This is a genomic window from Streptomyces sp. NPDC046859, from assembly GCF_040645135.1.
Classification (GTDB): domain Bacteria; phylum Actinomycetota; class Actinomycetes; order Streptomycetales; family Streptomycetaceae; genus Streptomyces.
Map to the genome: position 1 here is coordinate 175374 of NZ_JBEYXR010000007.1, position 112676 is coordinate 288049.

A 112676-nucleotide genomic window follows, 5' to 3' on the forward strand; every position below is an offset into this window, starting at 1 on the left:
CGGCGAAACGCGGGACACCCCGTGCGGGAGTCCCGTCGGGGAACATCGGCACCCCGCGCGCGGGCGTGCCGTCGGCGTAGCGGGGCACACCGCGGACCGGAGTGCCCTCCGGCAGACGCGGGACACCCCCCGCGGGAGTCCCGTCGGACAGCCTCGGAACCCCCTTCGCCGGCGTCCCGTCGGCGAAACGCGGGACACCCCGTGCGGGAGTCCCGTCGGGGAACATCGGCACCCCGCGCGCGGGCGTGCCGTCGGCGTAGCGGGGCACACCGCGGGCCGGAGTGCCCTCCGGCAGACGCGGGACGCCCCGCGCGGGAGTCCCGTCGGACAGCCTCGGAACCCCCTTCGCCGGCGTCCCGTCGGCGAAACGCGGGACACCGCGCGCGGGTGTCCCGTCGGGGAACATCGGCACCCCGCGCGCGGGCGTGCCGTCGGGCAGCCGCGGGGGGCCCTGCGGCGGCGTGGCGCCGGCCGGACGGGGGTGTCCGCCGTACGCCGGGTGTCCCCCCTGGCGGCCGGGCGGGGGCGGCGGCGTTCCCGGGGCGGGGCCGGGACCCGGTACGGAGGGCCGGGGCTGTGGCGCGCCCGGCTCGGGGGGCGCCTGTCCGTCGTCCTGTCGTGCCGTCTGTGTGGCGTCGCGCTTGGCGAGGCCGCGCCGGCTGTGGCGTCCCACCCGCGCCTCAGCTCCCCGCGTTCTCGGTCGGGGCACCCGCGTCGGTGCCGGACGTGCGCGGCCCCGCGTCGGGCTCGCGGCCCTCGGCCTGCGCGAGAAGGTCGCGGAAGCCGCGGGCGACGACCTCCGGGTACTCCATCATCGCCACGTGTCCGGCCTCCGGGAGGGTCAGCAGCCGGGAGTCGCGGAAGGCGCGGGCCGCCCTGCTGGACATGCGGTGGCCGACGAGCTGGTCCTTGCCGCCGTAGACGAGCAGGGTCGGGGCCAGCACCCGCTCGGCCTGCCGCCACAGCGCGTGCTGGCCGCCCAGGGTGTAGGCGTTGACGAGCCCGCGCGCGGACCGCGTCATCGCGTCCCAGAAGTACGGCAGCTGGAGCCGCCGCTCCATCTCCTCGACGGCATGGCGAAAGCCTTCCGGCGTCACCCGTCCCGGTTCGCCGTAGCAGAGCTGCAGCACCCCGCGGACCCGCTGCTCCGCCGTCCACCTCCTGGTGAACCGCGTGAAGAGCGCCGTCACCCCCGGCACCGCCAGCAGCCCGGTGGGCACGGCGGTGCGCTGGACGCGGAGCTCCGGTAGCGCGGGCGACACGAGGGTGAGCGTACGGACGAGGTCCGGACGGACGGCGGCGACGCGCGTGGAGACCGCGCCGCCGAGCGAGTTGCCGAAGAGGTGTACGGGGCCGCGGCCGGACGCCTCCAGATAGCCGATCACCGCGCGTGCGTGCGCGGTGATGGAGTAGTCGCCGTCGTCCGGGGGCGGCGAGTCGCCGAAGCCGGGCAGGTCGACGGCCTCGGAGTCGACGACGCTGTCGAGCTGTTCCATGAGCGCCGACCAGTTGAGCGAGGAGCCGCCGAGCCCGTGGACGTACAGCGCGGGCGGCAGCCCTTCACGCGCGGGCGGGCGCGACCGCACGGTCAGCGTGACCCCGGGCAGCCCGACCGACCGCAGCCGCTCCCCCTCCGCGACCCGGACGGTCGCCACCTGGGGGAGCACATGGGCGGCCGACACGGACGGCGGCTCGGTCGAAGACATGCGGCAATGTTACGAGACGATCACGCGGTGATTCATGCGTTCGCCATTGTGTTCGCCGTCACAAGCCGACGCGTACATGGCAGCGCGAACGGCGGGAACCGGCCACGTGGACCGGCCTGTGCGCAGGGGGCCGGAAACCGCCCGGATCGCCCGCAGATGACCCGCGGATCGCATAGCGTCCGGATCGGGTGTCTCCTAGGCTCGTACGCAGGGCACCCGGACACGGACCCCAGTCTCGCCCGGGGACACCGCACCCCCCACGGGGACGTTCTAGGAAAGGGAGCCCACCATGGCCGTCGATCCCACCGACCCCGAGACCTTCGTGCACGACGACGCCGAGGAAGCCGACGAGTTCGACGTCGAGGCGCCGCCGGCCGACGCGGCCGAGCAGAAGGCGGACGTCGCCCCGGACCCCGACGACCCGCTGCCGGAGGTGGACCCGGACTGGGTCAACGAGGCGGATCTGATCGAGCAGGCGCGCGTCGTCACCCTCGACGAGGACGACTATCGCTGACCGGGCGACCCCGGGAGCGCCGGGACCGGCGAGGGCCTGTCCGGGCGCGGGAAGAGGGCCGCTGAGCAGGAAAGAGGCGAGCCGCATGCCCATTGCGACCCGGTTTCAAACCCTCTACGCGGCTTTCGCCGCCGTCCGGTCCGTGAAATTCTGCGCTCGCACCGCGCACACCCGGGTTACCGAAAAGTACGATGGCCACGCGGCGCACACCGCATGTGGACGATCTTGGGAGGCGGCGTGACAGCCATCGAGCAGACAGAGGCGGCACGCCCGCGGGGCACGCGCCTGCCGCGCCGTGCCCGACGGAACCAGCTGCTGGGCGCCGCCCAGGAAGTCTTCGTGGCGCAGGGCTACCACGCCGCCGCCATGGACGACATCGCCGAGCGCGCCGGCGTCAGCAAGCCGGTGCTCTACCAGCACTTCCCGGGCAAGCTCGACCTCTACCTCGCGCTCCTGGACCAGCACTGCGAGTCCCTGATCCAGTCGGTGCGCAGCGCGCTCGCGTCGACCACCGACAACAAGCAGCGCGTGCGCGCCACGATGGACGCCTACTTCGCGTACGTCGAGGACGACGGCGGCGCCTTCCGGCTGGTCTTCGAGTCCGACCTGACCAACGAGCCGGCCGTGCGCGAGCGCGTCGACAAGGTCACGAACGAATGCGCCGAGGCGATCTGCGACGTCATCGCCGAGGACACCGGGCTCTCGCGCGCGGAGTCGATGCTGCTGGCCTCCGGCCTCGGCGGTCTCGCGCAGGTGGTGGCCCGCTCCTGGCTGCACAGCGACCGCAGCGTCCCGCGCGACCAGGCCGTCCAGCTGCTGACGTCGCTGGCCTGGCGCGGCATCGCCGGCTTCCCGCTGCACGGCTCCGACGCGCACTGAGCAGCAGACGTCACGCACCCCGCGCGCGTAGGGGCGCCTTCGGCCCGCACGCGCGCGTGGTGCGCGTTTGTTCCCGTCCGCTGTTCGCTCCTGGCGTGGCCCGGCGGAGCGTGGACATCCCCTCACCGGGCTAATGTGTGCTGGGTACGGCGCGCAAGGTCGCGCACTTCACTGACCGTCGGAGGGACATAGCCGTGGAGGTCAAGATCGGCGTGCAGCACGCGCCCCGCGAGATCGTTCTGGAGAGCGGTCAGAGTGCCGAGGACGTCGAGCGGGCGGTGTCCGAGGCGCTGGCCGGCAAGTCTCAGCTGCTGAGCCTCGTCGACGAGCACGGCCGCAAGGTCCTCGTCCCGGCCGACCGTCTCGCGTACGTGGAGCTCGGTGAGCCGGCTCCGCGCAAGGTGGGCTTCGGCGCACTCTGAGGCAGCCGCCGCCAAGGCGTGCGGAGAGGGGCCCGGCGACCACCGTCGCCGGGCCCCTCTCCCGTTCCTCCGCCGCCCCGCGGCGCCTCCAGGTCCTCTCCACGGACGGAGCACAGGCCGTTCACAGAGGAGGATTGTATTCCGCAGGTCAGGGGTATGACGGGGTACGACCGTTTCGAGCAGGTCGGCCATGTGGGAGGGACCCCAGCATGCTCTTGGAAGCGCTCAGCTCCGCGATCCTCGGCCTGGCCCTGGCGTGGGCCGCGTACAGCCGCCTGCCGCACCGCATGCCCGCCCGCTCGCTGGTCCTGTCGACCGGTGCCGGCGGCGCCCTCTTCGGCGCCTTCGTCACGCACACCGCGCTCGACTTCGGCAACCTCGCCGTGATCCTGGCCGGCGCCGCGATCGTCGCCACCGCCTCGCTCTCCCTGCTGGTGCGCCCCGCGGGCAGACTGCGCCGCCACTCGGCGACCGCTTAGAGCGGGAGCGATCGCCGAGCGCGTGACGCGTACGCGGGCCCTGGCTAGGCCGCGAGGCCCAGCGCGGCCATCCGCTTGGTGTGCGCCTCGGTGATCCGCGAGAACATCTTGCCGACCTCCGCGAGGTCGAACCCGTCCGCGACCCCGCCCACGAGCATCGTCGACAGCGCGTCCCGGTCGGCGACCACCCGCTGCGACTGCGACAGCGCCTCGCCCATCAGCCGCCGTGCCCAGAGCGCGAGACGGCCGCCCACGCGCGGGTCGGCGTCGATCGCCGCGCGCACCTTCTCCACCGCGAACCCGGCGTGGCCGGTGTCGTCCAGCACGGCCAGCACCAGGCCGCGCGTGTCCGAGTCGAGCCGGGCGGCGACCTCCCGGTAGAAGTCGCTGGCGATCGAGTCGCCGACGTACGCCTTGACGAGGCCCTCCAGCCAGTCCGAGGGGGCCGTCTGCCGGTGGAAGCCGTCCAGCGCGGCCACGAACGGCTCCATGGCCTCGGTGGGCTCGACGCCGATCTCGGCGAGCCGGTCCCGCAGCTTCTCGTAGTGGTGGAACTCGGCCGACGCCATCTTCGCCAGCTCCGCCTTATCCGCGAGCGTCGGCGCCAGCTTCGCGTCCTCCGCCAGCCGCTCGAACGCCGCGAGCTCGCCGTAGGCCAGCGCGCCGAGCAGGTCGACGACGGCGGCCCGGTACTGGGGATCGGCGGAGGCCTTCGCCCAGTCCTGGGCGGCGACCCCGGTGCGTGCGACGGGGGTGTTTGCGGTGTCCGCGGCGTCAGAGGTGTTGTCAGGCGTCGTCATGAAGCGCACAATAGCCCGCTTGATGCGTGACGGAAGTCCCTGGTCAATCACTGTGACGACGACTACGTGACCAATTCGGCCATCGCATGTGCGCGATTCCGGGGTATGGTGGTAATGCGCCCGCTGAGTACCTTGAGGTACGCGACGGGCCGCGTGTTATGAGGATGCCCGGTCGGTGGCCCGATCGGCTCCGACCCGACAGCCCTCCCCGGCCGTGCGGCACCATGCGTACGACGACCGGAGGGACACCCTCAGCGGTACGAGCGCTAGAGCGTCGGCAGTGGTCCCGTGCCTTACGGTCCCGCCGTACGGCAGCCGACGTCCCCGGCACGGTCCGTCAAGACCCCCCGCGCTCGCCTCGCACCGCGTACACAGAAGAGGCAGCACCCTGACTACGACTTTCCGAGAGCTCGGAATCCTTCCCGAGACCGCCGAGGCCCTTGAGGCCGTCGGCATCGTCACCCCCTTCCCCATCCAGGAGATGACCCTTCCCGTCGCCCTCACCGGCACGGACGTCATCGGCCAGGCGAAGACCGGCACCGGCAAGACGCTGGGCTTCGGCCTCCCCCTCCTGGAGCGGGTCACCGTCCCCGCCGACGTCGAGGCGGGCCGCGCCCGTCCCGACGCCCTCACCGACGCCCCGCAGGCGCTCGTCGTCGTCCCCACGCGCGAGCTGTGCACGCAGGTCACCAACGACCTGCTGACCGCCGGCAAGGTCCGCAACGTCCGCGTCCTCGCCATCTACGGCGGCCGCGCCTACGAGCCCCAGGTCGAGGCCCTGAAGAAGGGCGTCGACGTCGTCGTCGGCACCCCGGGCCGGCTCCTGGACCTCGCGGGCCAGAAGAAGCTCGACCTCAAGCACGTCAAGGCGCTCGTCCTCGACGAGGCCGACGAGATGCTGGACCTGGGCTTCCTGCCCGACGTCGAGAAGATCATCAACCTCCTTCCGGCCCGGCGCCAGACCATGCTGTTCTCGGCGACCATGCCGGGTGCGGTCATCGGGCTCGCGCGCCGCTACATGTCGCAGCCGACCCACATCCGCGCGACCGCGCCGGACGACGAGGGCAAGACGGTCGCGAACACGGCGCAGTTCATCTACCGCGCGCACAACATGGACAAGCCCGAGATGGTCGCGCGCATCCTCCAGGCCGACGGCCGGGGACTGGTCATGGTCTTCTGCCGCACCAAGCGCACCGCGGCCGATCTCGCCGACCAGCTCCAGCAGCGCGGCTTCGCGGCCGGCGCGGTCCACGGCGACCTCGGCCAGGGAGCCCGTGAGCAGGCGCTGCGCGCGTTCCGCAACGGCAAGGTGGACGTCCTCGTCTGCACCGACGTCGCCGCGCGCGGCATCGACGTCGAGGGCGTCACGCACGTCATCAACTACCAGTCCCCCGAAGAGGAGAAGACGTACCTGCACCGCATCGGCCGCACCGGCCGCGCGGGCGCCAAGGGCATCGCGATCACCCTCGTCGACTGGGACGACATCCCGCGCTGGCAGCTGATCAACAAGGCGCTGGAACTCGACTTCAACAACCCGCCGGAGACGTACTCCACCTCTCCGCACCTCTTCGAGGACCTGAACATCCCCGCCGGCACCAAGGGTGTCCTGCCCCGCTCGGAGCGCACGCGCGCCGGGCTGGCGGCGGAGGAACTGGAGGACCTCGGCGAGACCGGTGGCCGCGGTGCCCGTGGCCGTGGTGGCCGGGGCGGCCGGGACGACTCCCGTACCGCGGAGCGCGAGCGCCCGGCGCGCACGCCCCGCCGCCGTCGCCGTACGCGCGGCGGGTCCGCGCTGGACGCCCCGGAGGCGCCCGCCGCCACCGGTGCGCCGGACGAGGCGGCCTCCGCGGAGTCCGCGACCGAGCCGCGCACGCCCCGCCGCCGTCGCCGCACCCGCGGCGGAGCGCCGGCGGAAGCGTCCCTGACGGTCGTCGCCGAGTCGGCTCCGCAGGACGCGGATGCCGCCGTCGCCACGGCCGAGGGCCCGGCTCTGACGACCACCGAGGAGACCGGGGCGAAGCCGCGCCGCCGCCGCACCCGCAAGTCGGTGGAGGCGCAGACGGCGCCGGTGGCCGAGGCCGCCGAGGAGGCCGTGCAGGCGTCCGAGCCGGTCGCCGCCGCACCGGCACCGGTGGCCGAGGAGGCTCCCGCGGCCGCCCCTCGCCGCCGCACCCGGAAGACCGCCGCGACCGCCGAGGCCCCCGCCGACGCGGCCGACGCGGCCGAGACGGCCGAGGCCAAGCCGCGCCGGACCCGCAAGGCCACCGCGACCGCCGAGGCGGCCCTCGACACCGCCGAGGCCACCGAGGCCAAGCCCAAGGCACGCCGCACCCGCAAGACCGCGGCGGCCGCCGAGGCCGCCGAGGCCGCCGAGATCCCGGCGCAGACGGCCCAGGAGCCCGAGGCCGCCGAGGAGGCCAAGCCGCGCCGGACCCGCAAGGCCGCCGCGACCGCCGAGGCGGCCGTCGACACGGCCGAGGGGGCGGAGGCCAAGCCCAAGGCACGCCGCACCCGCAAGACCGCCGAGACGGCGGAGACGGCCGAGGCCAAGCCGCGCCGGACGCGGAAGACCGCCGCGACCACCGAGGCAGCCGTCGACACGGCCGAGGGGACGGAGGCCAAGCCCAAGGCACGCCGCACCCGCAAGACCGCGGCGACCGCCGAGGCCGCCGAGATCCCGGCGCAGGCCACGCAGGAGCCGGCGGCGCCCCGCCGTCGTACGCGCAAGGCCGCGGCAGCCGAGGAGACCGTGGAGACGGCCGCCGAGGCGAAGCCGAAGGTGCGCCGCGCCCGCAAGGCCGCGGCAGCCGCCGAGGAGTCCGCGGAGAGCTGACCCGCATCACGCCGACGGCCCGGCCCCACCGAAAGGGGGGCCGGGCCGTCGGCGTTCCCGGGCGCCCGTGCGGCGGACGCCCGGAGGCGCACCGGCTACCCTCCCCCTCGTGAGCACCGAACCCGTCTACACCCCGCCTCCAGGCTCCCGCGCCTACCCGCTGCGCACCGGCCGCGGTGCCTTCGCCGTCGTCGACTGCCCCGTCGCGCCCGGGGTGCGGCCCCGCGGGGTCGCGCTGCTGCTGCCCGGCTTCACCGGCAGCAAGGAGGACTTCACCCTCATGCAGGGGCCGCTCGCGGAGCGCGGCTATCGCACGGTGGCCGTCGACGGGCGGGGCCAGCACGAGTCGGACGGGCCCGAGCACGACGAATCCGCCTACGAGCGGGGTGAGTTGGCGCGTGACGTGCTCGCCCAAGCGGCGGCCCTCGGCCCCCTGGACACCCCGCTGCACCTGTTCGGCCACTCGCTGGGCGGCCAGATCGCCCGCGCGGCCGTCCTCCTCGACCACACGCCCTTCCGGTCGCTGACCCTGATGGCCTCGGGGCCCGCCCAGATCTCGGACTCCCAGCAGCAGCGTGTGAAGCTGCTGCGGGACGCGCTCGGGGTGATGACCATGGCCGAGACCTGGGAGGCGATCCTCGCCATGGGACCGCCCGAGGAGGTCGGCGGTCCGGCCCGCGGCATCGGCGGCCCGGATCTGCTGCGCCGCCGCTGGCTGGGCACCAAGCCCGCGCAGCTCCTGGCGACGGGACGTCAGTTGTGCGCGGAGCCGGACCGCGTGGACGAACTCGCCGCGCTGCCGCTGCCGTTCCACGTCCTGTCGGGGGCCAGCGACGACACCTGGCCGGTCTCCGTCCTGGACGACATGGCCGCCCGGCTGCACGCGCACCGGACGGTGATCCCGGGCGCCGAGCACTCCCCCAACGCGGACCGGCCCCTGCCGACCGCCGAGGCCGCGGCCGACTTCTGGGACCGCGTCACCGGAGGCTAGTACTGCGTCTGGAGGTGCTCCCAGAAGCCGTCGCGCAGCGCGCGGCGCAGGTCGGCCTGGCCGCGCAGGGAGTACTGGAGCAGCCCCTCCGCCTCGACGAGCAGGTCCTGGTCGACGGAGCCCGGGAGGTACGGGTGGCCGGGCAGCAGCTCGACCAGTGACGCGCGTCCACGTGCCGCGAGCCACTTGGCCGCGATCTGGGCGCCGACGAACCGCACGTCCTCCCGGGTGGGCCGGGCGGCCGCGGCCTCGTGGGCGGCGGCGGTGCGCCGGGAGACGTACGGCTTGAAGAAGTCGAGGTCGAGGGTGCGCTGGCTGTCGACCTCCCAGAGCAGCGGCTCGGCCTGGTTGCGGCCCTCCGGCGCCTCGATGCCCCACAGGTGGACGCGCGCCCCGTACCCCTGGGCCGCCTCGACCGCCGACACGAGGTCCTCGTCGCCGCCGAGGAGGGCCGCGTCGCTGATGGCGCGGTGCCGGGCCAGGGACTCCAGGTCGCTCCTGATCAGGGAATCGACGCCCTTCTGCTGGTTGTTGGCGTTGAGGTTGCCCAGGCGCACCTTGACGTCGGGGAGTTCGGCGATCGACTGCTGTTCCGCGGTGTGGATGCGGCGCCGGGCGCCGTCGTACCAGTACACGCGCAGCAGCCTGCTGTCGGCGAAGATCGTGCGGGCGCGGTCGATGAGCGCCTCGATCAGGCCCTCGGCGTCCAGGTCGAAGGCCCTGCGGTCCTCCGTGCCGGCGACCAGGCGGCCGGCGGCGGCGTAGAGGTAGCCCGCGTCGACGAAGATCGCATGAGTGGAGGGCGTCTTCGCCACCTCGGCGAGCATGCGCAGCAGCAGCTCGTTCGTGTGGTCGATGCGGGCGGCCAGCGCCGCCAGGTCGTCGTTCATCGACTCCATTGTCCCGGCGGTCACGCTGCGAACACAACCGATACCGGTCGGTCTCTGCTTGATCGTTCTTCGATCCCTTACCGGTCAGTAGTTAGCTGTTCGAAAAATTTCTTTAGCGTAGGGAATGTTTGTAACACGCGGCCTGTTGCATACCTATGGAACCGGGAGCGCCATGGCTCGCGGGGCCCTCCACCAGATGTTCTCCTCAGGAGGATGACCAGACGAAGGGAGAAGCCATGCGCTTCGAGATCATGCGACTCGACGAGTTCGACGGCACGCCCGTGGACAGCACTGTCGTAGACGCCGCCTCCGTCAACCGGATCGTTCAGCAAGCTGCCGCCATAGGGCAGCGACTCTGGATCCGCCCGGCCGAGACCTCGGCCTCGTAACGCGGATCGTCGACGAAGCTTCTGGGCCCCGTACGGCACGACGCCGTACGGGGCCCTTTGGTCTGCCCAGGGGGCTCAGCTCCCCCGGATCACCTGCGTGACGCCGTTGATGATCTGCTGGACGGCGATCGCGGACAGCATCATGCCCGCGAGCCGCGTCACCAGGACCACTCCCCCGTCCTTGATGACCCGGATGATCAGCAGCGAGTACCGCATCACGAGCCACAGCACCACGTGGATGACGAGGATCGCCGTCCACACCGACACCTGGGTGCCGACGGTGTCGGCCTTCTGCACGGCGAGGATCACGGAGACGATCGCGCCCGGCCCGGCCAGCAGCGGCATGCCGAGCGGGACGAGGGCGACGTTCACGTCCTTCGTCTGCTGCGGCTCGTCCGTCTTGCCGGTGAGCAGGTCGAGCGCGATGAGCAGGAGCAGCAGGCCGCCCGCGATCATCAGCGCCGGCACGGAGACGTGCAGGTAGTCGAGGATCTGGTGACCTAGGAGCCCGAAGACCGCGATCACACCGCCCGCCACGCAGACGGCCTGGAAGGCCATCCGCCGTTGCACCTTGGCGGGCCGGCCGGCGGTGAGGGCGAGAAAGATCGGGGTGATCCCGGGGGGATCCATGATCACGAAGAGGGTGAGGAAGAGCGAGCCGAAGACGGCGACGTCGAACATGGGATGAGCTGTGCCTTGCGCAGGGGCGTGCCGCCGTGACCGGTCGCCCGCGGGGCGGACGGGTGGGCACGGCGGACGGCGCCGGGTGGATCGGACGGACGGGTGAGGGTTCTCAGACTCCGCCGGTACCGGGGACGGGGAACGCGCCGGTCGCCCGCCGCGTGATCTCGCCGTACACCTCGGGGTCGGTGGTGAACTCGCCGAGGACGCAGGTCTTGCGGCTGCCGTGGTAGTCGCTCGAACCGGTCGTCAGCAGGCCGAGCTCCTGGGCGAGCCCGCGCAGCCGCACGCGGGTGCCGGGGTCGTGGTCCATGTGGTCGACCTCGATCCCGTCGAGGCCGGCCGCGGCCAGCTCGGCGATCGTGGACTCCGGGACCGTACGGCCGCGCTTGCTCGCGGCGGGGTGGGCGAAGACGGTGACGCCCCCGGCGGCCTTGACCAGCCGGACGGCCTCGAAGGGGTCCGTCTCGTGCTTCTGCACATGGGCCCGGCCGCCGTCGGCCAGCCAGTCCTGGGTGAAGGCGTCGTCCACGCTCGCCACGACGCCGAGCTCGACGAGCGCGGAGGCGACGTGCGGGCGGCCGACCGAGCCGCCGCCGGCGATCCGGCTCACCTGCTCCCAGGTGACGGGGACGCCCAGCGCGTTCAGCTTGGCGACCATGCTCTTGGCGCGGGGCACCCGGTCGTCGCGCACCAGCTCGCGCTCGGCGAGCAGGGCGGGCTCCTCGGGGTCGAAGAGGTAGGCCAGCAGATGCATGCTGATGCCGTCGACACGGCAGGACAGCTCGGCGCCGGTGACGAGCGTGAGCCCCTCCGGCAGCGCGGTGATCGCCTCGGCGTACCCACGGGTCGTGTCGTGGTCGGTGAGCGCCACGACGTCCAGCCCGGCCTCGGCGGCGTGACGCACCAGCTCGGCGGGCGTGTCCGTGCCGTCGGACGCGGTGGAGTGGGTGTGCAGGTCGATACGCACGACGCGGACTCCAGTCAGGACGGCACGGAAGGGACCGCACAAGGATAGCCGTATTTCCTGACCCGCCTGTCACACCCGTACAGCCCCGGCGCCCCCTACACGGGGCACGGCCGCTACGGCTCGAGCAGGCGCGGGGACAGCGCCCCGCAGGGCACCAGTTCCACCTCGGCCCCGGCGTCCCGCAGATCGGTCAGCACCAGTTCGTCGTACATCAGCAGCCCGGACTGCTCGGGCCACATGATCGCCCACAGCCACACCCCGAGGGCCTCGCCGGCGAAGACGGCACGGTCGTCGGGGGTGCCGGAGACATGCCACAGCGGGGTCGGGCGGCCGGTGGCGAGGACCTTGGCCTGCGGCGGCTTCTCGACGTCGATGTACGGCCCAGGGTCGGGTCCGTCGATCCCGGCGTAACGGGCGCCGAGTCCGACGCCGAGCTCCTCGGCGACCAGGATCAGCTCGCCGGGGCCGCCGAGCGGTCCGGGTCCGGAACAGGCCACGGCGCTCGCGCGTCCGCCGCTGCGGTCGTCGCCCGCGCCGGCGACGCCGGTGAACAGCCACCCGATCGGCAGCGGCCACGGCATCCACACGGGCACCCGCGTGCGGTGCACGACCACGCCGAGCGCCTCGACGCTGGGCGGGATCACGGGCTGCACCGGATACACGGTGCCGTGCACGTCGCACTGCCAGGTGTCGGCGAAGAGTCCGGGAGCCCTGACCCGGCCACCACACTTCGGGCAACTGGGTTCGCCCCTCATAGGGCCCCACGGTCCTACCCCTTCCGCGTCACGTCAAGGACGATCACCCGTCCGGACGGGACGCGTGGACCAGGAGATATAGATGTAGCTTGCATTAATTAGACTAGCTAATCTAATCTATTCAGGCACCAACCACCTTCGACGACTGTCTCGGTCGTCCCGGTCCTGATGGGAGAACGGCATGGACCCCCTCGATGCGGGATCCGGCGGCATCCTCCGCCAGCCCAAGGCCGTCTGGGCGACCACCGGCGCGTCCGTCGTCGCCTTCATGGGCATCGGGCTCGTCGACCCGATCCTGCCGTCCATCGCGAGCGGCCTGGACGCCACGGCCGGCCAAATCTCCCTCCTCTTCACCTCGTACTTCCTGATCACCGCCGTGGCGATGCTGCTCACCGGCTTCGTCTCCAGCCGCATCGGCGGCCGCAAGACGCTGCTGCTCGGCCTCGCGCTGGTCGTCGTCTTCGCCGCACTCGCCGGCACGTCCGGCTCGGTCGGCGAACTGGTCGGGTTCCGCGCGGGCTGGGGCCTGGGCAACGCCCTCTTCGTCTCCACCGCCCTCGCGGTGATCGTCGGAGCGGCCGCCGGCGGCAGCGCCGCGGCGATCCTGCTGTACGAGTCCGCCCTCGGGCTCGGCATGGCGTGCGGACCGCTGCTGGGGGCGCTGCTCGGCGACGCCAGCTGGCGCTACCCGTTCTTCGGCACCGCGTTCCTCATGGCCGTCGGCTTCCTGTGCATCTGGGCGTTCCTCAAGGAGCAGCCCAAGCCGGCCCGCAAGACCTCGGTGCTCGACCCGATCCGCGCGCTCGGCCACGGCGGCCTGGCGTCGGCGGCGGCCTCGGCGTTCTTCTACAACTACACGTTCTTCACCGTGCTGGCCTTCACCCCGTTCGTGCTGGACATGAGCCCGTACCGGTCGGGCGCGGTGTTCTTCGCGTGGGGTGTGCTGCTCGCCGCGTTCTCGGTGATCGTGGCCCCGCGCCTGCAGGAGCGGTTCGCCTCGCTGCGGGTGCTCGGCGGCTCGCTCGTCCTGCTCGCGGTGGACGTGCTCGTCCTCGGGTACGGCGACCACACGACCGCCGTGGTCTGCACGATCCTTTCGGGTGCGTTCATCGGGGTGAACAACACCGTCTACACCGAACTGGCGCTCGGCGTGTCGGACGCGCCGCGCCCCGTGGCCAGCGCCGGCTACAACTTCGTCCGCTGGTTCGCGGCGGCCGCGGCGCCGTTCTTCGCCCCCCGGATCGAGGAGTGGACCGGTAGTCTCCGGGTGCCGTTCGTGGTGGCGGCCGTCACCGCCGTGCTGGGCGCGCTCGTCGTCCTCGTCCGCCGCGGGGCGCTCACGCTGGAGGCCGAGGAGCACGCCACCCGGCACGCGACCCAGGACAGCGTCACCGTGTTCGCCAACTGACGCTTTTCCACTGGCCGGTTGGTGAGATCGCTCACGTATGCGCTCACGTCAGCGGGACGGACGTGCGGGTGGGATCCCGCAGGTCCGTCCCGTGCGTCAGCCAGCGCTCCTGGAGGGCCTGGGCGCCGTGCACGCGCTTCCAGGCGGCCTCGTTCGGCGTCATCGGCAGCAGCGGCAGGAAGCTCACCGGGTCGAGGGGGGCGTCGAGGTCCAGGTCCTCGACCAGGCCGCCCGGCTCGGCGACCAGGACCGAGGTGAACGGGGCGCCGGGCCACAGCGGTTCGCCGACGTCGAGGGAGGCGCCGGGCGCCACGACGACGCCCTCCACCTGCGGGGACGCGGCGAGCACAGCGAGCGGGCGGAGCACCTTGTCGGTGTCGGCGAGACCGGCGCGGACGGACAGGACCAGCTCGGCCCGCGGGCCCTTGACGGGGTCGGCGACCACGGCCGTCGGGTCCGACATGGGGTGCGCGGACATGCCGAGGGTGGCGTAGCGGACGACGTCGCCCTCCTGGAAGCGCAGCACCTCGACGCGGTCGGTGCCGAGGAAGGTGACCGCGGCGCGTGCGCCCGGTTCGCCGAGGGCGGTGCGCAGCCGGGCCTCGACCAGGGGAAGAACATCAGCCATGTCGCGAGCATAGAACTCGTCAGGACGCGGCAAAGCAGCGCCTTGACACTTCAGTCGGCTGATACTCTTGCCCGGTGTTCGGGCAGCGTGCCATGGCATCGCGAACGAGTCCCGACGCCTGAATACTCCCGTACGGGGAACCCCTTAGGGGTATGGAACGTCCCTCACGAGGGACCGGCCGGAGGAGGTGGGGCTGTCATGGATCGAAGTCGACCGTGCAGTACCACTCGCTCTTCCCGCCGTTGATGTAGCTGGTTCGGCTGTTCCGGCTCCGGCTGACCGCCGCCTTTCACGCTGGTGATCCTGACGCGGAAGAGCACTTCGTTTCGCTTTGCCTGATCGGTCTGATCTGTTTCAGCAACGAAGCCCATCACCGCAACGGTGCGGTGCTCCCCGCTTTGTGGACGTACCAAACATCCTGAGGTCAGGACGTCCTCATTCCGGGCAGTTCCACCCGTGTGGCGGTACGCACGCGCTTCGTTGCCCGTCGCGAAGGAGCCTGCTCATGTCGATGATCCGCGACCTGCGTGCCGTGGTCCGTCCGTCCCGCATCTCGCTGCGCAAGGACGGCGGCCCCTACGAGACCACCCGTGATCCCGCGACGCCCTCCGCCGTCGTCGACTGCGCCGTCTACCGCGACGGCACCCGCCTGGCGACCGCGACGCCGCTGACGCCGCACGAGGCGATGCGCCAGGTGCGCCGCGACGGAGGCTTCGTCTGGATCGGGCTGCACGAGCCCACCGAGGCCGAATTCGCCGGTATCGCCAGCGAGTTCGGGCTGCACCCGCTGGCCGTCGAGGACGCCGTGCAGGCGCATCAGCGGCCCAAGCTGGAGCGCTACGACGACACCCTGTTCACCGTCTTCAAGACGGTCCACTACGTCGAGCACGACCGCCTCACCGCCAACAGCGAGGTCGTCGAGACAGGTGAGGTGATGTGCTTCACCGGCCGGGACTTCTTCATCACCGTCCGGCACGGCGGCCAGGGCTCGCTGCGGGCGCTGCGGCACCGCCTCCAGGACGACCCCGAGCTGCTCGCGAAGGGCCCGTCCGCGGTGCTGCACGCCATCGCCGACCACGTGGTGGACGGCTACATCGCCGTCGCCGACGCCGTGCAGGACGACATCGACGAGGTGGAGACCGAGGTCTTCTCGCCGGGCCGCAAGGGTGCGCCGCGCGGTACGGACGCCGGCCGGATCTACCAACTCAAGCGCGAGGTGCTGGAGTTCAAGCGGGCGGTGTCGCCGCTGCTGCGCCCGATGCAGCTGCTGAGCGAGCGGCCGATGCGGCTGATCGACCCCGACATCCAGAAATACTTCCGGGACGTCGCCGACCACGTCGCGCGCGTGCACGAGCAGGTCATCGGCTTCGACGAGCTGCTGAACTCGATCCTCCAGGCCAACCTCGCGCAGGCGTCCGTCGCGCAGAACGAGGACATGCGCAAGATCACCTCCTGGGCGGCGATCATCGCCGTCCCGACGATGGTCTGCGGGGTGTACGGCATGAACTTCGACTACATGCCGGAGACCCACTGGAAGTACGGCTACCCGGTGATCATGAGCGTGACGGTGGCCATCTGTCTGGGCATCCACCGCACGCTCAAGCGCAACGGCTGGCTCTGATCCGGCCGGGCCCCGCTGGATAGGCTTGGGCCATGACAAGCGAGCTGCTCGACCAGGCCCTCGTCGAGGAGGCCACGAAGAAGTCCGGCCTCGTCTGGGTCGCGGCGCCGGGTGTCCCGGCCCGCGCGCTGTGGCACGTGTGGCACGAGGGTGCCGCGTGTGTCGTGGGCGACGGCCCGGGTGAGCAGCCGCTGCCCGGCCTGGCCGACGGGGCGGTCGTCGAGGTCACCGTGCGCAGCAAGGACAAGGGCGGCCGGCTGGTGTCCTGGCCGGCGCGGGTCGTCGAGCTGGCGGCGCGGACCGAGGCGTGGGAGGCCGCGGTCGCCGACCTCAAGGGCAAGCGCCTGAACGCCCCGGACGGCGAGGCGATGCCCGAGCGCTGGGCGCGCGAGTGCCGGGTGCTGCGCCTGGAGCCGGCGGGAGCGGTGGCCCCGCTGCCCGACGGCTCCCTCGCCGAGGTCCCCGTGCCGACACCGGCGACGACCCGCCGCCCGATCCCCGCGGGACTGCCGCGGCTGCTCGCGAAGCGCCGCAAGCGCGGGTAGGCGCCGGGTCAGGACGACGGCAGCTGCTTGCCGTAGTCCACCGTGTCGTCCTTGTTCGGCTTCTCCAGCGGGAAGTCCTTGCCCCACGCCGAGAAGGTGAGGGTGCCGGCGCCGCCCGCACGGGTCAGGAGCAGCGGGTAGGGCTTGCCCTCCAGGGAGACGTCGAGGGTGCCGCCGTCGCCGCCGCCACCGGAGAGCCGGATGGTGCGCAGGCCCGCCTGCTCGTGGTGCCCGTCCGTCGTCACCTCGCCGTGCAGCACCAGCAGCCCGTCGAGCAGCACGTCCTTCTCGGTGAACCCGCTGAACTTCTTGTACGAGGGGTCGCCCTGCGGCACCTTCACGTACTTGCCGTCCAGCTTGTCGACTGCCGCCGCGTCCGCCTTGCCGTCGGTGCCCGCGTCGCTCCAGAAGCCGGCGTCGGCCTTCAGGAAGAGCTGCTCGCCGATGCGCAGCAGATGGAACGTGGACCCGCGCGCGGTGACCGATCCGGTCGCGCCGTCGGCGTTCAGCCGCATGTCGAGTCGGTAGGTGCGTCCGCTGGTGACCACGTTCCCCGAGAGGTGCACCGCCTGGGCGGAGTCGGCGGCGGCCCGGGTCTTGCGCTGGATCTCGGCCGGGGACAGTTTGCCGACCCCGTTGGTCCCCGCGTCGGGGTCCTCGCTGCTGCATCCCGTCAGCCCCGTCGCCGACACGACCAGGGCGCACACGGCGGACACCAGCGCGGCCTTGCGGGGGCGGCCGTGCGGAATCGCAGTCACAGGTGGGGCTGCCTTTCTGTCGTGGTACCCGAGCGGCGTACGGCAGCGTACCGGGGCGTCGGGCCCTGGGCGGAGCCAGTCCGTCCGGACCGCTCACCAGGGCGGACCGGATGCGGACGGGCTAGCCTGAAGCCCACCCGAGCGGGCAATTCGGAAAGGGCGCCCCCGGCGCGGCACCCCGCCCCAGCAGCACCAGGATTTCGGTCGACCCCGCACTCAGAGGAGCCTCAGCCATGGCAGCCGGCGCGCCCCGGATCTTCGTCTCGCACCTCGCCGGTGTCGCCGCGTTCGACCCGAACGGCGACCAGGTGGGCCGGGTGCGGGACCTGGTCGTCATGCTGCGCGTCGGCCGGCGCCCGCCGCGGCTGCTCGGCCTGGTGGTGGAACTGTCCACCCGGCGCCTCATCTTCCTGCCGATGACGCGGGTGACCAGCATCGAGTCCGGCCAGGTCATCACCACCGGGGTGCTGAACGTCCGCCGGTTCGAGCAGCGGCCCACCGAGCGGCTGGTCTTCGGCGAGTTGCTCGACCGGCGCGTCACCCTCGTCGAGACCGGCGAGGAGGTCACCGTGCTGGACCTGTCGGTGCGGCAGCTGCCCGCCCGCCGTGACTGGGAGATCGACAAGGTGTTCGTCCGCAAGGGCGGCCGGGGCGGCGCCTTCCGGCGGGCCAAGGGCGAGTCGCTGACGGTCGAGTGGTCCGCCGTCACCGGGTTCTCGCTGGAGGAGCAGGGGCAGGGCGCGGAGAGCCTGCTGGCCACGTTCGAACAGCTGCGTCCCGCCGACCTCGCCAACGTGCTGCACCACCTCTCCCCCAAGCGCCGTGCCGAGGTCGCCGCGGCCCTGGACGACGACCGCCTCGCCGACGTGCTGGAGGAGCTGCCGGAGGACGACCAGATCGAGATCCTCGGCAAGCTGAAGCAGGAGCGCGCCGCCGACGTCCTGGAGGCCATGGACCCCGACGACGCGGCCGACCTGCTCGGGGAGCTGCCCACGGACGAGCAGGAGCGGCTGCTGAACCTGATGCAGCCCTCGGACGCGGCCGACATGCGCCGTCTGATGTCGTACGAGGAGCACACGGCGGGCGGTCTGATGACGACCGAGCCGATCATCCTGCGGCCCGACGCCACCGTCGCCGACGCCCTGGCCCGCATCCGGCACCCCGACCTGTCCCCGGCCCTGGCCGCCCAGGTCTACGTCTGCCGGCCGCCCGACGAGACCCCCACCGGCAAGTACCTCGGCACGGTCCACTTCCAGCGCCTGCTGCGCGACCCGCCGTACACCCTGGTCAGCTCCATGGTGGACGAGGCGCTGGAGGCCCTGTCGCCGGACGCGGCGCTGCCGGTCGTCGCCGGGTTCTTCGCGACGTACGACATGGTCGCGGCGCCCGTCGTCGACGACTCGGGGTCGCTGCTGGGTGCGGTCACCGTGGACGACGTCCTGGACCACATGCTGCCCGACGACTGGCGGGAGACCGAGTTCCACCTGGACGAGGACCCCGGCGAGGGGGTGGGCGCGGATGGCTCCTGACCGCGAGGGCGGCGGACGCGACCGCGCCACGGCGGGCGCGACCGCCGCCGGACGGGGACCGCGGGCCCGGCTGGACCAGCCGCGCCCACCGCGCCGCCGCATCCTGCCCGAGTGGGACCCGGACGCCTTCGGACGGCTGTCGGAGCGGATCGCCCGGTTCATCGGCACCGGACGGTTCCTGGTCTGGATGACGATCGTGATCATCCTGTGGGTGCTGTGGAACATCGCGGCGCCCAGCGAACTGCGCTTCGACGAGTACCCGTTCATCTTCTTGACCCTGGCGCTGTCCCTGCAGGCGTCGTACGCCGCCCCGCTGATCCTGCTCGCGCAGAACCGGCAGGACGACCGGGACCGGGTCAACCTCGAACAGGACCGCAAGCAGAACGAGCGGTCGATCGCCGACACCGAGTACCTGACCCGCGAGATCGCGGCGCTGCGGGTCGGCCTGGGTGAGGTCGCCACCCGCGACTGGATGCGCTCGGAGCTGCAGGACCTGATGAAGGAACTGGAGGAGCGGCAGAACGGGCATCGCGACGGCGGGGTATTCCCGGCGGGACGGTCACCGGGACGTGACGTAGACGACCGCTGACGGCCTTACCGGGGCATGGCTACCGGGCCGTACCATCGTCCTTATGGCTACGGAAGACGCGGTGCGCGAGGCACTGGCGACGGTGAACGACCCCGAGATCAACCGCCCCATCACCGAGCTGGGGATGGTCAAGTCGGTGGAGATCGGTGCGGACGGTGCGGTCGCGGTCGCCGTGTACCTGACGGTCTCCGGCTGCCCGATGCGCGACACCATCACGCAGCGCGTGACGGACGCGGTCTCCCGCGTCGACGGCGTGACCCGGGTCGACGTCACGCTCGACGTGATGAGCGACGAGCAGCGCAAGGAGCTGGCGAACGCCCTGCGCGGCGGTCAGGCCGAGCGTGAGGTCCCCTTCGCCAAGCCGGGCAGCCTGACCCGTGTGTACGCGGTCGCCTCCGGCAAGGGCGGCGTCGGCAAGTCCTCGGTCACGGTGAACCTGGCGGCGGCCATGGCGGCCGACGGTCTGAAGGTGGGCGTCGTCGACGCCGACATCTACGGGCACAGCGTGCCGCGCATGCTGGGCGCCGACGGACGCCCGACCCAGGTCGAGAACATGATCATGCCGCCGTCGGCGAACGGCGTGAAGGTCATCTCCATCGGCATGTTCACCCCGGGCAACGCGCCCGTGGTGTGGCGCGGCCCGATGCTGCACCGCGCGCTCCAGCAGTTCCTCGCGGACGTCTACTGGGGCGACCTCGACGTCCTGCTCCTGGACCTGCCGCCCGGCACCGGCGACATCGCGATCTCGGTCGCCCAGCTCGTCCCGAACGCCGAGATCCTGGTCGTGACGACCCCGCAGCAGGCCGCGGCCGAGGTGGCCGAGCGGGCCGGCTCCATCGCCGTCCAGACGCACCAGAAGATCGTCGGGGTGGTCGAGAACATGTCGGGCCTGCCCTGCCCGCACTGCGGCGAGATGGTCGACGTGTTCGGCACCGGCGGCGGCCAGACGGTTGCCGACGGGCTGACCCGCACCACCGGCACCAGCGTCCCGGTCCTCGGCAGCATCCCGATCGACGTCCGCCTCCGCGAGGGCGGCGACGAGGGCAAGCCGGTCGTGCTGACCGACCCGGACTCCCCTGCGGGCGCCGCCCTGCGCTCGATCGCGGGCAAGCTGGGCGGCCGCCAGCGCGGCCTGTCGGGCCTGTCGCTGGGGATCACCCCGAAGAACAAGTTCTGACCCGCCCTCAGGGGCGTACGTACGCCGAAGGGGCGCCGCGGGGTTCGCGGCGCCCCTTCGGCGTGCGGGGAACGTGGTGTCACGCGTAGGACGCGATGTCCTTGATCATGGCGAAGGCCAGGCCGTACGCGCTCATGCCGCGGCCGTACGCGCCCACGTGGACGCCCTCCTGGGTGGAGCCCGCGAGGACCCAGCCGAACTCGGACTCCCGGTAGTGGAACGGGGTGGGCACCCCGTCCACCGGCAGGGACAGCGTCGACCAGTCCGGTCCGTCGAGGTCGTCGGCCAGGGCCCACGCCGTCTCGGTCTGCTGGTCGAGCCAGTCGTCGCGCAGCGAGTAGTCCATCTGGGCCGGCCAGGTGAAGGACAGCAGTCCCACGCCGGCCAGCCAGGCCGCCGAGGACACCGTGGTGGCCTCCAGCAGCCCCGTGCCGTCGGCGCTGCGGCGGGACGGGTTGGCGGCGACGGTCACCACCACCGCGAACTTCTCGCGGCCCTCCGCCGCCTCGTTGAGCACGGACGGCTCGTCACCGTGCCCGATCGAACCGTGTTCCACGGCCCCGTCGGCCGCAGTGCCGACCTGCATCAGCCAGCGCGGCCCGGTGAACGCCTCGTCGAGGCCGTACCAGGGGAAGGGCGCCAGCAGATAGCCGTCGACCGTACGCCGGGCGGGGGCGACCTGCCGGCCGCTCTCCTCGGTCGATGCCTGCGCGACCGCCCGACTCGTCGTCTGACTCGTCGTCTCCATGTGCCCGGACGCCTCCTCGATCTCGCCGGACCAGCCCGGCCCGCCCCCCTTCGGGCGTACTCGTCCGGTCCGCACAACAACTCGGCAGCATAGCCACACCGCTGCTGACAGCCGGGAAGCCGCCCGGCGCGCGGGGCGCGTGGGCGGCGCGTTCAGGCCGTGCGGGGGCCCTGCCGGAGTATGAGAAGCGTCACGTCCGGACGGGGTACCGGGCTGCTCAGGTGGCGTCGGCGTCGTACGGCGGGTGCTCGACGCGCGGGGTCTCCGGCTTCTTCGTCATGTCGACACGGCCACCGGCCGACCCGGCGGACGGCATGGCCGGCGGCTCGGTCTCCCGGCTGTGGACGGCGTCGGTGACCTCGGCCATCTCCTTCTTCAGGTCGAAGCCGTTGCGGATCTCCTTCAGCCCCAGGTCCTCGTTGTCCAGCTGCTTGCGGATGAAGGTCTTGGGGTTGAGGTCCTCGAACTCGAAGTCCTTGAACTCCGGGCCGAGTTCCTTGCGGATGTCCTGCTTGGCGCTCTCCGAGAACTCGCGGATCTTTCGGATCGTCCGCGTGACGTCCTGGATGACCTTGGGGAGCTTGTCCGGACCGAAGACGAGCACGGCGAGGACGATCAGCGTCGCCAGCTCGAGCGGTCCTATGTCATTGAACACCTGAAGCTCCTTGCGATGTCCTCGGTCCTCGGCCCTCGGTGGTCGCTTGCGGGTCTTTCCGTGGTCCGGGCCGCCCCCACGTTACCCGGCCATCCACCACGACCGGTACTGTGCCGGGCGGTGTGAGACCGGTGTGAGTGTCACCGCCCGCTCGACGAGCCCAGCGTCAACCTCAGCATGATCTCCCTGCCGTCCCGCTTCAGGGTCAGTTCCAGGCGGTCGCCCGGGCGATGGGCGCGGGTCTTGATGATCAGTTCCTCGCCGGAGTGCACGCGTGCCCCGTCGATCTCGGTGATGACGTCGCCTGGTTCGATGCCGGCCTTGGCGCCTGGTCCGCCCCTGGTGACGGCGGGACCCCCGTCGCTGTCCTTCGTGCCGACCCGGGCGCCGTCGCCGGAGTACTCCATGTCCAGGGTGACGCCGATCACCGGGTGGGTGGCCCTGCCGGTGTTGATCAGTTCCTCGGCGACGCGCGTGGCCTGGTTGACCGGGATGGCGAAGCCGAGGCCGATGGAGCCGGCCTGGCCGCCGTCGGGCTCGGCGCCGCTGCCCGCGGAACGGATGGCGGAGTTGATGCCGACGACCCGTCCGGCGCCGTCGAGCAGCGGGCCGCCGGAGTTGCCGGGGTTGATGGGCGCGTCGGTCTGCAGGGCGTCGACGTACGACACGTCGCTGCCGTCCCCGCTCTCGCCGCCGGCGGTGATGGGGCGCTGCTTGGCGCTGATGATGCCGGAGGTGACGGTGCCTTCGAGGTCGAAGGGGGCGCCGATGGCGACGACGGGGTCGCCGACCTGGACGTTCTCGGAGTTGCCGAGCGGCAGGGGCCGCAGTCCGCTGACGCCGGTGACCTTCACGACCGCGAGGTCGTAGCCGCTGTCCCGGCCGACCACGGTGGCCTTGGCGGTGTCGCCGCTGTGGAAGGTCACCGATATCTCGCCGTCGTCCCCGGCGGGTTCGACGACGTGGTTGTTGGTGAGGATGTGACCGCGGTCGTCGAGCACGAACCCGGTGCCGGTCCCCTGCTCCGAACGGCCGCTCACATGCAGGGTCACGACGCTGGGCAGGGCCCGGGCGGCGATCCCGGCGACACTGTCCGCGGCCCGGCCGGGCGCCTCGACGCCGGCCTGCGGCAGCTTCACTGTGTCCAGGCCGCCGTTGCGTTCGAGATAGGTCCCGAGGGCGCCGCCGACACCGCCGGAGACGAGGGCGATCACCAGGGCGCCGACGAGGAGCGCCCCCTTCGCGCGCCCGCGCCGCCGCACCCCGGCGCCCGCACCGCTCTCCTGCAGGGGCGCGGCCGCCCGTTCCGCCGCGCGCGCCCAGGGGTCGTAGTTCCGCCAGGGGTCGACGGGGGCGCCGGCGGCCGTGGGCACGGCGGGCGGCGGCGCGTCCGCGAAGGCGGGGTCGGGCACGGCGTGGGCGGGGGTGCCGGGGGTCGCCGGGTGGTGGGGTGCGGGCGGGCCGGGCACGGCGGCTGCCACCGGGGTGCCGTGGGCAGGGGTGGCCGCCGGGTGCTGGACCGGCGGGGCGGGAGCCCAGGGGCCGGGCTCACCGTAGGGCGGCGTGCTGTAGGGGTCGGGGTCGTGCAGGGGCCGCGGGCTCGTGTCCTGGGGCGGGGCGGGGGTGACGGGAGCCTCGGTCGCGGTGGCGGGAGCCGGCGCGGCTTCCGTGCCCGTCCCGGCCGTTTCCGCCGGGGTGCCGGGGTCCGAGGCGGGAGCGGCCGGTGTCTCTGCCGCCGTGCCCGTTCCGGCGTTTCCCTGACCGCCGCGCGGCTGGGGTACCGACGGCCGTCGCGGGCCGGCGAGTTCGAAGTCGCCGGCCGCGGTGGCCCGGGCCTCGGAGGCGGGCGGAAGGGTGTAGTCGCCGTCCGTGCCCGGTGTCTCCTCGGGCCTCGCGGGGCGGGCCAGTTCGAAGTCGCCGTCGGCGGAACCGCCGGAAGGGGCCGGGACGGTGTCCTCCGCCGCCGGGGAACCCTCGTGCGGCCGGGGGCGGTTCCACCACTTCGCCCGCGTGGGCTTCCCCTCGTCCATGCTCTGCTTCCTACTCACATCGGCCACCCGTCCGGCGGGCACGCGGACGCGCGGCCCACCCCGGATTCAACCAGGTTCGTGGGCCGCCGCGCAGAGGGCCGGGTCAGGGTCCGGTGGCCGGGGAGACGGAGGGTGAGGAGGTCGCGCCGGGGACGGGTGCGGCGAGCAGGCCCGGGGTGGCGGTGGTCCCGGAGTCCTTGGACCAGGAGGTGAGGCTGAGCGGCGGGGTGGCGCTCAGCGGACGTATCAGCGGGGACATGGCGGCGGCGCCGGCCACCACGGGGGCCGTCAGGGACCGCATGTCCTGGGCCACCGACGAGGCCGGCGTCCCAGGCAGCAGGGGAGCGGGCGTCCTGGTCGGGGCGACCGGGGTCCGCGCCGCTCCCGACGCCTGCCCCTGCACGAGCAGCGGGCCGGCGCCCCTGCGGCGCTGGGTGTCCGGGACCGTGCCGGCGCCGGTGCCGGTGCCCTGGGAGCGGGCCGGGGTCACATTGCTGCCGCCGGAGCCGCCGCGCGCCTCCGTGTCGGTGGGCACGCTGCCGGTGACCCCGCCGAGCGCGAGGGCGGCCAGCGACACGGCCCCGGCCGCGACGAAGGCGAACCGCATCCGGGAGGACGCGGAGCGGTCGGTGTCCTGACGTCCGTTCACCGGGTGGGTGCGGAAGCCCCGGTCGGCTGCGGTGAACGCGACGTGCCCGCCCGAGGGGACGTACCCGAACTCGAACGCGTCGTCCCGGCTCACTCCGAAGACGCCCGCGGTGCCCGGCCGTCCGGCCGGCCCGAACCCGCCCCCGCCGAGCGGCGAGCCGCCGCCGTCCAGGTCACCTCCCCCGGGGAGGCCCTGAAGGCGGGCCAGGAAGCTCTCGGAGGGCGGCGGGGGTGCCGCCTCCGCGAAGACGTTCTTCAGCCGGCGCTGTGCGTCGACCTCGGCCTTGCACCGGGCGCAGGTCGCCAGGTGGGCCAGGACGCGCTCACGCGTCTCATGACCGAGCTCTCCGTCCACGAGGGCGGAGAGTCGGTCGCCAAGGTGCTGCTCGGCGAGGAGCCGTTCGGTGGGGTCGGGTCGAAGGCCGCTCACGCGCTCGTGCCCCCTCCCCCCAGAGCGGCCACGCGCGGCACGAAGGAGCGGCGCTCGGCGCGCGCCTCCGGCGAGCGGTGGGCGAGGGCCTTGCGCAGCTGCGAGCGGCCGCGGTGGATCCGCGAGCGGACGGTGCCGAGCTTGACGCCGAGGGTCGCGGCGATCTCCTCGTACGACAGGCCCTCGATGTCGCACAGGACGACCGCGGCACGGAACTCCGGCGCCAGGGTGTCGAGGGCCTGCTGGACGTCCGCGTCGAAGTGGGCGTCGTTGAAGACCTGTTGGGGCGTGGGCTCCTTGCTGGGGAGCCGCTCGGCGGCGTCCTCGCCCAGCGCGTCGAAGCGGATGCGCTGCTTGCGGCGCACCATGTCCAGGAACAGGTTGGTGGTGATGCGGTGCAGCCAGCCCTCGAAGGTGCCCGGCGTGTAGGTCGACAGGGAGCGGAAGACACGGACGAAGACCTCCTGGGTGAGGTCCTCGGCATCGTGCTGATTGCCCGTGAGCCGGTAGGCGAGCCGGTAGACGCGGCCGCTGTGCGTGCTGACGATCTCCTCCCAGGTGGGCGGAGTCCACGCCTGCCCGTCCGCGTCGGTGGAGAAGGTCGCGGTCTGGGCGAAGTCGCCGGCGTGGCTGTGGTCAGCGGTGTCGTTCACGGATTTCGGCCTGCCCGCCGATCCGAGGAAGCGCCGCAGCACCCCTCCCCGATCCCCAGGCGCGGCCGCACCTCCCCTATCGGCTCTGGTGGTGTCCAGTGGAGCCCCTACCATAGCCACCTCGCCCGTTAGCTCCGGATAAGCGGTTTTACGAGTGTTTGAACTGGGCTGACACGGCTGGTGCGCCTGCGTCAGCACTTGCTCGCGACCCTGCTCGCCATCGTGATCCAACCGTGTCCCCCCGCTCGTCCTCACACCCTTCCAAACGCGCGGTCCCATCTGCGGGTTCCCGGGCGCAACGGATACAGTCACGCCGAGGCAACCACGGGGACAGGAGAGGGTCATTACCGGCAACCGGCAGACGAGCTGGGCGTTCGCCGACGCCTACGTCGCCGAGGACGACGTCCTGCGCTGGGCCCGCGACCGGGCCCGGGAGGCGGGGCTGCGCTCGGTGTCGCCCGGCACGGGCGCCGCGCTGGGGTTGCTCGCCGCGACCGTGGACGCCAAGGCGGTCGCGGAGATCGGCACCGGCACCGGCGTGTCCGGCATCCACCTGCTGCACGGGATGCGCCCGGACGGGGTCCTGACCACCGTGGACTCGGAGCCCGAGCACCAGCAGTTCGCCCGCCAGGCCTTCCGCGCCGCGGGGTTCGCCAGCAACCGCGCCCGTTTCATCCCGGGCCGCGCCCTGGACGTCCTGCCCCGCCTCGCGGACGCCGGTTACGACCTCGTCTTCTGCGACGGCGACCGGCTGGAGTTCCTCGACTATCTCGCCGAATCGTTGCGTCTGCTGCGCCCCGGGGGTCTGGTGGCCTTCGAGGGCGTCTTCGCCAACGGCCGTACCGTCGACTCCGGACCGCAGCCCACCGAGGTGATACGCGTCCGGGAGCTGCTGCGGGCGGTGCGGGAGAGCCAGGAGCTGGTCCCGTCGCTGCTTCCGGTGGGCGACGGGCTGCTGTGCGCGGTCAGGCGCTGAGGGGCGTCGCGGGGGCCGTGGGCCCGGAAACCAGCGGCCCCGGCATCCGTGGAATGCCGGGGCCACCGAAAGGGTAGGGTCGCTTCCGCGTCAGCCGACGACCTTCTTGAGGGCGTCGCCGAGCGCGTCGGCCTCGTCAGGGGTCAGCTCGACGACGAGCCGACCGCCGCCTTCGAGCGGAACGCGCATGACGATGCCCCGCCCCTCCTTGGTCACCTCGAGCGGGCCATCGCCCGTCCGCGGCTTCATGGCCGCCATGCTCGTTCCCCTTCCTGAAACCAGCTCATCGTCAAAGCCGACGGCCCCATGGAGGGCACGTGTCTCGCGAGTGAGACACGCGACACCGGCATCGAACACATTGCTTCCCAGCCATTATCCCGCATCTCAGGACCCGATGACCAACATCGGTCGGCATCGCTTGAGCAACGCGCGCGAGCAAAACCACTCAATTCGGCGATGTGGCTGCGATACTGCGCCACCGCGCACACTTCGGCCGTACACGCCCGGGCGTGCATTCTTTGACGCAGGTCACACGTCCCGTGCCCGTGGCGGCCCGTGATCTCCGCCATGCTGTCCCCAGACATGGGCGTACCGACGAGTACGAGTACGCCCGGAGCCGCCGCACCGGAGGGGATACGCCATGGCCGACACCGTGCTCTACGAGGTGAGCGACGGGCTGGCGACGATCACGCTGAACCGCCCAGACGCGATGAACGCGCTGAACATCGCCGCGAAGGTCGCCCTGCGGGACGCGGTCGAGGCCGCCGCGGGCGACGACGCCGTCCGGGCCGTGCTGCTCACGGCGGCCGGGGAGCGGGCGTTCTGCGTGGGTCAGGACCTGAAGGAGCACATCGGGCTGCTGGCGTCCGACCGGGAGACCGGGACGAAGCTGACCATGACCACGGTCAAGGAGCACTACAACCCGATCACCCTGGCACTGGCCGGGATGCGGAAGCCGGTCGTGGCCGGGGTGAACGGCGTCGCCGCCGGGGCGGGCCTCGGCTTCGCGCTGGCCGCGGACTACCGGGTGGTGGCGGAGACGGCCGCCTTCAACACGTCGTTCGCCGGCGTCGCGCTGACCGCGGACTCCGGGATCTCCTGGACGCTGCCGCGGGTCGTGGGCCCGAGCCGCGCCACCGACCTGCTGCTCTTCCCGCGCAACATCGGCGCGCAGGAGGCGTACGACCTCGGGATCGCGAACCGGCTCGTGCCGGCGGCGGAGCTGCGCGCCGAGGCCGAGCGGGTGGCCCGGGGACTCGCCGCGGGCCCGACGGTGGCGTACGCGGCGATCAAGGAGGCGGTGGCGTTCGGGTTGTCGCACTCCCTGGAGGAGACCCTCGAGAAGGAGGACGAGCTGCAGACGCGCGCGGGCACCTCCGAGGACCACGCGATCGCGGTGCAGGCGTTCGTCAAGAAGGAGAAGCCGACGTACCTGGGCCGCTGAGCGGAGGGCGCCGCCCGCGTCAGGCGGCGCCCCGCGCCACGCATCCCGCCAGATGGTCGTCGACCAGGCCGCACGCCTGCATCAGGGCGTACGCCGTCGTCGGGCCGACGAACCTGAGGCCGCGCTTCTTCAGCGCCTTCGACAGGGCCGTCGACTCGGGGGTGATCGCGGGGACGTCCGCCAGGCTCTTCGGGACCGGGCGGGCGGCCGGGTCCGGGGCGTGGGACCAGATCAGGGCGTCGAGCTCGCCCGGGGCCCAGTCGGCCAGCACCTTCGCGTTGGCCACGGTCGCCTCGATCTTCAGCCGGTTACGGATGATCCCGGCGTCGGCGAGGAGGCGTTCCTTGTCGGCTTCCGTGAAGGTGGCGACCCGGGCGATCTCGAACCCGGCGAAGGCCGCCCGGAAGCCCTCGCGGCGGCGCAGGATCGTGATCCAGGACAGGCCCGACTGGAAGGCCTCCAGGCTGAGCCGTTCGTACAGGGCGTCGTCGCCGTGGACGGGGCGGCCCCACTCCTCGTCGTGGTAGGCCACGTAGTCCGGGGTGGACAGGGCCCAGGGGCAGCGCAGGGTGCCGTCCGGGCCCGCGAGGGCCGTGCCGTCGCTCACCGCTGGTCCTCCTGGTCGGGCTTCTCCATGGAGAGCCGGCCCCGCGGCGCCCGCGCGCCGGCGAGCGCGGACTCCAGGTCGGCGATGCGGGCGTCGCGCTCGGCGAGCTCGGCGCCGAGGCGGCTGAGGGCGTCGTCGACGTCGGCCATGCGGTAGCCGCGGGCGGCGAGCGGGAAGCGCAGGCCCTCGACGTCGGCGCGGCCGACCGGGCGGTCCGGCGGCAGCGGGGCGTCCAGCCGCTCGGGCGCGGCCTCCGGGAGCGGTCCGTCGCCTTCGCCGCCGCCCACCACGGCGAGCGTCACCGCGCCGACCACGACGGCCAGCGCGACGACCAGGAACAAGAACATGAGCATCGCTGTGGCCCCCACGGTCCGTGATGCGAGCGGTCGGGTGTGTCAGGGTCCGATCGTGCCATGCGACGCTGACGGTTAGGGTCGCAGGCGGCCACAAGGCCGTACGCAGCGGGAACGTCGAGGGAAGGTCACAGGGGATGCTCAGGCTGGGCGGTCGTGAGTTCGGCGCGCACGAACCGGTGGTCATGGCGATCGTGAACCGGACCCCGGACTCCTTCTACGACCAGGGGGCGACGTTCCACGACGAGCCGGCTCTCGCGCGCGTGGAGCAGGCCGTGGCCGAGGGCGCGGCCATCATCGACATCGGCGGGGTCAAGGCGGGGCCCGGCGAGGAGGTGACCGCGCGGGAGGAGGCGAGGCGGACGGTCGGGTTCGTGGCGGAGGTGCGCCGGCGCTTCCCGGACGTCGTGATCAGCGTGGACACCTGGCGCGCCGAGGTCGGTGCCGCGGTGTGCGAGGCGGGTGCCGATCTGCTGAACGACGCCTGGGGCGGTGTGGACCCCGCTCTGGCGGAGGTCGCGGCCCGCTACGGGGTGGGCCTGGTCTGCACGCACGCCGGGGGTGCCCGGCCCCGCACCCGGCCGCACCGGGTGACGTACGACGATGTCGTGGCGGACATCCTGCGGGTGACCGTGGGCCTGGCGGAGCGGGCGCTCGCGCTGGGCGTGCCCCGCGAGTCGATCCTGATCGACCCGGGTCACGACTTCGGGAAGAACACCCGGCACAGCCTGGAGGCGACCCGGCGGCTCGGGGAGATGGTGGAGACGGGCTGGCCGGTGCTGGTCTCCCTCTCCAACAAGGACTTCGTCGGGGAGACCCTGGACCGGCCGGTCAAGGAGCGGGTGGTCGGGACGCTCGCGACCACCGCGGTGTCCGCCTGGCTGGGCGCCCAGGTGTACCGGGTGCACGAGGTGGCGGAGACCCGGCAGGTGCTGGACATGGTGGCGTCGATCGCCGGGCACCGGCCGCCGGCCGTGGCGCGGCGGGGGCTGGCCTGAGCCCCCGGCCACGCCCGTCACCCGCCCGGGGTCAGCGGCCCGCCTCCTTGGAGACCAGGGTCACCGCCTCGTCCACGTCGTCGGTGACGTGGAACAGCAGCAGGTCCTTCTCGGACGCCTTGCCCTGGGCCACCAGGGTGTCGGTCAGCCAGTCCACCAGGCCGCCCCAGTACTCGGTGCCGAACAGCACGATCGGGAAGCGGGTGACCTTCTGGGTCTGGACGAGGGTGAGGGCCTCGAAGAGTTCGTCGAGGGTGCCGAGGCCGCCCGGGAGCACCACGAACCCCTGGGCGTACTTGACGAACATCATCTTGCGGACGAAGAAGTACCGGAAGTTCAGGCCGATGTCGACGTAGGGGTTGAGGCCCTGTTCGAAGGGCAGCTCGATGCCCAGGCCGACGGAGGTCCCGTTCGCTTCGAGGGCGCCCTTGTTGGCCGCCTCCATGGCGCCGGGGCCGCCCCCGGTGATCACGGCGAAGCCGGCCTCTACCAGGCCCCGGCCCAGCCGCACCCCGGCCTCGTACTCCGGGGAGTCCACCGGGGTGCGCGCGGAGCCGAAGACGCTGATCGCGGGCGGCAGTTCCGCGAGCGTGCCGAAGCCCTCGATGAACTCGGACTGGATGCGCAGGACCCGCCAGGGGTCGGTGTGGACCCAGTCCGTGGGGGCGCGCTCGTCCAGCAGGCGCTGGTCCGTGGTGCCGGCCTGCACCTGGTGGCGCCGGCGCAGCACCGGCCCCAGCCGCTGCTCGTCGGGTGGCTGCTTCTTCCCCTCGGGGTTACCGGTAGCCATGTGCGCTCCCTCCGTGTGGCAGGACGTTCCACCTCAGCGTAGATCTACGCGGGTTACCTGCGGGGGACGTCAGCATGTCCGCGCCGCGACGTCCCAAACCCCCGGCGCGCCGATCGGCTCACGCCGTGAGCCACGCCCGCAGCCGCTCCTCCCCCGCGAGGATCTTCGCGGTCTCGACGCGTTCGTCCCGCTTGTGCGCCAGGTGCGGGTTGCCGGGGCCGTAGTTGACGGCGGGGACGCCGAGGGAGGAGAAACGGGAGACGTCCGTCCAGCCGTACTTGGGCCGCGGGGTGCCTCCGACGGCCTCCATGAAGGCCGCGGCGGCCGGGTGGGACAGTCCGGGCAGGGCGCCGCCGCTGTGGTCGTCCACGACGAACTCCTCGACGCCGCAGTCGGCGAACACCTCGCGGACGTGCGCGACGGCCTCCTCCTCGGTGCGGTCCGGGGCGTAGCGGAAGTTCACGGTGACGACGCACTCGTCGGGGATGACGTTGCCCGCGACGCCGCCGGAGATGCCGACCGCGTTGAGGCCCTCCCGGTACTCCAGGCCGTCGATCACCGGGTACCGCGGCTCGTACGAGGCGAGGCGGGCCAGGATCGGGGAGGCCGCGTGGATGGCGTTCGAGCCCATCCAGGAGCGGGCGGAGTGGGACCGCTCCCCCGTGGTCCTCAGCAGCACGCGCAGGGTGCCCTGGCAGCCGCCCTCGACCTCGCCGTCCGAGGGCTCCAGGAGCACCGCGAAGTCGCCCTCGAGCCACTGCGGGCGGTTCTCCGCGATGTGCTTGAGGCCGTTGAGGTCGGCGGTGACCTCCTCGTTGTCGTAGAAGACGAAGGTGAGGTCGCGGTTGGGGGCCGGGACGGTGGCCGCGATGCGGAGCTGGACGGCGACGCCGGACTTCATGTCGCAGGTGCCGCAGCCCCACAGGACGCCGTCGTCGTCCAGCCGCGAGGGCACGTTGTCCGCGATCGGCACGGTGTCGATGTGCCCGGCGAGGATGACCCGCTCCGGCCGGCCGAGGTCGGTGCGCGCCAGGACGTTGTTGCCGTACCGCTCGACCGTCAGGTGCGGCAGGGCGCGCAGGGCGCCCTCGATGGCGTCCGCGAGGGGCTTCTCCGAGCCGCTGACGGAGGGGAAGTCGACCAGCCGGGCGGTGAGCCGGGCGGCGTCGAGGCTGAGGTCAAGGGAGGTGTCGGCCATGGGGCCGACCCTAACCCCCGGTCCTGGCCTGCGGCCCGGTCCCTCTTTTCCCACCGTCCGCCTACCACTCAGTAGCCTCGGCTACCTTGTAGGCGTGCCGAAGACGTCGCCTTCCTCACGCCGTGGCCGCATCCTCCGCCGGGGGGCGGCCCTGCTGGTCCTGCTCGCCGTCGCCGGGTATCTCGCCGTGCAGTACGTCACCGGCGGCGCGCACGCGCCGGGCTGCGCGGTCGTCTCCGCCACGGGGGACGGCGCACGGTACGAGTTCACGCCGGAGCAGGCGGTGAACGCGGCGACGATCGCCGCGGTCGGCACCGGGCGGGGGCTGCCGGAGCGGGCGGTGACGATCGCGCTCGCGACCGCGCTGCAGGAGTCGGCGCTGCGCAACATCGAGCACGGCGACCGTGACTCGCTGGGCCTGTTCCAGCAGCGGCCGTCGCAGGGCTGGGGCACCCAGAAGCAGATCATGGACCCGACCTACGCGGCCGGCGCCTTCTACGAGCACCTGGCCAAGGTCCCGGACTACACCCGGCTGCCGCTGACGGAGGCAGCGCAGCGCGTGCAGCGCAGCGGCTTCCCGGAGGCGTACGCCAAGCACGAGCCGGACGCGAGGCTGCTGGCCGCCGCCCTCACCGGCCGCGCGGCCGCCACCCTGACCTGCGACGGCCGTCCGGACGCCACGCCCACCGCGGGGACGGACCGGGTGCGGGCGGCGCTGGTGCGGGACTTCGGGCACGACGCGCTGCAGGCGGCCGCCGCCGAGGTGGGTGCCGGCACGGCGTCGCCCACGCCGTCCGGCGCGCGGGGCGCGAGCGGGGACGGGCGGACCGTGGTGCTGCCCGTGACCGCGGACGGGAGGGCCGGAGAGAAGCGCGCGGCCGGTGAGCGCGGCTGGCAGCTGGCGCACTGGGCCGTGGCCAACGCGTCCCGGCTGGACATCGAGCGGGTGGCCTACGCGGGGCGGGAGTGGACCGCCGGGCACACCGACAGCCGGTGGCGGACGAGCGGGGCGCGGGGCGCCACGGAGAGCGGGAGCGCCGCGGACGCGGTCCGGATCACGACGACCCGGTAGTACGCGCACGCGTTCAGGGACTCACTCGTCGGGGTCACCGCGGGTGTCGCCGGGCGCCGGGGCGGGCAGGCTTCCCGCCGCTCGGCCGCACGCGGCCAAACCCCTTGTGAGCAAAGGGATGTAAGGGTTCCGCATACTTTTCGACGCTGTGCGCTATGCCCCTGTTTGTCCGCAGGCGATTATGCGACGCATTGCCAACTCTTTACATTGACGCGCCGCAACCTTCCCGGCCTTCGAGCGGTAGTCACTGCGCCGAGCCCGGAGATCAACAGCCTGTCGGTCAACTGCCGGGCCTGGTCGGACACTTCATCGTTCTCACCCGACTTACCCGTCGAAGGAGCATCATGACCCTCCCCCTGACCCGCCGGATCGCCCGTGCCGCGCTGATCGTCGCTGCGGGAGCGGCTGCCGGGGTCGGTGCGGCCGGCTCCGCCAGCGCGGCCCCCGAACTGCCCGACGCGTCCAAGCTCGGCGGGCTCTCCACCCTGGACGGCGCGAGCGTCGTCGACGGCGCCGCCCAGAACGCCGCCGGGATCGCGAGCGGTGCCGTCGACAGCGCGGTCGACCAGGCGCTGCCGACGGCCACGAAGACCGGCCACAAGGTCACCAAGAAGGGCACGAAGGCCGCCAAGAAGGCCGGCGGCAAGGTGACGAAGACCGGCGGCAAGGTCGCGAAGAAGGCCGCCCCGGCCACCCAGCGGACCGCGGGCGGCGTGGCCGGCTCCGTCGGCACCGTCCTCGGCGACACCGCGGGGGCCGCCACCCAGGGCGGGCTGCCCACCACCGGCTCGCTGCCGGTGCAGGGCCTTCCGATCGGCTGACGCAGCCGGCGGCGGACGACAGCGGCGGGGTCCGGGACGCTTCCCGGACCCCGCCGCTCCGCGTGTCTCAGGCCAGCCGCTCGACCGCGGCCCGCACCCGCTCGTCGGTGGCCGTGAACGCCACCCTCACATGCCGGGCGCCGGCCTCGCCGTAGAAGTCGCCGGGCGCCACCAGGACGCCGCGCTCGGCGAGGTGCGCCACCGTCGACCAGCAGGACTCGTCCCGCGTGGCCCACAGGTACAGGCTCGCCTCGCTGTGCTCGATCCGGAAGCCGTGGCCCTCCAGGGCCGTGCGCAGGGCGGCGCGGCGGGCCGCGTAGCGCTCGCGCTGGACGCGGACGTGCTCGTCGTCGCCCAGGGCCGCCACCACGGCCGCCTGGGTCGGCGCGGACGTCATCATGCCGCCGTGCTTGCGGATCTCCAGCAGCGGGGCCAGCACGCCCGGGTCGCCCGCCAGGAAGGCGGCGCGGTATCCGGCGAGGTTCGAGCGCTTGGACAGCGAGTGCACGGCGACCAGGCCGTCGTACGAACCGCCGTTGACGTCCGGGTGCAGGACGGAGACCGGCTCGGCCTCCCAGCCCAGCTCCAGGTAGCACTCGTCGGAGAACACCAGGACGCCGTGCTCCCGGGCCCAGGCGACGATCCGGGTCAGCTCCTGCTTCGAGAGGACCTCGCCGGTGGGGTTGGACGGCGAGTTCAGCCAGAGCAGCTTCAGCCCGCGCGGGTCCAGCTCGGTCGGGTCGTCGTACACCTCGTACCCGGCGCGTGCCAGCCGCGCGCCCACCTCGTACGTCGGGTAGGCCAGCCGGGGGTAGGCCACCCGGTCGCCGGGGCCGAGGCCCAGCTGCGTGGGGAGCCAGGCGACCAGTTCCTTCGAGCCGACGACCGGCAGGACGTGCCGGCGGGTGACCTCGCGGGCGCCGAGCCGGCGCTCCACCCAGCCGGTGATCGCGTCCCGCAGCGCCGGGGTGCCCCACACGGTGGGATAGCCCGGGGAGTCCGCCGCGTCGACCAGCGCCTTCTGGATCAGCTCGGGGACCGGGTCGACCGGTGTGCCGACCGAGAGGTCGACGATGCCGTCCGGGTGCGCTGCGGCCGTCTTCTTGTACGGCTCCAGCTTGTCCCAGGGGAAGGCCGGGAGGCGGTCGGAGACTGCGGACACGGGATGTCGCTCACTTTCTGGTACGGCCGGACACGGCAACGCCCCGGTCCCGTACGGCGGTCGAGGCCGTACGGGACCGAGGCGGCACGCTGTGCGGGTCGCCGATGGGGATTACCCGTTCTGCGGCGGCAGCGCGGCGATGAAGGGGTGGTCCCGCTCGATCAGACCGAGCTTGCTGGCGCCGCCGGGGGAGCCGAGCTCGTCGAAGAACTCGACGTTCGCCTTGTAGTAGTCCTTCCACTCCTCCGGAGTGTCGTCCTCGTAGAAGATCGCCTCGACCGGGCAGACCGGCTCACAGGCACCGCAGTCGACGCATTCGTCCGGGTGGATGTACAAGGACCGCTGGCCCTCGTAGATGCAGTCGACCGGGCACTCCTCGATGCACGCCTTGTCCTTGACGTCGACACAAGGCTGCGCGATGACGTAGGTCACGCTGTCGTTCCTCCTCGATTGGGCGCTGGCGGGCCTCCTCAGGCTCCGCCGCCTGGCGCGCGGGAGCGCGGCGTCGTCGATGCCCGCCCCTAGTATCTCCGTTCTTGGGCATGATCCGAACAGGAGGGGTGAACAGACCTGTGGAAATCTCTGCGACGGGGCGCCTTGAGGTCCGTATCACCGCTGCTGACGTGGGCAAACGGGTCTCCGTACGCTGCCTGGCCGATGCCGCTGGTTCGGGTGAGAAGTTCACCGACACGGTGGGCGTGCTCGCATCGTGGGACGACGGTGTGCTGCTGATCACACGGAAGAGTGGTGAAACCGTCCACATCCCGGAAGCCTCGCTGGTCGCCGGGAAGGTGGTGCCGGCCGCTCCGGCCCGCCGCCGCGGTCCCGCCGCGACCTACGAGGAGCTCGCGCGTGTCGCCGCGCGCGCGTGGCGGCCCGTGGAGAGCGATCGGCTCGGCGCCTGGGAGCTGCGCGCCGCCGCCGGTTTCACCCGCCGCGCCAACTCCGTGCTGCCGCTGGGCGACCCCGGGCTGCCGCTGGACGCCGCGCTCGACGCCGTGCGCCACTGGTACGCCGCCCGGGGCCTGCCCGCGTACGTGCAGACCGCGACGGGCGCCGAGGGCACCCAGGAGCGGCTGTGCGCGGAGCTGGAGCGGCGCGGCTGGGAGCGCGAGGTGACCGCCGAGCTGTGGGTCGGGGCGCTGGCGCCGGTCGCCGACCGGCACGAGGGCTCCGGAGTGGTGCTGGGCCGGGAAGCGGACGAGGCTTGGCTTGCGCGGTATCAGCGCAAGGGAGTGAGCGACGTGGCCCTGAAGGTGCTGGGCAGCGGTCCCTCGGTGTGGTTCGCGTCCGTCCCCGCCGGGGACGGCGAGGCGCCCGCCGCGATCGGGCGCTGCGTGGTGGACGGCCGGTGGGCCGGGTTCTCCGCGGTCGAGGTCGATCCGGCGCTGCGGCGGCGGGGGCTGGCCCGCCGGGTGATGGCCGCGCTGTCGGCGCGGGCCCTGGACGAGGGGGCGTCGGCGGCCTGGCTCCAGGTCGAGACGGACAACGCGGGCGCGCGCGGGCTGTACGCCGGGATGGGCTTCGCCGCGCACCACGCGTACCACCACTACCGATCCGCCTGAGCGGCGGTAGCGATCACCGTGGAAGGGCACGAGCCGGCTATGCGTCCCTTGTATCCCCCGTCCCCCGAGCGCTCCGCCGAGCTGCGGCGGCGGTTCGCCGAGGAGGCGCGGTCCGAGCGGCCCGACCTGTCCGCGCTCTGCCTGCTCATCGGGGCCGAGGCGGACGGGGAGCTGGACGAGCCGGGCATGGACGCCGCGCAGATGGAGCTGGACGACCTGGCGGGCCGGCTGCCGTACCGGCCGGGCGGGCCGCGCGCGTGGGCGGTGGCGCTGCGGGAGCTGCTCGGCGAGCGGTACGGGTTCCGCGGCTGCGCGGCGGACTACGAGCGGCTGGAGTCGTCGCTGCTGCACCAGGTGCTGCTGCGACGCAGGGGGCTGCCGATCCTGCTGTCGGTCGTGTGGATGGAGGTGGCCCGGCGGGCCGGGGCCCCGGTGTACGGGGTCGCGCTGCCCGGGCACTTCGTGGTGGGGTTCGGCCCCGCCGAGGAGCAGGTGCTCGCCGACCCGTTCGACGGAGGGCGGGTGCTGACCGGATCCGACGCGGAGTTGCTGGTGGCCGGGGCCACGGGGGCGCCGCTGGAGCCGTCGATGCTGACGCCGGCCGATCCGCTGGAGGTGGTGATGCGGATCCTCAACAACGTGCGGGCGTGGGCCGCGGCCCGGCCCGAGCGGACGGACGTGGCGCTGTGGGCGGTGGAGCTGTCGCTGCTGCTTCCGGCGCACCCGGCCCGGCTGCGGTTCGAGCGGGGCACGCTGCTGGTCCGGCGCGGTGACTTCGTGCGGGGGGCCGCGGAGCTGGAGGAGTACGCGGAGCTGATCGACGTGGTGGACGAGGGCGCCGCGGAGCGGGTGCGCGCGGAGGCCCGCGCCGCCCGGGCCCTGCTGAACTGACCTACAGCCAGCCCTTCTCCCTCGCTGTGCGCACCGCCTCCGCGCGGTTGCGGGCCGCCAGTTTCTGGATCGCCGTCGACAGGTAGTTGCGGACCGTGCCCTGGGACAGGTGCAGGGCCGCCGCGAGTTCGGCGTTGGTGGACCCGTCCTCCGCCGCGCGCAGCACCTCCCGCTCGCGGTCGGTGAGCGGGTTGGCGCCCTCGGCGAGGGCCGCCGCGGCGAGGGTCGGGTCGATGACCCGCTCCCCCGCCAGCACCTTCCTGATCGCCTCGGCCAGTTGGGCCGCCGGGGCGTCCTTGACGAGGAACGCGTCGGCGCCGGACTCCATCGCGCTGCGGAGGTAGCCGGGGCGGCCGAACGTGGTGAGGACGACCAGCTTCACGGCGGGCAGCTCGGCGTGCAGGAGGGCGGCCGCCTCGATGCCGGTCGCGCCCGGCATCTCGATGTCGAGCAGGGCCACGTCCACGTCGTGCGCGCGGGCCGCCGCCAGCACCTCGTCGCCGCGGGCCGCCTGGGCGACCACCTCGATGTCGTCCTCCAGGCCGAGCAGGGCGGCCAGGGCCTCGCGCACCATGGACTGGTCCTCGGCGAGGAGGACCTTGATCGTCGGGCTCATGCGCCGGATCCTACGTCCGCCGGGACACCCGTGGCCGGGGCGCGGGCGATCAGGCGGAAACCGTGCCGGGTCCCGCCCGCCTCCAGGGTGCCGCCGGCCTGGGTCAGGCGTTCCGTCAGGCCGGTCAGGCCGTTCCCCGGGCCGCCGCCGGCGCCGCCGGGGCCGTCGTCCTCCACGGCGAGTTCCACGAGCGGGCCGTCCAGCGTCCGGCGGCGCAGGAGCTCCACCGTGCAGCGCCGGGCGCCGCTGTGGCGCACGACGTTGGTGACGGCCTCGCGCAGCGCCCAGGCCAGGGCCGTCTCGCTGTCCTCCGGGACACCCGTGAGGTCCGGTTCGGCGGGGAGCTCGGCGGTGATGCCGGCCGCCGTCAACGCGACCTGGGCGCCCGCCAGTTCCTCCAGGAGCCGGGGTCTGCGGTAGCCCGCGACGGCGGCCCGGACGTCGACGAGCGCCTGCCGGCTGACCTGTTCGATGTCGGCGACCTGCTGGGCCGCCTTGTCCGGGTGGCCCGGGAGCATCCGGCCCGCCAGCTCGCTCTTCAGCGTGATCAGGGACAGCGAGTGACCGAGCAGGTCGTGCAGGTCGCGGGCGAGCCGCAGCCGTTCCTCGTTGGCGGCGAGCCGGGCGACCGTGGCGCGGGCCTCCCGCAGCTCCGTCGTCGTGCGGATGAGCTCCCGCACGCCGGTCATGGAGAAGCCGCCGAGCAGGGCCGGGAAGAGCAGTCCGGTCAGGAAGGACGTACCGCCCGGCACCACCAGGGCGGCGCCGGTGAGCAGGGCGGACACGGCCGGGATCGTCCAGCGGGCCAGGCGGAACGGCAGCGCGGCACCCGACGCGATGGCCACGTACACGTACAGCACGAGCCATTGCCGGCCCAGGGTCAGGCTGAGCACGGTCGACTGGGCGGCCAGCACCGCCAAGGAGCCGAGGACGACGGCGTTGTGCTCGCCGCGTCCGGCGCGGGAGACCAGGGCGAAGTACCAGGCGACGAAGGCGGCCAGGCCGATCCAGCCGAGGACCACGACGCCGTCGCCGTGGCCTCCGTGCAGCAGGTCGTCGACCGGCGCGCCCAGGTAGGCCAGCCAGATGCCGATCCAGAGGAACTTCACGACGCGCTGTCTGCGGTTCCGCGGGCGCTGCCCCATGCCGACGCTGCTCACGCCTTCAGCGTGTCCTTTCGGTACGGCCCGGCCGCGCCGCCGCCGGCCGGCACGAAGAGCACGGCGAGGAGGGCGACGTCCCCGGCGTCCGGGGCCTGACTCTGTTCGATGGCCTGACCCGGTGCAGCGTACGCGCGGGTGGCCGGCACGGCTGTCGTCGTCATGGGTCCAGCCTCGCCGCCGGGCGGGGGCCCCGGCAGTGCCGCCCGTCCTGTGTGCCGGATGACGGATGTCATACGACGGCAGGGGGCACCCGGCGTGTGCCGTGTGCCCCCTGGCCTGCCGAACCGTCGCTAGCTGGGGTTGGTGTCGATGGTGACCGTGCGCTCCGCCGGGGTCTTGCCGCGCAGTGCCTTGCGCAGGGCGGACGCGACGTCCTCCGGGAGGACGTCCCGCTTGCCGCTGGCGCCGTTGATCTGCACCCCCGCGAAGGTGGTGCCGTAGGCCGTCTTGAGGGCCGTCAGGTCGTAGGTGTCGACGAGCTTGCCGTCGACGGCCTTCGCTCCGAGGATCTTCGGCAGGGACAGCGAGCCGAACTGGATGCTGTGGGCGGCGTCCGTCTGGATGGTGACCTTCTGGGCCATCGCCGGTTCGGCGAACTCCTTCATGAACCGGTCGACCTCCGCCTTGGCGACGGTCGGCTGCCGGGTGGTCGTCGCCACCTGGACCGCCGGGGACCGGCCCGTCTCCACCTGGGTGCGGTACGCCGCCTCGACGGCGGACGTCGAGCGGGCGACGTCGATGCCGGCGCCGGGCTTGCCGTACACGGCGACCGCCTTGCCGGTCTTGAACGAGACCGTGCCCTCGGTCACCGACCCGCTGCCGCCGGAGGCGGCCTGGAGGGCGGCGTGCAGCTTCTCCTCGTCGGTGGGCATGACCGGCTCGACGACCCGCTGGTTGCCGAACAGGGAGCCGATGACGGAGACCGGGTTGTAGTCGCTGCTGGCGGCGTCGCTCACCGTCTGCTGCATGTCGAACTGGAGCCCGGCCTTGTCCGGGTCCAGCGGGACGGTGCGCCCGCCCACCGACAGCTTCAGCGGCTTGCCGACCCGGTCCTCGAAGGCGTCGTCGAGTTTCTTCACGGCGTCGTCGCGGGTGCCGCCGCCGATGTCGACGCCGAGCACGGTGGTGCCCTTGGGCACGTCGGTGTGGTTCATCAGCAGACCGGCGCCGTACAGGCCGCCCGCGAGGACGACCAGGCCGCCGCCGAGCAGCGCCAGCTTGCTGCGGCCCTTCTTCTTGGGCGCGCGGGCCGCCGGGGTGCTCGGCGCGGCCGGTTCGGGCGCGGCGGCGCCCGGCCCCCGGGAACCGCCCTGCGGGCCACCGGACACGACCGGGATGCCGCTGGTGACGGTGTGCCCGGAGACGTTGTCAGCGACGCCGTGGTGCGGGTGACCGGGCCCGGGAGCGTGCTTCTGCGGGGTGAGGATCGCGGTGTCGTCGCTCAGGCCGCCGCCGGGGACGTGGCCCGGGGCGTGCGGGGCGGCGCCGGGACGGCCCGGGCCCGCGTGGACGCCGGGCGCGCCCGGACCGGCCGGGCCGGGGCGCATGGGCCCGCGGGGCCTGCCGGAGCCGCCGCCCGCGAGGGGCGGGCCGTCGCCGGTGACGGGGCCGGTCGTCGGGCCGGCGGGACCCTGCGGACCGCCGCCGGGGCCGCCGCGGCCGAAGTCGTTCGGGCCGTTGAAGTCGTCGATGCCGCCGGGGTCGCCGGGGCCGTCCGGGGCGTTGAAGTCGGCGGCCGGGTCGATGTTGCCGGGACCGCTGTAGCCGCCCTGGGGGGCGTGGCCGTTCGGGCCGCCGGAGCCGTTCCCGGAGAAGTACGGCAGGTCGTCGCGGCGCGCGTCACCGGCGGGCGGACGCGCGCCGGTGCCGCCGGACGCGCCGGTGCCGCCGCGCGGTCCGGCCGCGAGCGCCTCGGTGACGTCGAAGGAGCCGGTGCCGCCGCCGTGTCCGGGGGCCACCGGGCCGCCGGTCGCGCCGGGCAGCCCCGTGCCGGTGCCGCCGGACGTGCGGGCGCCGGGCACGCTCACCGAGCCGACGACGCCGCCGGGCCGTCCGGAACCGGCGCCGGGGCCCTTGGGGCCGGTGGCGGCCGGTCCCGAACCAGCGGGCGCACCTGATCCGTTGCCCGAGGGGCCGCTCTGAGGTCCCTTGGCGGAAGGGGACTTGCGCGGCGCGAACCACTCGCTGGCCCTCTCCTCCGCCGGTGCCCCGGGTTCGGCCGCCGGTCCGGCGGGGGCCGGGCCCGCGGAGGGGACGGCGGGCGCCTGGGTCTCCTGGGTGTCCGCGGCGGCGCCGGGCTTCCCGCTGTCGGAGACGGGCTTGCGCACGACGACCGGCGGGATCGGCCGTGATCCGGGGATGTTGATCCGGATGCGGGTCGTCAGCGTGGTCTCGGTCTTGCGTTCCTCCGGCGCGCCCGAACGGGCCGCGTCCGCACCGCTCTCGGAAGCCACGGGGGTCCCGTACGGCGGCGTCCCCGAAGGGTATGCGGCTCCGCCGCGCCCGTCGGGCCCGGAGGACGGAGTGTCAGTTTCACGACTCAAGGCAGGTTCTCCCGGTTGGCTCCGCCGCCCGTACCTCACTGCGTCGGGCGGCTCGGCGGCGCGCACCACCATACTGGCCACTTCTGACGCGTATCCCATGACCGCCTGGGAAACCCACACGGGACTCGCACGTGCACGGTATGAAGAAGTGGTACGTCACTTGCGAAGTCGGACCCCGTCACCACCCGGTTGCCGTAGCGGGGCAAGGGTGGCGCAGATCACAGCCACAGCCATGCCGCCGAGCAGGAAGAGGTAGGCGGAGGCTCCTGTGCCGAAGACGAAGTCGCCCTCGGGGCGGCTGGCGGTGAGCAGGATGACGGTGACCGCCCAGCCCGCGGCGGCGGCGACGGCTCCGCCCCGGCTGCCCGTGGCGCGGGCGGCACCGAGCATCAGCCCGGCCTCCCCCACGAGCGCGAGCAGCAGGCCGCCCGGGAACCAGGCGGGCTGCACCAGCGCCCCGGCGATCCCGACCAGGGCGCCGAGCACGAGGAGCCCCAGGTAGGCGAGGGCCCGGGGGACGGAGGGCCCCTTCAGCGGCCGGACGAGCATCGAACTCATGACGTCTCCTCGATCCCCGCGAACAGGTCGGTCTCGGGGGCGCCGGCGGGCTCCCCCTGCACCAGCTCGTAGTACTCGGTGGTCAGCAGGGGCTGGGCGAGCTCGTTGGACAGCGCGAAGTACCGGCCGGACACCTCGATCTGCGTGGCGTGCGCCCGCATCGCGGCGGCCTTGGCGCCGGCGTGCGCGGTGCCGTCGACGACGGTGGTGATCCGCTCGTCCTCGACGACGCCGGGGACGTCGGCCGCCGTGGCGGACTTGGTGAACGGCAGGCCGGGCAGATCCGCCTGGAGCCGGACGAACGCCTCGTCCACGGCGGTGCGCGGGACGCGGTTCCAGTAGATCTTGGGGATGCGCCAGCCGGCCTCGGCGGCCAGCTCGGCGCCGCGCATGGCGACGCGGTGGGCCTGGATGTGGTCGGGGTGCCCGTACCCGCCGTTCGGGTCATAGGTGACGAGGACCTGGGGGCGCACCTCGAGGATGACGTCCACGAGCGCGCGGGCCGCCTCGTCGAGGTCCGCCTGCCACAGGCACGCGGCGTCGTCGTTGTCGGCGGTGCCCATCATCCCGGAGTCCTCGTAGCGGCCCGGGCCGCCGAGCTGACGGAAGTCCTCGACGCCCAGCTCGCGCATGGCGGCGGTGAGCTCGCCGAGGCGGTACTCGCCCAGCGCGGCACCGGTCAGATGGCGCAGCCCGGCGGGGATGACCTCGCCGTGCTCACCGAGGGTGCAGGTGACCAGCGTGACCCGCGCCCCCTCGGCCGCGTACTTGGCCATGGTGACGCCGTTGTTGATCGACTCGTCGTCCGGGTGCGCGTGCACCAGGAGGAGACGCCGGGCAGGCAGTTCCGTCATGGGGCCACCCTACGAGGCGCCTGCTGCCCCCACCCGGCGGCCTGGCACCGTGCGGCGCCGCCGTCCCCGCGGCCGGACCGGGCCGCGAACGGCGGCGGGGCATGTCCACGGCGGGCACCTGTCGTTCTCCGTGAGGAGGTCGTCGCGCTCGGTGACTTGTCCGGCGCTTGTCCGGTGGTGTCCGGGCTTGTCGGTACCGGTCGGGCGGGTACGGAGCGGGTCGGTACGGCCGTACGACGGAGGGGCGCGACATGTCTGTGGACGGGGAGATCCGGCGGCTCAAGAGCGAGGCCGACGAACCGGGTTGGGAGGTGGACCCGGACGACGACTGGGGTGTCGCGGTCGTCGCGACCGTGGGGCGGCAGCTGAAGCTCCGCCGGGAGGCGGTGGGGATGCGCGCCGCCGCGTTCGGGGAGGCCGTGGGGTACGGCGAGGACATGGTCTACAAGATCGAGGCGGGCAAGCGGATCCCCCGGCCCGAGTACCTGGACCTGGCGGACGAGGTACTGGGCGCCGGCGGGCTGCTCTCCGCGATGAAGGAGGACGTGAAGAAGGTCCGGTATCCCAAGAAGGTGCGGGATCTGGCGCAGTTGGAGGCGCGGGCCGTGGAGATCGGGGTGTACGAGTGCAGCAATATCGCCGGGCTGCTGCAGACCGCCGGACACACGCGGGCCCTGCTGGAATCGTGGCAGCCCGCCTACTCGCCCGAGGACCTGGAGCGGCGCGTCGCCGCGCGTATCGCCAGGCGCTCCGTCTTCGACCGCTCGCCGGCCCCTTCTCTCAGCTTCGTCCTGGAAGAGTCGACGCTCCGCCGCAGGGTCGGAGGCACAATGGTGCGGCGACAGCAGTTCGAACGCCTGCTGGAAGTCGGGCGGTTCAGCAACGTCGCCCTCCAGGTGATGCCGATGGACAGCGCGGCCCATCCCGGCATGAGCGGGAGGATCGAAGTGCTGAAGTTCGAGGACGGAACAGCCGTGGGACGTTCGGACGGTGCGTTCAACGGCCGGCCGACGTCCGATCCGAGGCAGCTCCGCGTTCTCGACCTGCGCTATGGCACCATCCGGGCGCTGGCGCTCCCGCCGCGGGAGTCACTGGCACTCATCGAGCGACTGCTGGGAGAGACATGATCCGCGAGACCGCCGGGGACGCCTACGAGTTGGCCTGGCGCAAGAGCAGTTACAGCAGCGGCCCCGACGGCGACTCCTGTGTAGAGGTCGCCCGTACCCCGCGTGCCGTCCACGTCCGCGACTCCAAGGACGCCGCCGGGCCGCGGCTGGCGGTCACGCCCGCGGTCTGGGCCGGGTTCGTGGCGTACGCCGCCGGGCGGTGAGTGGGGCGGGCTCCGGACCGTGGGGTGCGGAGCCCGAGGGTGGCGCGCGGCTCAGAACTTGATGCTGCCGATCATGCCCGCGATGTTCGTCGTCAGCTCACTGATCGTGGGCGCGACGGTCGAGGACGCCAGGTAGAAGCCGAGCAGCATGCAGACGATCGCATGGCCCGCCTTCAGCCCTGACTTCTTGATCAACAGGAAGACGATGATCGCCAGCAGCACCACCGCCGAAATCGAGAGTGCCACGGCGGCTCACCTCCAAGAATCCCAAGCGGGGGTCGGTCTATGGGGGCAGATAAATCCATGCAGCAAGCCAGCAGGTTCATACCCACTATGCGACAGTGATCATAACTATCCGTACGTGCGCACTGGTCGGCGCACAGCCGCACAAGGGGGCGCACTGGCCAATATGGTCGGGGCATGACGACCGAGCCAGTCTCCTTCCCCCGGCGGCACGCCCGCACCCAGAGGTTCACCTTGGGAGCGCCCCGCGCGTTCACGGTGGCGCCGGACGGTTCCCGTGCCGTGTTCCTGCGCTCCTCCTCCGGTACCGACCCGGCGAACTCGCTGTGGGTGCTCGACACGGCGGACGGCCAGGAGCGCGTGACGGCGGACCCGCGCGCCCTGCTGGGCGGGGCGTCGGAGGACCTCCCGCCCGAGGAGCGCGCGCGACGCGAACGCAGCCGCGAGGGGGGCGCCGGCATCGTCTCCTACGGCACCGACGCGACCGTCGAGCTGGCCTCGTTCGCCCTGTCGGGGCGGCTGTTCACGGCGGAGCTGCGGGCCGGCACGGCCCGTGAACTGCCCGTGCGCGGACCGGTGATCGACCCGCGCCCCTCCCCCGACGGACGGCACGTCGCGTACGTGGCACGGGGCGCCCTGCGGGTGGTCGGCGCGGAGGGCGAGGACGACCGGGCGCTCGCCGAGCCGGAGTCCGACGGGGTCACGTACGGGCTGGCCGAGTTCATCGCGGCCGAGGAGATGGGCCGTCACCGGGGGTACTGGTGGAGCCCCGAGTCGGACCGGCTGCTGGTGGCTCGGGCGGACGACACGCCGGTGCAGCGGTGGTGGATCTCCGACCCGGCCCATCCCGACCGGGCGCCGCGGCAGGTGCCGTACCCGGCGGCGGGGACGCCCAACGCGGAGGTCCGGCTCTTCGTGGTCGGCCTGGACGGGGCCCGCACCGAGGTCTCCTGGGACCGGGCGCGCTATCCGTATCTGGCGCGAGTGCACTGGTCAGCGGCGGGTGCGCCACTGCTGCTCGTACAGGCGCGCGACCAGCGCAGCCAGCTTTTCCTGGCCGTGGACCCGGCTACGGGGAGGACCCGGATGGTGCACGCCGACGAAGATCCACAATGGCTGGAACTTTTCCCTGGTGTGCCGTGCTGGAGCCCCTCCGGGCACCTGGTGCGCATCGCCGACGAGGGCGGCGCGCGGGTGCTGGCGGTGGGTGAGCGCCCGCTGACGGGGCCGCAGTTGCATGTGCGCGCGGTGCTCGACGTGTCCGCCGACGACGTGCTGGTCTCGGCGTCGGCCGGGGCCTCGGCGACCGATCCCGAGATCGGCGAGGTCCATGTGTACCGGGTGAACGAGCTCGGCGTGGAACGCGTCTCGCAGGAGCCCGGCGTGCACTCGGCGGTGCGCGCGGGAGGCGTCACGGTGCTCGTCTCCCACACGCCGGATCGGCCCGGGGCCCGGGTCCAGGTGCTGCGCGACGGCAAGCGGATTGGCTTGGTCCGGTCGCATGCCGAAGATCCTGGGGTGCCCCTTCGGCTCACTCTCACCGAGGGGGGCGCACGGCGCATCCCGTGCGCCGTGCTTATGCCTCGGGACTACGCCGGTGACACCCCCCTCCCGGTCCTGCTCGACCCCTATGGAGGGCCGCACGGCCAGCGGGTGGTGGCCGCCCACAACGCGCATCTGACCTCCCAGTGGTTCGCCGACCAGGGCTTCGCCGTGATCGTCGCCGACGGCCGGGGCACCCCGGGCCGCTCACCTGCCTGGGAGAAGGCCGTCAAGGACGACATCGCGGCGGTCGTGGTCGAGGACCAGGTCGACGCCCTGCACGACCTCGCCGGCCGCTTCCCGCTCGACCTCGGCCGGGTGGCCATCCGCGGCTGGTCCTTCGGCGGCTATCTCGCGGGCCTCGCGGCGCTGCGCCGCCCCGACGTCGTCCACGCGGCCGTCGTCGGCGCCCCCGTCACCGACCTGCGCCTGTACGACACCCACTACCAGGAGCGCTACCTCGGGCACCCCGACGAACAGCCGGAGGTCTACCGGCGCAACTCCCTGATCGACGACGCCGGTCTGGTGGACGCGGCCGAGCCGCACCGCCCGATGATGATCGTGCACGGCCTGGTGGACGACAACGTGGTCGTCGCCCACTCGCTGCGGCTGTCCTCGGCCCTGCTCGCCGCCGGCCGGCCGCACGAGGTGCTGCCGCTGTCCGGGGTGACGCACATGACCCCGCAGGAGGAGGTCGCCGAGAACCTGCTGCTGCTCCAGCTCGACTTCCTGAGGCGATCGCTCGGGCTCATGTAGACGGCGACGGACCGGGGCGCCCGTGGGCTCCCCGGTCCGTCTACGGCACCCGCACGGCCGTACGCTGTTCAGCGTGACGCGTCCGTATATCGGAACCGGGTCGGTCAAGTTGCCCGCGTGTTAACGCGGTTCGTGGGTCTTTGCGGCGTTACGGGCGGGCCTCCGCGGCCACCACCTGCTTCTCCTCCGCGAAGTGGCACGCCGACGGGTGGGCCGCCGGGCCCCCCGCCGCGCGCAGCGGCTCCGGCACCGCGAGCACCGGCGCCTCCTCGGCACAGCGCTCGCGCGCCTTGAAGCAGCGGGTGCGGAAACGGCAGCCGGACGGCACCTGGGTCGGGGACGGGACGTCGCCGGTGAGGATGATCCGCTCACGGCGGGTGCGGGCCCGCGGGTCGGGGACCGGGACGGCGGAGAGCAGCGCCTGGGTGTAGGGGTGCGTCGGATGGTCGTAGATCTCGGCGTCCCCGCCGGTCTCCACGATCCGCCCGAGGTACATCACGCCGACCCGGTCCGAGATGTGCCGGACGATCGACAGGTCGTGGGCGATGAAGACGTACGAGAGGCCGAACTCCCGCTGCAGGCGCGCCATCAGGTTGATCACCTGGGCCTGCACGGAGACGTCGAGCGCGGAGACCGGCTCGTCGGCGACGATGATCTCCGGGCGCAGCGCCAGGCCGCGCGCGATGCCGATGCGCTGGCGCTGCCCGCCGGAGAACTGGTGCGGGTAGCGGTTGATGTGCTCGGGGTTGAGCCCGACCACGTCGAGCAGTTCGCGCACCCGGCGGCGCCGGTCGCCCTTCGGGGCCACCTCGGGATGGATGTCGTACGGCTCCCCGACGATGTCGCCCACCGTCATCCGGGGGTTGAGCGAGGTGTACGGGTCCTGGAAGACCATCTGGATGTTGCGGCGCACGGCCTTCAGGGCCCGGCCCGACAGCCTCGTGATGTCCTCGCCCTTGTACCGGATGGTCCCGGCCGTCGGGCGTTCCAGGTTGACCAGCATCCGCGCGACCGTCGACTTGCCGCAGCCGGACTCCCCCACGACGCCGAGGGTCTCGCCGCGGTGGAGGGTGAGGTCGACGCCGTCGACCGCCCGCACGGAGCCGATCTGCTTGCGCAGCAGGACGCCCCGGGTGAGCGGGTAGTGCTTCACCAGTCCCTCGACCTCGAGGATCGCCTCAGGCATGCAGGCACTCCGTCCGGAAGTGGCAGGCGCTGCCGCGCACCTCGGAGACCGCGTACAGCGGGGGCTCGTCGGAGCGGCAGACGTCCCGGGCCATCGGGCAGCGGGGGTGGAAGGCGCACCCGGGCGGGATGCGCGTGAGGTTGGGAGGCAGCCCCCTGATCGCGGTCAGCTCCCGGCCCTTGAGGTCGAGCCGGGGGACGGACTCGAGCAGACCCCGGGTGTACGGGTGGGCGGGCGCCTTGTAGAGGTCGTGGACCGGCGCCGACTCCACGAGCCGGCCCGCGTACATCACGGCGATCCGATCGGCGACGTCGGCGACCACCCCGAGGTCGTGGGTGATCAGGACGAGCCCCATCCGGTACTCGCGCCGCAGCTCGGCGAGCAGGTCCATCACCTGTGCCTGCACGGTGACGTCGAGAGCGGTGGTCGGCTCGTCGGCGATGACGAGCGCCGGTTCGAGCGCGATCGCCATGGCGATCATGATGCGCTGGCGCATCCCGCCGGAGAACTGGTGCGGGTACTGCTTCACGCGCTCGCGGGCGCCCGGGATACGCACCCGGTCCATCAGCTCGACGGCCTTGGCGCGGGCGTCCTTGCGGGACATGCCCCGGTGCACGACGAACATCTCGCCGAGCTGGTCGCCGACGGTCAGCACCGGGTTCAGGGACGACAGGGCGTCCTGGAAGATCATCGCCATCTCGGCGCCACGGACCCGCCGCCGCTCCTCCTCGCCGAGCTTCAGCAGGTCGCGGCCCCGGAACAGCACCTCGCCGCCGGTGATCCGCCCCGGCGGCGAGTCCAGGATGCCCATGACCGCCTGCGCGGTCACCGACTTGCCGGAGCCGGACTCGCCGAGCACCGCGAGCGTCTCCCCCGCGTCCACGCCGAAGCTGACGCCGTTGACGGCACGGGCGATCCCGTCCCGGGTGCGGAACTCCACCTTCAGGTCGCGTACGTCGAGCAGCATCGCGTCCCTCACCTCAGCTTCGGGTCGAGGGCGTCGCGCACCGCGTCGCCCAGCATGATGAAGGCCAGGACGGTGACCGCCAGCGCCCCCGAGGGCCACAGCAGCGCGTGCGGGGCGGTGCGGATGTACGGGGAGGCGGCCGAGATGTCGATGCCCCAGGACACGCTCGGCGGCTTCAGGCCCACACCGAGGTAGGACAGGGTGGCCTCCAGGGCGATGTACGTCCCGAGCGCGATCGTGGCCACCACGATCACCGGGGCGACCGCGTTGGGCGCGATGTGCCGCAGCAGCAGACGGGCCGGGGAGGCGCCGAGGGCACGGGCGGCCTGCACGTAGTCGTTCTGCTGGACGGTGATGACCGCGCCCCGGGCGATCCGGGAGATCTGCGGCCAGCCGAGCAGCACGATGAACCCGACCACCGGCCAGACCGAGTCGGCGGTCACCACCGACAGCAGGACAAGGCCGCCGAGGACGACCGGGATGGCGAAGAAGACGTCGGTGATCCGCGACAGCACGGCGTCCCACCAGCCGCCGAAGAACCCGGCGAGCGCGCCCAGCACCGAGCCGAGGACGGCCACCCCGAGCGTGGCGCAGACGCCGACGACGACGGACGTACGGGCGCCGTACACGGTGCGGGTGAAGACGTCGCAGCCCTGGCCGTCGAAGCCGAAGGGGTGGCCGGGCGCGGAGCCCTGCTGGGCCCGGGCGAGGTCGCACTTCAGGGGGCTGCCGGAGGTGATCAGGGAGGGCCACACGGAGATGACGGCCAGGAAGAGGATGACCAGGGCCGAGACCAGGAAGACGGGGTTGCGGCGCAGGTCGCGCCAGGCGTCGGACCACAGGCTGCGGGGCCGGTCGGCGGCCTGGGCCGGGTCGGCCGCGGGCGGGACGGGCTCGCCCGCTCCGCCGGGGGCGGCCGGCGGGCGCCGTACCGCCCCCGCCTCGGTCGCGCTCAGGTCCATCGCGCCGCCCCCGGCCATCACCCCCTTGGGTGGGAACGGCTGTTCAGGCATAGCGGATCCTCGGGTCGAGTACGGCGTACAGCAGGTCGACGACCAGGTTGCAGAGCAGGAAGACGAGGACGAGGACCGTCACGAAGCCGACGACCGTCTGGGTGTTCTGGCGCAGGATGCCCTGGTAGAGCTGGTAGCCGACGCCGTGGATGTTGAAGATCCGCTCGGTGACGATGGCGCCGCCCATCAGGAAGCCGATGTCGGCGCCGACGAACGTGACGACGGGGATGAGGGAGTTGCGCAGCAGGTGCCGGGTGACGACCCGGCGCCGGGGCAGGCCCTTGGCGACGGCCGTGCGGACGTAGTCGGAGCGCAGGTTCTCCGCGATGGACGTGCGGGTCAGCCGGGTGACGTAGGCCAGGGACACCGACGCGAGGACGAGGCCGGGCAGGAGCAGTTCCCCGAAGGGGGCCGCCGGGGACACCGACGGCCTGATCCAGCCCCACTCGACGCCGAGCAGCAGCTGGAGCAGCAGGCCGGTGACGAACGTGGGGACGGAGATGACCACGAGGGTGAGCAGCAGCACCCCGGTGTCGACGGGACGCCCGCGGCGCAGACCGGTGAGGACGCCGAGGGTGACCCCGATGAGGATCTCGAAGCAGATCGCCACGATCGTCAGCCGCAGGGTGACCGGGAAGGCCGTGGACATCAGCTCGGTGACCTCCTGGCCGTTGAACGCGGTCCCGAAGTCCCCGGTGAACACGTTCCCCAGGTAGGTCAGGTACTGCCGCCACACGGGCTGGTCGAGGCCGAACTCCTGCCGGAGCCGCGCGGCCGTCGCCGGGTCGCACTGGCGGTCGCCGCACAGGCCCGCGACGGGGTCGCCCATCACGTTCACCATGAGGAAGATCAGCAGGGTGGAGCCGATGAACACCGGGATCATCTGCACCAGGCGCCGGACGACGTACCGTCCCATGGCGGGCTCAGCCGACCTTGATCTGTTCGTAGACGGGGACGCTGAACGGGTTGAGCGTCACGTCCGACAGGCGCGCGGACCAGCCGGCGCTGCCGTTCTGGTACCAGAGCGGGATGGCCGCCATCTCGTCGCGGACGACCTCCTCTGCCTGCTGGAACAGCTTCACGGCCTTCGTGGGGTCCGTCTCGGCGTTCGCCCGGTCGACGAGCCGGTCGAACTCGGGGCTGGACCACTTGCCGTCGTTGGAGGAGGCGTTGGTGTAGTAGAGCGGCTGGAGGAAGTTCTGGGTGAGCGGGTAGTCCATCTGCCAGCCCGCCCGGAACGGCCCGGCCAGCTTCTGGGTGGTGGACTTGCTGCGGAAGTCGGCGAAGGTGCCCATCGGGTTGCCGACGCAGGCCCGGTCCTTGCCCAGCGCGTTGTTGATGGAGTTGCAGACGGCGTCCACCCACAGCTTGTGGGAACCGGTGTCCGCGTTGTACGTGATCTTGACCTGGCCGCCGGGCAGCCCGCCGCCCTCCTCGATCAGCTTCCGGGCCGCGGCGGCGTCGTACGTGCACCACTGCCCGCACAGCCCCGCCTTGTAGCCGCCCTCGGGGCCGAGCACGGGTGACGTCCAGTCGGTGGCCGGGGTCCGGGTGCCGTGGAAGATGGTCCGGGTGATCTGCTCGCGGTCGATGGCCCGGGACAGGCCCTTGCGGACCTTGTCCGCGCCCGAACCGGTCCAGCGCTTGTCGTAGTGCGGGAAGGACAGGGTCTGGATGATGCCGGCCGGGGTGTTGAGGTAGCGGCCGTCGAGGTCGGCGCGGACGTTCTTCAGCTGCTGGGCGGGGACGTCGTCGACGAGGTCGAGGTTGCCGGCCATCAGGTCGGTGTAGGCGGTGTTGTTGTCGGTGTAGACCTTCAGGGTGACGCCGTCGTTGCGGGCCGCGTCGGGCCCGGTGTAGGCGTCCCACCGCACCAGCCGCATCTCGGAGCCCCTGGTGTACGACTGCACGGTGTACGGCCCGTTGCCGACGGGCTTGGCGAGCCAGCCGGCGTGGTCCTCGTAGAACGCGCGCGGCAGCGGGACGAACGCGTTGTAGCCGAGGGTGTCCGGGAAGCCGGAGAACTTCTGGCTGAGCGTGACGGTGAAGGTCCGCTCGTCGACGACCTTCAGGCCGGACATGGTCCGCGCGCGCTGCTCGCCCTGCTCGGGGTGGACCTGGTCGTAGCCCTGGATGTAGCTGAAGAAGTAGGCGTTCTTCTGGTTGTTCTCCAGGCTCGCCCCGTAGTTCCAGGCGTCCACGAACGACTTCGCGGTGACCTTCTCGCCGTCGCTGAACGTCCAGCCGTCCTTCAGGGTGACGGTGAAGCGCTGTGAGTCGGACGTCGCGATGCGCTTGGCGACCATGTTCTTCGCCTCGCCGGTCTTCGGGTCGTACTGCTTCAGACCCCGGAAGATCATGGACAGCACCTTGCCGCCCTGCACCTCGTTGGTGTTGGCCGGCTCCAGCGGGTTCTGCGGGTCCGTCCAGGACGAGCTGAGCACCGCGCCGCCCTCCCCGGCGCCGGCGCCGCCCCCGCAGGCGGTCGTCGCGAGCGCAACGGCCATCGCGCCCGCGGCCCATCTGGCGTAGCTGGCTGCGCGCATCGGATGCCTCCTCGTGACCGCGGCGCCCGGGTCGACGCCATGCCCTGGCAGCCACTATCGGCAGCCGCGCGGGGGGCGCGCATGCGCACGGAGGCCATCCGGGGGCGGGGATGGCCCGTTCGGCCGCACGGTCCCCGCCCGGGCGTCAGGCCGCCACCAGGGACTCTTCAGCGGTATGGACCACTGGCTGTCTCAATCTCATCACTTCGTTGTTTCCGCAGGCCACATGGGGTTTCATGCGCCGTTGACGTGCGCATGAACGCGCTGACAGTCCAACAGGCCGTCCCTCTGCAAGCGATGACGCGAGGTCACCACATGAGTAGTTCCGAGCAGCACGGCAGAGCACGGCGGCGCCTGGCCGCCGCCACCGGAGCCGCCGCCCTGACCCTGGCGGCCGGGCTGGTACCGCAGCAGGCGGCCGCCGCGGACGGCGACAAGGTCCTCACCGTCGCAGTCGCACAGAGCGTCGACTCACTGAGCCCGTTCCTCGCCCAGCGGCTCCTGAGCACCAGCATCCACCGGCTGACGTACGAGTACCTCACCAACTACGACCCCGAGGACGCACGGGCCGTCCCCGCTCTGGCCACCAAGTGGACGTCGTCGCCCGACAAGCTGACCTGGACCTACACGATCCGCTCCGACTCCAAATGGTCGGACGGGAAGCGGACCACGGCCGAGGACGCGGCGTGGACGTTCAACACGATGATGACCGACCCGGACGCGGCGACCGCCAACGGCAGTTTCGTCGCCAACTTCCGCGAGGTGACCGCCCCCAGCCCCACCAAGCTCGTCATCGAGCTGAAGAAACCGCAGGCCACGATGACGGCGCTGGACGTGCCGATCGTGCCGAAGCACGTCTGGGAGAAGGTCGACGACTACTCCGAGTTCAACAACGACAAGAACTTCCCCATCGTCGGAAACGGGCCATTCATCCTCACCGACTACAAGCCCGACAGCTATGTGCGGCTGAAGGCCAACAAGGACTTCTGGCGCGGGGCGCCCAAGTTCGACGAGCTGGTCTTCCGCTACTACAAGGACCAGGACGCGGCGGTCGCCGCCCTGCGCAAGGGCGAGGTCTCCTTCGTCTCCGGGTCGCCGTCCCTGACGCCCGCCCAGGCGTCCTCGCTCAAGGGCGAGAAGAACATCAAGGTGAACGACGCCCCCGGACGGCGCTTCTACGCGCTGGCCGTCAACCCCGGCGCCCGGGCGAAGAACGGCGAGACGTTCGGCGACGGCGACCCGTCCCTGAAGGACGACCGGGTGCGGCACGCCCTGTTCACGGCCGTCGACCGCGAGACCGTCATCGACAAGGTCTTCCAGGGCTACGCCGTGCACGGCGAGGGATACATACCGCCGCGCTTCGGCTCCTACTTCTGGAAGCCGTCGGACGGCCAGGAACTCGCCTACGACCCCGCGAAGGCGGCCCGGCTCCTCGACGAGGCCGGGTACAGGAAGAACGGCGACGGCAAGCGCGTCGGCAAGGACGGCAAGCCGCTCGACTACCGGGTGCTGTGCCACGCCACCGACCCCAACGACAAGGCGATCGGCCAGTACCTCAAGGAGTGGTGGGGCGAGCTCGGCATCGGCGTCACCCTGAACTGCGTGGACAACGTCACCGACCCCTGGCTGGCGGGCACCTACGACCTCGCCTTCGACGGCTGGTCCGTCAACCCCGACCCCGACTTCGTGCTGTCGATCCACACCTGCGGGGCGCTGCCGGCCACCCCGAAGGACACGGGCGCCACCGACAACTTCATCTGCGACAAGCGGTACGACGAGCTGTACGCCAAGCAGCTCGCCGAGTACGACCCGGCCAAGCGGGCCGACCTGGTCAAGCAGATGCAGTCCCGGCTGTACGACCTCGGCTACATGAACGTCATGGCCTACCCGAACGCCGTCGAGGCCTACCGCACCGACCAGATCGCCTCGATCACCACGATGCCGAAGAAGGCGGGCAACATCTACGGGCAGGACGGCTACTGGAGCTGGTGGTCGGCCACCCCGGCTGACCCGGGCGACTCCGGCGGCTCGGGCTCGACGGGTGTCGTCGTCGGCATCGTCGCCGGTGTCGTCGTCCTCGTCGGCCTCGGCGCCTTCCTCGCGCTGCGCCGCCGGTCCACCGCAGAGGACCGCGAGTAGCCCATGACCGCCGAAGCACCCCTCACCGCGGCCGTCGAGGCCGCCGCGCCCGCGGTCCCCGGACCGCGGGCGCGCAGCACCACGCGCTATCTGCGCTATGGCGCGGGCAAGGTGGCCGGCGCCGCCGTCTCCCTGTTCGCGGTACTCGTCACCGGGTTCTTCCTGTTCCGGCTGATCCCCGGCGACCCGGTCAAGACCATGACCGGCGGGCGGCCGGTGTCGGCCGAGCAACTGCAGGCCTACCGACGTGAGTTCGGGCTCGACCTGCCGCTGTGGCAGCAGTTCACCGAGTACTGCGGCAAGGCGCTCACCGGAGACCTCGGGACGTCGTACCAGTTCCACACGCCCGTCGTCGACAAGATCGCCGAGGCGCTGCCCAACACGCTGATCCTCACCGGCACCGCGTTCGTCCTCTACACCCTGCTCGGCATCGTGCTGGGCACCCGCTCGGCCTGGCGGCACGGCGGGCTCGGCGACCGGCTGAACACCGGGCTGGCGCTGACCCTGTACTCCGTGCCGTCGTTCTGGCTGGGCCTGCTGCTGATCATCGTGTTCTCCGTCGGGATCGGCCCGATCCCCGGCCTGTTCCCGACCGGCGGCATGGAGTCCGGCGGCGAGGAGGGCTTCGCCCACGTCCTCGACGTCGCCCACCACCTGGTCCTGCCCGTGGTCACGCTCGTCGCGGTGGAGTACGGCCAGACCCTGCTGGTGGCGCGTTCCGCGCTGCTGGACGAGATGGGCGGCGACTATCTGACGACGGCCCGCGCCAAGGGGCTCCGGGACGACCAGGTGCGCCGCCGGCACGCCGTGCCCAACGCGCTGCTGCCGACCGTGACCCTCGTCTTCGTCAACCTGGGCCGGACGGTCGCCGGCGTCATCCTGGTCGAGACGGTGTTCTCCTGGCCGGGGCTCGGCGGGCTGTTCTACCAGGGGCTGAGCGTCCCCGACCTGCCGCTGGTGCAGGGCCTGTTCCTCTTCTTCGCCGGGACGGTGATCGTCATGAACACCCTGGCCGACCTCGTGTACCCGCTGCTCGACCCCCGGGTGGGCCGATGACGGCCGGGACCGGGGAGCCCGTGCGGGAGGGCGGCGGCCTCCAGGCGCCCGGTCCCCGGACGCTCGCCCGCCGCCGGCGCCGCGCGTCCGCCGCACGCTTCTGGCGGGAGTACCGCACCCACCGGGCCGGAGTGGTGGGGCTGGCCGCGCTCGCCCTGTTCGCGCTGGTCGCCCTGACCGCCCCGCTCACCGTCGGCTCCGACGTGTCCAGCGTGACCGGGGCGCCCGGACAGCCGCTGGAGACCCCCAGCGGGGAGTTCTGGCTGGGCACCGACCGGTTCGGGCGGGACCTGCTCGGCCTGGTGGTGTGGGGGTCACGGGTGTCGCTGCTGGTGGGGCTGCTGGCGGCCACGCTGTCGGTGGCGATCGGCACCCTGGCCGGGATCACCGCGGGCCACTTCAAGGGGGCCTACGCCACCGTGGTCATGCGGATCACCGACTGGTTCCTGGTGATGCCGACGCTGGTCCTCGCCATCGCGCTGGCCACCGTGATGTCCCGTTCGCTGGGCACGGTCGTGCTGGCGATCGGCGTGACCTCCTGGCCGACCACGGCCCGGCTGGTGCGGGCGCAGACGCTCGCCGTGGAGGCCCGGCCGTACATCGAGCGGGCCCGGGCGCTGGGCGGCGGGCACCGGCACATCATGGTGCGGCACGTCCTGCCCAACGTGATGCCGCTGGTGCTCGCCCAGACGACCCTGATGATCTCCTCCTCCATCCTCGCCGAGGCGACGCTCGCCTTCCTCGGGCTGGGCGACCCGACCGTCGTGTCCTGGGGCGGGCTGCTCCAGGACGCCCGGGAGGCGGGCTCGGTCAGCTCCGGGAACTGGTCGTACCTGGTGCCGCCCGGCCTCGCCATCGCGGGAGTCGCGCTGGCGTTCACGCTGTGCGGACGCGCCGTGGAGTCCGTCCTCAACCCCAGGCTGGGGGTGGCCCGTTGACGCTCCTCGAGGTCCGGAACCTGGAGGTGACCTACCCGGGCGGCGCGGCCGCCGTACGGGGGGTCGACCTGAGTCTGGAGGCCGGGCAGAAGCTCGGCATCGCCGGGGAGTCGGGGTGCGGCAAGTCCACGCTCGCGCTGGCCCTGCTGCGGCTGCTGCCCGCCGGCACCCGGGTCGGCGGCGAGGTCCTGCTGGACGGGGAGGACGTCCTCACCATGCGGTGGGGCCGGGTGCGGGCGGTGCGCTGGGCCGGGGCGTCGATCGTCTTCCAGGGCGCCATGCACTCGCTGAACGCCGTGCACCGGGTCGGCGACCAGATCGCCGAGCCGATCCTGCTGCACCGCAGGGCGACCCCGGCCGCCGCCCGGCGGCGCACCGGAGAGCTGCTGGAGCAGGTCGGGCTCCCCGCGGCGCGGGCCTCGGCGTACCCGCACGAACTGTCCGGCGGGCAGCGCCAGCGCGTCATGATCGCCATGGCGCTGGCCTGCGACCCCCGCCTGGTCGTCGCCGACGAACCGACGACCGCGCTGGACGTGATGATCCAGGCGCAGATCCTGCGGCTCATCGAACGGCTCGTCGCCGAGCAGGAGCTCGGGCTCGTCGCGATCAGCCACGACCTGGCCGTCCTCGCCGAGACCTGCGACCGGATGGCGGTGATGTACGCGGGCCGGGTGGTCGAGGAGGGACCGGCGCGCGCGGTGTACGAGGACGCCGGGCACCCCTACGCCCGGGCGCTGTCGGAGGCGTTCCCGAGGATCGGCGACCCCTCCTCCCGGTTCGCCCCGCGCGGCCTGCCGGGCGACCCGCCGGACCCGTCGGCGCTGCCCGCCGGGTGCGCCTTCCACCCCCGGTGCCCGGTCGCGCTGGACTCCTGCGCGGTGGACGACCCGGCGCTGCGCGCGTCGGGCGCGGGGCGGCGGGCGGCGTGTGTGCACGTGGGCGCGGCCCAGGACGCGAGGAGCGGATCATGACCCTGCTGAGCGCGCGGGACCTGCACGTCACCTTCCCCGGCCGGCACGGCGGCCCGCCCGCCCGCGCGGTGGACGGCGTCGAACTGGACATCGGGGCCGGGGAGATCGTCGCCCTGGTCGGCGAGTCCGGCTGCGGCAAGACGACGTTGGCCCGCGCCCTGCTCGGGCTCGTCCGCCCGACGCGGGGGCGGGTCGTCTTCGACGGGAAGGAGGTACGGCCCGACGCGCGCGCCCTGAAGGCCTACCGGCGCCGTGTCCAGCTGGTCCTCCAGGACCCGACGGGCTCCCTGAACCCCCGGCACACCGTGTACGAGGCGGTGGCGGAAGGCCTGCGCATCCACAAGCACACCGGCGACGAGCGCACGGCGGTGGCCGAGGCGCTGTCCCGGGCCGGGCTGCGGCCGCCCGAGCGGTTCTTCCTGCGCTACCCGCACGAGCTGTCCGGCGGGCAGCGCCAGCGCGTGGTCATCGCCGGCGCCCTGGTCCTCGCCCCCGAACTCCTCGTCGCCGACGAGCCGGTGGCCTCCCTGGACGCCTCCGTGCGGGGCGAGATCCTGGCGCTGCTGCTGCGGCTGCGCACCGACCTCGGGCTGTCCGCGCTGGTCGTGACGCACGACCTGGGGCTGGCGTGGAACATCGCGGACCGGGTCGCGGTGATGTACCTGGGCCGGATCGTGGAGACCGGGGACGTCGAGCAGGTCCTGACAGCACCACGGCACCCGTACACGCGGGCGCTGCTGTCGGTCCTGCCGGAGGCGCCGGGCACACCGGTCGTCCTCGGCGGTGAACCGCCGGACCCCTCACGGGTGCCGGCCGGCTGCCGCTTCCACGCGCGCTGCCCGGTGCTGGCGAGCGGGGAGGCCGACCGGGCCGGGGTGGCCGACGCCTGCCGCACCGAGGACCCGGAGATCCTCGACGGCGGCGCGCACGCCCAGGTGGCCTGCCACTGGGCACGGGCGGCCACGAGGGCCTGACACGCACGAGGACCGGGGTGCGAGCGCCTGCTGCGGCTCTCGCACCCCGGTCCTCGTGCGGACGACGTGGGGCGGTGTCAGCTCTTGGAGACCGGCCCGTCCGTGTCGGAGACGCCCTCCAGGGCCTGCAGGCCGGCGTCCAGGACGACATCCTCGCCCCGGTCCGCGATGGTGGGCTCCTCCGGGTAGTGGCACGCGGTCAGGTGACCGGCCTTGCTGCCCTCGATGCGCAGCAGCGGCGGCTCCTCCGTGGCGCACTTCTCCGTCGCCTTCCAGCACCGGGTGCGGAACCGGCAGCCGGACGGCGGCATGATCGGCGAGGGCACGTCGCCGGCGAGGCGGATGCGCTCCCGCTTCGCCGCGTCGATGTCCGCGTCCGGGACCGCCGACAGCAGCGCGTGCGTGTACGGGTGCCGCGGGCCGTTGTAGATCGAGTCACGGTCGGCGATCTCGACGATCTTGCCGAGGTACATGACCGCGACGCGCTCCGAGAAGTGCCGGACGATCGCCAGGTCGTGGGCGATGAAGACGAACGCGATGCCCATCTCCCGCTGCACTTCCTGCAGCAGGTTCACCACCTGGGCCTGGATCGACACGTCGAGGGCCGAGACCGGCTCGTCGGCGACGATCAGCTTCGGCTCCAGGGCGATGGCGCGCGCGACGCCGATGCGCTGGCGCTGACCGCCGGAGAACTCGTGCGGGAAGCGGTTGTAGTGCTCCGGGTTGAGACCGACGATCTCCAGGAGCTCACGGACGCGCTTCTCACGGCCGCCGGGAGGGTTGATCCCGTTGATCTCCATCGGGCCGGAGATGATCGTGCCCACCGTCTGCCGCGGGTTCAGCGACGCGTACGGGTCCTGGAAGATCATCTGGATCTCGGACCGGACCGGCGCCAGCTTGCGGCGGTCGGCCCGGCTGATGTCCTGGCCCTTGTACTCGATGGTGCCCGCGGTCGGCTCGTAGAGCCGGGTCAGCAGCCGGCCGGTGGTCGACTTGCCGCAGCCGGACTCGCCGACGAGGCCGAGGCTCTCGCCCGGGTAGACCTCGAAGTCCACGCCGTCGACGGCCTTGACGTGGCCGACGGTGCGCCGGATCGGGAAGCCGCCCTTGATCGGGAAGTGCTTGGTCAGTCCGCTGACCTTCATCAGCGGCGCCTCGTCGCTGCCCCGCTGCTGCGGGACGGCGTCGACGACCGCCGTGTTCGTGTTTTCGTTGTCGCTCATGGTGATGCCCCAGTCGCCGGTTTCAGCTCAGCCCAGCCGGGGCTGAATCATGTCGATGAAGACCTGCTGCCGCTGCTCCCCCGTCAGGTGGCAGGCGGCGGCACGCCCCGGGGCGAGCGTCGGACGCTCCCCCGAGCACAGCCCGCCCTGCACCTTGTCGGTGTGCGCGCACCGCGGGTGGAACGGGCAGCCCGACGGCGGGTTCAGCAGGGACGGCGGCGAGCCGGGGATCGGCATCAGCGGCTCGTCGACGCTGGAGGACAGCCGCGGCATCGAGCCGAGCAGGCCCCAGGTGTACGGGTGCTGAGGCGTCTTCAGCACCTCGCGCACCGTGCCCCGCTCCACGGCCCGGCCGGCGTACATCACGAGGATGTCGTCCGCCATGTTGGCGACCACGCCGAGGTCGTGGGTGATCATGATGATCGCGGAGCCGAACTCCTGCTGCAGGTCCTTGAGCAGGTCGAGGATCTGCGCCTGCACGGTCACGTCGAGCGCGGTGGTCGGCTCGTCGGCGATCAGCAGGTCCGGGTCGCAGGCCAGCGCCATGGCGATCATGGCGCGCTGCCGCATACCGCCGGAGAACTGGTGCGGGTAGTCGTCCACGCGCTGCTGCGGGTGCGGGATGCCGACCTTCTCGAGCAGGTCGATGGCGCGCACCCGGGCGTCCCGCTTGGAGGCGCCGGTGTGCTTCATGAACGGCTCACCGATCTGCCGGCCCACCGTGTAGTAGGGCGACAGGGCGGTCAGCGCGTCCTGGAAGATCATCGCCATCTTCTTGCCGCGCAGCGACTCCAGCTTCTTCTCGCTGGCGTCGGTCAGCTCCTGGCCGTCCAGCGTGATGGAGCCGTCGATGGTCGTCGTCTTGCGGTTGTGCAGGCCGAGGACGGCCAGGTTGGTCACGGACTTGCCGGAACCGGACTCGCCCACGATCCCGAGGGTCTTGCCGCGCTCCAGGTCGAAGGAGAGCCCGTCCACCGCCTTGACGATGCCGTCCTCGGTGGAGAAGTGGACCTTGAGGTCGCGCACCGAGAGGAAGGCGTCCCCCGAGGCGGGAGCAGCGGCCTCTTCGGGCTTGGTCTGAGTGGTCACGGTGGTTCTCCTAGGACAGGCGCACGCGCGGGTCGATGACGGCGTACAGGGCGTCCACGATCAGGTTGAAGACGATGATGAGCGCGGCGCTGACCAGCATGACGCCCATCAGCATGGGCAGGTCCTTGTTGGTCACGGACTCGAGCGCGAGCCGGCCGAGTCCCGCGAGGCCGAAGGTCAGCTCGGTCACCATGCCGCCCGAGAGCAGCGAGGACAGGTCGATGCCGAGGATGGTGACGATCGGGATGAGGGAGCCGCGCCAGGCGTACCGGAAGAACGTGTAGTTGCCCGACATGCCCTTGGCACGCGCGGCTCTCACATGTTCTTCCTGGAGCTGCTCGATCATCGAGGAGCGGCTCATACGCGTGTAGTTGGCGGTGAAGATGGTCGCCATGACCACCCAGGGGATCAGCAGACCCATGAACCATCCGCCGAGATCCTCGGAGAAGGGCACGTACTTCGGCTTCTCGAGCCAGCCGGTGGTGTAGACGAGCGCGAGCAGGACCAGCGGGCCGAGGAAGTAGATCTGCAGCGAGCTGACCACCAGCGAGCCGGAGCTGAACAGCTTGTCGATCCAGGTGCCGCGGTTCTTCGCGGCCAGCAGACCGGCGCCGAGGCCGAGGACCAGGAAGACCAGGAGGCTTCCGACGGTCAGCGAGAGCGTCAGCGGGAAGCGGTCGACGATCGTGTCCCAGACGTTCTGGTTGTTGGCGAAGGAGACGCCGAAGCAGGGGGCGGCACAGTGGCCGACGGCGAAGTCACGGCCGGCGAAGATGCCGACGAGGAACGTCCAGTACTGGACGGTGACCGGCTTGTCGAGGCCGAGGTTCTTGTGAATGATCGCCAGCGCGTCCGGAGTGCAGTTCTTTCCACAGGCCAGAGTGGCCGGGTCCTGCGGGATCGCGAAGAACATGAAGAACGTGAACGCACTGATCAACAGCAGAATCAGCGCCGCGCCGAATGTCCGGCGGATGAGGAATTGAAGCATGGCAGGCAGCTGCTCTCAGGACGGCGGCAATCGGAGGGGGGTCTGGCAGGGGGGTGGGGGACGGGTGGTGGGCGCTCCGCCGCGCGCCCACCACCGTCGTCCCGACCTAGCGGGTTACTTCTTCAGGAAGACGCGGGTGACGTCCACGTAGCTCGAGTCCGAGCTGTAGCGGATGCCGCCGATGTTCGAACCGAAGATCTGGAAGACCTTGGTGTAGTAGATCGGCGCGGCCGGGTTGACTTCCTTGGAGATGTACTCGTTCAGCTCGGCCCACGCCTTGGTGGCCTCGGCCGTGTCGGTGATCTTCGCGATGCGCTTGATCTCCGAGTTGACCTTCGGGTCGTTGATGTGCGAGTAGTTCGACGCACCGTCCTGGATCTGGGTGCCGTCGTACAGCGGCGGGAAGACCGTGGACGCGGACGGCCAGTCCTGGCCCCAACCGGTCATGTAGAGGTCGTAGCCGTTCTTGACCTTGCCGACCTGCTCGTACCAGGTGGCGGAGTCGATCTCCTTCTTCTGGATGTCGAGACCGATCTTCTCCAGGGCGGTGGCGATCAGCACGGCCTGCTGCTGGCGGACCGGGGTGTTGCCGTAGGCGTAGACGAGCTTCTTGCCCTCGAAGCCGCCCTCCTTGATGAGCTTCTTCGCGGCCTCGATGTCACCGTTCGGCTTGCCCTTGCGGTTGAACGGGTCGAACGCCTCGTCGTAGCCCGGGGTGGTGGGCGACATCAGCGAGTTGGCGACCTCACCGCCGTAGGCGCCACCGTCGGCCTTGAAGACCGAGGCGGAGGGCAGCGCGAGGGTGATGGCGTCGCGCAGCTTCTTGTCCTTGACGCGGTCAAGGTTGAAGTTGAGCTGCCACACGTACGGCGCGTAGCCCTGGATGGTGCGCTTCATCGCGGCCTTGTTGCCCACGACCTGCTGCAGCTGCGTGGTGGCGACCTGGCCGGTGAACATCATGGCGTTCTTGGCCGAGCCCTGGTCGGCGAGGAGCGTCTTGGTCTGGTCCTCGTCATCGTGGTTCATCTCGATGTCGAAGCCGTCGACGTACTGGTGACGAACCGAGTCGGACTTGGGGTCCCACTTGTCGTTCTTGACCAGCTTCATGGACTTGCCGGGCTTGAAGTCGGCGATCTTGTACGGACCCAGGGCGACCGGGTCGTTGTCGTACTTCTCCTTGGTGTCCGTCTCCTCGGGCACGACGCTGTAACCGGGCATGGTCAGCATCTGCGGGAGGTCGACCTGAGCGTCCTTGAAGTGGAAGACGATCGTCTTGTCGTCCGGGGTGTCCAGGACGGCCTTGGGCAGGTGCTTGCCCTTGTCCGGACCCGCGTACGCCTTGCGGTAGGTGGTGCCGGCACCCGAGAGCGCCTGCTGCAGGTAGGTCGGACCGTCCGTGATGTAGGACGCGTACAGGCGCTCGACCGTGTGGCGGATGTCCGCCGAGTTGATCGGGTTGCCGTTCTCGTCCTTCAGGTTGTCCTTGAGGGTGTAGGTCCAGGTCTTGCCGCCGTCCGAGACCTTGCCCGCGTCGGTGGCGAGGTCGCCCACGACGGTCAGGTTGCCCTGGTCGTCCTCGTCGTACTGGGTCAGGCCGCGGAAGATCAGGCGGCTGAGCAGCTTGCCGTCGGAGACGTAGATCTGGCCCGGGTCCAGGTGGGAGAAGTCGGCCTCCTGGTACACGGTCGCGACGCCGCCGGGCTTGGCACCGGGGACCGCGGGAGCCGGACCGGTCGACGCCTTCGCGTCACCGATCTGCACCGGCTTGGACTGCGCCTTGGCATCGTCCTTGGTCTTGCTGTTGTCCTTGCTGGAGCTACCGCTGCCCCCGCCGCAGGCGGTGAGGGTCAGGGCGCCCGCGGCGACCGCGACTATGGCGGCCGAAGCGGCGCGGTTACGGAAGATGCTCATGGAGACGATCCACCTGCCTGTGAGTAGTGTGCACTGCTGGTACTGGGCCGGACGGTGCCGTGCGGCACCAGGGCCGGCCGAGCGGGAGTGTGGGGGGAGGGTGGGAGATGGCCCGGGGAGGGTCAGCGTCCCGTCTTGGGGTCGAAGGCGTCCCGTACCGAGTCGCCCAGGAGGTTGAACGCCACGACGAAGATCACCATGGCGAAGCCGGGGAAGAGCATGTAGTACGGGTCCTGCTCGACGATGTTGGCGCCGATGGCGAACATCCGGCCCCAGTCCGGGGTGGGTTCGACGTATCCGACGCCCACGAAGGACAGGAACGCGATGCTGAGGATGGTGCTGGGCAGTGTCAGGGTCGCCTGCACCAGTGTGGGGGTGACGATGTTGGGCAGTAGCTCCTTGCGGATGATCCGCCAGGGCGAGGCACCGGAGATCCGGGCCGCCTCGATGAACTCCCGGTCGCGCAGCGACAGCGTGGCACCGCGGACGATACGCGCCATGCTCATCCAGCCCAGGAAGGACAGGACGATGATGATCGCGCAGGTCCGCACGTAGGTGGGCGTCTCCTCGTCGGGGGCGACGAACACCGTGGTGATGACCGGCATCGCCGCGACGAAGAACAGCTGGCTGGGCAGCGCCATGAAGAAGTCGGTCATCCGGCCGAGCCAGTAGTCGATACGGCCGCCGAAGTAGCCGCCGGCGAGTCCGATCAGCACACCCAGGACCGTCATGATGAGCGTCGCGGCGAGGGCGGTGGCCAGCGAGGTCCGGATGCCGTAGAGCAGCTGCGTGAAGACGTCACGGCCGAGGCCCGGCTCGACGCCGAACCAGAACTCGCCGTCGATGCCGCCGACGGGCTTCGCGGGCATGGTGAACATGTCCAGAAGCTCGGGCCTGTCCTGGCCGTACAGCGTGTACGGGTCCTTGCCGTAGACCTTCGCGATCAGCGGCGCGGCGGCGGCGATCAAGAAGAAGAACAGGACGACGAAAGCGGACACCACGCCGGTCCGGTCGCGCTTGAACCGCGCCCACATCAACTGGCTGGGGCTGCGCCCCGCGAGCTTCTTCGGCTCCTCGGCCTTGCCCGGTGACGCGCTCTCTTTGTCCAAGGCGGAGGAGGTGTCAACACCCTCAAGCTCGATTGGACTCGTCATGATTCGTCCATTTCACAGGTTGGAGGTCACCGGGGAGGAACACTGACCCGGCGGCCTTCGCACGGCGTACGTATCCGCAGCGCGCGAGGGGGAACAACGACGGAGGGGCGTCGGCCGCCCCTGGGGGAACCCTGGCTCGCGACCGGCTGGAGGCCGGCCAACGGAACGAGTCGTCAAGGAAGCTCGCGACGCCGCGTCGCGAACGCAACCACCGTGACGGCACTGAGCGCACCCGCGGGGCCTACACCTGCCATCGGGGACGACGCGACCCATATGGCGCTTGTGGCACCTCGCATGGGTTCCTCCTCATGAATCCGCTGGTTCACCGCAAAGAGAGGCACATGACACCTTCCGGTCCCATTCCGGCGCCGAAAGTCGTCAGGTGCCCCCCGCGCTCGCGAGTCGGCGCAGTCAGCGCGTGACCCGTTCAGACGAGCTCTACGCGCCTAACTATCTGCCATCGGCCACGCGACGAACCACAGTCTCGAGGTCTCGGTTCGATCACAGATAGGGGCCAGGCCTTCCAAAATCCGGACAAAGGGTTTGGCGAGAGATCACTACGAAACGGACTTGTTACACATCTATCGGGGTCAGCCGTCCGTATAGCGGACGGCCGTCTCGAAAATGGGTTGCCGCTCACCCGCCGAAAAGGGAGGGTGTCCGCGGGGCGCTGTGTCACCCGCCACACGCCGGCCGGGACGGCCCGCACCGCGTGTCACCGGACCCGCGGTTACCGGCAGTCGCACCGCCTCTGCTTGCGGGGAGGATAGTGCGACCTGTCCCGTTCTCCGACTTCTCACCACGGATTCAAGGGTTTTCCCTATGCCGTTCTCGTAGACCCCTCACCGGCCCCGGACGCACGACGGCACCGGACACCCCCGGGCGGGGGCTGTCCGGTGCCGTCAGCGCGTTGGTCAGCCGTGCTTGGCGCGGCTCGCGGCGCGGGCGCGCTCGCGGGCGTCCAGGTTCACCTTGCGGATGCGGACGGCCTCAGGGGTCACCTCGACGCACTCGTCGTCGCGGCAGAACTCCAGGGACTGCTCCAGCGACAGCTTGCGCGGCGGGACGATCGACTCGGCCACGTCGGCCGTGGACGACCGCATGTTGGTGAGCTTCTTCTCCTTGGTGATGTTGACGTCCATGTCGTCGGCGCGGGAGTTCTCGCCGACGATCATGCCCTCGTACACCTCGGTGCCGGGCTCGACGAACAGCACGCCGCGCTCCTGGAGGTTCGTCATCGCGAACGCGGTGACGGCACCGGAGCGGTCGGCGACCAGGGAGCCGTTGTTGCGGGTGGTCAGCGTCCCGAACCAGGGCTCGTGGCCCTCGTGGATCGAGTGCGCGATGCCGGTGCCGCGGGTCTGGGTCAGGAACTCGGTGCGGAAGCCGATCAGACCGCGGGAGGGCACGACGAACTCCAGGCGCACCCAGCCGGAGCCGTGGTTGGACATGTTGTCCATACGGCCCTTGCGGACGCCCATGAGCTGGGTGACGGCGCCCATGTGCTCCTCGGGCACGTCGATGGTCATGCGCTCGACCGGCTCGTAGGTCTTGCCCTCGACCTCCTTGGTGACCACCTGCGGCTTGCCGATGGTCAGCTCGAAGCCCTCACGGCGCATCTGCTCGACCAGGATGGCCAGCGCCAGCTCGCCGCGGCCCTGCACCTCCCAGGCGTCGGGGCGCTCGGTGTCCAGGACGCGGAGGCTGACGTTGCCGATCAGCTCGCGGTCGAGGCGGTCCTTGACCTGGCGGGCGGTGACCTTGCGGTCCTTGACCGCCGCCTTCGCGTCGGCGCCCTTGCCGGTGCCGCCGCGGCCGACCAGCGGCGAGGTGTTGGTGCCGATGACCATGGAGATCGCGGGCTCGTCGACCGTGATGAGCGGCAGCGGCACCGGGTTCTCCGGGTCGGCCAGCGTCTCGCCGATCATGATCTCCGGGATGCCGGCGACCGCACAGATGTCACCCGGGCCCGCCTTCTCGGCCGGCTTGCGGGTCAGCGCCTCGGTCATCATCAGCTCGGAGATGCGCACGTTGGTGACGGAGCCGTCGCGCTTCATCCACGCGACGGTCTGCCCCTTCTTCAGCTCGCCCTGGTGGACGCGCAGCAGCGCGATACGGCCGAGGAAGTTGTCGGCGTCCAGGTTGGTGACGTGCGCCTGGAGCGTGGCGTCCTCGTCGTAGGTCGGCGCCGGGATGTGCTCGAGGATCGTCGAGAAGAACGGCTCCAGGCTGGTGGAGTCCTCCGGGACGGTGCCGTCGGCCGGCTTGGTCAGCGAGGCGATGCCGTCGCGGCCGCAGGCGTAGACGATCGGGAACTCGATCTGCTCCTCGTCCGCGTCCAGGTCGAGGAAGAGGTCGTAGGTCTCGTTGACGACCTCGTCGATCCGGGCGTCCGGACGGTCCGTCTTGTTGATGCAGAGGATGATCGGCAGGCGGGCCTGGAGGGCCTTGCGCAGCACGAAGCGGGTCTGCGGGAGCGGGCCCTCGGAGGCGTCGACGAGCAGCACCACGCCGTCGACCATCGACAGACCGCGCTCGACCTCGCCACCGAAGTCGGCGTGGCCGGGGGTGTCGATGATGTTGATCGTGATCGGGTCCCCGCCGTCCTTGGGGTGGTACTTCACCGCCGTGTTCTTGGCGAGGATCGTGATGCCCTTCTCACGCTCCAGGTCGTTCGAGTCCATCATGCGGTCGTCGACCGAGTCGAGCTGGTGGGCGGCGAAGGCACCGGCCTGCTTCAGCATGCCGTCGACGATGGTGGTCTTACCGTGGTCGACGTGGGCGACGATGGCGACGTTGCGGATGTCGTGGCGCGTGGCCATATTGCGGCGTACTCCCGGAGTGTGAGGACGGCCCTGCTGCGTACGTCTGTGTTACGCGGGCCCTGCCGGGCGGAACATGCCACGGCCTCACCCCATGGTACGGGGCTTGCGGGGCGGGGGCTTGGCGGGATGTGACGCCGCAGGTCAGCCCCCTTTTCGAGCACGCGGCGGGCGCCGCAGGGGCCGATCGGCCTCCGCGGCGCCCGTGAGCGGCCTCCGGCTACGACGCCGAGGGGGCCGGCTGGCCCTTCGCGCCCTTCTCCAGGAAGCCCATGTCCTCGAAGACCGGGGCGCCGAACCCGAAGGCGCCCGCGTTGGCGAGGTCCGTGCGCGCGGCCGTCAGCTGGGGACGCTGGTAGAGGGGGATCGAGCCGGCCGCGGCCCAGATGCGGGAGTCGGCCTTGCGGATCAGGGACCGTGACTCGGACTCGTCGAGCGTGCTGACGGCCTGCTCGAAGAGCTGGTCGACCTGGTCGGTGCCGACCCGCGTGTAGTTCTGCTCGACGTTCAGCGAGCCGTCGGCGGCCGGGACCGGCTTGGCGTAGATCGGCCGGGCGTCGGTCGCGGGGAAGGCGGAGCCGGGCCAGGAGTAGAGGGCGAGGTCGTACTGGCCGGACGCGATGTGGTCCTTGAAGTAGCTCTCGTCCGAGACCTTGGTCACCTCGGTGCGGATGCCGACCCGCTTCAGCATGAGGCCGATCCGGTCCGCCACGGTGCGCAGGGTCTGCGACCCCTCGCCGTCCGGCACGACGAAGCGCAGCGTCAGCGCCTTGCCGTCCTTGGCGAGCTGGCGGCTCGCGGCGCCCGCGGGAGCGGCCGTGCCCTGCGGGGCGTACGCCCCGGGCGGGCCGCCGGACAGCTGCCTGCCGCCGTACTGCTTGCCGTCCCGGGCGAGGTGGCGGGCGTCCTGGCCGTCAGCGCCCTTGTCGTCCTCGCCGACGATGTAGGTGCCGTCGTCATCGGCGTCGGACTTCTTGCCCGCCTCGGACTCGCCGTCCTTCTTCTCCCCCGAGTCCTTCTCCTTCCTGTCCCCCGGGTCCTTCGCCTTCCCGCCGGTCTTGTCGGCCTCGCCGCCGGCGGCCTTCTCGCCCTTCTTCTTCTCCTTCACGGGTCCGCCCGGCACCCAGCCGGCGTCCGTGAGGAGCGCCTGCGCCTCCGCGGTGTCCTGACCGCCGATCGCCCCGCTGTTGTCGGCGTAGGCGGCCTGCCCGGCCAGCGCCAGGTGGCTGCCGACCGGCTCGGCGGGCAGTCCGAGCGGCCGCAGGACCGTCTCGGCCAGCTTCTCCCGGTCCAGGGCGCGGGCCACGGCCCGACGCACCCGCTCGTCGGCGAGCGGGCCGTCACCGCCGCCGTTGAGGGCGAGCTGGGTGTAGGAGGGCTCGAACGACTTGCGGACCTCGAAGCCGTGGAACCGCTCCTTGTCCTTGCGCTGCCCGGGGGTCAGCTTCTTCAGGTCCGGGCCCATCAGCGGGGTGCGGGAGGCGCTGGCCGACGGGCCCTGCGGGCGGGGCGCGGCGATCGCGATGCGGCGTGCGGCGGAGGGGTCGACGTCGGCCAGGTCGAGGCGTCCGGCGGCGAGTTCGGCGGCCCGCTCGTCGCGGGGGACGGCGCGCAGCACGATCTCGGAGAGCTTGGCCGGCTTCCCCCACCAGCGGGGGTTGCGGGTGAGGCGGATCTCGTCGCCCTTGCGGTCGATCTTCCGCACGGTGAACGGGCCGGCGCTGACCTTGAGCTTGCGCCGCGCCCCGTCGTTGAAGGAGTCCGGCGTGCCCATGACCTCCTTCGGGTACAGCGGCGAGAACAGCGACCGCCAGTCGCCGTAGGGGCGGGCGAAGGTGACCCGCACCTCCAGGTCGTTGTCGCCGCGCTCGATCTTCTGGATGCGGTCGTAGCCGGCGTTGCGGGCGGTCCAGTAGGCGCTGTCCTTGCCGGACAGGGCCCGCCACTGGGCGGCGAAGTCGGCGGCGCCGATCTCCCGGCCGTCGCTCCAGACGGCCTGCTGGTTCAGCTTGTACAGCACGACCTGCTTGGGCTCGGTCTCCACGACCTCGGCGGACTCCAGGTACGCCTCGTTGCGCTCGGGGCGGCCGCTCTCGTCGAGCCGGTACATCGAGGGCAGCGTGGCCTGGGCGATCCGGGAGGTGGTGGCGTCGGCGTCCGACTGGAAGGTGTTCAGCGTCTCCGGCACGGTGTCGACGGCCCAGCGCAGGGTGCCGCCGTCGGCGATCCGGGCGCGGGCGGCCGGGGCGATGTCCTGGCCGGCCAGCGGCTTGCCGGCCGGGTCCGGGTCGCTGCAGCCGGCGAGCACCGGGATCGCCAGCACCCCCGCGGTGAGGAAGGCGGCCGCGCGCATGGTCGAGCCGCGGCCGGGCCTGGTTCCGACGCCGTCGTGGGACATCTGCTACCTCCGGGGAGCGGCTCCCGCCGGTGACAATTAGTGCGTTCTGATCACGTTTGGCGGTATTTTGGTGCTGATCAGATCTACGGCACCCCACTGAAGAGGAAAGGGTTCGCCAGGCGCAGACGACACGACGCCGGGGGCGCACAAGGCCACCCGTGCGGAGCACAGCGCCCCGCACACTCCTTCGCTCCCCCGGCGCGCACAGAGCGCGTGCGAGCGCGCGCCCATGGCGCGCTATCCGCCAATCGCTGCACATGCCTTCACAGGGGCAGGTGTGACGCGCAACACTCGCAGGCGCATGAACGTTGCCACCCAGGGCCGCAGGGCCTACGGAAGTGAGGTCACGTCATGTCCGTGCACGACGACTTGATCGCCGTCCAGCGCTGCCTGGACGACCTGGCGCGGTCCGTGGGCCGCCTGGAGAAGCAGCTCGGCACGGCCGGGCTGGAGGTGCGCCGCGTGCGCACCGACGCCAACCATCTGCGCGAGAGCGTCGCGCTGCTGCGGGAGGCCGCGGCGAGCCCGGCGGCCCCGCGCAAGCCGGAGCTCGTCACCATCCCCGACACGCCGTACGACGACTCGCTGTGGATCGACACGGACGACGAGGGTCTCGGCGCCCGGGACCGCCGCGCCCCCTGATCCGCCCCGGGACCGCCGCGCCCCCCGATCCGCCCCCTGACCCGACCGGAGTCAAGCATTGGCCACTGGTACGGAACCCCATCCGAACAGCGGCGGCGTACGCACCGGTACCCGCGCCGCGATCGACGCCCCGCACCTGCGGACCGACCGCTGGTGGCTGGCCCCCGCCGTCACCGCGGCCGGTCTGCTGGCGTTCATCGTGTACTCGACCTGGCGGGCCTTCGCGAACGCGGACTACTACGCGGCGCCGTACGTGTCCCCCTTCTACTCCCCCTGCCTCGCGGAGAACTGCGCGCCCATGCGCGGCGGGCCCAACTGGGACCTCTTCGGGAGCTGGTGGGGGATCTCGCCGGCGATCATCATCCTGATCTTCCCGCTCGGCTTCCGCCTGACCTGCTACTACTACCGCAAGGCGTACTACCGCGGCTTCTGGATGTCGCCCCCCGCCTGCGCGGTCGCGGAGCCGCACCGGAAGTACTCCGGTGAGACCCGCTTCCCGCTGATCCTGCAGAACGTCCACCGGTACTTCTTCTACGCGGCGCTGCTGGTCGCCGGCATCCTGACGTACGACACGGTGCTCGCCTTCCGCGACGAGACGTACGCCTGGGGCCACATGGGCCTCGGCACCCTCGTCTTCCTCGCCAACATCGTGCTGATCTGGGCGTACACCCTCTCCTGCCACTCCTGCCGGCACATCGTCGGCGGCAAGCTCAAGCACTTCTCCAAGCACCCCGTGCGCTATCGCATGTGGCAGTGGATCGGGAAGCTCAACGCCCGCCACATGCAGCTCGCCTGGGCGTCGCTGGTGAGCGTCGCGCTCGCCGACTTCTACGTCTACCTCCTCGCGTCCGGGGTCTTCGACGATCCGCGCTTCTTCTAGATTTGGTGGGGACTGAACACATGTCCGTGGTCGACCGGCAGGAGTGGGACGTCGTCGTGGTCGGTGCCGGGGGCGCCGGCCTCCGCGCGGCGATCGAGGCGCGGGAGCGGGGCGCCCGCACGGCCGTGATCTGCAAGTCGCTGTTCGGCAAGGCGCACACCGTGATGGCCGAGGGCGGTATCGCGGCGGCCATGGCCAACGCCAACGAGCACGACAACTGGCAGGTGCACTTCCGCGACACCATGCGCGGCGGCAAGTTCCTCAACCAGTGGCGGATGGCCGAGTTGCACGCCCAGGAGGCCCCGCAGCGGGTGTGGGAGCTGGAGACCTGGGGCGCGCTCTTCGACCGTACGAAGGACGGCCGGATCTCGCAGCGCAACTTCGGCGGGCACGAGTACCCGCGCCTGGCGCACGTCGGCGACCGCACCGGCCTGGAGCTGATCCGCACCCTCCAGCAGAAGATCGTCTCGCTCCAGCAGGAGGACGAGAAGGAGACCGGGGACTACGAGTCCCGGCTGAAGGTCTACCAGGAGTGCACGGTCACCCGGATCCTGAAAGACGGCAGCCGGGTCTCCGGGGTCTTCGCCTACGAGCGGGAGACCGGACGCTTCTTCGTCCTCGAGGCGCCCTCCGTGGTCATCGCGACCGGCGGCATCGGCAAGTCCTTCAAGGTGACGTCGAACTCGTGGGAGTACACGGGCGACGGGCACGCGCTCGCGCTGCTCGCCGGGGCCCCGCTGCTGAACATGGAGTTCGTGCAGTTCCACCCGACCGGCATGGTCTGGCCGCCGTCGGTGAAGGGCATCCTGGTCACCGAGTCGGTGCGCGGCGACGGCGGGGTGCTGCGCAACTCCGAGGGCAAGCGGTTCATGTTCGACTACATCCCCGACGTCTTCAAGGACAAGTACGCCGAGTCGGAGGAGGAGGCGGACCGCTGGTACGAGGACCCGGAGAACAACCGGCGGCCTCCCGAACTGCTCCCCCGCGACGAGGTCGCCCGCGCGATCAACGCCGAGGTGAAGGCGGGCCGGGGCTCCCCGCACGGCGGGGTCTTCCTGGACGTGTCCACCCGGATGCCGGCCGAGGTGATCCGGCGCCGGCTGCCGTCCATGTACCACCAGTTCAAGGAGCTGGCGGACGTCGACATCACCGCCGAGCCGATGGAGGTGGGCCCGACCTGCCACTACGTCATGGGCGGCATCGCGGTCGACTCGGACACGGCGGCGGCCCGCGGGGTGCCGGGGCTGTTCGCGGCCGGTGAGGTGGCCGGCGGGATGCACGGCTCCAACCGGCTCGGCGGCAACTCGCTGTCCGACCTGCTGGTCTTCGGGCGCCGGGCGGGCTGGCACGCCGCCGAGCACGCGGCCGCCCACGCGTTCGAGCGCCCCGAGGTCAGCGACCTCCAGATCGACAGCGCGGCGGCGGAGGCGCTGCGGCCCTTCTCGGCGGAGGGTCCGGCCGGGTCCGCGGACGCCGGGCGGCCCCCGGAGAACCCGTACACCCTGCACCAGGAGCTCCAGCAGGCCATGAACGACCTGGTCGGCATCATCCGCCGCGAGGCCGAGATGGAGCAGGCTCTGGAGAAACTGGCCGAGCTGCGGGTGCGGGCGCGGCGGGCCGGGGTCGAGGGGCACCGGCAGTTCAACCCGGGCTGGCACCTCGCGCTGGACCTGCGGAACATGCTGCTGGTCAGCGAATGCGTGGCACGGGCGGCGCTGGAGCGTACCGAGTCGCGCGGCGGCCACACCCGTGAGGACCACCCGGAGATGGACCGCCGGTGGCGCAACATCAACCTGCTGTGCCGGCCGGCCGACCCGACGGGCGGCCTCGCGGCCACCGACCCCGAGCGCGGCCAGATCGACCTCGTGAGGGAGACCACCGAACCCGTCCGCCAGGACCTGCTCGCCCTCTTCGAGAAGGAGGAGCTGGTCAAGTACCTCGCCGAAGAGGAGCTCTACCAGTGAGCAGCTACGAGGCCCGCTTCAAGGTGTGGCGGGGGGACGTGCGGGGCGGCGGCCTGGAGGACTTCGCGGTCGAGGTGAACGACGGCGAGGTCGTCCTCGACATCATCCACCGCCTCCAGGCCACCCAGGCGCCCGACCTGGCCGTCCGCTGGAACTGCAAGGCGGGCAAGTGCGGTTCGTGCTCGGCCGAGATCAACGGGCGGCCGCGGCTGATGTGCATGACGCGGATGTCGGTGTTCACCCGCGAGGAGACGATCACCGTCACCCCGCTGCGGGCCTTCCCCGTCGTACGGGACCTGGTGACGGACGTCGGCTTCAACTACGACAAGGCCCGGCAGGTGCCCTCGTTCGTGCCGCCGGAGGGCCTGGGGCCGGGCGAGTACCGGATGATGCAGGAGGACGTGGACCGCTCGCAGGAGTTCCGCAAGTGCATCGAGTGCTTCCTGTGCCAGGACACCTGCCACGTGGTGCGCGACCACGAGGAGAACAAGACGGCCTTCGCCGGGCCCCGCTTCCTGATGCGCATCGCCGAGCTGGACATGCACCCGCTGGACGCCGCCGCCGAGCGCGGGCTCGACCGCAAGAAGTCCGCGCAGGAGGAGCACGGCCTCGGCTACTGCAACATCACCAAATGCTGCACCGAGGTGTGCCCCGAGGGCATCAAGATCACGGACAACGCGCTCATCCCGCTGAAGGAACGGGCCGTGGACCGCAAGTACGACCCGCTGGTGTGGCTGGGGTCGAAGATCAGGAGACGGTCCTCGTAGCGGGGGCGCGCTCGCACCTCCCCTGACGCGCCCCGGTCGCGCGGGCGCATACCTGCTCATACGCTCCGGAATGTGACGTCATCCTTGATCCGGGGCCGGCCGCGGCGCGCCCGCGCGCACATATCCGTGCTCGTGGTGCACACCCTGCTCGGCGCGCTGGTCGGGGTGACGTGGCTGGTGCTGCCCGGCACAGCGGTGGACAGCGGGCCGCAGCGGCCCGTGTCGGGCGCGCTCGGACAGCGGGACGACCGGGGGACGCACACCGCCGACCTCGTGCTCCCCGTGATCGCCGTGGTCGCGGCGGGGGCGCTGGCGAGCTTCGGGTTCTGGCGGCGCAGACGGCGGACCACCAGGCGTACGGCACCCGGCGATGCGCCGGTTCCCGCTGGGGAGCCGCTCGACGAGGAGCTGGACGAGCGGGCCCGGGACGCGCTGGTCCGCGCGGACGGGTGGGTGCGGGTCAGCCGTGAGGAACTGGGGTTCGCCGAGGCCCGGTTCGACGACGGGGCGCCGCAGGAGATCGAGGACGTCCGGCGGGCGCTGCGGGAGGCCGAGACCGAGCTGGCGGCGGCCTTCCGCATCCGCTGGCGGTACGAGCACGGGGAGCCCGGGGAGGGTGCGGCCCGCCGGCACGCGCTGGCGGGCGTCGTCGGGCGCTGCGAGGAGGCGGGGCGGCTGCTGGACGTGCGGGCCGCCGCCTTCGACACGCTGCGGGGGCTGGAGGAGGGGCCGGGCGGTGGGCTGGGGGCCGCGCTGGCCGTCGCGGAGGGCCGGTTCCGGGGCCTGACCGCACGGACCGGGGAGGCCGAGGCGATCCTCCGCGACCTCGGCGAGCGCTACGCCGCCCCGGCGTCCGCGGCGGTGGCGGGGAACGTCGAACAGGCCAAGGACCGCCTGGTGTTCGCGACCACCCGGCTGAACCTGGCCCGGCAGGCTGCCGACGTCGGGGACGCCGGGCGGGCGGCGAGCCGGCTGCGGGCCGCCGAGGGCGCCATCGCCCAGGCCGGGGCGCTCATCGACGGCGTCGAACGGCTCCGCAGGGAGCTGGCGACGGCCGCGGGACTGGTACCGGCCGCGCTGACCGGCGCGGAGACGGAGATCGCCGGCGCCCGCCGGGCCCTCGCCGGAGAGAGTGCCGCCCACCCGGACGTCACGCCGGGCGAACTGCGCGCCCGCACGGGCCACGCCGACGTCGTCCTGGCCGGCGTACGGCAGGAGCTGGCCTCGGGGCGGCCGTACGACCCGCTCGGCCTGCTGCGGCGGATCGTACGGGCCGTGGCACCCCTGGCCGCCGGGCACGCCGGGGTGCTCCCGGCCGCCGCCGCGGTCTGCGCGCGGGCCGCCGTCGCCGGAGCGGACGACGTCGTCACGACGCACGGGGCGGTGGTGGGATGCGCGGCCCGCACCCGCCTGGCGGAGGCGTTTCGCCGCGAGCGCGCGGAGAACCTGGCCGACCTGGTGACGGCCGACACGCTGGCCGAAGAGGCCCGCGCCCTGGCCGACCAGGACATCCGCCTCCACGGCCACCCACCCGAGCCCACCTCCGACCTGACCGCCGCGGCCACCGGCGCCCTCCACCCCGCACCGGGAAGCTACGGCGGCCCACGCACCGGCGCCCGGCGTGGCAAGGCGAACGAGCCACGGTGACCTCGGCCGGAGTGCCCCGGGCAGCCCCGCCTCCGCCGTGCGACCGACCGACCGGCCCGATTGACGTGAACACACGGCCGACCGGGAGGACCCCACCGCGTGACCACCCGGACACCGGCGAGAGGGGTGGGCCCAGGTGACCGCGGCCGGGATCAGAAGAGGCTCAGGAGGGCCTCCGCCGGGTCCGTCAGGGTGGTTTCGCCGTCGGGGAGCGGGAGTTCGAACCAGACCGTCTTGCCGCGGGGGGTGCGGCGGGAGCCCCAGGCCGCGCTGAGCAGGCCGACCAGCTGGAGGCCGCGGCCGCCCTCGTCCGTGTCGCGGGCGCGGCGGCGGCGTGGCTGGACGAGTCCGGCGTCCCAGACCTCGCACACCAGCGTGCGGTCCAGCAGCAGGCGGAGCCGGATCTCGCCCTCGCCGTAGCGCAGGGCGTTGGTGACCAGTTCGCTGACGAGGAGTTCGGTGGTGTCGACCAGCGCCTCCAGGTCCCAGGACAGCAACCGGGCGCGGGCGTACTCACGGGCGCGGCCCACGCTGCGCGGCTCGCGCGGCAGCGTCCAGTCGCCGACCGAGTCGGCGGGCAGGCCCTGCACGCGGGCCATCAGCAGCGCGATGTCGTCCTCGCCGTGGTGGGTGTCGAGGGTGTTGAGGACGTGGTCGCACACGTCCTCCAGCGGCCTCGACGGGTCGGTGAGCGCGCCGACGAACGCCTGGAGCCCCTCGTCCAGGGGATGGTCGCGCGATTCGACCAGTCCATCCGTGTAGAGCGCCAGCAGGGCGCCCTCGGGGAGTTCGACCTCCACCTCCTCGAACGGCTCGCCGCCCACGCCGAGCGGCATCCCCGGCGGCACGTCCAGCATCAGCGCGTCCTCGCCGGGCTCGACGAGGACCGGCGGGAGATGCCCGGCGTTCGCGAAGGTGCAGCGCCGGGTCACGGAGTCGTACACGGCGTACACGCAGGTGGCGAGGTACACCTCGGACAGGTCCGCCTCCCGTGGCCGGCGGGCCGCGCGGGTGGCCTGCTGGACGCCGCCGGGGGCACCGAGCCCGCGCGCGATCTCGTCCAGCGCGGACAGCACCTCGGCCGGTTCGAGGTCCAGCAGGGCCAGCGTCCGTACGGCGGACCGCAGTTCGCCCATCGCGACTGCGGCGCGCAGCCCGCGTCCCATCACGTCGCCGACGACCAACGCGGTGCGGTGGCCGGGCAGTTCGATGACGTCGAACCAGTCACCGCCCACCTCGCTGTGCCGGTCCGCGGAGGCGTTGCCGGGCAGATAGCGGCAGGCGATGTCGAGGCCGGCGGCGACCGGGTCCCCCGGGGGCAGCAGCGACCGCTGGAGTATCAGGGCGCGTTCGTGCTCGCGCCGGTAGAGGCGGGCGTTGTCGATGCACACCGCCGCGCGGGCCGCGAGTTCCACGGCGAGTTCGCGGTCGCGGTCCCCGAACGGCTCACTGCCCTTCGTCCGGGCGAACTGCGCCAGCCCGACGACGGTGTCGTGGGCGACCATCGGCACGGCGAGCGTGGACTGCACGAGGCCGCCCTCCTCGCCGGGCACGTGCTGCACCCGGGCGGTGCGCAGGGCGTCCGCGCAGGGCGAGTTGAACGGGTAGTGGTGCACGCCGCCGACGGCGACCTCGGCGCCGCCGCCGACGAAGGGCGCGTCGGAGACGGCGCTGGAGAAGGCGACCCGGCGCAGCTCCGCGCTGCCGTCGGCGAGGCCGGGCGGCGTCTCGTCACCGGCCAGCAGCCCCTGGTACAGGTCGACGGTGGCGAGGTCGCAGAAGCCGGGCACCACCACGTCGAGGAGTTCGCGGGCCGTGGTCTCCAGGTCGAGGGAGTTGCCGATGCGGGCGCCGGCGTCGTTCAGCAGGGCGAGGTTGCGCCGGGCGGCGGCCGCCTCGCGGGCGGCGGCGCGCCGGGCGGTGATGTCGATGCCCAGCCAGGCGACGCCGATGGGACGGCCGCTGCCGCTGTGCACCCGGTACAGGTTGACGGACCAGTGGCGGCGCTCGTCGGAGCCCGGCAGGAAGCCGGTGACGTGCATGTCGGTGATGGAGTCGCCGCTCTCCAGGACGCGGCGCAGGGTGGCCGCGACCCGCTCGGCCTCGGGCCGGGCGAGGTAGTCGTGGACGCCCTGGCCGCGATGGTCGTCCGGGGTTCCGCCGAACAGGGAGGCGAACCGCTCATTGGCGCGGCGCACCCGAAGATCGGTGTCGATCAGCAGGAACCCGAAGGGAGATTGACCGAAAATGGCCTGCGAGGCGGCGAGGTCGGTCTCCATCCGGCGCAGGGTCCGGACGTCGACGACGATACAGACGGCGGCCTTCTCCCCCTCCTCGGTCCGCGTCGGCATGACGTACACCTCGGCGAGGCCGTCCTTGCCCCGGCCGCCGTCGGCGCCGTCCGGCACCCGGAAGGGGACCACGCCGGTCCACTCCCGCCCGTCCAGGATCTCGGTCATCTTCCGCTGGCCCTGCGCGCGCAGGTCGGGGTCGATGAACGCCTCGATGGGGTCCATGCCGACCGCGCGCTCGGCGGGGATGCCGAAGACCTGCTCGGCGCGCAGGCTCCACTGGTCGACCAGGCCGTCGGGGCCGATCGAGAAGGACGCGACCTTGATGTAGTCGTAGATCGAACCCGGCGGCTTGCTCTGCCACAGCGGCTCGCCCGGACGCGGCTCCTCGGAGCCGAAGCCGGTCGTGTCCGGGTCCTGGGGGCCGTGGGGTGCGCGGGCGTCGGGTGCGCCGGCCGAGGCTGAGACGGATGTGCCGTGGGAGGCGGGTGTGCCGTGGGAGGCGCGAGCGTCGGGGAGATCTCCCGCGGCCCTCGTCCCACCACTCTTCGACGGGTCCTCGGACTCCGTCGCCTTCGCTGGTATCTCGCTCACGCGAACCGTCCCCTCCAGCTCACCGCGTCCGGCACCGGTCACCGGCGGCGGCTGCCCGCAGTATCCAGCACTACGGCCCCGCACAACACGGTGTTCACGATCACAGCACGGTCCCGATGCTTTTCGGTCCCCGCCGCGGAAACACTTCCAGTCTTCTAACCAGCGGACACGCCGTCGAATCACGACCTGCGTCACCCATCACCGGCCGGAACCAGCCGCAGGCGTTCCGGGGGCGGACGGAGGGCGTCCGGTACGCCGCTGACGGACCGTGGGACGAGGGCGTCAGCGGGGGACCGCGAGTTCGAACCAGACCGTCTTGCCGCTGCCTCGACCCGGCCGGGTCCCCCAACGACGGGAGGTGCGCGCCACGAGCTGGAGTCCCCGGCCGCCCTCGTCCTCGGCGTCGGAGGTGCGGGCGCGCGGCGGATCGGGCAGCGGGTCGGAGACCTCGACGAGCAGAACCCCGCCGTCCCCGGAAGGACGCACCACGCGCACCCCGATGGGACCGGTGGCGTGCCGCAGGGAGTTGGTCACCAGTTCGCTGACCAGCAGGGCCGCGACATCGGCGAGACCGCCCAGCCCCCAGGCGAGCAGCCGGCCGCGCACGGCGGCGCGGGCCGCCCGGACGGCGTCGGCCTCCGCGGGGAAGGTCCATTCGGCGCAGTCGCCGTCGGTGTCGAGCACGCCGATCACTTCCCAGCCAGCGGGGCCACTCCATGTCCGGTTTCATGGTGTTAATGGGCACATACCCGATATTCGGGTGACAGTACCGCGGCGGGCTGGGCAAGGGCGGGGGTTCGTCAGGACGTCAGCCGCCGGGCCACCTCCCGGACGGCGGGCACGTCCTGCTCCAGCCAGTCGACGTCCCACAGCTCGCCGGCGTCGAGCCAGCGCAGCGCGTCGTGGTCCTCCAGGGGGCGCGGCGCCGGGCTGCCGGGCCGCAGGCGGGCCGTCCACACATGGAGGACGAAGGGCGCCCGCAGGGGCCAGGCGCCCGGGACGCGCTCCATCACCTCGGCGTCCACGCCGAGTTCCTCGCGCAGTTCGCGGGCGAGCGCCGCGTCGGGCTTCTCCCCCGGTTCGACCTTGCCGCCGGGCAGCTCCCAGCGCCCGGCCAGGTCCGCCGGCGCGCTCCGGCGTGCGGCGAGCAGGCGGCCCGCGTCCAGCAGCGCGGCGCCGACCACGATCCGTTCCGTCATGCGCCGGAGCCTACGGGAGCGTGCACGGTCAGCGGTCGGCGCCGCCGCCGTTCTGCGTGATGCGCTCGACCCAGTAGAGCTGCTTGTGTCCACGGCCGTCGAGGCTGTCCGCGATCTTCTGGGCCTCGGCCCGTGTCGCGTACCGGCCGACGCGATAGCGATTGCCGTTGTCGTCCTGCCGGACGACGAGCCAGGGAAGAGTGATCGTGCTGTCGGTCATCGCGCCCCACTGCTCCTTCCCGCCCACGGCCGCCCGCGTAACGCTCGCGGCCTGTGCCGTGCCCCACCCGCCGAGGAAACCGCAATCCGCATATGCCCGAGCCTACGCCTAACCTTCACGGAGCGAATACGGCTTTTCACAAAGAGGTACGCAACCAGCCAAGCCGGAGGGGGCGCACGACGTGGAACGCGCCGTGCGCCCAAGGCCGTGCGTCCGTTCGCGGGCATACCGGAGACACCCGGCGCGACCTGCGGAAAGGATGCGAAGGCAACCGGGCGCTCCGGGGCGGGCGTTGTCAGCCCGCAGAGCGCAACAGACGCGGGATGTGCGCTACTTCACTCGCGCCTGGGCGCTACTTGACCGGCAGGTGGTACGCGACGCGGTAGCGGTCGGCCGGGATCACCACGTCCGCCGTCTCCACCGGGCGGCCCGAGGCGTAGTACGTGCGCTGGAGGACGAGGACCACATGCCCGGGGACGCCGCCCAGCGCGTGCAGTTCCTCCGCGAGGCCGGGGCGGGCCCCGACCTCCTCGGTGACGTTGTCCACGACGACGTCGATGGCCGCCATCCGCTCGACGACGCCCATGCCGCCGAGGGGACCCTCCTCGGGGAGCATGACGGGCGTCCGGCCGGTGACGGCGAGGGGCTCCCAGGAGGTGGACAGCATCATGGGCTCGCCCGCCTCCCGGAACAGGTACCGCGTGCACATCACGCGCTCGCCCGGCCGGATCGCCAGCCGCTCGGCGACGGCACGGCCGGCCGCCGCCTGCTCGCTGCTGGACTCCCAGGTGCCGCGCACATCGCCGTCGGCCTGCTCCTGCCGGAACGGGGTGGCACCGCTCGGCGGGCGGAAGCCGGAGCGGGCGATCCGGCGGGGCACGGGCCGCTCGCGCACATAGGTCCCGGAGCCGGAGCGGCCCTCGACCAGCCCCTCGGCCATCAGGACCTTGCGCGCCTCCAGGGCGACGGTGTCCGAGACGCCGTACTCCTCGCGGATTCTGGCCTGTGACGGGAGGCGGGTGTGCGGAGGGAGTGAACCGTCGACGATCTTCTTACGGAGATCACCCGCGACACGCAGATACGCCGGCTGCTCACCGAAAGTCACTGGCCGCTCCCATCAGGTTGTACAGACAGCAACAGCCTGGCAACCAAGCGTTGTGCTGTGCAAGCAAAGGCCAGAGAATCACTCGATGTGATGACTTGTGGCGCAGGAGGGCTTTACGCAGGCAGTTTCTCCCCGTTATGGCCGCGCTCACACCTGAAGATCGCCCGCGTCCTCGCTCCCGCCCCCGCTGCCGGAGTCGTCCTCGTAGAACGGCACGGTGGTGTCCAGACCCAGAGCTTCGCGCGCGGTGACCGTCGTGGGGCCGTCCACGTACGCGTAGCCCTTCTCGTAGTGCGTGAAGTACGCGTCCGAGTCCTTCGCCGCGGCGGCCCGCGCCCACTCCTTGCGGGCGTCCGCCATCTCCTCGACCAGGTCGGCGACCGGCTTCCCCGCCCCGTCCGGCCAGCGGTGGCCGCGCAGCGCCGTGATCTGCTCGCCGAGCACCCGCTGCACGTCGCCGGCCCAGGCCCGGCTCGCGGCCAGGTCGTCGTCGGGGTGGTCCTCCGGCTCCTCGTAGAGCACCGCGTCGACGGCGTTGACCGCCTTCAGGAAGGCGACCTGGTCGGCGTCGAGCGTCGTGGCGTCGCCGCGCAGCGAGCCGGTCAGGCGGCCGTCCTTCTCGGTGCTGCCGAACAGGCAGGTCAGCTCGCGGTCGCCGAACCGCCAGCTCTGCGGGGTGGGGATGAAGTAGAAGACGTCCACGTCCTCCGGCACGCCCCAGGTGTCCATGGCGTAACCGTCGCTCAGCGCATAGCACTTGTCGTCGGCCGTGCGGGACAGCTCGTCCTCGCCGGGGTAACCGCCGCCCGGCAGCGTCACCACCGCGAAGACCTCGCCGTCGTGCCCACCGGAGCAGGGCACCTTCTCCGCCTCGAAGGTCTCCCCCTCCAGGGTGCCCGACGGGGTGTCGAAGCAGTCGCCCTTGTCGAGCGCGAAGGCGCTGCCCTCCCCGCTCGCGGCGCTCTTGAAGCCGTCCCAGAAGTCCGCGGCGGCACCGGTGGACAGCGTCAGCGCCCACAGCGCGAGGCCCACCGTGGACAGCACCGAACCGGCGATCGCCATGCCCTTGCCGCGCTCGCCCTTCCGCCGGATCTGCGCGAGCGCGACGAGCCCGAGCACCAGGCCGACGGCCGGCACGAAGCACAGGATGCCGAGCACCAGGGAGCCGATCGCGAGACCGTTGACCGGCGCCTGCCCGCCGTAGGGGCCGTACGGGCCGTAGGCGCCCCCGTACGACGCCCCGTAGGGGGAGCCGGGGCCGGCGGCGTACGGCCCGTGGGGCGGTGCCGGTGGCCCGTACGGCTGCTGGGGTCCGGACGGCGGGGGTATCGACACGGCTACCGTGCTCCTGGTTCGGGGGGTGGGGAGGGGCGTACGACTGCGCGCATCGTAAGCGCGCCGCGAACCAGGGCCGCATGGGGGGCGGCCGGGTTCACCAGTCGTCGCCGATGTCGAAGTTGGCGGCGATCGGCATGCCGTCATACGCGAACACCGCCACGAGGTAGTCGTCCGACGCGGTCAGCCCGTCGTACATCCGCTCCGCCAGCTCCGAGCTCGCCACCTCGTCGGACCGTGAGATCACGGTGAGCATGGCGGGCACCTGGCCCAGCACCCCGGAGTCCGGCTCCGGGGGGCCCGAGTAGAGGTGAGCACTCAGGTCGTCGTCGCCGAACCAGTATCTGTGTCCGTCGGGGGCGTCCGGTCCGATCGTCGCGCCCTCGAAGGGTTTTTCCAGGATGCGCGAGAGGTCCGCCCACAGGCGGTCGCCGAACGCCTTGCTGTGGAAGTCCTCCGGCCGGGCGGGCCCGATCTGGAAGTCGAAGTCACGCTTGTAGCCGCCGTACTGTGCGAAATCCGTCATCGCTGTCTCTATAGCGCCTCGTCCCCGCGGGGAGCCGGGTCACGGGACCGGACTCCGCCGCGAGGACGAGGACGTGGATGGCTGGTGGTGACTGACGGGCCTGGGCTAGAACTGCAGCGCCCAGGAGTCGATCCGCCCGGTGTCCTGGCGGGCGTTGTCGCTGACCCTCAGTTTCCACGTGCCGTTGGCCGCTTCGGAAGAGGCGTCCACGGTGTACGTGGTGTCGATGTTGTCGGCGCTGCCGCCGGTGCCGTACGACTTCAGGGTGTAGGCGGTGCCGTCGGGGGCGACCAGCTGGACCTGGAGGTCACCGATGTAGGTGTGGACGATGTGCACCTCGACGGCGAGGGCCGAGGGCGCGTTGCCGGAGACACCGGAGACCGTCACCGGGGACTCCACGGTGGAGTTGTCGGCGATGGTGTGGTCGGCGGTGTTCTCGAAGCGCGGCCCGGGCGGGGTGGTCGTGCCGCCGCCGACGTACAGCAGACGGTTGGGCGAGCCGGTTCCGGGGCTGGTGACGACTCCGGTCGTGGCGGCCGCCGTGAGCGCCGAGGCGACCTGCGCCGGGGTGGCCGCGGGGTTGTCGGCGAGGTGGAGGGCGGCGGCGCCCGCGACGTGCGGGGTGGCCATCGACGTACCGGAGATGGTGTTGGTCGCCGAGTCGCCGCTGTTCCAGGACGAGGTGATGGAGGAGCCGGGCGCGAACAGGTCGAGTGCCGAACCGTAGTTGGAGTAGCTCGCCTTGGCGTCGGTGGAGGTCGTCGCGCCGACCGTGATCGCCTCGGCGACGCGGGCGGGCGAGCGGGTGGAGGCGTTGGTCGACTCGTTGCCGGCGGCCACGGCGAAGGTGACGCCGGAGGCGATGGCGTTGCGTACGGCCGTGTCGAGGGCGGTGTCGGCGCCGCCGCCGAGGGACATGTTGGCGACGGCCGGCTTGACCGCGTTCCGGGCGACCCAGTCGATGCCGGCGACGACCTGGGCGGTCGTGCCCGAGCCGGAGTTGTTCAGCACGCGGACGCCGACGATCTTCGCCTTCTTGGCGACGCCGTACGAGGACCCGGCGACCGTGCCCGCGACGTGCGTGCCGTGGCCGTTGCCGTCCTGGGCGGTGTTGTCGTTGTCGATGGCGTCGTAGCCGTAGGAGGCGCGGCCGCCGAAGTCCTGGTGGGTGATGCGGACGCCGGTGTCGATGATGTACGCCGTCACGCCCTGCCCGGCCGAGTCCGGGTAGGTGTAGGAACTGTTGAGCGGCAGGTTCTTCTGGTCGATGCGGTCCAGGCCCCAGGAGGGCGGGCTGGGCTGGGTCCCCTCGACGTGGAACGTGCGGTTCTGGACGACGGAGGCGACGGCCGGGTCGGCGGCGAGCCGCTCGGCCTCGGTCTCGGACGCCTCGATCTCGTAGCCGTTGAGAGCCGTGCGGTAGGTGCGCTCGATGCCGGCGCCGTAGCGCTCGACGAGGGCGCGGGCCGTCTTCGAGCCCGAACGGGCCTGGTCGGCCTTGAGGGTGACGATGTAGCTGTCGGCCACGGCGTTCGCCGCGCCCGCGTACTGGACGCGGCCCTCGGGGGCGGCCGCGGCGGGGAGCGCGGTGACGAGGCCCGCGGCGAGGACCGCGGTGGCCGCCGTGCTGAGCAGGGCCAGTCTTCGGCGGGTCGTGCGCTGGGGGGTACGCATCACTGCCATCTGAGGGTTCCTCCTCAATCGGTGGTGCGCGGGCGTGGGGTGGCACGGGAACGGCGAAGACAGGCATGATCATGTCAAGTTCGACGACGTCCGTGCGCCAGCCGAAAGATTGAGGCCTCCACAGGAATTGCACAAGGGCCCCTGCGTGAGCGAGTCGTCGGGCGACCCGCTCACGCAAGGCGGAGGGGCCGGCTGTCGCAGGGCTCGGTCAGGCGTCGAACGCCGTCGCCCGCGCGCTCTTCTCCCAGGGCGCGATGTCCTCGCGGACCTGGTCGAGGTGGTTGAGGACGGCGCTCACACCGTCGTCTCCGAGCGGCAGCCGCAGCGGGGTGCGCTCCGCCTCCAGGGCGGCCACGATGAGGGCCGCCGCCTTCGCCGGGTCACCGGGCTGCGAGCCGTCACCGCCCTCGACGAAGGCGCGCGTCCCGCTCACCTTCGGATACAGCCCGCTGTCCGCGCTGGCCCCGGCCCGGCCCGTCTCGAACAGCGAGGTGCGGAAGGCGCCCGGCTCGACGATCAGCACCCGGATGCCGAAGTCCGCGACCTCGTCCGCCAGTGCCTCGGACATGCCCTCCAGGGCGAACTTCGTTCCGCTGTACGCGGAGAAGCCCGCGAACGACATCTGCCCGCCCATGCTGGACAGCTGCACGATCGCCCCGGAGCGCCGCCCGCGCATGTGCGGCAGCACCGCCCGGACGAGGGCGGCGGGGCCGAAGACGTGCAGGTCGAACAACGCGCGCAGCTCCTGCTCCGTGGTCTCCTCGAAGGCGCCCACATGGGTGCGTCCCGCGCTGTTGACCAGGACGTCGATCCGACCGTGCCGCGCGACGACGTCCGCCACGGCCGCCTCGGCGGCGCCCGTCTCCGCGACGTCCAGGCGCAGCGCCTCCATCTGGTCGGGGTGCGCGGCCACCAGGTCGTCCAGGGCCTCGGGGCGCCGTACCGCGCCGACCACCACGTCGCCGTCGGCCAGCGCCAGCTCCGCGAGCGCCCGCCCGAAACCGCTGCTCGCCCCGGTGATCAGCCAGACCTTGTTCATGACTACTCCTCGTACGTTCCGCGACGGGTTTCGACGGGGTCCGTCGGCCTACGCGGTTCAGCCTCCTGCGGAACGGCCTTGCCCGTCCAAGACCCACGCTGATAACCGATGGTCATGACGTCGGACGTTCATGTACGCGACCTGCGCTACTTCGTGACGGTCGCCGAGGAGCTGCACTTCACCCACGCGGCCGCCCGGCTGTACGTCTCCCAGCCCGCCCTCAGCAAGCAGGTGCGGGCACTGGAGCGGCAGTTGGGCGCCGAGCTGCTGCACCGCGGGCCGCGCGGTGTGACCCTCACCGAGGCGGGTGCGGTCCTGCTGCCGCACGCGCGGCGGGTGCTGGCCGCCTGGGCGGAGGGGGCGGCGGCTCTGGAGGCGTGCCGGGCCGCGGCGCGCGGCACGCTGGTCGTGGGCATGAGCACCAGCCCCGGCCGCGGCGGGCTGCTGCCCGCGATCCGCTCGCGGTTCACGGCCGCGCACCCCGAGGTGGCGGTCCGGCTGCGGCAGGTGAGCTGGGAGGACCCCACGGCCGGCCTGGCGGACGGCGAGGCCGACGTCGCCTTCGTCTGGCTGCCGCTGCCCGACGCCGGCCGCTACGGCTGGACGGTGGTCGCCGAGGAGCCCCGGCTGGTCGCCCTGCCCGAGACGCACCCGCTGGCCGCCCGGCCGGAGGTGGACTTCGCCGACCTCGCCGACGAGCCGTTCCTCGCCCTGCCGAAGAGCGCAGGGCCGCTGCGCGACCACTGGCTGGCGCTGGACGAGCGCGGTGGACGGCCGCCGCGCATCGGGGCCGAGATCGCGAGCACCGAGGAGACCTACGAGGCGCTGGTCGCCGGCCTCGGCGTCTGCCTCCTGGCCTCGGGCAACGCCCCCCTGATCACCCTCGGCGGCGTGGTGACCCGCCCGGTACGGGGCCTGTCCCCGGCCCGCTACGCACTGGCCTGGCGCCGCACGGACGAGGCCCGCCCACTGGTACGGGCGTACGCGCGGGCCTGCGGGGAGGCGACGGGGCGGGGGTGAGCGCGGGACGGGGAGGGAGGCAGCGACGCGCGCTCGTCGTCGGCGCGGGCCGACGCGGCGGACCCGACCGGGGGGCGCCCCGCTCAGCCGTCACGCGTCCTCGGTGGCCGGCTCCCGGGTCGTCGTGCCCAGGCGGGCCTGTTCCTCCTCGACGATGCGGCGGGCCAGGCCGAGGTCGGAGACGTCCACCGCGTCCGGGGTCGACTCGGCGACCGCGCTGCGGCGGGCGTAGGCGTCGAAGAGGCGGGACTTGTTCTCCAGGAGCCGGACCAGGCGCTCGTCCACACCCCGCGTGCACAGCAGGCGGTGCACCGTGACCGAGCGGACCTGGCCCATGCGGTGGGCGCGGGCGACCGCCTGGTGCTCGACGGTCGGCTTGAGCTGCGGCTCGCAGAGGATCACCACGGACGCGGCCTGCATGTTCAGACCCACTCCCCCGGCCTCGATCTGCGCGAGCAGCACCGCGTGACCGGGCGCGGCGGCGAAGTCGTCCACGAGCCGCTGCCGGCGGGCGGGCGGCACACTGCCGGTGAGGGGGCCGAAGACGTGAGCCTCGCCGCTCTCGCCGAGTGCCTCGTGGACCGTGCCCAGGACGTCGCGGAACGCCGAGAACACCAGGGCCTTGTGCCCGTTCTCGGCGGCCTCCCCGACGATCTCCCGCAACCGCCCCAGCTTCGCCGACCCCTCGGGCCGCGCGTACGCCGCCCTGCGCATGGCCATGAAGTTGCCCGCCCGCACGGCCTCCCGGTACGCCTCCTCGTCCTGCGCGCTGGGCTCCTCCCACTCGTCGGTGTGCTGGAGCGCGGGGAGTTCGGTGAGCACGTCCTGCTGGTTGCGGCGCAGATAGACGGGCGCGACCGCCTTGCGGAATGCCTTCGAGCCCGCGACGCCGTCGTGCTCGTCGACGCGCTCGGCGAGGTCCGGCTGCAGGATGCGCACCAGGCTGCGGAACTCCTCGACCCGGTTCTCCATGGGCGTGCCGGTCAGGAACAGCACGCGGTCACAGGTGCCCGCCCAGGTGGAGACGGCGCCGGCGCGGCGCGTGCCCGGGTTCTTGACGTAGTGCGCCTCGTCGACGACGAGCATGCCGAGCTCCCCGGTGCCGGGCGCGGGGAAGCCGCGCAGGGCGTCGAAGGTGGTGACGGCGACGCCGCCCCGCTCCCTCCAGTCGGCGAACGCGTCCTGCCGGTCCGGGCCGTGCACCGGAGTCACCCGCAGCGTGCTGCGCTTCTCGATCTCCCGGGTCCAGTTGATGAGCACACTGGCCGGGCAGACCACCAGGAAGTGGGTCTCGCCGCTCGCCGCCAGGTGTGCCAGTGCCGCGATGGCCTGGATCGTCTTGCCGAGCCCCATCTCGTCACCGAGGATCACCCGGCGCTGCGCGAGCGCGAACCGTGTGCCGAACGCCTGGTAGCCGCGCAGGGACACCCGGCGGTGGGTGTCGTCCAGCGACTGCGCCCGCACCCGGTCGGCCACCTCGTCCGGCAGGAAGCCCTCGGCGGCGGCCGGGTCGGGGGCGCGGCCCGAGGCCTCGGCGAGCAGGCTGTAGTACTCGGCGGAGCGCAGCTCGAAGTCGACCAGGGCGGCCACGTCGGACTCCGGGCCGCGCAGCAGATCCACCGACGCCTGGGCCAACAGCCCGGGCACGCCGTCCTCGCGCGCCCGCTCCGTCGCCGCGCGGATCTCCGCCACGGCCGCGACCGCCCGCTCGCGGCCGGCCCGCCTGGCGAGCAGCATGCGCAACCGCCCGGCCGCGGGGGCCGCCTCGGTCAGCAGCGGGCCGAGCCGCTTCACCAGCCCGGCCGCCGTCTCCACGGCCCGTCGCGCCTCGGGACCCGCCTCCACCAGCACGTTCAGGGCCGCGACCAGGGCGGTGGTCCGCGGCTCCGGCCGGTCCACGTCGATGTGCACGGCGACGGTGTCCCGTACGGCGTCGGCGATCCGGCGTGCGGCGGCCACCGTCTGGTCGGCGGTCTGCCGGCCGACGCCGGGCAACTGCTGCAGCCGGTAGGAGCCCGCGTCGAGGACCTGCCCGACCGAACGGAAGCCGCCCTTCTCCACCTCGCCCAGCCGCAGCCGGCCCTCGGTGAGGTCCTTCAGCCGGGCGACCGGGATGCCGTCCAGCTCACGTCGTACGAGGTCGTCGTGGATCGGCTTCAGCGCCGCGTGCACCGCGGCCACGGCCCGCGCGTGGTCGTCGGCCACCGCCCGCGCGGCCTCGTACAGCCGTCTGCCCCCGGCGACCGCGTCCCGCTCACTGCGCCCCATCCCGCCCCGCCCTCCTGGCCCCTCCCGACGCGTCCTCGCATCCTGCCACTGGGAGCGGAGCGCCTTCCCACCCGGTGCGCCACCGCGCGATCTCGTGGTCCGGCCCCGCCGCGTCGCGGCTTGTCCTCTCGATGTCGCCGCGGAGGTACGCGTCCGGCCCGGTGACCCCGCGTACCTCGTGCCGTCACCTGTACCGCGAAGCTCAGCCGGGACGGAGAAGGGGCCAGGCGCGAACGCCTGGCCCCGGAGCCCGGGGGCACCCGCTACACGTTGAAGCGGAACTCCACCACGTCCCCGTCCTGCATGACGTAGTCCTTGCCCTCCATGCGCGCCTTGCCCTTCGCGCGGGCCTCCGCGACCGAGCCGGTCTCCACCAGGTCCTCGAAGGAGATGACCTCCGCCTTGATGAAGCCCTTCTGGAAGTCGGTGTGGATGACGCCGGCGGCCTCGGGGGCGGTGGCGCCCTTCTTGATCGTCCAGGCGCGGGACTCCTTGGGGCCGGCCGTCAGGTAGGTCTGCAGGCCGAGGGTGTTGAAGCCCACACGGGCCAGGGTGGCGAGGCCGGGCTCCTCGGCGCCGACCGACTCCAGGAGCTCCATGGCGTCCTCCTCGTCGAGCTCGGCCAGATCGGCCTCCAGCTTGGCGTTGAGGAAGATCGCCTCGGCGGGGGCGACCAGGGCGCGCTGCTCGGCCTTGAAGTCGTCGTCGACCAGTTCGTCCTCGTCGACGTTGAAGACGTAGAGGAAGGGCTTGGTGGTCAGCAGGTGCAGGTCGTGCAGGAGCTCCTCGTTGCCGGAGCCCTGGACGATGCCCGCGGAGAACAGGGTGTCGCCCTTCTCCAGGATCTCCTTGGCCTCCTCGACGGCCTTCACCTTGGGCGCGACGTCCTTCTTGATCCGCGACTCCTTCTGGAGGCGCGGCAGGACCTTCTCGATCGTCTGGAGGTCGGCGAGGATCAGCTCCGTGTTGATCGTCTCGATGTCGTCCTTGGGCGAGACCTTGCCGTCGACATGGACGACGTTCTCGTCCTTGAAGGCCCGGATGACCTGGCAGATCGCGTCGGACTCACGGATGTTCGCCAGGAACTTGTTGCCCAGGCCCTCGCCCTCGGAGGCGCCGCGCACGATGCCGGCGATGTCGACGAAGTCGACGGTCGCCGGGAGGACGCGCTGGGAGGCGAAGATCTCGGCCAACTTCGTCAGGCGCGCGTCCGGGACGCCCACGACGCCGACGTTGGGCTCGATGGTGGCGAACGGGTAGTTGGCCGCCAGCACGTCGTTCTTGGTCAGGGCGTTGAACAGGGTCGACTTGCCGACATTCGGCAGACCGACGATTCCGATCGTGAGCGACACGTTGCGACTTCCCGTACGTGAGAGGAGAGGACTGGGGGGTTGTGGCCGATCCACCAGTCTACGGCGTGCCGGGCCCGCCCCGGGCGTGCCGTCGAACACCTGGCCAAGGTGCGCCCCCGGGCGTGTCCGTCGCCCGCCGCACCCCGTGTCGCGGCCTAGGTTGGTGCGGTGGAGCGGCACAGCGCGCGACCCGCCGGGCACGGACCGCCACGAAGTACGCGGTTCCACGTGGGGTGAGGGCGGGTAGGCGCCACGCGAGCGGATGCGGATGTCGAGGTGGACGGGGACACGGTGGAGCGGGGCGAGGGCCGGACGAGGCGCGGCGAGGGCGGGATCGTGCCCGGTGTGGGCGAGCGTGACGCGGGGGATGGCGGCGGCGGGGCCGGACGGCGGTCCGCCTGGCCCGCGCGGTCCCGTTCGGCAGGGGCCGGAAGCGCGGTCTCCCGGTCCGCCCGGTCGCCACAGGGCCTGCCCCGGTCGGCGCAGGCGGCCTCGGCGGCCCGGGATCCGCGGCCGCCGCGGCGGGGCGCCCCCCGGCCGGCCCCGGCCACCCGGCCTGTCGCCCAGCGCCGGCCCGTCCCCTCACATCCCGCCGGGGCGGTACGGCGGCCGGGGCCTGCCCCGGTGCCGTCGTCCGCCGGGCGGCTGGCCGGTCCGCGGCTGACCGGGCTGGGCAGCGGGCTGTTCTGCGGAGCGGCGATGCTGCTGCTCGGTTTCCTCGACTCCGCGCTGTCCGGCTCGCTGGGCCTGTACAGCGTGCTGTTCCTGCCGGTGTGCGTGCTGACGGCGCTGTGGGTGCGCGAGGGCGACCTGCTGACCGCCCCCGTGGTCGTGCCGAACGCGTTCGCCCTGGGGCTGCTGCCGGCGGCCGACCACGGCGACGGCTTCGGCGGTCATCTGATGGGCCTGGTGACCGCCCTCGCGACCCAGGCCGGGTGGCTGTACGGCGGGACGCTGCTCGCCGGAGCGGTCGTCCTGGTGCGCCGGGTCCGCCTGGTGGCGCGGCGCGCCGCGGCCCGGGGCCCGGCGGACTGACGGCCGCTACCCGGCGACCGCCGTCTCCGCCGCGTGCATCGCCGCCCCCACGATCCCCGCGTTGTTCTGCAGCTGCGCCGGGACGATCTCCGCGCGGATGCCCTCGATGTGGGGCAGGAACTTGTGCGCCTTGCGGCTCACGCCGCCGCCGATGATGAACAGCTCGGGCGAGAAGAGCATCTCCACGTGCGCGAGGTACTTCTGCACGCGGTGGGCCCAGTGCTCCCAGGTCAGGTCCTCGTCCTCCTTGGCCTTGCTGGAGGCGCGCTTCTCCGCGTCGTGGCCGTGCAGTTCGAGGTGCCCGAGTTCGGTGTTGGGGACCAGGCGGCCGTCGCGGAACAGGGCGCTGCCGATGCCCGTGCCGAAGGTGAGCAGCAACACCGTGCCCTTGCGGCCGCGGCCCGCGCCGAAGTGCATCTCGGCGACTCCGGCGGCGTCCGCGTCGTTGACCACCGTCACCGGCAGGCCGCCGAGGCGCTCGCCGAACAACGCGCGCGCGTCGGTGTCGATCCAGCTCTTGTCGACGTTCGCCGCGGTGCGGATCGTGGACCCGTCGGTCACCACACCGGGGAAGGTGAGCCCGACCGGGCCGGTCCAGCCGAAGTGCTCGACGACCTGGCGCACACCGTCGGCGACCCCGTCGGGGGTCGCGGGGTGCGGGGTGAGCACCTTGTGGCGCTCCTGGGCCAGGTCGCCCTTGTCGAGGTCCACCGGGGCGCCCTTGATCCCGGATCCGCCGATGTCCAAACCGAAGATCTGCATGGCTCTACGTTACGACGGACGTCTGACGGTCACTCACCGGTCGTGGAACCGGTGCGCTCGGCGATGAGCGCGGCCGCCTCCTCGCGCAGGTCGCGGCGCAGCTCCTTCGGCAGGGAGAACGTGATGGACTCCTCGGCCGCCTTGACGATCTCGACGTCCTCGAAGCCGCGCTGCGACAGCCACTCCAGGACCTGCTCGACCAGCACCTCCGGCACCGAGGCGCCCGAGGTGACACCGACCGTGCCGACGCCCTCCAGCCAGGCCTCGTCGATCTCGTCGGCGAAGTCCACCAGGTACGCCGCGCGGGCGCCCGCCAGCTTGGCGACCTCCACCAGCCGCTTGGAGTTGGACGAGTTGCGGGAGCCGACGACGATGACGAGGTCGGCCTCGGCGCCCATCTGCTTCACGGCGAGCTGACGGTTCTGCGTGGCGTAGCAGATGTCGTCGCTGGGCGGCGAGATCAGCTGCGGGAACCTCTCCTTGAGGGCGTCGACGGTCTCCATGGTCTCGTCGACGGAGAGCGTGGTCTGGGAGAGCCAGACGACCTTGGACTCGTCGCGGACCTCGACCTTGGCGACGTCGCCGGGGCCGTCCACGAGCTGGATGTGCTCGGGGGCCTCGCCGGAGGTGCCGATGACCTCCTCGTGGCCCTCGTGACCGATGAGGAGGATGTCGTAGTCCTCGTCGGCGAACCGGACCGCTTCCTTGTGGACCTTGGTGACCAGCGGGCAGGTCGCGTCGATGGTGGCGAGCCTGCCGCGGGCGGCCTCCTCGTGGACCACGGGGGCGACGCCGTGGGCGGAGAACATCACGATGTTGCCCGGCGGCACCTCCTCCGTGCGCTCGACGAAGATCGCGCCCTTCTTCTCCAGGGTCTGCACGACGTACTTGTTGTGGACGATCTCGTGCCGGACGTAGACCGGAGCGCCGTACTGCTCCAGGGCTTTCTCGACGGCGATCACGGCGCGGTCCACACCCGCGCAGTAGCCACGGGGGGCGGCGAGCAGGACACGGCGGCCAGGCGAAGCAGTCATGCGTCCCATCGTAAGGGTGCGTGCGCCGCCCCGAAGATCGCCCGCCTCGTGGTGGGGTGTGCGGGGCGGGAGGTGGCGCGCGGGGGCCGGTGTCCGCGCCGTTCACCGGGACGGGGGGTGTTGTCGGTGGCGGCCGTTACGCTCGCCGCATGGCTGTGAACACGTCGCCCGAGTCCCCGCTGCCCGTCGGTGAGGTGTCACGGCTCATCGGGGGGTGGATCGACCGGCTCGGCGCGGTGTGGGTGGAGGGGCAGATCACCCAGCTGTCGCGGCGGCCCGGCGCGGGGGTGGTGTTCCTGACGCTGCGCGACCCCTCGTACGACATCTCGGTGAGCGTGACCTGCTACCGGCAGGTGTTCGACGCGGTGGCCGACGTGGTGAGCGAGGGCGCGCGGGTCGTGGTGCTCGCCAAGCCCGAGTGGTACGCGCCGCGCGGGCAGTTGTCCCTGCGGGCCGCCGAGATCAAGCCGGTCGGCGTCGGGGAGCTGCTGGCCCGGCTGGAGATGCTGAAGAAGTCCCTGGCCGCGGAGGGGCTGTTCGCGCCGGAGCGCAAGCGGCCGCTGCCGTTCCTGCCGCAGCTCGTCGGCCTGGTGTGCGGGCGGGCGTCCGCCGCCGAGCGGGACGTCCTGGAGAACGCGCGGCACCGCTGGCCCGCCGTCCGCTTCGAGGTGCGCAATGTCGCGGTGCAGGGCGTGCACGCGGTGCCGCAGGTCGTGCAGGCGGTCAAGGAGCTCGACGCGCTCGACGACGTGGACGTGATCATCGTCGCCCGCGGCGGCGGCAGCGTGGAGGACCTGCTGCCGTTCTCCGACGAGCAGCTGGTGCGGGCCGTGGCGGCCTGCCGGACGCCCGTCGTGTCCGCGATCGGGCACGAGCCGGACAACCCGCTGCTGGACCTGGTCGCCGATCTGCGCGCCTCCACGCCGACCGACGCCGCCAAGAAGGTCGTCCCGGACGTCGGCGAGGAGTACGAGCGGGTGCGGATGCTGCGCGACCGGGCGCGACGGTGCGTGGAGGCGTACGTCGAGCGGGAGGAGCGGGGGCTCGCGCACGCCCTCGCGCGTCCGTCGATAGAGGATCCGCACCGGATGATCGACGAGCGGGCCGACCAGGTGGCCTCGCTCCTGGACCGCGGCCGGCGGTGTCTGGGCCATCTGCTGGACCGGGCGTCGTCCGAGCTGACGCACACGCACGCGCGCGTGGTGGCCCTGTCCCCGGCGGCGACCCTGAAGCGCGGGTACGCCGTGCTGCAGCGGGACGACGGGCATGTGGTGCGCGATCCCGGCGAGGTGGCGGCGGACGAGGTGCTGCGGGCCCGGGTCGCCGAGGGCGAGTTCTCCGTACGAGTCGACGCAGGAAGCGATGCATAGGGTGGGCGCATGACCGGCAAGGTGGAAGAGGCCCTCGGGTACGAGCAGGCCCGGGACGAGCTGATCGAGGTCGTACGGCGGCTGGAGGCGGGCGGCACGACGCTGGAGGAGTCGCTCGCGCTCTGGGAGCGGGGCGAGGAGCTGGCGAAGGTGTGCCGGCGCTGGCTGGACGGGGCGCGGGCGCGCCTGGACGCGGCGCTCGCCGAGGAGGAGGCCGAGGACGGGCAGGAGGAGGGCGCCGACGACTGACGCCCCCTGACGTCCGTACGGAGGGGCGGGCCCTGTGAAGCGGATCACCGGGACCCGACCTTTTGTTGAACATTGAACTTTTCTCGCGTACTGTCGCCGGCGTAAACGGTCCACGGTCCGCTTACGCGTGCCGCGCGGCCCCCGTGCGGTAGCTCCACGACGCACCACCGAGAAGGTTCCGCATGTCTCTCGTCCTCGACCCCACCGCTCAGGACCTGCTGTTCCGCGAGGCCCGCACCGCCAACGCCTTCACCGACGAGCCGGTGACCGACGAACAGGTCCAGGCGATCTACGACCTGGTCAAGTACGGCCCGACCTCCATGAACCAGTCCCCGCTGCGCGTCACGCTGGTCCGCTCCGCCGAGGCCCGCGAGCGCCTGGTCGCGCACATGGCCGAGGGCAACCGGCAGAAGACCGCCACCGCCCCGCTGGTCGCGATCCTCTCCGCCGACAACGAGTTCCACGAGGAGCTGCCGGCCCTCTTCCCGCACTTCCCGCAGGCCAAGGACGCCGTCTTCGGCGACCGCGTGGTCCGCGAGAACAGCGCCGCGCTGAACGCCGCCCTCCAGGCCGCCTACTTCATCGTCGGCGTCCGCGCCGCCGGTCTGGCCGCCGGCCCGATGACCGGCTTCGACTTCGAGGGCGTCCGCAAGGAGTTCCTGGACGACGACCACACCCCGCTGATGATCGTCAACATCGGCCGTCCCGGCCCGGACGCCTGGCACCCGCGCTCCCCGCGCCTGGCGTACGACGAGGTCGTCACCACGATCTGACCCCGCGCGCGGCCACCGCGGGCCGCCCGCCCATGACGAAGGCCCCCGGCATCACCTCGCCGGGGGCCTTCGGCGCGCTCAGGGGGTCACTCGGCGCGCAGGGCCTTCGCCATCTGCGTCAGCTCGCCGAACGAGCCGGTCCCCGCCACCACGGTCGTCGCGCCGCCCTCCCGGGACACCAGGGCGTCGTAGCGGCCGCCGGTGTAGCGGGTCCAGGTGCGGTCGCCGATCCGCTCGGTGACATCCGTCCTGCGGGCGCCCTGACTGGCCTGCTCGATGAAGTCGGCCGGCTTGTCCGTCGACTGCTGGAGCTGCACATAGCCGCCGTTCGGGGTGTGATAGCCGAGGTGCCAGGCGTCGAACTCGTCGGCCTGGAACCGCACGGAGGTCGGCTTCCAGCTGTCGGGCAGCCCCTGCGGCGCCGCCACCGGGTAGGACGCGGCCCGGCGGGCCGTGAGCAGCTCGACGCGGTAGTCGACCCGCGGGAGGTCGGGCGTGCCGTCGTCGTGCGGCACGAAGAGATAGACGACTCCCGCCGCGAGCACAGTCACCGCGAGGGAGAGGACCATGTTGCGGACCGACTTCTGCTTAACGTTCGAACCAGCCACGCCCCTATCGTCGCAGGTGCCCGCTCTGCTCATCCGTGGGGCCCCCTGCTCATTCTGTCCGCCCGGGGATAGAGTCAGGTCCGTCACCCTCATCCGGCCGTCGTCGTATCAGAAAGGTGCGCTCCGATGACCGAGAATCATCATCATCTGCCGTCCGAACTCGAAGTACCGAGCGAGGCCCCCGACCGCAACCTGGCCCTGGAACTGGTCCGTGTGACCGAGGCGGCCGCGATGGCGGCGGGTCGCTGGGTCGGCCGCGGCGAGAAGAACGGCGCCGACGGCGCCGCGGTGCGCGCCATGCGCACCCTCGTCCACACCGTCTCGATGAACGGCGTCGTCGTCATCGGTGAGGGCGAGAAGGACGAGGCGCCCATGCTCTTCAACGGGGAGCGGGTCGGCGACGGGACCGGGCCGGAGTGCGACATCGCCGTCGACCCGATCGACGGCACCACGCTCACCGCCAAGGGCATGCCCAACGCGATCTCGGTGCTGGCCGCGGCCGACCGGGGCTCGATGTTCGACCCGTCGGCCGTCTTCTACATGGACAAGCTCGTCACCGGCCCCGAGGCCGCCGACTTCGTCGACATCGACGCGCCCGTCGAGGTCAACATCCGCCGGGTCGCCAAGGCCAAGCGGTCCACCCCGGAGGACGTCACCGTCGTCATCCTCGACCGGCCCCGCCACGAAGGGATCATCAAGGAGATCCGGGACGCCGGCGCGCGCATCAAGCTGATCTCCGACGGCGACGTCGCGGGCTCCATCTACGCGCTGCGCGAGGGCACCGGCGTCGACATGCTGCTCGGCATCGGCGGCACCCCCGAGGGCATCATCTCGGCCTGTGCCGTGAAGTGCCTCGGCGGCACCATCCAGGGCAAGCTGTGGCCCAAGGACGACGAGGAGCGGCAGCGGGCCATCGACGCCGGGCACGACCTGGACCGCGTCCTGATGACGGACGACCTGGTCGCCGGGGACAACGTCTTCTTCGTCGCGACCGGCATCACCGACGGAGAGCTCCTGCGAGGGGTGCGCTACCGGTCGGAGACGGCGACGACCGACTCGATCGTGATGCGGTCGAAGTCGGGGACGGTGCGGCGGATCGAGTCCGAGCACCGGCTGAGCAAGCTGCGGGCCTACAGCGCCATCGACTTCGACAGGGCGAAGTGACGGCACAGCGGTCCCGCTGAGCGGCGAGGGCGCCCCCGGTGCGGAGGGGGCGCCCTTTCGCGTCGTGTCTCAGCCGGCCTGGGCTATGCGGTTCGCGGCGCCCACCGTCTTCTTCAGCTCCATCTCGCGGCGGCGGCGCCGGGCGAGGACCACACGGCGCTCGGCCGCGGTGAGTCCGCCCCACACGCCGTACGGCTCGGGCTGGAGCAGTGCGTGCTCGCGGCACTCGACCATGACCGGACAGCGGGCGCAGACGCGCTTGGCCGCCTCCTCGCGGGACAGGCGGGCCGCGGTGGGCTCCTTGGAGGGGGCGAAGAACAGGCCCGCCTCGTCGCGCCGGCACACCGCTTCGGTGTGCCACGGGGCGTCCTGATCCCTGTCGCGCGCTGGTACCCGCTGGGCCGGAACGGCAGCTACCTGCAGGGACGAATGCGGCGGTTGCAGCACGGTCTACTCCTGACGACGGCTTCGCGAGCGAGCGACGATGCGACAAGGTCTACCCGCTGTGCGCGCGCCTATGCGGGGAGTTCCGAACCGCTGGTTCCCGGGCCGCCCCGGACGTCCCGGCGCGCCCGCGGCCGCGGGAACCGGCCCGTCCGCTTCACGGCCGTCAATGCTCCAGGTGCCGGCGCAGACTCCGGTCGACCTTGCGGTGCACCCGGTCCAGGATGTCCGCGACCAGCCTTCCGCGCCGCGGCCGGCCCTCGATGCTGCCGAGCACGGCCCAGCCGTCGACGTGGACGACCGGCGCGTCCGGGTCCTCCGCGTCGAGGTGGTCCACCTCGAAGGAGCCGAGGACCCCGCCGCCGGTGCCGCGCAGCGACACGTTCTCCGGGACGCGCACCTCGACGCTGCCGAAGACCGAGAACGCCCGGATCACGACGTGCTGGTACGGGAAGAGGGCCTCGCTGAGGTCGATCTCCACGCTGCCGAACACGGCGTACGCGTGGATGCGGCGGCCGGCGCGCCAGCGCCCCTTGCGCACGGCGCTGCTGAACACGGCGACCACGTGGTCGTCGGCCTCGGCCGGGACCGGGGCCGGCACCGGGCGCGCGGCGGCCGGTTCGGCGCGGCGCGGCTGCCCGGCCGGAAGGTCCCGGACGAACACCTCGAGCGCGCCGACGGTCCTGGCCGCGAGGACGCCCTCGACCCGCTCGGCGTGCTCGTCGGCGGTCAGGCGCCCCTCGGCCAGGGCGTCGCGCAGGATGTCGGCGATGCGGTCACGGTCGGCGTCGGAGGCGCGGAGCTCGGCGGCGGGAGCGGGCGCGGTGCGCTTCTGAAGGTCCACGGCAGCAGCGTACCGAAACACGATAGATCGCGATACCCCTCGGTCGGTTCGTCCGGTGGTCACCGAACTGAGCCTTACCTCACAGGCTCGCCGTCGGAGGCAGGTTCTAGGCTGGTGGACGCTGCCAACGGAGGCCAGCCGCCGTCTGTCGAGTGAGGAATGGGCGAGATGCCGAGTAGTACCCCCCCACCCAGCCCCGGGTTCGCGTACACCGATCTGCTCCCCACGGGAGAGGACACCACCCCGTACCGGCTGGTGACCTCCGAAGGTGTCTCCACCTTCGAGGCCGACGGGCGGACCTTCCTCAAGGTGGAGCCCGAGGCGCTGCGCAAGCTCGCCGAGGAGGCCATCCACGACATCCAGCACTACCTGCGCCCCGCCCACCTCGCCCAGCTCCGCCGCATCATCGACGACCCCGAGGCGTCGGGCAACGACAAGTTCGTCGCCCTGGACCTGCTGAAGAACGCGAACATCGCGGCCGCGGGCGTGCTCCCGATGTGCCAGGACACCGGCACCGCGATCGTCATGGGCAAGCGCGGCCAGAACGTGCTGACCGAGGGCGGCGACGAGGCGGCCCTCTCGCGCGGCATCTACGACGCGTACCAGAACCTCAACCTGCGCTACTCGCAGATGGCTCCGCTCACCATGTGGGAGGAGAAGAACACCGGCTCCAACCTCCCGGCGCAGATCGAGCTGTACGCGACCGACGGCGGCGCCTACAAGTTCCTCTTCATGGCCAAGGGCGGCGGCTCGGCCAACAAGTCGTTCCTCTACCAGGAGACCAAGGCCGTCCTGAACGAGGCCTCCATGATGAAGTTCCTGGAGGAGAAGATCCGCTCCCTCGGTACGGCCGCCTGCCCGCCGTACCACCTGGCCATCGTCGTCGGCGGCACTTCCGCCGAGTACGCGCTGAAGACCGCCAAGTACGCCTCCGCGCACTACCTGGACGAGATCCCCGCCGAGGGCTCCGAGCTGGGCCACGGCTTCCGCGACAAGGAGCTGGAGGAGAAGGTCTTCGAGCTGACGCAGAAGATCGGCATCGGCGCGCAGTTCGGCGGCAAGTACTTCTGCCACGACGTGCGCGTGGTGCGCCTCCCCCGGCACGGCGCCTCCTGCCCGGTCGCCATCGCCGTGTCCTGCTCCGCCGACCGCCAGGCCGTCGCGAAGATCACCGCCGAGGGCGTCTTCCTCGAGCAGCTGGAGACCGACCCGGCGCGCTTCCTGCCGGACACCACCGACGAGCACCTGGACGAGTCCGGGGACGTCGTCAGGATCGACCTGAACCAGCCGATGGACACCATCCTGGCCGAGCTGACGAAGTACCCGGTCAAGACCCGCCTGTCCCTCTCCGGCCCGCTGGTCGTGGCCCGCGACATCGCGCACGCCAAGATCAAGGAGCGGCTGGACGCGGGCGAGGAGATGCCGCAGTACCTCAAGGACCACCCGGTGTACTACGCCGGTCCCGCGAAGACCCCCGAGGGCTACGCGTCCGGCTCCTTCGGCCCGACGACGGCCGGCCGCATGGACTCCTACGTCGAGCAGTTCCAGGCCGCGGGCGGCTCCAAGGTGATGCTCGCCAAGGGCAACCGCAGCAAGCAGGTCACCGACGCGTGCGCCTCCCACGGCGGCTTCTACCTCGGCTCCATCGGCGGCCCCGCCGCCCGTCTCGCCCAGGACTGCATCAAGAAGGTCGAGGTCGTCGAGTACGAGGAGCTCGGCATGGAGGCGGTCTGGAAGATCGAGGTCGAGGACTTCCCGGCGTTCGTCGTCGTCGACGACAAGGGCAACGACTTCTTCCAGGACCCCGCGCCCGCGCCCACCTTCACCTCCATTCCGGTACGCGGCCCCGGACTCGCCTGAGCCGTCCGTGACGAATCGCCTCCACGGGGAACAGTGGTCGGGGTGCCGGCGCTGTGACACGTGGAGGTGATCGTCGATGACCGACGAGCAGGACAGGACCGAGTACCGCACCGAGCACGACTCGATGGGCGAGGTGCGGGTGCCCGCGCACGCCAAGTGGCGGGCCCAGACCCAGCGGGCCGTGGAGAACTTCCCCGTCTCCGGGCAGCGCATCGAGCGCGCCCACATCGAGGCGCTCGCCCGGATCAAGGGCGCCGCCGCGAAGGTGAACGCCCGGCTCGGGGTGCTCGACAAGGACGTCGCCGAGGCGATCCAGGAGGCGGCCGCGGAGGTCGCCGAGGGCCGTTGGGACGAGCACTTCCCCGTCGACGTGTTCCAGACCGGGTCCGGCACCTCGTCCAACATGAACACCAACGAGGTCATCGCCACCCTGGCGACCGAGCGGCTCGGCCGGGACGTGCACCCGAACGACCACGTCAACGCCTCCCAGTCGTCCAACGACGTCTTCCCCTCCTCCATCCACATCGCGGCCACCGCCGCCGTCACGCGGGACCTGATCCCGGCGCTGGAGCACCTCGCGGCGGCCCTGGAGCGCAAGGCCGGGGAGTTCGGCGACGTCGTGAAGTCGGGGCGGACCCATCTGATGGACGCCACGCCGGTGACGCTCGGTCAGGAGTTCGGCGGGTACGCGGCCCAGGTGCGGTACGGCGTCGAGCGGCTGCGGGCCTCGCTGCCCCGGCTCGCCGAGCTGCCGCTGGGCGGCACGGCCGTCGGTACCGGCATCAACACCCCGCCCGGTTTCTCCGCCGCCGTCATCGAGGAGGTGGCCCGGGCGACCTCGCTCCCGCTGACCGAGGCGCGCGACCACTTCGAGGCGCAGGGCGCCCGGGACGGCGTCGTGGAGACCAGCGGGCAGCTGCGGACCATCGCGGTCGGGCTGACGAAGATCGCCAACGATCTGCGCTGGATGGCGTCCGGGCCGCGCACCGGGCTCGCCGAGATCTCCCTGCCCGATCTGCAGCCGGGGTCGTCGATCATGCCGGGCAAGGTGAACCCGGTCATCCCGGAGGCCGTGCTCATGGTCGCCGCGCAGGTCGTCGGCAACGACGCGACGGTGGCGACGGCGGGCGCGGCCGGCAACTTCGAGCTCAACGTGATGCTGCCGGTCATCGCGAAGAACGTCCTGGAGTCGGTGCGGCTCCTCGCGAACGTCTCCCGGCTGCTGGCCGACCGCACGGTCGACGGGATCGTCGCGCACCGCGAGCGGGCCCGGGAGTACGCGGAGTCGTCGCCGTCGGTCGTCACGCCGCTCAACAAGTACATCGGGTACGAGGAGGCCGCCAAGGTGGCCAAGAAGGCCCTCGCCACGCGCCGCACCATCCGCCAGGTCGTCCTGGACGGCGGCTACGTGGAGCGCGGCGACCTGACCCTGGAGCAGCTGGACGAGGCCCTGGACGTGCTGCGGATGACACGGCCGTAACGCCGATCACGAAGGCGTGAACGGTGACCCGTCTCGCAGCGTCGTATGCCTGGGGCACCTAATATCTCTGCATGGCAGACGGCGGGTCGGTGACGACGGAAGTGCAAGCGGGCGGGTCGACGGGCTCCTGGGCCCCCGGGGCGCACATCCTGTGGCGGTACCGGGAGAACGCGGGCCGGCGCTTCCACATCGCGCGTCCCGTCACCGTCGTACGCGACGACGAGCGGTTGCTGGCGGTGTGGCTCGCGCCGGGCACGGAGTGCGTCAAGCCGGTGCTGGCCGACGGGACGGCCGTGCACCAGGAGCCGCTGCGGACCCGGTACACCAAGCCGCGCGCCGTCCAGCACGGCCGCTGGTTCGGGACCGGGGTGCTGAAGCTGGCCCGGCCCGGTGAGCCGTGGTCGGTGTGGCTGTTCTGGGAGCCGGGCTGGCGGTTCAAGAACTGGTACGTGAACCTGGAGGAGCCGCTGACCCGTTGGGCCGGCGGGGTGGACTCCGAGGACCATTTCCTCGACATCTCGGTGCACCCGGACCGCAGTTGGCACTGGCGGGACGAGGACGAGTTCGCGCAGGCCCGGCGGGACGGACTGGTGGGCGAGCGGCTGGCCGAGCGGGTGCGCCGGGCCGGGGAGGCGGCGGTGGAGGTGATCCGCGCGTGGGGGCCGCCGTTCTGCGACGGCTGGCAGAACTGGCGCCCCGATCCGTCCTGGGCTGTACCTTCTTTGCCTGAGGACTGGGACCGTACGCCCGCGCGGCTGTCGACATGAGACTCTTGATGCGCCCCCCTGCAAGAAACGTAGGATCGTCCTCCGCACGGGCGCGTGGAGACAACTGACGGACGAAGCGCCGGGCTTGACCGATCGTCACCGAGGGGCGGCAGGATGTGAGCGAGCGTTACCAGGGCGACGCCGGCACGGACCGGCGCCGGCACCGCACCGGTGGCACAGGAACTGCCTGTCGTCACCCGGGATTTCCGTTCCTGGGGCATGTATTCCGGGTATCGGAGTCTCGGCGGGACGAACTGCATGCGTGGCGCGCAGCCCCGGACGGATGGATTCGAAAGGCGTGACGGAGCAGCCGACCTCCTTCGAGCGCCCCGAGGCGGGCGTCGACCCCGCGGAGCCCCGCGGGGCGCTCGCGCGTGCCTCGGCGCCCCGCGCCGCATCGGCGCGCCCCTCCGGTGGCGGTGCCGCGTTACCCGCGCAGGCGCGCACCGGAGAGACCCCTTCCACGCCGGGCACCACCGCACCGTCCGGCCCGAGCAAGGAGCCCCCAGTCATCGTCGGCAACGGTCCCGAGCACGCGCAGCCCTCCGTCGCCGAGCCCGACGCGCACCGGCCACGGCCCGCACCGGAGGCCATTCCTCCGCAGCCGGGCGCCGAGCAGCCCTCGGCGTCCGCCGAGCGACGCACGGGCCAGCCGGTGCAGCCGGGCCGCCCCACGCCGATGCGGCGGGACGGGGACCGGCTGCGTTTCGTGGGAGCCGCCACGCGGCGGATCGCCCGTGGTCTGGACCTGGACGAGATCGTGATGGGGCTGTGCCGGGCGACCGTGCCGACGTTCTCCGACGCGATCCTCGTGTATCTGCGGGACCCGCTGCCGGTGGGTGACGAGCGGCCGACGGGGCCGGTGGTGCTGCGGCTGCGCCGCACGGACCGCATCCCGGAGGAGCGGGACACCGAGGGCTTCCTGCCGCCGGCGCCGCCCGTGGAGCCGGCCGAGCTGGCCGGGCTGTCGTCGGTGACGGCGGAGCTGTGCGAGGTGCGTCCGGGGGGCGCGCTCGCCGAGGTGCTGCGCGGGGTGCGCCCGGTGTTCGCGGACGCGCCCGCCGCGCGGGCCGCGCTGCCGGAACTCCTCGGCGAGGAGAGCGAGTCGATCATCCCGGACGGGCAGCGCGCGATCCTGGCCCCGCTGCGGGGCCGGCGCCGGGTGATCGGCGCGGCGGTGTTCCTGCGCCGGCCGGAGCGGCTCGCGTTCGAACCGGACGATCTGCTGGTCGCGGCCCAGCTGGCCACGCACAGCGCGCTGGGCATCGACAAGGCGGTGCTGTACGGCCGTGAGGCGTACATCGCGGACGAGCTGCAGCGCACGATGCTGCCGGAGACGCTGCCGCGGCCGACGGGGGTGCGGCTCGCCTCGCGCTATCTCCCGGCCGCGGAGACCGCGCGGGTGGGCGGTGACTGGTACGACGCCATCCCGCTGCCGGGCAGCCGGGTGGCGCTGGTGGTGGGCGACGTCATGGGGCACTCCATGACCTCGGCCGCGATCATGGGCCAGCTGCGGACGACGGCGCAGACCCTCGCGGGTCTCGATCTGCCGCCGCAGGAGGTGCTGCACCATCTGGACGAGCAGGCGCAGCGGCTGGGCACCGACCGTATGGCGACCTGCCTGTACGCGGTGTACGACCCGGTGTCGCACCGCATCACGATCGCCAACGCGGGCCATCCGCCGCCGGTCCTGCTGCATCTCGGCGGACACGCGGAGGTGCTGCGCGTGCCGGCGGGCGCGCCGATCGGCGTCGGCGGTGTCGACTTCGAGGCGGTGGAGCTGGACGCGCCGGCCGGGGCGACGCTGCTGCTGTACACCGACGGTCTGGTGGAGTCGCGGCTGCGCGACGTGTGGACCGGGATAGAGCAGCTGCGGGAGAAGCTCGCCGCGACGGCGCAGCTCACCGGCGCGGACCATCCGCCGCCGCTGGAGGCGCTGTGCGACGACGTGCTGGACATGCTCGGTCCCGGTGACCGTGACGACGACATCGCGCTGCTCGCCGCCCGGTTCGACGGGATCGCGCCGAGCGATGTGGCGTACTGGCATCTGGACCCGCAGGACGCGGCGCCGGGGCAGGCCCGCCGGCTGGTCCGGGGGGCGCTGTCGGGCTGGGGGCTGGAGGAGCTGACCGACTCCGTCGAGCTGCTGGTCAGCGAGATCGTGACCAACGCGGTCCGTTACGCCTCCCGTCCGGTGACGCTGCGGCTGCTGCGCACGGATGTGCTGCGCTGCGAGGTCGGCGACGACGTGCCGCAGCTGCCGAGGCTGCGGCAGGCGCGGGCCACGGACGAGGACGGGCGCGGGCTGTACCTGGTGAACCGGCTGGCGCGACGCTGGGGTGCGACCCGGCTGAGCACCGGCAAGGTGGTCTGGTTCGAGCTGAACCGCGGCTGAGCGCCGCGTCCCCGGGAGGACGCGGCGCCGCCGGGGTCTACTCCGCCGCGTCGTCGGGCTTGACGGGGTCCAGGGTGATGCCGCCCGTGGGCCGGCCCGTGGGGTCGGTCGTGGGCTTCTGGGTGGTCGGCTCGTCCGTCGGCTCCTGGGTGGTGGGCTCGTCGGTCGGCTCCTGGGTGGTCGGCTCGTCCGACGGTTCCTCGGTGGTGGGCTCGTCGGAGGGTTCCTCGGTGGTCGGCGTCTGCGACGGGGTCGGCGTCCAGGTCGGCCGGACACCGGCGCCCTGGTCGGTCTCGAGGCTGAAGCGGGCGCCGGGCCGCGTCACGCCGAACATGTACGAGGCCCAGATCCGCGCGGGGAAGCCGCCGCCGTTGACCCGCGGGAGGCCGCCGGCGCCGTACATCTTGGTCTGGCTGTGGGTCTTGGCGTCCTCGCCGAACAGGCCGACCGAGGTGACCAGGTCGGGCGTGTAGCCGGTGAACCAGGCGGACTTGTTGTCGTCGGAGGTGCCGGTCTTGCCGGCGACCCTCTGCCCGCTGCGCTTGGGGTTGTTCGCCACGGCGTCGCGGGCCGTGCCGTCGTCGACCACTCCGGTCAGGACGGAGGTGACGGTGTCCGCGGCGCGGCGGGACAGGACGCGTTCGCCGATGGGGTCGGCGATGTCGACCTGGCGGGTGTTGTGCTCGGCCTTCTTGAGGATGCCGGGGGTGACCTTCACACCGTGGTGGTCGAGGGTGGCGTACACGCCAGCCATCTGGAGCGGGCTGGCGCCCATGGTGCCCAGGGTCTGGGCGGGGACGGCCTGGGCGTCGGCGGTGTCCATGCCGAGCGCGCCGGCCACCTCCATGACGTCCTTCATGCCGACGTCGACACCCAGCTGCGCGAAGACGGAGTTGACCGACTTGTTCATCGCCGTCTGCACGGTGATGTCGCCGTAGTCCTGGTCGTCCTCGTTCTCCGGGGCGAACCCGACCTTGGTCCCGCCGTCCACGACGGGGCGCTTGCTGGTGCCGTCGTAGACGGTGTCGGCGGTGATGGGATCGCCGTCCTGGGTCTGGGCCGCCTTCTCCAGGGCGGCCGCCAGGATCACCGGCTTGAACGTGGAGGCGGGCTGGTAGTCGGCGCGGGTGGCGTTGCTCGTGTAGTGCTTGAAGTAGTCCACGCCGCCGTAGAGGGCGACGATCTTCCCCGTCTTCGGGTCGACGGAGACGGCGCCGGCCTGGACGTCGGCGTCGACCTTGCGCTTCTTCGGGTCGAGCTTGCGGGTGAGTTCGGCCTTGACGGCCCTCTCCAGGGCGGCCTGCCGCTTCTTGTCGACGTTGAGGGTGATGGTCCAGCCCTGGTCGACGACGGCCGCCTCGGCCTGGGAGCGGGTGAGGCCCTGCTGCCGCATCAGCTGGTCCTCCAGCTGACGGTTGGCGAGTTCGATCAGGTAGCCCTTCTGGCCCTCGCGTCCGGCGGCGGGCTTGGGCTCCCTGGGCTCAGGCAGCCTGGTCATCCCCTGGCGCTCGGCGCGGTCGAGCCAGCCTTCCTCGACCATGTTGTCCAGGACGTAGTTCCAGCGGTCGGTGACGAGTTTCTTGCCGGTCTCGGACGCGGTCGCCCAGTCGTACTGGCTCGGCGCCTGGAGCAGGGCGGCGAGATAGGCGCCCTGCTGGACGGTCAGCTTGTCGGCGTCGACGCGGTAGTACGCCTGGGCGGCGGCCTGGATGCCGTAGGCGCCGCGGCCGTAGTAGCTGGTGTTGATGTACCCGGCGAGGATGTCGTCCTTGGTCATCTGGCGGTCGACCTTCAGGGAGATGACCATCTCCCTGAGCTTGCGGCTGACCGTCTGCTCCTGGCTGAGGTAGTAGTTCTTGACGTACTGCTGGGTGATGGTCGAGCCGCCCTGCGCCCCCTTGCCCATCACGGTGTTGAGCAGACCGCGGGCGGTGCCCTTCAGGTCGATGCCGTGGTCGCTGTAGAAGCTCTTGTTCTCGGCGGCGACAAAGGTGTACTGGACCTTCTTCGGGACCTTGGACAGGTCCACGATCTCGCGGTTGACGTCGCCGGCGCGGGCGAGGACGCTGCCGTCGCTGTACTTGTAGACGTTGCTCTGGCGCTGCGCGGCCTGGGCGGCGGCGTTGTCGCCGGGGACGTCGACGTACAGGTAGAGGGCGAAGAAGGCGCCGATGACCAGCAGGCAGGTCCCCAGGAAGGTGCCGAGGATCTTCTTCCAGGTGAACAGCCGGCGTATGCGGCCCTTGCCGCCCGTGTTCCTGCCGCCCGCGCCCTTGGCGGCGCGGCGGGCGGCGGCGCGGCCCCCGCCGGCGTCGGACGGGGTGCCGACGACGGTCACCGACGGGTCGTCCCCGGCGTGCGGGGGCGTTCCGGGGGAGCGCCGGGGCGCCGCGCGGCGGCCACCACGCTGCCGCGCTCGTCTCTCTTCCGCTCGTCCCATGGCTCCGTTCCGCTCCGCTTCGCTTGGGTGTGCGCTCCTGACACACGGGTTCGCCGCTTCCGGTCAGCTCCGAAAGCTAACACCGGAAGTTGTGACAAAGGGCGGCCGATCCGGGCTTTTGCGGACGTGACAATCAGCACCCACCCCAACGGAACCGACGACTCAGGGGGCTTCAGGGTTGCTCGCGCGGGATAATCTGATATCACTTAGCTAAGTGGATGAGAGCATTTACATGAACGGGGGCACCACCATGCCGCACGACAGGAACGACACGGCGACGGCCGCCACGGCCGACGTGCCGGAGATGCCCGCGCCGCGCGTGCGCGAGGTCGCCGCCCACAGCATCGGCGGCGGGCTCGCCCTGCTGCTGGGCCTGGCCGGGCTGCTGGTCGGCGCGGGGCTGATCGCCGGTGCCACGGCGGTCACCGGGAACGGGGGCAGGGCGGCCCTGATCGTCGCCGGCGTCCTGGTCGCGGTCGCCGCACTGCTCGCGATGTCCGGGCTGAACATGGTCGCGCCGGGCGAGGCCCGGGTGGTCCAGCTCTTCGGCCGCTACCGGGGGACGATCCGGCAGGACGGCCTGCGCTGGGTGAACCCGTTCACCTCGCGCACGAAGATCTCGACGCGGGTGCGCAACCACGAGACGGCCGTCCTGAAGGTCAACGACGCCTACGGCAACCCGATCGAGCTGGCCGCGGTCGTGGTGTGGCGGGTCGAGGACACCGCGCAGGCCACGTTCGAGGTGGACGACTTCCTGGAGTTCGTCTCGACGCAGACCGAGGCGGCCGTGCGGCACATCGCCATCGAGTACCCGTACGACGCCCACGACGAGACCGGCCTCTCGCTGCGCGGCAACGCCGAGGAGATCACCGAGAAGCTGGCCGTGGAGCTGCACGCGCGCGTGGAGGCCGCCGGTGTGCAGATCATCGAGTCGCGCTTCACGCATCTCGCGTACGCTCCCGAGATCGCCTCCGCGATGCTGCAGCGCCAGCAGGCCGGCGCGGTCGTCGCGGCCCGCCGGCAGATCGTCGACGGCGCGGTGGGCATGGTCGAGGCGGCACTCGCGCGGATCTCCGAGCGGGACATCGTGGAGCTGGACGAGGAGCGCAAGGCGGCGATGGTGTCGAACCTGATGGTGGTGCTGTGCGGCGACCGGGCTCCGCAGCCGGTCCTCAACACCGGGACGCTCTACCAGTGACGGCTTCCGCCGGGGGCTCCGCCCCGCAGGGTCGGCCGCAGCGCAAGCAGGTGCTGCTGCGGCTCGACCCGGCCGTGTACGAGGCGCTCGCCCGCTGGGCGGGCGACGAACTGCGTTCCGCCAACGCGCAGATCGAGTTCCTGCTGCGGCGCGCGCTGGCCGAGGCGGGCCGGCTGCCCGGTGAGACCCGGCCGATCCCGCGCCGGGGCCGGCCCCCCGCCCGGCCGCCCGAGGCGCCGTAGCAGAACCGTGACAATGGGTCCCCACCTGGGCGTTCACACCCCCCGCCGACAACTGCACACCGTGCGTATACATGCCGGGTATACACCCCGTGTAGTGTCCTCGGCATGTCCATCGGTCACACCCTCCTAGGGCTCCTGGAGTCGGGCCCCCGTCACGGCTACGACCTGAAGCGTGCCTTCGACGAGAAGTTCGGTCACGACCGGCCGCTGCACTACGGCCAGGTCTATTCGACGATGTCCCGTCTGCTGAAGAACGGCCTCGTCGAGGTCGACGGCATCGAGCCCGGAGGCGGGCCCGAGCGCAAGCGGTACGCGATCACCGACGCCGGGGTCACCGACGTCCAGCGGTGGCTCGCGACCCCGGAGAAGCCGGAGCCGTACCTCCAGTCGACCCTCTACACCAAGATCGTCCTCGCCCTGCTGACCCGGCGCGACCCGGCCGACATCCTCGACACCCAGCGCGCCGAGCACCTGCGGATGATGCGTATCCTCACCGACCGCAAGCGCAAGGGCGACCTGGCCGACCAGCTGATCTGCGACCACGCGCTCTTCCACCTGGAGGCCGACCTGCGCTGGCTGGAGCTGACCGCCGCCCGTCTCGACAAGCTGGCGGAGGTGGTGGTCAAGTGACTCCGCCCCCCGGCTCTCTGCTCGCGGCCTCCGAGCTGCGCAAGGCCTACGGCCCGACCGTCGCCCTCGACGGCGCGGACTTCTCCATCCACCCGGGCGAGGTCGTCGCCGTCATGGGCCCCTCCGGCTCCGGAAAGTCCACGCTGCTGCACTGCCTGGCCGGCATCGTCCCGCCCGACTCGGGGTCCATCGTCTACAACGGGCGCGAGCTGGCCACCATGAACGACGCCCAGCGCAGCGCCCTGCGGCGCTCGGAGTTCGGGTTCGTCTTCCAGTTCGGCCAGCTCGTCCCCGAGCTGACCTGCGTCGAGAACGTCGCCCTGCCGCTGCGGCTCAACGGCACCTCCCGGAAGGAGGCCGAGCGGACCGCGCTCACCTGGATGGAGCGCCTGGAGGTCGACGACCTGCGCAAGAAGCGGCCCGGCGAGGTCTCCGGCGGTCAGGGGCAGCGCGTCGCCGTCGCCCGCGCGCTGGTCACCAGCCCGCGGGTGCTCTTCGCCGACGAGCCCACCGGGGCGCTCGACTCCCTCAACGGCGAGCGTGTGATGGAGCTGCTGACGGACGCCGCGCGGTACAGCAACGCCGCCGTCGTGCTGGTCACGCACGAGGCGCGGGTCGCCGCCTACTCCGACCGCGAGATCGTCGTACGCGACGGCAAGTCCCGGGACATGGAGCGCGTCGTATGAACGTGCGTCAGTGGGCCAGGGACCTCGGCATGGGGGTCCGGTTCGCCTTCGTCGGCGGCCGCGAGGGCTGGGTCCGTGCCCTGCTGACGGCCGTCGGCGTCGGCCTCGGTGTGGCGCTGCTGCTGCTCACCACCGCCGTCCCCAGCATGCAGTCGGTCCGGCACGAGCGGGAGAGCGCCCGCGCCGACGTCGACTACAGCCGGCTGGACACGAAGGCGAACGACCACAGTCTGCTGATCGCGGACGTGGACACGGACTGGCGGGACAAGGACATCCGCGGCCGCGCCCTGGAGCGCGAGGGCGCCAAGGCCCCGCTGCCGCCGGGCGTGGACAGCTTCCCCGCGGTGGGTGAGATGGTGGTCTCCCCCGCCCTCGAACGGCTCCTGAAGTCGGACGACGCCGCGCAGCTGCGCGAGCGGCTGCCCGAGAAGATCGTCGGCACCATCGGGGAGAGCGGGCTGATCGGCTCACAGGAACTCGCCTTCTTCCGCGGCGCCGACGGTCTCGTGAAGGCGATCGACGGTGCCCGGGTCGCCCGGATCGACCGGTTCGGGGACACCAGCCCCGCCGAGGTGGAGACCGACCCCGTCCTGGTGCTGCTGGTCATCGTCGTCTTCGTGGTGCTGCTGATGCCCGTGGCCGTGTTCATCGCCGCGGCCGTCCGCTTCGGCGGCGAGCGGCGCGACCGGCGGCTGGCCGCGCTGCGGCTGGTCGGCTCCGACGGGCGCATGGTCCGCCGGGTCGCGGCCGGCGAGGCACTCGCGGGCGCCGTGCTGGGCCTGGTCCTCGGCACCGTGTTCTTCCTCGTCGGCCGCCAGGTCGCGGGCTCCGTCGAGGTGTTCGGCATCAGCGTCTTCCCGAGCTATCTGGACCCCTCCCCCGCGCTGGCCCTGCTCGTCGGTGTCGCGGTGCCCGCGGCGGCCGTGGTCGTCACCCTGTTCGCGATGCGCGGCGTGGTGATCGAGCCGCTCGGCGTGGTGCGCACGGTGAAGCCCTCGCGGCGCCGGCTGTGGTGGCGGCTGCTGATGCCGCTCGGCGGTCTGGCGATGCTGTGGCCGATGATCGGCCAGGGCCGCGAGAACGGCACCTTCAACGCGTACCTGGTGATCGGCGGTGTGCTGCTGCTGCTCATCGGCGTCACCACCCTGCTGCCCTGGGTCGTCGAGGCGGTCGTCTCCCGGCTCGGCTCGGGCGGGGTGGCCTGGCAGCTCGCCGTCCGCAGGCTCCAGCTGAGCAGCGGCACGGCGGCCCGCATGGTCAACGGCGTCGCGGTGGCGGTGGCCGGCGCCATCGCGCTGCAGATGCTGTTCGCCGGCGTCGAGAGCGACTACACGAAGGACAGCGACAAAGACGTCGCCCGGGCCCAGATGCAGGTGTCGCTGTCCCGGCACGGCGAACTCGGCCCGGCCGTGGAGCGGTTCCGCGACACCCGGGGCGTCAAGGAGGTCTTCGCCTACGCCCAGGGATACATGGGCGACAGGCGCAGCGAGCCGGACATCGGTGCCGAGCTCAGCGTCGGCGACTGCGCCTCGCTGCGCCAGGTGGCCGTCCTGCCCTCCTGCCGGGACGGTGACGCCT

The 112676-nt window shown here is 72.2% G+C and carries 103 protein-coding genes and 1 pseudogene (1 of these 104 only partly in view); 48 read left to right on the plus strand and 56 right to left on the minus strand.

Going from position 1 to position 112676, the window contains the following annotated elements:
• Positions 1 to 680: 680 nt before the first annotated feature.
• Positions 681 to 1706, minus strand: coding sequence for an alpha/beta hydrolase (locus ABZ899_RS13100; protein WP_361344907.1), 1026 nt, complete (start codon positions 1704 to 1706; stop codon positions 681 to 683).
• Between the two features lie 289 nt (positions 1707 to 1995).
• Between ABZ899_RS13100 and ABZ899_RS13105 the strand changes: the two genes are divergently transcribed.
• From ABZ899_RS13105 to ABZ899_RS13120, 4 genes are all read left to right on the plus strand, one after another.
• Positions 1996 to 2220, plus strand: a complete 225-nt coding sequence (locus ABZ899_RS13105; RefSeq protein WP_361344909.1) for a hypothetical protein — start codon at positions 1996 to 1998, stop codon at positions 2218 to 2220.
• Positions 2221 to 2457: 237 nt separating this feature from the next.
• Positions 2458 to 3099 (plus strand): TetR/AcrR family transcriptional regulator, encoded by a 642-nt coding sequence (locus tag ABZ899_RS13110; protein ID WP_361344911.1) that lies wholly within the window; start codon positions 2458 to 2460, stop codon positions 3097 to 3099.
• A 194-nt stretch (positions 3100 to 3293) separates the two neighbouring features.
• A complete protein-coding gene (locus ABZ899_RS13115) occupies positions 3294 to 3521 on the plus strand; it encodes a DUF3107 domain-containing protein (RefSeq protein WP_062668721.1) in 228 nt (75 codons plus the stop codon).
• Between the two features lie 209 nt (positions 3522 to 3730).
• Positions 3731 to 4000, plus strand: a complete 270-nt coding sequence (locus ABZ899_RS13120; protein WP_361344913.1) for a hypothetical protein — start codon at positions 3731 to 3733, stop codon at positions 3998 to 4000.
• A gap of 44 nt (positions 4001 to 4044) precedes the next feature.
• Here ABZ899_RS13120 and ABZ899_RS13125 read toward each other — a convergent pair whose 3' ends face one another.
• Positions 4045 to 4809 (minus strand): ferritin-like fold-containing protein, encoded by a 765-nt coding sequence (locus tag ABZ899_RS13125; protein WP_361345237.1) that lies wholly within the window; start codon positions 4807 to 4809, stop codon positions 4045 to 4047.
• A gap of 472 nt (positions 4810 to 5281) precedes the next feature.
• On the opposite strand from ABZ899_RS13125, the gene ABZ899_RS13130 reads away from it, so the two are divergent.
• Complete coding sequence (locus tag ABZ899_RS13130) at positions 5282 to 7633, plus strand: DEAD/DEAH box helicase (RefSeq protein WP_361344915.1); 2352 nt, start codon at positions 5282 to 5284, stop codon at positions 7631 to 7633.
• Positions 7634 to 7742: 109 nt separating this feature from the next.
• The gene (locus ABZ899_RS13135) at positions 7743 to 8624 is read left to right on the plus strand and encodes an alpha/beta fold hydrolase (RefSeq protein ID WP_361344917.1); all 882 of its coding nucleotides are present in this window, start codon (positions 7743 to 7745) and stop codon (positions 8622 to 8624) included.
• On the opposite strand, the gene ABZ899_RS13140 is transcribed toward ABZ899_RS13135, so the two are convergent.
• Entirely contained in the window at positions 8621 to 9514 is an 894-nt protein-coding gene (locus ABZ899_RS13140) for an NYN domain-containing protein (RefSeq protein WP_361344919.1), read from the minus strand. The genes ABZ899_RS13135 and ABZ899_RS13140 overlap by 4 nt on opposite strands.
• Before the next feature lie 236 nt (positions 9515 to 9750).
• Here ABZ899_RS13140 and ABZ899_RS13145 point away from each other — a divergent pair, with 236 nt between their 5' ends.
• Entirely contained in the window at positions 9751 to 9903 is a 153-nt protein-coding gene (locus tag ABZ899_RS13145) for a hypothetical protein (protein WP_361344921.1), read from the plus strand.
• A gap of 75 nt (positions 9904 to 9978) precedes the next feature.
• On the opposite strand, the gene ABZ899_RS13150 is transcribed toward ABZ899_RS13145, so the two are convergent.
• The 3 genes from ABZ899_RS13150 to ABZ899_RS13160 all read right to left on the minus strand — a co-directional run bounded on the left by ABZ899_RS13150 (position 9979) and on the right by ABZ899_RS13160 (position 12309).
• The gene (locus tag ABZ899_RS13150; protein ID WP_361344923.1) at positions 9979 to 10584 is read right to left on the minus strand and encodes a MarC family protein; all 606 of its coding nucleotides are present in this window, start codon (positions 10582 to 10584) and stop codon (positions 9979 to 9981) included.
• Positions 10585 to 10696: 112 nt separating this feature from the next.
• Positions 10697 to 11554, minus strand: a complete 858-nt coding sequence (locus ABZ899_RS13155) for a PHP domain-containing protein (protein ID WP_361344925.1) — start codon at positions 11552 to 11554, stop codon at positions 10697 to 10699.
• A 113-nt stretch (positions 11555 to 11667) separates the two neighbouring features.
• Positions 11668 to 12309 (minus strand): DUF6758 family protein, encoded by a 642-nt coding sequence (locus ABZ899_RS13160; RefSeq protein ID WP_361344926.1) that lies wholly within the window; start codon positions 12307 to 12309, stop codon positions 11668 to 11670.
• A 181-nt stretch (positions 12310 to 12490) separates the two neighbouring features.
• Here ABZ899_RS13160 and ABZ899_RS13165 point away from each other — a divergent pair, with 181 nt between their 5' ends.
• Positions 12491 to 13717 (plus strand): MFS transporter, encoded by a 1227-nt coding sequence (locus ABZ899_RS13165; RefSeq protein WP_361344928.1) that lies wholly within the window; start codon positions 12491 to 12493, stop codon positions 13715 to 13717.
• Positions 13718 to 13760: 43 nt separating this feature from the next.
• Here ABZ899_RS13165 and ABZ899_RS13170 read toward each other — a convergent pair whose 3' ends face one another.
• Positions 13761 to 14345 (minus strand): suppressor of fused domain protein, encoded by a 585-nt coding sequence (locus tag ABZ899_RS13170; RefSeq protein WP_361344930.1) that lies wholly within the window; start codon positions 14343 to 14345, stop codon positions 13761 to 13763.
• A 505-nt stretch (positions 14346 to 14850) separates the two neighbouring features.
• Between ABZ899_RS13170 and ABZ899_RS13175 the strand changes: the two genes are divergently transcribed.
• Positions 14851 to 15966, plus strand: a complete 1116-nt coding sequence (locus tag ABZ899_RS13175) for a magnesium and cobalt transport protein CorA (RefSeq protein WP_361344932.1) — start codon at positions 14851 to 14853, stop codon at positions 15964 to 15966.
• A gap of 32 nt (positions 15967 to 15998) precedes the next feature.
• On the plus strand, positions 15999 to 16511 hold the full coding sequence (locus tag ABZ899_RS13180) for a hypothetical protein (protein ID WP_361344934.1): 513 nt from the start codon (positions 15999 to 16001) through the stop codon (positions 16509 to 16511).
• Between the two features lie 8 nt (positions 16512 to 16519).
• Here the strand turns inward: ABZ899_RS13180 and ABZ899_RS13185 are convergent, their stop codons facing one another.
• The gene (locus ABZ899_RS13185) at positions 16520 to 17269 is read right to left on the minus strand and encodes a hypothetical protein (protein WP_361344936.1); all 750 of its coding nucleotides are present in this window, start codon (positions 17267 to 17269) and stop codon (positions 16520 to 16522) included.
• Positions 17270 to 17502: 233 nt separating this feature from the next.
• On the opposite strand from ABZ899_RS13185, the gene ABZ899_RS13190 reads away from it, so the two are divergent.
• From ABZ899_RS13190 to ABZ899_RS13200, 3 genes are read left to right on the plus strand one after another with little or no spacing between them, the layout of a single operon-like run.
• Positions 17503 to 18798: a CBS domain-containing protein gene (locus ABZ899_RS13190; protein WP_361344938.1), complete on the plus strand. Its 1296-nt coding sequence runs from the start codon at positions 17503 to 17505 to the stop codon at positions 18796 to 18798.
• Positions 18788 to 19387 carry a DUF1003 domain-containing protein gene (locus ABZ899_RS13195; RefSeq protein WP_361344940.1) on the plus strand — a complete coding sequence of 200 codons (600 nt, stop codon included), beginning with the start codon at positions 18788 to 18790 and terminating at the stop codon, positions 19385 to 19387. The genes ABZ899_RS13190 and ABZ899_RS13195 overlap by 11 nt, the downstream gene beginning before the upstream one ends.
• 43 nt (positions 19388 to 19430) lie before the next feature.
• Positions 19431 to 20564 (plus strand): Mrp/NBP35 family ATP-binding protein, encoded by a 1134-nt coding sequence (locus ABZ899_RS13200; protein ID WP_361344941.1) that lies wholly within the window; start codon positions 19431 to 19433, stop codon positions 20562 to 20564.
• Between the two features lie 79 nt (positions 20565 to 20643).
• On the opposite strand, the gene ABZ899_RS13205 is transcribed toward ABZ899_RS13200, so the two are convergent.
• From ABZ899_RS13205 to sigE, 5 genes are all read right to left on the minus strand, one after another.
• On the minus strand, positions 20644 to 21312 hold the full coding sequence (locus ABZ899_RS13205; RefSeq protein ID WP_361344943.1) for a hypothetical protein: 669 nt from the start codon (positions 21310 to 21312) through the stop codon (positions 20644 to 20646).
• A gap of 217 nt (positions 21313 to 21529) precedes the next feature.
• Positions 21530 to 21967 (minus strand): sec-independent translocase, encoded by a 438-nt coding sequence (locus tag ABZ899_RS13210; protein ID WP_361344945.1) that lies wholly within the window; start codon positions 21965 to 21967, stop codon positions 21530 to 21532.
• 140 nt (positions 21968 to 22107) lie between these two features.
• On the minus strand, positions 22108 to 23997 hold the full coding sequence (locus ABZ899_RS13215; RefSeq protein WP_361344947.1) for a trypsin-like peptidase domain-containing protein: 1890 nt from the start codon (positions 23995 to 23997) through the stop codon (positions 22108 to 22110).
• Between the two features lie 103 nt (positions 23998 to 24100).
• Positions 24101 to 25075, minus strand: coding sequence for a zf-HC2 domain-containing protein (locus ABZ899_RS13220; protein ID WP_361344949.1), 975 nt, complete (start codon positions 25073 to 25075; stop codon positions 24101 to 24103).
• Positions 25072 to 25842, minus strand: coding sequence for an RNA polymerase sigma factor SigE (sigE, locus tag ABZ899_RS13225; protein ID WP_361344950.1), 771 nt, complete (start codon positions 25840 to 25842; stop codon positions 25072 to 25074). Before sigE ends, ABZ899_RS13220 begins: the two co-directional genes overlap by 4 nt.
• Before the next feature lie 163 nt (positions 25843 to 26005).
• Between sigE and ABZ899_RS13230 the strand changes: the two genes are divergently transcribed.
• A complete protein-coding gene (locus ABZ899_RS13230) occupies positions 26006 to 26704 on the plus strand; it encodes an O-methyltransferase (RefSeq protein WP_361345239.1) in 699 nt (232 codons plus the stop codon).
• A gap of 90 nt (positions 26705 to 26794) precedes the next feature.
• On the opposite strand, the gene ABZ899_RS13235 is transcribed toward ABZ899_RS13230, so the two are convergent.
• A complete protein-coding gene (locus ABZ899_RS13235; RefSeq protein ID WP_003966491.1) occupies positions 26795 to 26962 on the minus strand; it encodes a DUF3117 domain-containing protein in 168 nt (55 codons plus the stop codon).
• 382 nt (positions 26963 to 27344) lie between these two features.
• Here ABZ899_RS13235 and ABZ899_RS13240 point away from each other — a divergent pair, with 382 nt between their 5' ends.
• The gene (locus ABZ899_RS13240; protein ID WP_361344952.1) at positions 27345 to 28148 is read left to right on the plus strand and encodes an enoyl-CoA hydratase-related protein; all 804 of its coding nucleotides are present in this window, start codon (positions 27345 to 27347) and stop codon (positions 28146 to 28148) included.
• Between the two features lie 19 nt (positions 28149 to 28167).
• On the opposite strand, the gene ABZ899_RS13245 is transcribed toward ABZ899_RS13240, so the two are convergent.
• Entirely contained in the window at positions 28168 to 28755 is a 588-nt protein-coding gene (locus ABZ899_RS13245; protein ID WP_361344954.1) for a DNA-3-methyladenine glycosylase I, read from the minus strand.
• Positions 28752 to 29108 (minus strand): DivIVA domain-containing protein, encoded by a 357-nt coding sequence (locus ABZ899_RS13250; protein ID WP_361344956.1) that lies wholly within the window; start codon positions 29106 to 29108, stop codon positions 28752 to 28754. The genes ABZ899_RS13245 and ABZ899_RS13250 overlap by 4 nt, the downstream gene beginning before the upstream one ends.
• 137 nt (positions 29109 to 29245) lie before the next feature.
• On the opposite strand from ABZ899_RS13250, the gene folP reads away from it, so the two are divergent.
• Positions 29246 to 30106, plus strand: coding sequence for a dihydropteroate synthase (folP, locus tag ABZ899_RS13255; RefSeq protein WP_361344957.1), 861 nt, complete (start codon positions 29246 to 29248; stop codon positions 30104 to 30106).
• A gap of 31 nt (positions 30107 to 30137) precedes the next feature.
• Here folP and ABZ899_RS13260 read toward each other — a convergent pair whose 3' ends face one another.
• Both ABZ899_RS13260 and dapE read right to left on the minus strand, forming a co-directional pair.
• The gene (locus ABZ899_RS13260; protein WP_361344959.1) at positions 30138 to 30896 is read right to left on the minus strand and encodes a TIGR00730 family Rossman fold protein; all 759 of its coding nucleotides are present in this window, start codon (positions 30894 to 30896) and stop codon (positions 30138 to 30140) included.
• A 118-nt stretch (positions 30897 to 31014) separates the two neighbouring features.
• A complete protein-coding gene (gene dapE / locus ABZ899_RS13265; protein ID WP_361344961.1) occupies positions 31015 to 32094 on the minus strand; it encodes a succinyl-diaminopimelate desuccinylase in 1080 nt (359 codons plus the stop codon).
• A gap of 94 nt (positions 32095 to 32188) precedes the next feature.
• On the opposite strand from dapE, the gene ABZ899_RS13270 reads away from it, so the two are divergent.
• Positions 32189 to 33166 (plus strand): heavy metal transporter, encoded by a 978-nt coding sequence (locus tag ABZ899_RS13270; protein ID WP_361344963.1) that lies wholly within the window; start codon positions 32189 to 32191, stop codon positions 33164 to 33166.
• A 344-nt stretch (positions 33167 to 33510) separates the two neighbouring features.
• Positions 33511 to 33987, plus strand: coding sequence for an ATP-binding protein (locus ABZ899_RS13275; RefSeq protein ID WP_361344965.1), 477 nt, complete (start codon positions 33511 to 33513; stop codon positions 33985 to 33987).
• Between the two features lie 67 nt (positions 33988 to 34054).
• On the opposite strand, the gene ABZ899_RS13280 is transcribed toward ABZ899_RS13275, so the two are convergent.
• Positions 34055 to 35149 carry a bifunctional succinyldiaminopimelate transaminase/glutamate-prephenate aminotransferase gene (locus ABZ899_RS13280; RefSeq protein WP_361344966.1) on the minus strand — a complete coding sequence of 365 codons (1095 nt, stop codon included), beginning with the start codon at positions 35147 to 35149 and terminating at the stop codon, positions 34055 to 34057.
• A gap of 111 nt (positions 35150 to 35260) precedes the next feature.
• Positions 35261 to 35581, minus strand: a complete 321-nt coding sequence (gene fdxA / locus ABZ899_RS13285; protein ID WP_010474859.1) for a ferredoxin — start codon at positions 35579 to 35581, stop codon at positions 35261 to 35263.
• A gap of 110 nt (positions 35582 to 35691) precedes the next feature.
• Between fdxA and ABZ899_RS13290 the strand changes: the two genes are divergently transcribed.
• Positions 35692 to 36714 carry a GNAT family N-acetyltransferase gene (locus tag ABZ899_RS13290; RefSeq protein WP_361344967.1) on the plus strand — a complete coding sequence of 341 codons (1023 nt, stop codon included), beginning with the start codon at positions 35692 to 35694 and terminating at the stop codon, positions 36712 to 36714.
• A gap of 39 nt (positions 36715 to 36753) precedes the next feature.
• Complete coding sequence (locus tag ABZ899_RS13295; protein ID WP_361344969.1) at positions 36754 to 37605, plus strand: transglutaminase-like domain-containing protein; 852 nt, start codon at positions 36754 to 36756, stop codon at positions 37603 to 37605.
• Between the two features lies 1 nt (position 37606).
• Here ABZ899_RS13295 and ABZ899_RS13300 read toward each other — a convergent pair whose 3' ends face one another.
• The 6 genes and pseudogenes from ABZ899_RS13300 to mshB all read right to left on the minus strand — a co-directional run bounded on the left by ABZ899_RS13300 (position 37607) and on the right by mshB (position 43339).
• Positions 37607 to 38221 carry a response regulator transcription factor gene (locus ABZ899_RS13300; protein ID WP_361344971.1) on the minus strand — a complete coding sequence of 205 codons (615 nt, stop codon included), beginning with the start codon at positions 38219 to 38221 and terminating at the stop codon, positions 37607 to 37609.
• Positions 38218 to 39381, minus strand: coding sequence for a histidine kinase (locus ABZ899_RS13305; RefSeq protein WP_361344973.1), 1164 nt, complete (start codon positions 39379 to 39381; stop codon positions 38218 to 38220). The genes ABZ899_RS13300 and ABZ899_RS13305 overlap by 4 nt, the downstream gene beginning before the upstream one ends.
• Positions 39378 to 39530 (minus strand): annotated as a pseudogene (locus tag ABZ899_RS13310) (ABC transporter permease); the annotation flags it as partial. The pseudogene ABZ899_RS13310 and the gene ABZ899_RS13305, both read right to left, overlap by 4 nt.
• Before the next feature lie 144 nt (positions 39531 to 39674).
• Positions 39675 to 41927 (minus strand): hypothetical protein, encoded by a 2253-nt coding sequence (locus tag ABZ899_RS13315; RefSeq protein ID WP_361344975.1) that lies wholly within the window; start codon positions 41925 to 41927, stop codon positions 39675 to 39677.
• Between the two features lie 156 nt (positions 41928 to 42083).
• Positions 42084 to 42485, minus strand: coding sequence for a DUF6113 family protein (locus ABZ899_RS13320; protein WP_361344977.1), 402 nt, complete (start codon positions 42483 to 42485; stop codon positions 42084 to 42086).
• A complete protein-coding gene (gene mshB, locus ABZ899_RS13325) occupies positions 42482 to 43339 on the minus strand; it encodes an N-acetyl-1-D-myo-inositol-2-amino-2-deoxy-alpha-D-glucopyranoside deacetylase (protein ID WP_361344978.1) in 858 nt (285 codons plus the stop codon). Before mshB ends, ABZ899_RS13320 begins: the two co-directional genes overlap by 4 nt.
• Positions 43340 to 43590: 251 nt before the next feature.
• Between mshB and ABZ899_RS13330 the strand changes: the two genes are divergently transcribed.
• The gene (locus ABZ899_RS13330) at positions 43591 to 44466 is read left to right on the plus strand and encodes a helix-turn-helix transcriptional regulator (protein WP_361344980.1); all 876 of its coding nucleotides are present in this window, start codon (positions 43591 to 43593) and stop codon (positions 44464 to 44466) included.
• Positions 44463 to 44669 carry a DUF397 domain-containing protein gene (locus ABZ899_RS13335; protein WP_361344982.1) on the plus strand — a complete coding sequence of 69 codons (207 nt, stop codon included), beginning with the start codon at positions 44463 to 44465 and terminating at the stop codon, positions 44667 to 44669. The genes ABZ899_RS13330 and ABZ899_RS13335 overlap by 4 nt, the downstream gene beginning before the upstream one ends.
• A 51-nt stretch (positions 44670 to 44720) precedes the next feature.
• On the opposite strand, the gene ABZ899_RS13340 is transcribed toward ABZ899_RS13335, so the two are convergent.
• Positions 44721 to 44915 carry a hypothetical protein gene (locus tag ABZ899_RS13340; protein WP_003992731.1) on the minus strand — a complete coding sequence of 65 codons (195 nt, stop codon included), beginning with the start codon at positions 44913 to 44915 and terminating at the stop codon, positions 44721 to 44723.
• A 174-nt stretch (positions 44916 to 45089) separates the two neighbouring features.
• Between ABZ899_RS13340 and ABZ899_RS13345 the strand changes: the two genes are divergently transcribed.
• A complete protein-coding gene (locus ABZ899_RS13345; RefSeq protein WP_361344984.1) occupies positions 45090 to 47210 on the plus strand; it encodes an alpha/beta fold hydrolase in 2121 nt (706 codons plus the stop codon).
• A 148-nt stretch (positions 47211 to 47358) separates the two neighbouring features.
• Here the strand turns inward: ABZ899_RS13345 and ABZ899_RS13350 are convergent, their stop codons facing one another.
• The 5 genes from ABZ899_RS13350 to ABZ899_RS13370 are packed head-to-tail and all read right to left on the minus strand — an operon-like array spanning position 47359 to position 52922.
• Positions 47359 to 48396, minus strand: a complete 1038-nt coding sequence (locus ABZ899_RS13350) for a dipeptide ABC transporter ATP-binding protein (RefSeq protein WP_361344986.1) — start codon at positions 48394 to 48396, stop codon at positions 47359 to 47361.
• Positions 48389 to 49363: an ABC transporter ATP-binding protein gene (locus ABZ899_RS13355; protein ID WP_361344988.1), complete on the minus strand. Its 975-nt coding sequence runs from the start codon at positions 49361 to 49363 to the stop codon at positions 48389 to 48391. Before ABZ899_RS13355 ends, ABZ899_RS13350 begins: the two co-directional genes overlap by 8 nt.
• Positions 49364 to 49371: 8 nt before the next feature.
• Entirely contained in the window at positions 49372 to 50376 is a 1005-nt protein-coding gene (locus ABZ899_RS13360; RefSeq protein WP_361344989.1) for an ABC transporter permease, read from the minus strand.
• Positions 50369 to 51292: an ABC transporter permease gene (locus tag ABZ899_RS13365; protein ID WP_361344991.1), complete on the minus strand. Its 924-nt coding sequence runs from the start codon at positions 51290 to 51292 to the stop codon at positions 50369 to 50371. Before ABZ899_RS13365 ends, ABZ899_RS13360 begins: the two co-directional genes overlap by 8 nt.
• A 7-nt stretch (positions 51293 to 51299) precedes the next feature.
• Positions 51300 to 52922, minus strand: coding sequence for an ABC transporter substrate-binding protein (locus tag ABZ899_RS13370; RefSeq protein WP_361344993.1), 1623 nt, complete (start codon positions 52920 to 52922; stop codon positions 51300 to 51302).
• Between the two features lie 315 nt (positions 52923 to 53237).
• Between ABZ899_RS13370 and ABZ899_RS13375 the strand changes: the two genes are divergently transcribed.
• Genes ABZ899_RS13375 through ABZ899_RS13395 form a run of 5 tightly spaced genes read left to right on the plus strand, consistent with a single transcriptional unit; the run spans position 53238 to position 59000 of the window.
• The gene (locus tag ABZ899_RS13375; protein ID WP_361344995.1) at positions 53238 to 55061 is read left to right on the plus strand and encodes a peptide ABC transporter substrate-binding protein; all 1824 of its coding nucleotides are present in this window, start codon (positions 53238 to 53240) and stop codon (positions 55059 to 55061) included.
• A gap of 3 nt (positions 55062 to 55064) precedes the next feature.
• Positions 55065 to 56117, plus strand: a complete 1053-nt coding sequence (locus tag ABZ899_RS13380) for an ABC transporter permease (RefSeq protein WP_361344997.1) — start codon at positions 55065 to 55067, stop codon at positions 56115 to 56117.
• Positions 56114 to 57055 (plus strand): ABC transporter permease, encoded by a 942-nt coding sequence (locus ABZ899_RS13385; RefSeq protein ID WP_361344998.1) that lies wholly within the window; start codon positions 56114 to 56116, stop codon positions 57053 to 57055. The genes ABZ899_RS13380 and ABZ899_RS13385 overlap by 4 nt, the downstream gene beginning before the upstream one ends.
• The gene (locus ABZ899_RS13390; protein ID WP_361344999.1) at positions 57052 to 58026 is read left to right on the plus strand and encodes an ABC transporter ATP-binding protein; all 975 of its coding nucleotides are present in this window, start codon (positions 57052 to 57054) and stop codon (positions 58024 to 58026) included. The genes ABZ899_RS13385 and ABZ899_RS13390 overlap by 4 nt, the downstream gene beginning before the upstream one ends.
• The gene (locus ABZ899_RS13395; protein ID WP_361345001.1) at positions 58023 to 59000 is read left to right on the plus strand and encodes an ABC transporter ATP-binding protein; all 978 of its coding nucleotides are present in this window, start codon (positions 58023 to 58025) and stop codon (positions 58998 to 59000) included. Before ABZ899_RS13390 ends, ABZ899_RS13395 begins: the two co-directional genes overlap by 4 nt.
• 77 nt (positions 59001 to 59077) lie before the next feature.
• Here the strand turns inward: ABZ899_RS13395 and ABZ899_RS13400 are convergent, their stop codons facing one another.
• From ABZ899_RS13400 to ABZ899_RS13430, 7 genes are all read right to left on the minus strand, one after another.
• Positions 59078 to 60223, minus strand: coding sequence for a dipeptide ABC transporter ATP-binding protein (locus ABZ899_RS13400; protein ID WP_361345003.1), 1146 nt, complete (start codon positions 60221 to 60223; stop codon positions 59078 to 59080).
• A 27-nt stretch (positions 60224 to 60250) separates the two neighbouring features.
• Positions 60251 to 61312: an ABC transporter ATP-binding protein gene (locus ABZ899_RS13405; RefSeq protein WP_361345005.1), complete on the minus strand. Its 1062-nt coding sequence runs from the start codon at positions 61310 to 61312 to the stop codon at positions 60251 to 60253.
• A 10-nt stretch (positions 61313 to 61322) separates the two neighbouring features.
• Entirely contained in the window at positions 61323 to 62300 is a 978-nt protein-coding gene (locus ABZ899_RS13410; RefSeq protein ID WP_361345007.1) for an ABC transporter permease, read from the minus strand.
• A 114-nt stretch (positions 62301 to 62414) separates the two neighbouring features.
• A complete protein-coding gene (locus ABZ899_RS13415) occupies positions 62415 to 64211 on the minus strand; it encodes an ABC transporter substrate-binding protein (protein ID WP_361345009.1) in 1797 nt (598 codons plus the stop codon).
• A 122-nt stretch (positions 64212 to 64333) separates the two neighbouring features.
• Positions 64334 to 65365: an ABC transporter permease gene (locus tag ABZ899_RS13420; protein ID WP_361345010.1), complete on the minus strand. Its 1032-nt coding sequence runs from the start codon at positions 65363 to 65365 to the stop codon at positions 64334 to 64336.
• A gap of 914 nt (positions 65366 to 66279) precedes the next feature.
• Entirely contained in the window at positions 66280 to 68187 is a 1908-nt protein-coding gene (gene typA, locus ABZ899_RS13425) for a translational GTPase TypA (protein WP_361345012.1), read from the minus strand.
• A gap of 220 nt (positions 68188 to 68407) precedes the next feature.
• Positions 68408 to 70585, minus strand: a complete 2178-nt coding sequence (locus tag ABZ899_RS13430) for an ABC transporter family substrate-binding protein (RefSeq protein ID WP_361345014.1) — start codon at positions 70583 to 70585, stop codon at positions 68408 to 68410.
• A gap of 351 nt (positions 70586 to 70936) precedes the next feature.
• On the opposite strand from ABZ899_RS13430, the gene ABZ899_RS13435 reads away from it, so the two are divergent.
• The 5 genes from ABZ899_RS13435 to ABZ899_RS13455 all read left to right on the plus strand — a co-directional run bounded on the left by ABZ899_RS13435 (position 70937) and on the right by ABZ899_RS13455 (position 76485).
• The gene (locus tag ABZ899_RS13435) at positions 70937 to 71227 is read left to right on the plus strand and encodes a hypothetical protein (RefSeq protein ID WP_361345015.1); all 291 of its coding nucleotides are present in this window, start codon (positions 70937 to 70939) and stop codon (positions 71225 to 71227) included.
• Positions 71228 to 71285: 58 nt separating this feature from the next.
• Positions 71286 to 72107, plus strand: a complete 822-nt coding sequence (locus tag ABZ899_RS13440) for a hypothetical protein (protein ID WP_361345017.1) — start codon at positions 71286 to 71288, stop codon at positions 72105 to 72107.
• A 20-nt stretch (positions 72108 to 72127) separates the two neighbouring features.
• The gene (locus ABZ899_RS13445; RefSeq protein WP_361345019.1) at positions 72128 to 74071 is read left to right on the plus strand and encodes a fumarate reductase/succinate dehydrogenase flavoprotein subunit; all 1944 of its coding nucleotides are present in this window, start codon (positions 72128 to 72130) and stop codon (positions 74069 to 74071) included.
• Positions 74068 to 74838 carry a succinate dehydrogenase/fumarate reductase iron-sulfur subunit gene (locus ABZ899_RS13450; RefSeq protein WP_361345021.1) on the plus strand — a complete coding sequence of 257 codons (771 nt, stop codon included), beginning with the start codon at positions 74068 to 74070 and terminating at the stop codon, positions 74836 to 74838. Before ABZ899_RS13445 ends, ABZ899_RS13450 begins: the two co-directional genes overlap by 4 nt.
• 72 nt (positions 74839 to 74910) lie before the next feature.
• A complete protein-coding gene (locus ABZ899_RS13455; protein ID WP_361345023.1) occupies positions 74911 to 76485 on the plus strand; it encodes a hypothetical protein in 1575 nt (524 codons plus the stop codon).
• A 152-nt stretch (positions 76486 to 76637) separates the two neighbouring features.
• Here the strand turns inward: ABZ899_RS13455 and ABZ899_RS13460 are convergent, their stop codons facing one another.
• The 9 genes from ABZ899_RS13460 to ABZ899_RS13500 all read right to left on the minus strand — a co-directional run bounded on the left by ABZ899_RS13460 (position 76638) and on the right by ABZ899_RS13500 (position 86477).
• Positions 76638 to 79370 (minus strand): SpoIIE family protein phosphatase, encoded by a 2733-nt coding sequence (locus tag ABZ899_RS13460; RefSeq protein ID WP_361345025.1) that lies wholly within the window; start codon positions 79368 to 79370, stop codon positions 76638 to 76640.
• A 282-nt stretch (positions 79371 to 79652) separates the two neighbouring features.
• Complete coding sequence (locus ABZ899_RS13465; protein WP_361345027.1) at positions 79653 to 80063, minus strand: ATP-binding protein; 411 nt, start codon at positions 80061 to 80063, stop codon at positions 79653 to 79655.
• 107 nt (positions 80064 to 80170) lie between these two features.
• A complete protein-coding gene (locus ABZ899_RS13470) occupies positions 80171 to 80569 on the minus strand; it encodes a (deoxy)nucleoside triphosphate pyrophosphohydrolase (RefSeq protein ID WP_361345029.1) in 399 nt (132 codons plus the stop codon).
• Positions 80570 to 80597: 28 nt separating this feature from the next.
• Entirely contained in the window at positions 80598 to 80789 is a 192-nt protein-coding gene (locus tag ABZ899_RS13475; protein WP_361345031.1) for an SPOR domain-containing protein, read from the minus strand.
• Positions 80790 to 81141: 352 nt separating this feature from the next.
• Positions 81142 to 81894: a GntR family transcriptional regulator gene (locus ABZ899_RS13480; RefSeq protein ID WP_361345032.1), complete on the minus strand. Its 753-nt coding sequence runs from the start codon at positions 81892 to 81894 to the stop codon at positions 81142 to 81144.
• Positions 81895 to 82041: 147 nt separating this feature from the next.
• Positions 82042 to 83229, minus strand: a complete 1188-nt coding sequence (locus tag ABZ899_RS13485) for a DUF4190 domain-containing protein (RefSeq protein ID WP_361345034.1) — start codon at positions 83227 to 83229, stop codon at positions 82042 to 82044.
• 97 nt (positions 83230 to 83326) lie between these two features.
• On the minus strand, positions 83327 to 83755 hold the full coding sequence (locus tag ABZ899_RS13490; RefSeq protein ID WP_361345036.1) for a hypothetical protein: 429 nt from the start codon (positions 83753 to 83755) through the stop codon (positions 83327 to 83329).
• A gap of 105 nt (positions 83756 to 83860) precedes the next feature.
• Positions 83861 to 85438 (minus strand): S8 family peptidase, encoded by a 1578-nt coding sequence (locus tag ABZ899_RS13495; RefSeq protein ID WP_361345038.1) that lies wholly within the window; start codon positions 85436 to 85438, stop codon positions 83861 to 83863.
• A 208-nt stretch (positions 85439 to 85646) separates the two neighbouring features.
• On the minus strand, positions 85647 to 86477 hold the full coding sequence (locus tag ABZ899_RS13500; RefSeq protein WP_361345039.1) for an SDR family NAD(P)-dependent oxidoreductase: 831 nt from the start codon (positions 86475 to 86477) through the stop codon (positions 85647 to 85649).
• 108 nt (positions 86478 to 86585) lie between these two features.
• On the opposite strand from ABZ899_RS13500, the gene ABZ899_RS13505 reads away from it, so the two are divergent.
• Positions 86586 to 87497 carry a LysR family transcriptional regulator gene (locus tag ABZ899_RS13505; RefSeq protein ID WP_361345041.1) on the plus strand — a complete coding sequence of 304 codons (912 nt, stop codon included), beginning with the start codon at positions 86586 to 86588 and terminating at the stop codon, positions 87495 to 87497.
• Positions 87498 to 87587: 90 nt separating this feature from the next.
• On the opposite strand, the gene ABZ899_RS13510 is transcribed toward ABZ899_RS13505, so the two are convergent.
• Together ABZ899_RS13510 and ychF are read right to left on the minus strand one after the other, a co-directional pair.
• A complete protein-coding gene (locus ABZ899_RS13510) occupies positions 87588 to 89765 on the minus strand; it encodes a DEAD/DEAH box helicase (RefSeq protein WP_361345043.1) in 2178 nt (725 codons plus the stop codon).
• Positions 89766 to 90028: 263 nt separating this feature from the next.
• On the minus strand, positions 90029 to 91117 hold the full coding sequence (ychF, locus tag ABZ899_RS13515) for a redox-regulated ATPase YchF (RefSeq protein ID WP_361345046.1): 1089 nt from the start codon (positions 91115 to 91117) through the stop codon (positions 90029 to 90031).
• Between the two features lie 624 nt (positions 91118 to 91741).
• On the opposite strand from ychF, the gene ABZ899_RS13520 reads away from it, so the two are divergent.
• The gene (locus tag ABZ899_RS13520; protein WP_361345048.1) at positions 91742 to 92152 is read left to right on the plus strand and encodes a DUF6542 domain-containing protein; all 411 of its coding nucleotides are present in this window, start codon (positions 91742 to 91744) and stop codon (positions 92150 to 92152) included.
• 6 nt (positions 92153 to 92158) lie between these two features.
• On the opposite strand, the gene ppgK is transcribed toward ABZ899_RS13520, so the two are convergent.
• Positions 92159 to 92914, minus strand: a complete 756-nt coding sequence (gene ppgK, locus ABZ899_RS13525; RefSeq protein WP_361345050.1) for a polyphosphate--glucose phosphotransferase — start codon at positions 92912 to 92914, stop codon at positions 92159 to 92161.
• A 29-nt stretch (positions 92915 to 92943) separates the two neighbouring features.
• Positions 92944 to 93957 carry a 4-hydroxy-3-methylbut-2-enyl diphosphate reductase gene (locus ABZ899_RS13530; RefSeq protein WP_361345052.1) on the minus strand — a complete coding sequence of 338 codons (1014 nt, stop codon included), beginning with the start codon at positions 93955 to 93957 and terminating at the stop codon, positions 92944 to 92946.
• 140 nt (positions 93958 to 94097) lie between these two features.
• On the opposite strand from ABZ899_RS13530, the gene xseA reads away from it, so the two are divergent.
• The 3 genes from xseA (at position 94098) to ABZ899_RS13545 (ending at position 96340) form a co-directional block, all read left to right on the plus strand.
• Positions 94098 to 95318, plus strand: coding sequence for an exodeoxyribonuclease VII large subunit (xseA, locus tag ABZ899_RS13535; RefSeq protein WP_361345054.1), 1221 nt, complete (start codon positions 94098 to 94100; stop codon positions 95316 to 95318).
• 9 nt (positions 95319 to 95327) lie between these two features.
• Complete coding sequence (locus tag ABZ899_RS13540; RefSeq protein WP_361345056.1) at positions 95328 to 95567, plus strand: exodeoxyribonuclease VII small subunit; 240 nt, start codon at positions 95328 to 95330, stop codon at positions 95565 to 95567.
• Between the two features lie 182 nt (positions 95568 to 95749).
• Entirely contained in the window at positions 95750 to 96340 is a 591-nt protein-coding gene (locus ABZ899_RS13545; protein ID WP_361345058.1) for a malonic semialdehyde reductase, read from the plus strand.
• Between the two features lie 86 nt (positions 96341 to 96426).
• Here ABZ899_RS13545 and ABZ899_RS13550 read toward each other — a convergent pair whose 3' ends face one another.
• Positions 96427 to 96948, minus strand: a complete 522-nt coding sequence (locus tag ABZ899_RS13550; protein ID WP_361345060.1) for a DUF4245 domain-containing protein — start codon at positions 96946 to 96948, stop codon at positions 96427 to 96429.
• Between the two features lie 126 nt (positions 96949 to 97074).
• Between ABZ899_RS13550 and glpX the strand changes: the two genes are divergently transcribed.
• Entirely contained in the window at positions 97075 to 98112 is a 1038-nt protein-coding gene (gene glpX / locus ABZ899_RS13555; RefSeq protein ID WP_361345062.1) for a class II fructose-bisphosphatase, read from the plus strand.
• Positions 98113 to 98181: 69 nt separating this feature from the next.
• Here glpX and ABZ899_RS13560 read toward each other — a convergent pair whose 3' ends face one another.
• Together ABZ899_RS13560 and ABZ899_RS13565 are read right to left on the minus strand one after the other, a co-directional pair.
• Positions 98182 to 98559, minus strand: coding sequence for a WhiB family transcriptional regulator (locus ABZ899_RS13560; protein WP_079033618.1), 378 nt, complete (start codon positions 98557 to 98559; stop codon positions 98182 to 98184).
• Positions 98560 to 98722: 163 nt separating this feature from the next.
• On the minus strand, positions 98723 to 99400 hold the full coding sequence (locus ABZ899_RS13565) for a DUF1707 domain-containing protein (protein ID WP_361345064.1): 678 nt from the start codon (positions 99398 to 99400) through the stop codon (positions 98723 to 98725).
• A gap of 168 nt (positions 99401 to 99568) precedes the next feature.
• Between ABZ899_RS13565 and ABZ899_RS13570 the strand changes: the two genes are divergently transcribed.
• The 4 genes from ABZ899_RS13570 (at position 99569) to ABZ899_RS13585 (ending at position 105902) form a co-directional block, all read left to right on the plus strand.
• A complete protein-coding gene (locus tag ABZ899_RS13570) occupies positions 99569 to 101260 on the plus strand; it encodes a fumarate hydratase (RefSeq protein WP_361345066.1) in 1692 nt (563 codons plus the stop codon).
• A gap of 76 nt (positions 101261 to 101336) precedes the next feature.
• Positions 101337 to 102740, plus strand: coding sequence for a class II fumarate hydratase (locus tag ABZ899_RS13575; RefSeq protein WP_361345068.1), 1404 nt, complete (start codon positions 101337 to 101339; stop codon positions 102738 to 102740).
• A gap of 71 nt (positions 102741 to 102811) precedes the next feature.
• Entirely contained in the window at positions 102812 to 103507 is a 696-nt protein-coding gene (locus ABZ899_RS13580; protein ID WP_361345069.1) for a DUF402 domain-containing protein, read from the plus strand.
• A 283-nt stretch (positions 103508 to 103790) separates the two neighbouring features.
• The gene (locus tag ABZ899_RS13585; protein WP_361345071.1) at positions 103791 to 105902 is read left to right on the plus strand and encodes a SpoIIE family protein phosphatase; all 2112 of its coding nucleotides are present in this window, start codon (positions 103791 to 103793) and stop codon (positions 105900 to 105902) included.
• Positions 105903 to 105939: 37 nt separating this feature from the next.
• Here ABZ899_RS13585 and ABZ899_RS13590 read toward each other — a convergent pair whose 3' ends face one another.
• Positions 105940 to 108342, minus strand: coding sequence for a transglycosylase domain-containing protein (locus tag ABZ899_RS13590; RefSeq protein WP_361345073.1), 2403 nt, complete (start codon positions 108340 to 108342; stop codon positions 105940 to 105942).
• A 232-nt stretch (positions 108343 to 108574) separates the two neighbouring features.
• Between ABZ899_RS13590 and ABZ899_RS13595 the strand changes: the two genes are divergently transcribed.
• From ABZ899_RS13595 to ABZ899_RS13615, 5 genes are all read left to right on the plus strand, one after another.
• On the plus strand, positions 108575 to 109540 hold the full coding sequence (locus ABZ899_RS13595; RefSeq protein ID WP_361345075.1) for an SPFH domain-containing protein: 966 nt from the start codon (positions 108575 to 108577) through the stop codon (positions 109538 to 109540).
• Positions 109537 to 109782, plus strand: coding sequence for a hypothetical protein (locus tag ABZ899_RS13600; protein WP_361345077.1), 246 nt, complete (start codon positions 109537 to 109539; stop codon positions 109780 to 109782). Before ABZ899_RS13595 ends, ABZ899_RS13600 begins: the two co-directional genes overlap by 4 nt.
• Before the next feature lie 105 nt (positions 109783 to 109887).
• Positions 109888 to 110412 (plus strand): PadR family transcriptional regulator, encoded by a 525-nt coding sequence (locus ABZ899_RS13605; protein ID WP_361345079.1) that lies wholly within the window; start codon positions 109888 to 109890, stop codon positions 110410 to 110412.
• The gene (locus ABZ899_RS13610) at positions 110409 to 111098 is read left to right on the plus strand and encodes an ABC transporter ATP-binding protein (RefSeq protein WP_361345080.1); all 690 of its coding nucleotides are present in this window, start codon (positions 110409 to 110411) and stop codon (positions 111096 to 111098) included. The genes ABZ899_RS13605 and ABZ899_RS13610 overlap by 4 nt, the downstream gene beginning before the upstream one ends.
• Positions 111095 to 112676 carry the 5' portion of an FtsX-like permease family protein gene (locus ABZ899_RS13615; protein WP_361345082.1) on the plus strand. The gene runs 755 nt beyond the window's last position, so 1582 of the gene's 2337 nt are visible here — the first part of the coding sequence; it begins with the start codon at positions 111095 to 111097; the stop codon falls past the right edge of the window. The genes ABZ899_RS13610 and ABZ899_RS13615 overlap by 4 nt, the downstream gene beginning before the upstream one ends.

Excerpts from the sequence above, each read along its gene's own strand:
- ABZ899_RS13100 (WP_361344907.1), bottom strand. The coding sequence starts at position 1,706 with ATGTCTTCGACCGAGCCGCCGTCCGTGTCGGCCGCCCATGTGCTCCCC.
- ABZ899_RS13105 (WP_361344909.1), top strand. The coding sequence starts at position 1,996 with ATGGCCGTCGATCCCACCGACCCCGAGACCTTCGTGCACGACGACGCC.
- ABZ899_RS13120 (WP_361344913.1), top strand. The coding sequence starts at position 3,731 with ATGCTCTTGGAAGCGCTCAGCTCCGCGATCCTCGGCCTGGCCCTGGCG.
- ABZ899_RS13130 (WP_361344915.1), top strand. The coding sequence starts at position 5,282 with ATGACCCTTCCCGTCGCCCTCACCGGCACGGACGTCATCGGCCAGGCG.
- ABZ899_RS13140 (WP_361344919.1), bottom strand. The coding sequence starts at position 9,514 with ATGAACGACGACCTGGCGGCGCTGGCCGCCCGCATCGACCACACGAAC.
- ABZ899_RS13145 (WP_361344921.1), top strand. The coding sequence starts at position 9,751 with ATGCGCTTCGAGATCATGCGACTCGACGAGTTCGACGGCACGCCCGTG.
- ABZ899_RS13150 (WP_361344923.1), bottom strand. The coding sequence starts at position 10,584 with ATGTTCGACGTCGCCGTCTTCGGCTCGCTCTTCCTCACCCTCTTCGTG.
- ABZ899_RS13160 (WP_361344926.1), bottom strand. The coding sequence starts at position 12,309 with ATGAGGGGCGAACCCAGTTGCCCGAAGTGTGGTGGCCGGGTCAGGGCT.
- ABZ899_RS13165 (WP_361344928.1), top strand. The coding sequence starts at position 12,491 with ATGGACCCCCTCGATGCGGGATCCGGCGGCATCCTCCGCCAGCCCAAG.
- ABZ899_RS13170 (WP_361344930.1), bottom strand. The coding sequence starts at position 14,345 with ATGGCTGATGTTCTTCCCCTGGTCGAGGCCCGGCTGCGCACCGCCCTC.
- ABZ899_RS13175 (WP_361344932.1), top strand. The coding sequence starts at position 14,851 with ATGTCGATGATCCGCGACCTGCGTGCCGTGGTCCGTCCGTCCCGCATC.
- ABZ899_RS13180 (WP_361344934.1), top strand. The coding sequence starts at position 15,999 with ATGACAAGCGAGCTGCTCGACCAGGCCCTCGTCGAGGAGGCCACGAAG.
- ABZ899_RS13190 (WP_361344938.1), top strand. The coding sequence starts at position 17,503 with ATGGCAGCCGGCGCGCCCCGGATCTTCGTCTCGCACCTCGCCGGTGTC.
- ABZ899_RS13195 (WP_361344940.1), top strand. The coding sequence starts at position 18,788 with ATGGCTCCTGACCGCGAGGGCGGCGGACGCGACCGCGCCACGGCGGGC.
- ABZ899_RS13200 (WP_361344941.1), top strand. The coding sequence starts at position 19,431 with ATGGCTACGGAAGACGCGGTGCGCGAGGCACTGGCGACGGTGAACGAC.
- ABZ899_RS13205 (WP_361344943.1), bottom strand. The coding sequence starts at position 21,312 with ATGGAGACGACGAGTCAGACGACGAGTCGGGCGGTCGCGCAGGCATCG.
- ABZ899_RS13215 (WP_361344947.1), bottom strand. The coding sequence starts at position 23,997 with ATGGACGAGGGGAAGCCCACGCGGGCGAAGTGGTGGAACCGCCCCCGG.
- sigE (WP_361344950.1), bottom strand. The coding sequence starts at position 25,842 with ATGGTAGGGGCTCCACTGGACACCACCAGAGCCGATAGGGGAGGTGCG.
- ABZ899_RS13235 (WP_003966491.1), bottom strand. The coding sequence starts at position 26,962 with ATGGCGGCCATGAAGCCGCGGACGGGCGATGGCCCGCTCGAGGTGACC.
- ABZ899_RS13240 (WP_361344952.1), top strand. The coding sequence starts at position 27,345 with ATGGCCGACACCGTGCTCTACGAGGTGAGCGACGGGCTGGCGACGATC.
- ABZ899_RS13250 (WP_361344956.1), bottom strand. The coding sequence starts at position 29,108 with ATGCTCATGTTCTTGTTCCTGGTCGTCGCGCTGGCCGTCGTGGTCGGC.
- folP (WP_361344957.1), top strand. The coding sequence starts at position 29,246 with ATGCTCAGGCTGGGCGGTCGTGAGTTCGGCGCGCACGAACCGGTGGTC.
- ABZ899_RS13260 (WP_361344959.1), bottom strand. The coding sequence starts at position 30,896 with ATGGCTACCGGTAACCCCGAGGGGAAGAAGCAGCCACCCGACGAGCAG.
- dapE (WP_361344961.1), bottom strand. The coding sequence starts at position 32,094 with ATGGCCGACACCTCCCTTGACCTCAGCCTCGACGCCGCCCGGCTCACC.
- ABZ899_RS13275 (WP_361344965.1), top strand. The coding sequence starts at position 33,511 with ATGACCCTCCCCCTGACCCGCCGGATCGCCCGTGCCGCGCTGATCGTC.
- ABZ899_RS13290 (WP_361344967.1), top strand. The coding sequence starts at position 35,692 with ATGATCCGAACAGGAGGGGTGAACAGACCTGTGGAAATCTCTGCGACG.
- ABZ899_RS13295 (WP_361344969.1), top strand. The coding sequence starts at position 36,754 with ATGCGTCCCTTGTATCCCCCGTCCCCCGAGCGCTCCGCCGAGCTGCGG.
- ABZ899_RS13300 (WP_361344971.1), bottom strand. The coding sequence starts at position 38,221 with ATGAGCCCGACGATCAAGGTCCTCCTCGCCGAGGACCAGTCCATGGTG.
- ABZ899_RS13320 (WP_361344977.1), bottom strand. The coding sequence starts at position 42,485 with ATGAGTTCGATGCTCGTCCGGCCGCTGAAGGGGCCCTCCGTCCCCCGG.
- mshB (WP_361344978.1), bottom strand. The coding sequence starts at position 43,339 with ATGACGGAACTGCCTGCCCGGCGTCTCCTCCTGGTGCACGCGCACCCG.
- ABZ899_RS13330 (WP_361344980.1), top strand. The coding sequence starts at position 43,591 with ATGTCTGTGGACGGGGAGATCCGGCGGCTCAAGAGCGAGGCCGACGAA.
- ABZ899_RS13335 (WP_361344982.1), top strand. The coding sequence starts at position 44,463 with ATGATCCGCGAGACCGCCGGGGACGCCTACGAGTTGGCCTGGCGCAAG.
- ABZ899_RS13345 (WP_361344984.1), top strand. The coding sequence starts at position 45,090 with ATGACGACCGAGCCAGTCTCCTTCCCCCGGCGGCACGCCCGCACCCAG.
- ABZ899_RS13350 (WP_361344986.1), bottom strand. The coding sequence starts at position 48,396 with ATGCCTGAGGCGATCCTCGAGGTCGAGGGACTGGTGAAGCACTACCCG.
- ABZ899_RS13355 (WP_361344988.1), bottom strand. The coding sequence starts at position 49,363 with ATGCTGCTCGACGTACGCGACCTGAAGGTGGAGTTCCGCACCCGGGAC.
- ABZ899_RS13360 (WP_361344989.1), bottom strand. The coding sequence starts at position 50,376 with ATGCCTGAACAGCCGTTCCCACCCAAGGGGGTGATGGCCGGGGGCGGC.
- ABZ899_RS13365 (WP_361344991.1), bottom strand. The coding sequence starts at position 51,292 with ATGGGACGGTACGTCGTCCGGCGCCTGGTGCAGATGATCCCGGTGTTC.
- ABZ899_RS13370 (WP_361344993.1), bottom strand. The coding sequence starts at position 52,922 with ATGCGCGCAGCCAGCTACGCCAGATGGGCCGCGGGCGCGATGGCCGTT.
- ABZ899_RS13375 (WP_361344995.1), top strand. The coding sequence starts at position 53,238 with ATGAGTAGTTCCGAGCAGCACGGCAGAGCACGGCGGCGCCTGGCCGCC.
- ABZ899_RS13380 (WP_361344997.1), top strand. The coding sequence starts at position 55,065 with ATGACCGCCGAAGCACCCCTCACCGCGGCCGTCGAGGCCGCCGCGCCC.
- ABZ899_RS13385 (WP_361344998.1), top strand. The coding sequence starts at position 56,114 with ATGACGGCCGGGACCGGGGAGCCCGTGCGGGAGGGCGGCGGCCTCCAG.
- ABZ899_RS13395 (WP_361345001.1), top strand. The coding sequence starts at position 58,023 with ATGACCCTGCTGAGCGCGCGGGACCTGCACGTCACCTTCCCCGGCCGG.
- ABZ899_RS13400 (WP_361345003.1), bottom strand. The coding sequence starts at position 60,223 with ATGAGCGACAACGAAAACACGAACACGGCGGTCGTCGACGCCGTCCCG.
- ABZ899_RS13410 (WP_361345007.1), bottom strand. The coding sequence starts at position 62,300 with ATGCTTCAATTCCTCATCCGCCGGACATTCGGCGCGGCGCTGATTCTG.
- ABZ899_RS13415 (WP_361345009.1), bottom strand. The coding sequence starts at position 64,211 with ATGAGCATCTTCCGTAACCGCGCCGCTTCGGCCGCCATAGTCGCGGTC.
- ABZ899_RS13420 (WP_361345010.1), bottom strand. The coding sequence starts at position 65,365 with ATGACGAGTCCAATCGAGCTTGAGGGTGTTGACACCTCCTCCGCCTTG.
- typA (WP_361345012.1), bottom strand. The coding sequence starts at position 68,187 with ATGGCCACGCGCCACGACATCCGCAACGTCGCCATCGTCGCCCACGTC.
- ABZ899_RS13430 (WP_361345014.1), bottom strand. The coding sequence starts at position 70,585 with ATGTCCCACGACGGCGTCGGAACCAGGCCCGGCCGCGGCTCGACCATG.
- ABZ899_RS13435 (WP_361345015.1), top strand. The coding sequence starts at position 70,937 with ATGTCCGTGCACGACGACTTGATCGCCGTCCAGCGCTGCCTGGACGAC.
- ABZ899_RS13445 (WP_361345019.1), top strand. The coding sequence starts at position 72,128 with ATGTCCGTGGTCGACCGGCAGGAGTGGGACGTCGTCGTGGTCGGTGCC.
- ABZ899_RS13470 (WP_361345029.1), bottom strand. The coding sequence starts at position 80,569 with ATGACGGAACGGATCGTGGTCGGCGCCGCGCTGCTGGACGCGGGCCGC.
- ABZ899_RS13475 (WP_361345031.1), bottom strand. The coding sequence starts at position 80,789 with ATGACCGACAGCACGATCACTCTTCCCTGGCTCGTCGTCCGGCAGGAC.
- ABZ899_RS13490 (WP_361345036.1), bottom strand. The coding sequence starts at position 83,755 with ATGACGGATTTCGCACAGTACGGCGGCTACAAGCGTGACTTCGACTTC.
- ABZ899_RS13495 (WP_361345038.1), bottom strand. The coding sequence starts at position 85,438 with ATGGCAGTGATGCGTACCCCCCAGCGCACGACCCGCCGAAGACTGGCC.
- ABZ899_RS13500 (WP_361345039.1), bottom strand. The coding sequence starts at position 86,477 with ATGAACAAGGTCTGGCTGATCACCGGGGCGAGCAGCGGTTTCGGGCGG.
- ABZ899_RS13505 (WP_361345041.1), top strand. The coding sequence starts at position 86,586 with ATGGTCATGACGTCGGACGTTCATGTACGCGACCTGCGCTACTTCGTG.
- ABZ899_RS13510 (WP_361345043.1), bottom strand. The coding sequence starts at position 89,765 with ATGGGGCGCAGTGAGCGGGACGCGGTCGCCGGGGGCAGACGGCTGTAC.
- ppgK (WP_361345050.1), bottom strand. The coding sequence starts at position 92,914 with ATGCAGATCTTCGGTTTGGACATCGGCGGATCCGGGATCAAGGGCGCC.
- ABZ899_RS13530 (WP_361345052.1), bottom strand. The coding sequence starts at position 93,957 with ATGGGACGCATGACTGCTTCGCCTGGCCGCCGTGTCCTGCTCGCCGCC.
- xseA (WP_361345054.1), top strand. The coding sequence starts at position 94,098 with ATGGCTGTGAACACGTCGCCCGAGTCCCCGCTGCCCGTCGGTGAGGTG.
- ABZ899_RS13540 (WP_361345056.1), top strand. The coding sequence starts at position 95,328 with ATGACCGGCAAGGTGGAAGAGGCCCTCGGGTACGAGCAGGCCCGGGAC.
- ABZ899_RS13545 (WP_361345058.1), top strand. The coding sequence starts at position 95,750 with ATGTCTCTCGTCCTCGACCCCACCGCTCAGGACCTGCTGTTCCGCGAG.
- glpX (WP_361345062.1), top strand. The coding sequence starts at position 97,075 with ATGACCGAGAATCATCATCATCTGCCGTCCGAACTCGAAGTACCGAGC.
- ABZ899_RS13570 (WP_361345066.1), top strand. The coding sequence starts at position 99,569 with ATGCCGAGTAGTACCCCCCCACCCAGCCCCGGGTTCGCGTACACCGAT.
- ABZ899_RS13575 (WP_361345068.1), top strand. The coding sequence starts at position 101,337 with ATGACCGACGAGCAGGACAGGACCGAGTACCGCACCGAGCACGACTCG.
- ABZ899_RS13580 (WP_361345069.1), top strand. The coding sequence starts at position 102,812 with ATGGCAGACGGCGGGTCGGTGACGACGGAAGTGCAAGCGGGCGGGTCG.
- ABZ899_RS13585 (WP_361345071.1), top strand. The coding sequence starts at position 103,791 with ATGGATTCGAAAGGCGTGACGGAGCAGCCGACCTCCTTCGAGCGCCCC.
- ABZ899_RS13590 (WP_361345073.1), bottom strand. The coding sequence starts at position 108,342 with ATGGGACGAGCGGAAGAGAGACGAGCGCGGCAGCGTGGTGGCCGCCGC.
- ABZ899_RS13595 (WP_361345075.1), top strand. The coding sequence starts at position 108,575 with ATGAACGGGGGCACCACCATGCCGCACGACAGGAACGACACGGCGACG.
- ABZ899_RS13605 (WP_361345079.1), top strand. The coding sequence starts at position 109,888 with ATGTCCATCGGTCACACCCTCCTAGGGCTCCTGGAGTCGGGCCCCCGT.